The sequence below is a fragment of the Halorussus sp. AFM4 genome (assembly GCF_051194995.1).
Lineage (GTDB): Archaea > Halobacteriota > Halobacteria > Halobacteriales > Haladaptataceae > Halorussus.
The window spans coordinates 272,957-382,862 of sequence record NZ_JBNTJT010000003.1 but is presented as its reverse complement, the minus strand read 5'-3'; the positions used below and the strand labels follow the sequence as shown (position 1 = coordinate 382,862).

The 109,906-nt window shown below is 67.6% G+C and carries 107 protein-coding genes, 2 pseudogenes and 3 CRISPR repeat arrays (1 of these 112 only partly in view); of the genes and pseudogenes, 46 read left to right on the top strand and 63 right to left on the bottom strand.

The genetic code is table 11. From position 1 onward, the window contains the following. Nucleotides 1-209 precede the first annotated feature (209 nt). From ACQUQF_RS14985 to ACQUQF_RS14970, 4 genes are all read left to right on the top strand, one after another. Entirely contained in the window at nt 210-365 is a 156-nt protein-coding gene (locus ACQUQF_RS14985; RefSeq protein WP_435179904.1) for a hypothetical protein, read from the top strand. 553 nt (nt 366-918) lie between these two features. Then, complete coding sequence (locus tag ACQUQF_RS14980; RefSeq protein WP_435179903.1) at nt 919-1,374, top strand: hypothetical protein; 456 nt, start codon at nt 919-921, stop codon at nt 1,372-1,374. 117 nt (nt 1,375-1,491) lie between these two features. Beyond that, nucleotides 1,492-1,698, top strand: coding sequence for a hypothetical protein (locus tag ACQUQF_RS14975; protein WP_435179902.1), 207 nt, complete (start codon nt 1,492-1,494; stop codon nt 1,696-1,698). A 227-nt stretch (nt 1,699-1,925) separates the two neighbouring features. Further along, nucleotides 1,926-2,747 carry an alpha/beta fold hydrolase gene (locus ACQUQF_RS14970; RefSeq protein WP_435179901.1) on the top strand — a complete coding sequence of 274 codons (822 nt, stop codon included), beginning with the start codon at nt 1,926-1,928 and terminating at the stop codon, nt 2,745-2,747. A gap of 61 nt (nt 2,748-2,808) precedes the next feature. Here the strand turns inward: ACQUQF_RS14970 and ACQUQF_RS14965 are convergent, their stop codons facing one another. Both ACQUQF_RS14965 and mce read right to left on the bottom strand, forming a co-directional pair. Then, nucleotides 2,809-3,264 carry a VOC family protein gene (locus tag ACQUQF_RS14965; protein WP_435179900.1) on the bottom strand — a complete coding sequence of 152 codons (456 nt, stop codon included), beginning with the start codon at nt 3,262-3,264 and terminating at the stop codon, nt 2,809-2,811. A gap of 72 nt (nt 3,265-3,336) precedes the next feature. Then, nucleotides 3,337-3,720: a methylmalonyl-CoA epimerase gene (mce, locus tag ACQUQF_RS14960; RefSeq protein WP_435179899.1), complete on the bottom strand. Its 384-nt coding sequence runs from the start codon at nt 3,718-3,720 to the stop codon at nt 3,337-3,339. A gap of 368 nt (nt 3,721-4,088) precedes the next feature. On the opposite strand from mce, the gene ACQUQF_RS14955 reads away from it, so the two are divergent. The 3 genes from ACQUQF_RS14955 (at nt 4,089) to ACQUQF_RS14945 (ending at nt 7,245) form a co-directional block, all read left to right on the top strand. Then, nucleotides 4,089-5,210 (top strand): aminotransferase class V-fold PLP-dependent enzyme, encoded by a 1,122-nt coding sequence (locus ACQUQF_RS14955; protein ID WP_435179898.1) that lies wholly within the window; start codon nt 4,089-4,091, stop codon nt 5,208-5,210. Between the two features lie 134 nt (nt 5,211-5,344). Then, on the top strand, nt 5,345-6,256 hold the full coding sequence (locus tag ACQUQF_RS14950) for an NmrA/HSCARG family protein (RefSeq protein ID WP_435179897.1): 912 nt from the start codon (nt 5,345-5,347) through the stop codon (nt 6,254-6,256). Nucleotides 6,257-6,327: 71 nt separating this feature from the next. Then, entirely contained in the window at nt 6,328-7,245 is a 918-nt protein-coding gene (locus tag ACQUQF_RS14945; RefSeq protein ID WP_435179896.1) for a halocarboxylic acid dehydrogenase DehI family protein, read from the top strand. Between the two features lie 38 nt (nt 7,246-7,283). Here ACQUQF_RS14945 and ACQUQF_RS14940 read toward each other — a convergent pair whose 3' ends face one another. Together ACQUQF_RS14940 and ACQUQF_RS14935 are read right to left on the bottom strand one after the other, a co-directional pair. Further along, entirely contained in the window at nt 7,284-8,966 is a 1,683-nt protein-coding gene (locus ACQUQF_RS14940; RefSeq protein ID WP_435179895.1) for an acyl-CoA mutase large subunit family protein, read from the bottom strand. Nucleotides 8,967-9,057: 91 nt separating this feature from the next. Then, complete coding sequence (locus tag ACQUQF_RS14935; RefSeq protein ID WP_435179894.1) at nt 9,058-9,231, bottom strand: hypothetical protein; 174 nt, start codon at nt 9,229-9,231, stop codon at nt 9,058-9,060. Between the two features lie 148 nt (nt 9,232-9,379). Between ACQUQF_RS14935 and ACQUQF_RS14930 the strand changes: the two genes are divergently transcribed. Then, on the top strand, nt 9,380-9,874 hold the full coding sequence (locus tag ACQUQF_RS14930) for a DUF892 family protein (protein WP_435179893.1): 495 nt from the start codon (nt 9,380-9,382) through the stop codon (nt 9,872-9,874). Nucleotides 9,875-9,948: 74 nt separating this feature from the next. Here the strand turns inward: ACQUQF_RS14930 and ACQUQF_RS14925 are convergent, their stop codons facing one another. The 3 genes from ACQUQF_RS14925 to ACQUQF_RS14915 form a co-directional block, all read right to left on the bottom strand. Beyond that, the gene (locus ACQUQF_RS14925; protein WP_435179892.1) at nt 9,949-10,530 is read right to left on the bottom strand and encodes a GNAT family N-acetyltransferase; all 582 of its coding nucleotides are present in this window, start codon (nt 10,528-10,530) and stop codon (nt 9,949-9,951) included. Nucleotides 10,531-10,573: 43 nt separating this feature from the next. After that, the gene (locus ACQUQF_RS14920) at nt 10,574-10,879 is read right to left on the bottom strand and encodes a DUF7565 family protein (RefSeq protein WP_115795101.1); all 306 of its coding nucleotides are present in this window, start codon (nt 10,877-10,879) and stop codon (nt 10,574-10,576) included. A 133-nt stretch (nt 10,880-11,012) separates the two neighbouring features. Then, nucleotides 11,013-11,168, bottom strand: a complete 156-nt coding sequence (locus ACQUQF_RS14915; RefSeq protein ID WP_435179891.1) for a hypothetical protein — start codon at nt 11,166-11,168, stop codon at nt 11,013-11,015. A 704-nt stretch (nt 11,169-11,872) separates the two neighbouring features. Between ACQUQF_RS14915 and ACQUQF_RS14910 the strand changes: the two genes are divergently transcribed. After that, complete coding sequence (locus tag ACQUQF_RS14910; RefSeq protein WP_435179890.1) at nt 11,873-12,379, top strand: DUF4330 domain-containing protein; 507 nt, start codon at nt 11,873-11,875, stop codon at nt 12,377-12,379. A gap of 298 nt (nt 12,380-12,677) precedes the next feature. Here ACQUQF_RS14910 and ACQUQF_RS14905 read toward each other — a convergent pair whose 3' ends face one another. Together ACQUQF_RS14905 and ACQUQF_RS14900 are read right to left on the bottom strand one after the other, a co-directional pair. After that, nucleotides 12,678-13,832 carry an acyl-CoA dehydrogenase family protein gene (locus ACQUQF_RS14905; protein WP_435179889.1) on the bottom strand — a complete coding sequence of 385 codons (1,155 nt, stop codon included), beginning with the start codon at nt 13,830-13,832 and terminating at the stop codon, nt 12,678-12,680. A 91-nt stretch (nt 13,833-13,923) separates the two neighbouring features. Beyond that, the gene (locus tag ACQUQF_RS14900; RefSeq protein WP_435179888.1) at nt 13,924-14,442 is read right to left on the bottom strand and encodes a phosphate-starvation-inducible PsiE family protein; all 519 of its coding nucleotides are present in this window, start codon (nt 14,440-14,442) and stop codon (nt 13,924-13,926) included. Nucleotides 14,443-14,650: 208 nt separating this feature from the next. Here ACQUQF_RS14900 and ACQUQF_RS14895 point away from each other — a divergent pair, with 208 nt between their 5' ends. Next, nucleotides 14,651-15,409 carry a PHP-associated domain-containing protein gene (locus tag ACQUQF_RS14895; protein WP_435179887.1) on the top strand — a complete coding sequence of 253 codons (759 nt, stop codon included), beginning with the start codon at nt 14,651-14,653 and terminating at the stop codon, nt 15,407-15,409. Here ACQUQF_RS14895 and ACQUQF_RS14890 read toward each other — a convergent pair. The 5 genes from ACQUQF_RS14890 to ACQUQF_RS14870 form a co-directional block, all read right to left on the bottom strand. Beyond that, nucleotides 15,406-15,888: a metal-dependent hydrolase gene (locus tag ACQUQF_RS14890; RefSeq protein WP_435179886.1), complete on the bottom strand. Its 483-nt coding sequence runs from the start codon at nt 15,886-15,888 to the stop codon at nt 15,406-15,408. The genes ACQUQF_RS14895 and ACQUQF_RS14890 overlap by 4 nt on opposite strands. Before the next feature lie 620 nt (nt 15,889-16,508). Further along, nucleotides 16,509-17,030 carry a CinA family protein gene (locus ACQUQF_RS14885; protein WP_435179885.1) on the bottom strand — a complete coding sequence of 174 codons (522 nt, stop codon included), beginning with the start codon at nt 17,028-17,030 and terminating at the stop codon, nt 16,509-16,511. A gap of 92 nt (nt 17,031-17,122) precedes the next feature. Beyond that, complete coding sequence (locus ACQUQF_RS14880) at nt 17,123-17,728, bottom strand: NUDIX hydrolase (RefSeq protein ID WP_435179884.1); 606 nt, start codon at nt 17,726-17,728, stop codon at nt 17,123-17,125. 111 nt (nt 17,729-17,839) lie between these two features. Further along, a complete protein-coding gene (locus tag ACQUQF_RS14875; RefSeq protein ID WP_435179883.1) occupies nt 17,840-18,340 on the bottom strand; it encodes a DUF7109 family protein in 501 nt (166 codons plus the stop codon). A 496-nt stretch (nt 18,341-18,836) separates the two neighbouring features. Next, nucleotides 18,837-19,937, bottom strand: coding sequence for a pyridoxal phosphate-dependent aminotransferase (locus ACQUQF_RS14870; protein WP_435179882.1), 1,101 nt, complete (start codon nt 19,935-19,937; stop codon nt 18,837-18,839). Between the two features lie 95 nt (nt 19,938-20,032). Between ACQUQF_RS14870 and ACQUQF_RS14865 the strand changes: the two genes are divergently transcribed. The 5 genes from ACQUQF_RS14865 to ACQUQF_RS14845 all read left to right on the top strand — a co-directional run bounded on the left by ACQUQF_RS14865 (nt 20,033) and on the right by ACQUQF_RS14845 (nt 24,389). Further along, nucleotides 20,033-20,389 carry an ester cyclase gene (locus ACQUQF_RS14865; RefSeq protein ID WP_435179881.1) on the top strand — a complete coding sequence of 119 codons (357 nt, stop codon included), beginning with the start codon at nt 20,033-20,035 and terminating at the stop codon, nt 20,387-20,389. 404 nt (nt 20,390-20,793) lie between these two features. Next, nucleotides 20,794-21,576: a DUF7388 family protein gene (locus ACQUQF_RS14860; protein WP_435179880.1), complete on the top strand. Its 783-nt coding sequence runs from the start codon at nt 20,794-20,796 to the stop codon at nt 21,574-21,576. Between the two features lie 95 nt (nt 21,577-21,671). Then, complete coding sequence (locus ACQUQF_RS14855) at nt 21,672-22,391, top strand: fumarylacetoacetate hydrolase family protein (RefSeq protein ID WP_435179879.1); 720 nt, start codon at nt 21,672-21,674, stop codon at nt 22,389-22,391. Nucleotides 22,392-22,473: 82 nt separating this feature from the next. Then, on the top strand, nt 22,474-23,244 hold the full coding sequence (locus ACQUQF_RS14850; protein ID WP_435179878.1) for a creatininase family protein: 771 nt from the start codon (nt 22,474-22,476) through the stop codon (nt 23,242-23,244). Then, nucleotides 23,241-24,389, top strand: a complete 1,149-nt coding sequence (locus ACQUQF_RS14845) for an NAD(P)/FAD-dependent oxidoreductase (RefSeq protein ID WP_435179877.1) — start codon at nt 23,241-23,243, stop codon at nt 24,387-24,389. The genes ACQUQF_RS14850 and ACQUQF_RS14845 overlap by 4 nt, the downstream gene beginning before the upstream one ends. 82 nt (nt 24,390-24,471) lie before the next feature. Here ACQUQF_RS14845 and ACQUQF_RS14840 read toward each other — a convergent pair. The 3 genes and pseudogenes from ACQUQF_RS14840 to ACQUQF_RS14830 form a co-directional block, all read right to left on the bottom strand. Beyond that, nucleotides 24,472-24,873: pseudogene (locus tag ACQUQF_RS14840) on the bottom strand (Hsp20 family protein); the annotation flags it as partial. Continuing rightward, complete coding sequence (locus ACQUQF_RS14835; protein WP_435179876.1) at nt 24,870-25,028, bottom strand: DUF7559 family protein; 159 nt, start codon at nt 25,026-25,028, stop codon at nt 24,870-24,872. The gene ACQUQF_RS14835 and the pseudogene ACQUQF_RS14840, both read right to left, overlap by 4 nt. Nucleotides 25,029-25,167: 139 nt before the next feature. Continuing rightward, nucleotides 25,168-26,751 (bottom strand): hypothetical protein, encoded by a 1,584-nt coding sequence (locus ACQUQF_RS14830; protein ID WP_435179875.1) that lies wholly within the window; start codon nt 26,749-26,751, stop codon nt 25,168-25,170. Between the two features lie 307 nt (nt 26,752-27,058). Between ACQUQF_RS14830 and ACQUQF_RS14825 the strand changes: the two genes are divergently transcribed. After that, entirely contained in the window at nt 27,059-28,786 is a 1,728-nt protein-coding gene (locus ACQUQF_RS14825; protein WP_435179874.1) for a radical SAM protein, read from the top strand. A gap of 119 nt (nt 28,787-28,905) precedes the next feature. Further along, a complete protein-coding gene (locus ACQUQF_RS14820) occupies nt 28,906-29,637 on the top strand; it encodes a hypothetical protein (RefSeq protein ID WP_435179873.1) in 732 nt (243 codons plus the stop codon). Between the two features lie 40 nt (nt 29,638-29,677). On the opposite strand, the gene ACQUQF_RS14815 is transcribed toward ACQUQF_RS14820, so the two are convergent. After that, nucleotides 29,678-29,854, bottom strand: a complete 177-nt coding sequence (locus tag ACQUQF_RS14815) for a hypothetical protein (RefSeq protein ID WP_435179872.1) — start codon at nt 29,852-29,854, stop codon at nt 29,678-29,680. Between the two features lie 101 nt (nt 29,855-29,955). Next, nucleotides 29,956-30,171, bottom strand: a pseudogene (locus ACQUQF_RS14810) (EMC3/TMCO1 family protein); the annotation flags it as partial. A gap of 507 nt (nt 30,172-30,678) precedes the next feature. Here ACQUQF_RS14810 and ACQUQF_RS14805 point away from each other — a divergent pair. Next, on the top strand, nt 30,679-31,092 hold the full coding sequence (locus ACQUQF_RS14805; protein ID WP_435179871.1) for a TRAM domain-containing protein: 414 nt from the start codon (nt 30,679-30,681) through the stop codon (nt 31,090-31,092). Nucleotides 31,093-31,386: 294 nt separating this feature from the next. On the opposite strand, the gene ACQUQF_RS14800 is transcribed toward ACQUQF_RS14805, so the two are convergent. The 3 genes from ACQUQF_RS14800 to ACQUQF_RS14790 all read right to left on the bottom strand — a co-directional run bounded on the left by ACQUQF_RS14800 (nt 31,387) and on the right by ACQUQF_RS14790 (nt 33,485). Next, nucleotides 31,387-32,097, bottom strand: coding sequence for a YkgJ family cysteine cluster protein (locus ACQUQF_RS14800; protein ID WP_435179870.1), 711 nt, complete (start codon nt 32,095-32,097; stop codon nt 31,387-31,389). Nucleotides 32,098-32,386: 289 nt separating this feature from the next. Continuing rightward, nucleotides 32,387-33,160 (bottom strand): MBL fold metallo-hydrolase, encoded by a 774-nt coding sequence (locus tag ACQUQF_RS14795; RefSeq protein ID WP_435179869.1) that lies wholly within the window; start codon nt 33,158-33,160, stop codon nt 32,387-32,389. A 55-nt stretch (nt 33,161-33,215) separates the two neighbouring features. After that, nucleotides 33,216-33,485: a MarR family transcriptional regulator gene (locus ACQUQF_RS14790; protein ID WP_435179868.1), complete on the bottom strand. Its 270-nt coding sequence runs from the start codon at nt 33,483-33,485 to the stop codon at nt 33,216-33,218. Nucleotides 33,486-33,635: 150 nt separating this feature from the next. Here ACQUQF_RS14790 and ACQUQF_RS14785 point away from each other — a divergent pair, with 150 nt between their 5' ends. Continuing rightward, nucleotides 33,636-34,040: a PPOX class F420-dependent oxidoreductase gene (locus ACQUQF_RS14785; protein WP_435179867.1), complete on the top strand. Its 405-nt coding sequence runs from the start codon at nt 33,636-33,638 to the stop codon at nt 34,038-34,040. 54 nt (nt 34,041-34,094) lie between these two features. Here ACQUQF_RS14785 and ACQUQF_RS14780 read toward each other — a convergent pair whose 3' ends face one another. After that, entirely contained in the window at nt 34,095-34,256 is a 162-nt protein-coding gene (locus ACQUQF_RS14780; RefSeq protein WP_435179866.1) for a hypothetical protein, read from the bottom strand. Nucleotides 34,257-34,395: 139 nt separating this feature from the next. Between ACQUQF_RS14780 and ACQUQF_RS14775 the strand changes: the two genes are divergently transcribed. After that, nucleotides 34,396-35,103: a class I SAM-dependent methyltransferase gene (locus tag ACQUQF_RS14775; RefSeq protein WP_435179865.1), complete on the top strand. Its 708-nt coding sequence runs from the start codon at nt 34,396-34,398 to the stop codon at nt 35,101-35,103. Nucleotides 35,104-35,363: 260 nt separating this feature from the next. Further along, a complete protein-coding gene (locus ACQUQF_RS14770) occupies nt 35,364-36,299 on the top strand; it encodes a glycosyltransferase family 2 protein (RefSeq protein ID WP_435179864.1) in 936 nt (311 codons plus the stop codon). A gap of 1 nt (nt 36,300) precedes the next feature. Here the strand turns inward: ACQUQF_RS14770 and ACQUQF_RS14765 are convergent, their stop codons facing one another. Then, nucleotides 36,301-36,996: a helix-turn-helix domain-containing protein gene (locus ACQUQF_RS14765; RefSeq protein WP_435179863.1), complete on the bottom strand. Its 696-nt coding sequence runs from the start codon at nt 36,994-36,996 to the stop codon at nt 36,301-36,303. 170 nt (nt 36,997-37,166) lie between these two features. Between ACQUQF_RS14765 and ACQUQF_RS14760 the strand changes: the two genes are divergently transcribed. Then, nucleotides 37,167-37,559, top strand: a complete 393-nt coding sequence (locus ACQUQF_RS14760; RefSeq protein ID WP_435179862.1) for a DUF7344 domain-containing protein — start codon at nt 37,167-37,169, stop codon at nt 37,557-37,559. 73 nt (nt 37,560-37,632) lie between these two features. Here ACQUQF_RS14760 and ACQUQF_RS14755 read toward each other — a convergent pair whose 3' ends face one another. Continuing rightward, a complete protein-coding gene (locus ACQUQF_RS14755) occupies nt 37,633-38,457 on the bottom strand; it encodes an amidohydrolase family protein (RefSeq protein ID WP_435179861.1) in 825 nt (274 codons plus the stop codon). Between the two features lie 203 nt (nt 38,458-38,660). Further along, complete coding sequence (katG, locus tag ACQUQF_RS14750) at nt 38,661-40,820, bottom strand: catalase/peroxidase HPI (protein ID WP_435179860.1); 2,160 nt, start codon at nt 40,818-40,820, stop codon at nt 38,661-38,663. A gap of 259 nt (nt 40,821-41,079) precedes the next feature. Between katG and thsA the strand changes: the two genes are divergently transcribed. Continuing rightward, complete coding sequence (gene thsA / locus ACQUQF_RS14745) at nt 41,080-42,642, top strand: thermosome subunit alpha (RefSeq protein ID WP_435180401.1); 1,563 nt, start codon at nt 41,080-41,082, stop codon at nt 42,640-42,642. A 104-nt stretch (nt 42,643-42,746) separates the two neighbouring features. Here thsA and ACQUQF_RS14740 read toward each other — a convergent pair whose 3' ends face one another. From ACQUQF_RS14740 to ACQUQF_RS14725, 4 genes are all read right to left on the bottom strand, one after another. Next, the gene (locus ACQUQF_RS14740; protein WP_435179859.1) at nt 42,747-43,847 is read right to left on the bottom strand and encodes an SDR family oxidoreductase; all 1,101 of its coding nucleotides are present in this window, start codon (nt 43,845-43,847) and stop codon (nt 42,747-42,749) included. Nucleotides 43,848-44,057: 210 nt separating this feature from the next. Further along, a complete protein-coding gene (locus ACQUQF_RS14735; RefSeq protein ID WP_435179858.1) occupies nt 44,058-44,849 on the bottom strand; it encodes a GHMP family kinase ATP-binding protein in 792 nt (263 codons plus the stop codon). Nucleotides 44,850-45,053: 204 nt separating this feature from the next. After that, the gene (locus ACQUQF_RS14730; protein ID WP_435179857.1) at nt 45,054-45,713 is read right to left on the bottom strand and encodes a PepSY domain-containing protein; all 660 of its coding nucleotides are present in this window, start codon (nt 45,711-45,713) and stop codon (nt 45,054-45,056) included. 81 nt (nt 45,714-45,794) lie between these two features. Next, nucleotides 45,795-46,898: a S1C family serine protease gene (locus ACQUQF_RS14725; protein ID WP_435179856.1), complete on the bottom strand. Its 1,104-nt coding sequence runs from the start codon at nt 46,896-46,898 to the stop codon at nt 45,795-45,797. 143 nt (nt 46,899-47,041) lie between these two features. Here ACQUQF_RS14725 and pyrF point away from each other — a divergent pair, with 143 nt between their 5' ends. The 4 genes from pyrF to ACQUQF_RS14705 all read left to right on the top strand — a co-directional run bounded on the left by pyrF (nt 47,042) and on the right by ACQUQF_RS14705 (nt 50,091). Continuing rightward, entirely contained in the window at nt 47,042-47,851 is an 810-nt protein-coding gene (gene pyrF, locus ACQUQF_RS14720; RefSeq protein WP_435179855.1) for an orotidine-5'-phosphate decarboxylase, read from the top strand. A 31-nt stretch (nt 47,852-47,882) separates the two neighbouring features. Continuing rightward, entirely contained in the window at nt 47,883-48,155 is a 273-nt protein-coding gene (locus ACQUQF_RS14715; RefSeq protein WP_435179854.1) for a DUF7520 family protein, read from the top strand. A gap of 77 nt (nt 48,156-48,232) precedes the next feature. Next, nucleotides 48,233-48,703: a GNAT family N-acetyltransferase gene (locus ACQUQF_RS14710; protein ID WP_435179853.1), complete on the top strand. Its 471-nt coding sequence runs from the start codon at nt 48,233-48,235 to the stop codon at nt 48,701-48,703. A gap of 65 nt (nt 48,704-48,768) precedes the next feature. Further along, a complete protein-coding gene (locus tag ACQUQF_RS14705; RefSeq protein ID WP_435179852.1) occupies nt 48,769-50,091 on the top strand; it encodes an APC family permease in 1,323 nt (440 codons plus the stop codon). 52 nt (nt 50,092-50,143) lie between these two features. Here ACQUQF_RS14705 and ACQUQF_RS14700 read toward each other — a convergent pair whose 3' ends face one another. After that, on the bottom strand, nt 50,144-50,917 hold the full coding sequence (locus ACQUQF_RS14700; RefSeq protein ID WP_435179851.1) for an SAM hydrolase/SAM-dependent halogenase family protein: 774 nt from the start codon (nt 50,915-50,917) through the stop codon (nt 50,144-50,146). 184 nt (nt 50,918-51,101) lie between these two features. On the opposite strand from ACQUQF_RS14700, the gene ACQUQF_RS14695 reads away from it, so the two are divergent. Next, nucleotides 51,102-51,773, top strand: coding sequence for a high-affinity nickel-transporter protein (locus ACQUQF_RS14695; RefSeq protein WP_435179850.1), 672 nt, complete (start codon nt 51,102-51,104; stop codon nt 51,771-51,773). A gap of 50 nt (nt 51,774-51,823) precedes the next feature. Here the strand turns inward: ACQUQF_RS14695 and ACQUQF_RS14690 are convergent, their stop codons facing one another. Continuing rightward, nucleotides 51,824-52,342, bottom strand: coding sequence for a nicotinamide-nucleotide adenylyltransferase (locus ACQUQF_RS14690; protein ID WP_435179849.1), 519 nt, complete (start codon nt 52,340-52,342; stop codon nt 51,824-51,826). 170 nt (nt 52,343-52,512) lie between these two features. On the opposite strand from ACQUQF_RS14690, the gene lonB reads away from it, so the two are divergent. From lonB to ACQUQF_RS14675, 3 genes are all read left to right on the top strand, one after another. Beyond that, entirely contained in the window at nt 52,513-54,525 is a 2,013-nt protein-coding gene (gene lonB, locus ACQUQF_RS14685) for an ATP-dependent protease LonB (protein ID WP_435179848.1), read from the top strand. A 164-nt stretch (nt 54,526-54,689) separates the two neighbouring features. Beyond that, complete coding sequence (locus ACQUQF_RS14680) at nt 54,690-54,887, top strand: hypothetical protein (protein WP_435179847.1); 198 nt, start codon at nt 54,690-54,692, stop codon at nt 54,885-54,887. Nucleotides 54,888-55,084: 197 nt separating this feature from the next. Continuing rightward, on the top strand, nt 55,085-55,837 hold the full coding sequence (locus ACQUQF_RS14675) for a hypothetical protein (protein ID WP_435179846.1): 753 nt from the start codon (nt 55,085-55,087) through the stop codon (nt 55,835-55,837). A gap of 16 nt (nt 55,838-55,853) precedes the next feature. On the opposite strand, the gene ACQUQF_RS14670 is transcribed toward ACQUQF_RS14675, so the two are convergent. The 7 genes from ACQUQF_RS14670 to ACQUQF_RS14640 form a co-directional block, all read right to left on the bottom strand. Continuing rightward, nucleotides 55,854-57,875 (bottom strand): AMP-binding protein, encoded by a 2,022-nt coding sequence (locus ACQUQF_RS14670; RefSeq protein ID WP_435179845.1) that lies wholly within the window; start codon nt 57,873-57,875, stop codon nt 55,854-55,856. A 197-nt stretch (nt 57,876-58,072) separates the two neighbouring features. Next, nucleotides 58,073-58,954, bottom strand: a complete 882-nt coding sequence (locus tag ACQUQF_RS14665; protein ID WP_435179844.1) for a hypothetical protein — start codon at nt 58,952-58,954, stop codon at nt 58,073-58,075. 36 nt (nt 58,955-58,990) lie between these two features. Beyond that, on the bottom strand, nt 58,991-60,010 hold the full coding sequence (locus ACQUQF_RS14660; RefSeq protein ID WP_435179843.1) for a CPBP family intramembrane glutamic endopeptidase: 1,020 nt from the start codon (nt 60,008-60,010) through the stop codon (nt 58,991-58,993). 332 nt (nt 60,011-60,342) lie between these two features. After that, nucleotides 60,343-61,506 (bottom strand): molecular chaperone DnaJ, encoded by a 1,164-nt coding sequence (gene dnaJ, locus ACQUQF_RS14655; RefSeq protein ID WP_435179842.1) that lies wholly within the window; start codon nt 61,504-61,506, stop codon nt 60,343-60,345. 109 nt (nt 61,507-61,615) lie between these two features. Continuing rightward, nucleotides 61,616-63,532 carry a molecular chaperone DnaK gene (dnaK, locus tag ACQUQF_RS14650; protein ID WP_435179841.1) on the bottom strand — a complete coding sequence of 639 codons (1,917 nt, stop codon included), beginning with the start codon at nt 63,530-63,532 and terminating at the stop codon, nt 61,616-61,618. Nucleotides 63,533-63,745: 213 nt separating this feature from the next. Beyond that, complete coding sequence (locus tag ACQUQF_RS14645) at nt 63,746-64,429, bottom strand: nucleotide exchange factor GrpE (protein ID WP_435179840.1); 684 nt, start codon at nt 64,427-64,429, stop codon at nt 63,746-63,748. 114 nt (nt 64,430-64,543) lie between these two features. After that, nucleotides 64,544-65,002, bottom strand: coding sequence for a luciferase family protein (locus tag ACQUQF_RS14640; RefSeq protein ID WP_435179839.1), 459 nt, complete (start codon nt 65,000-65,002; stop codon nt 64,544-64,546). 161 nt (nt 65,003-65,163) lie between these two features. On the opposite strand from ACQUQF_RS14640, the gene ACQUQF_RS14635 reads away from it, so the two are divergent. Further along, nucleotides 65,164-66,513, top strand: a complete 1,350-nt coding sequence (locus ACQUQF_RS14635; RefSeq protein WP_435179838.1) for a DEAD/DEAH box helicase — start codon at nt 65,164-65,166, stop codon at nt 66,511-66,513. Between the two features lie 37 nt (nt 66,514-66,550). Here ACQUQF_RS14635 and ACQUQF_RS14630 read toward each other — a convergent pair whose 3' ends face one another. Beyond that, nucleotides 66,551-66,952, bottom strand: coding sequence for a hypothetical protein (locus ACQUQF_RS14630; protein WP_435179837.1), 402 nt, complete (start codon nt 66,950-66,952; stop codon nt 66,551-66,553). 77 nt (nt 66,953-67,029) lie between these two features. On the opposite strand from ACQUQF_RS14630, the gene ACQUQF_RS14625 reads away from it, so the two are divergent. Further along, a complete protein-coding gene (locus ACQUQF_RS14625; protein ID WP_435179836.1) occupies nt 67,030-68,568 on the top strand; it encodes a DUF790 family protein in 1,539 nt (512 codons plus the stop codon). A gap of 18 nt (nt 68,569-68,586) precedes the next feature. Here ACQUQF_RS14625 and ACQUQF_RS14620 read toward each other — a convergent pair whose 3' ends face one another. Both ACQUQF_RS14620 and ACQUQF_RS14615 read right to left on the bottom strand, forming a co-directional pair. Next, on the bottom strand, nt 68,587-69,138 hold the full coding sequence (locus tag ACQUQF_RS14620; RefSeq protein ID WP_435179835.1) for a DUF7122 family protein: 552 nt from the start codon (nt 69,136-69,138) through the stop codon (nt 68,587-68,589). Then, nucleotides 69,135-70,043 (bottom strand): RsmB/NOP family class I SAM-dependent RNA methyltransferase, encoded by a 909-nt coding sequence (locus ACQUQF_RS14615; protein WP_435179834.1) that lies wholly within the window; start codon nt 70,041-70,043, stop codon nt 69,135-69,137. The genes ACQUQF_RS14620 and ACQUQF_RS14615 overlap by 4 nt, the downstream gene beginning before the upstream one ends. A gap of 102 nt (nt 70,044-70,145) precedes the next feature. Between ACQUQF_RS14615 and ACQUQF_RS14610 the strand changes: the two genes are divergently transcribed. From ACQUQF_RS14610 to ACQUQF_RS14600, 3 genes are all read left to right on the top strand, one after another. Beyond that, a complete protein-coding gene (locus tag ACQUQF_RS14610; protein ID WP_435179833.1) occupies nt 70,146-70,421 on the top strand; it encodes a hypothetical protein in 276 nt (91 codons plus the stop codon). A gap of 111 nt (nt 70,422-70,532) precedes the next feature. Beyond that, entirely contained in the window at nt 70,533-71,279 is a 747-nt protein-coding gene (locus ACQUQF_RS14605) for a proteasome assembly chaperone family protein (RefSeq protein ID WP_435179832.1), read from the top strand. A gap of 224 nt (nt 71,280-71,503) precedes the next feature. Beyond that, nucleotides 71,504-71,656: a hypothetical protein gene (locus tag ACQUQF_RS14600; RefSeq protein WP_435179831.1), complete on the top strand. Its 153-nt coding sequence runs from the start codon at nt 71,504-71,506 to the stop codon at nt 71,654-71,656. Between the two features lie 183 nt (nt 71,657-71,839). Here ACQUQF_RS14600 and ACQUQF_RS14595 read toward each other — a convergent pair whose 3' ends face one another. Further along, nucleotides 71,840-73,210, bottom strand: a complete 1,371-nt coding sequence (locus ACQUQF_RS14595) for a geranylgeranyl reductase family protein (protein ID WP_435179830.1) — start codon at nt 73,208-73,210, stop codon at nt 71,840-71,842. Between the two features lie 120 nt (nt 73,211-73,330). Here ACQUQF_RS14595 and ACQUQF_RS14590 point away from each other — a divergent pair, with 120 nt between their 5' ends. After that, a complete protein-coding gene (locus ACQUQF_RS14590; RefSeq protein WP_435179829.1) occupies nt 73,331-73,669 on the top strand; it encodes a 2Fe-2S iron-sulfur cluster-binding protein in 339 nt (112 codons plus the stop codon). A gap of 57 nt (nt 73,670-73,726) precedes the next feature. On the opposite strand, the gene ACQUQF_RS14585 is transcribed toward ACQUQF_RS14590, so the two are convergent. Further along, nucleotides 73,727-74,506: an aminoglycoside N(3)-acetyltransferase gene (locus ACQUQF_RS14585; protein ID WP_435180400.1), complete on the bottom strand. Its 780-nt coding sequence runs from the start codon at nt 74,504-74,506 to the stop codon at nt 73,727-73,729. 107 nt (nt 74,507-74,613) lie between these two features. Next, nucleotides 74,614-75,207 (bottom strand): flavin reductase family protein, encoded by a 594-nt coding sequence (locus ACQUQF_RS14580; RefSeq protein WP_435179828.1) that lies wholly within the window; start codon nt 75,205-75,207, stop codon nt 74,614-74,616. A 128-nt stretch (nt 75,208-75,335) separates the two neighbouring features. Between ACQUQF_RS14580 and ACQUQF_RS14575 the strand changes: the two genes are divergently transcribed. Continuing rightward, nucleotides 75,336-75,560, top strand: coding sequence for a hypothetical protein (locus ACQUQF_RS14575; RefSeq protein ID WP_435179827.1), 225 nt, complete (start codon nt 75,336-75,338; stop codon nt 75,558-75,560). 112 nt (nt 75,561-75,672) lie between these two features. Here ACQUQF_RS14575 and ACQUQF_RS14570 read toward each other — a convergent pair whose 3' ends face one another. Continuing rightward, nucleotides 75,673-76,875, bottom strand: coding sequence for an MBL fold metallo-hydrolase (locus ACQUQF_RS14570; RefSeq protein ID WP_435179826.1), 1,203 nt, complete (start codon nt 76,873-76,875; stop codon nt 75,673-75,675). A 118-nt stretch (nt 76,876-76,993) separates the two neighbouring features. Between ACQUQF_RS14570 and ACQUQF_RS14565 the strand changes: the two genes are divergently transcribed. Both ACQUQF_RS14565 and msrA read left to right on the top strand, forming a co-directional pair. Then, the gene (locus ACQUQF_RS14565; protein WP_435179825.1) at nt 76,994-77,626 is read left to right on the top strand and encodes a rubrerythrin family protein; all 633 of its coding nucleotides are present in this window, start codon (nt 76,994-76,996) and stop codon (nt 77,624-77,626) included. Nucleotides 77,627-77,991: 365 nt separating this feature from the next. Further along, nucleotides 77,992-78,555, top strand: coding sequence for a peptide-methionine (S)-S-oxide reductase MsrA (msrA, locus tag ACQUQF_RS14560; RefSeq protein WP_435179824.1), 564 nt, complete (start codon nt 77,992-77,994; stop codon nt 78,553-78,555). 124 nt (nt 78,556-78,679) lie between these two features. Here the strand turns inward: msrA and ACQUQF_RS14555 are convergent, their stop codons facing one another. The 4 genes from ACQUQF_RS14555 to ACQUQF_RS14540 all read right to left on the bottom strand — a co-directional run bounded on the left by ACQUQF_RS14555 (nt 78,680) and on the right by ACQUQF_RS14540 (nt 82,545). Continuing rightward, on the bottom strand, nt 78,680-80,728 hold the full coding sequence (locus tag ACQUQF_RS14555; protein ID WP_435179823.1) for a minichromosome maintenance protein MCM: 2,049 nt from the start codon (nt 80,726-80,728) through the stop codon (nt 78,680-78,682). A 228-nt stretch (nt 80,729-80,956) separates the two neighbouring features. Next, nucleotides 80,957-81,520 carry a hypothetical protein gene (locus ACQUQF_RS14550; RefSeq protein WP_435179822.1) on the bottom strand — a complete coding sequence of 188 codons (564 nt, stop codon included), beginning with the start codon at nt 81,518-81,520 and terminating at the stop codon, nt 80,957-80,959. A gap of 350 nt (nt 81,521-81,870) precedes the next feature. Further along, on the bottom strand, nt 81,871-82,251 hold the full coding sequence (locus ACQUQF_RS14545) for a hypothetical protein (protein ID WP_435179821.1): 381 nt from the start codon (nt 82,249-82,251) through the stop codon (nt 81,871-81,873). 99 nt (nt 82,252-82,350) lie between these two features. Beyond that, nucleotides 82,351-82,545: a ribbon-helix-helix protein, CopG family gene (locus tag ACQUQF_RS14540; protein WP_435179820.1), complete on the bottom strand. Its 195-nt coding sequence runs from the start codon at nt 82,543-82,545 to the stop codon at nt 82,351-82,353. 1,107 nt (nt 82,546-83,652) lie between these two features. On the opposite strand from ACQUQF_RS14540, the gene ACQUQF_RS14535 reads away from it, so the two are divergent. Both ACQUQF_RS14535 and ACQUQF_RS14530 read left to right on the top strand, forming a co-directional pair. After that, on the top strand, nt 83,653-84,942 hold the full coding sequence (locus tag ACQUQF_RS14535; RefSeq protein WP_435179819.1) for a DUF7405 family protein: 1,290 nt from the start codon (nt 83,653-83,655) through the stop codon (nt 84,940-84,942). Between the two features lie 164 nt (nt 84,943-85,106). Next, entirely contained in the window at nt 85,107-87,167 is a 2,061-nt protein-coding gene (locus ACQUQF_RS14530; RefSeq protein WP_435179818.1) for a hypothetical protein, read from the top strand. 312 nt (nt 87,168-87,479) lie between these two features. On the opposite strand, the gene ACQUQF_RS14525 is transcribed toward ACQUQF_RS14530, so the two are convergent. The 6 genes from ACQUQF_RS14525 to cas6 form a co-directional block, all read right to left on the bottom strand. Beyond that, nucleotides 87,480-88,277 (bottom strand): recombinase family protein, encoded by a 798-nt coding sequence (locus ACQUQF_RS14525; protein ID WP_435179817.1) that lies wholly within the window; start codon nt 88,275-88,277, stop codon nt 87,480-87,482. A 170-nt stretch (nt 88,278-88,447) separates the two neighbouring features. Continuing rightward, nucleotides 88,448-91,080: a CRISPR direct-repeat array (repeat unit 30 nt; unit sequence GCTTCAACCCCACAAGGGTACGTCTGGAAC). Nucleotides 91,081-91,184: 104 nt separating this feature from the next. Continuing rightward, on the bottom strand, nt 91,185-94,121 hold the full coding sequence (locus ACQUQF_RS14520; RefSeq protein ID WP_435179816.1) for a CRISPR-associated endonuclease Cas3'': 2,937 nt from the start codon (nt 94,119-94,121) through the stop codon (nt 91,185-91,187). Nucleotides 94,122-94,124: 3 nt separating this feature from the next. Continuing rightward, entirely contained in the window at nt 94,125-94,976 is an 852-nt protein-coding gene (cas5b, locus tag ACQUQF_RS14515; RefSeq protein ID WP_435179815.1) for a type I-B CRISPR-associated protein Cas5b, read from the bottom strand. A gap of 9 nt (nt 94,977-94,985) precedes the next feature. Continuing rightward, the gene (gene cas7b / locus ACQUQF_RS14510; protein WP_435180399.1) at nt 94,986-96,035 is read right to left on the bottom strand and encodes a type I-B CRISPR-associated protein Cas7/Csh2; all 1,050 of its coding nucleotides are present in this window, start codon (nt 96,033-96,035) and stop codon (nt 94,986-94,988) included. A 68-nt stretch (nt 96,036-96,103) separates the two neighbouring features. Continuing rightward, nucleotides 96,104-98,284 carry a type I-B CRISPR-associated protein Cas8b/Csh1 gene (gene cas8b / locus ACQUQF_RS14505; protein WP_435179814.1) on the bottom strand — a complete coding sequence of 727 codons (2,181 nt, stop codon included), beginning with the start codon at nt 98,282-98,284 and terminating at the stop codon, nt 96,104-96,106. Further along, entirely contained in the window at nt 98,284-99,102 is an 819-nt protein-coding gene (cas6, locus tag ACQUQF_RS14500; RefSeq protein WP_435179813.1) for a CRISPR-associated endoribonuclease Cas6, read from the bottom strand. The genes cas8b and cas6 overlap by 1 nt, the downstream gene beginning before the upstream one ends. Before the next feature lie 356 nt (nt 99,103-99,458). On the opposite strand from cas6, the gene cas4 reads away from it, so the two are divergent. Genes cas4 through cas2 form a run of 3 tightly spaced genes read left to right on the top strand, consistent with a single transcriptional unit; the run spans nt 99,459 to nt 101,273 of the window. Further along, the gene (gene cas4 / locus ACQUQF_RS14495; RefSeq protein WP_435179812.1) at nt 99,459-100,013 is read left to right on the top strand and encodes a CRISPR-associated protein Cas4; all 555 of its coding nucleotides are present in this window, start codon (nt 99,459-99,461) and stop codon (nt 100,011-100,013) included. A 2-nt stretch (nt 100,014-100,015) separates the two neighbouring features. After that, nucleotides 100,016-101,011 carry a type I-B CRISPR-associated endonuclease Cas1b gene (gene cas1b, locus ACQUQF_RS14490; RefSeq protein ID WP_435179811.1) on the top strand — a complete coding sequence of 332 codons (996 nt, stop codon included), beginning with the start codon at nt 100,016-100,018 and terminating at the stop codon, nt 101,009-101,011. Nucleotide 101,012: 1 nt separating this feature from the next. Beyond that, nucleotides 101,013-101,273 (top strand): CRISPR-associated endonuclease Cas2, encoded by a 261-nt coding sequence (gene cas2, locus ACQUQF_RS14485; protein ID WP_435179810.1) that lies wholly within the window; start codon nt 101,013-101,015, stop codon nt 101,271-101,273. Nucleotides 101,274-101,374: 101 nt separating this feature from the next. Further along, a CRISPR array of direct repeats spans nt 101,375-102,248; the repeat unit is 30 nt; unit sequence GTTCCAGACGTACCCTCGTGGGGTTGAAGG. A 94-nt stretch (nt 102,249-102,342) separates the two neighbouring features. Continuing rightward, nucleotides 102,343-102,832: a CRISPR direct-repeat array (repeat unit 30 nt; unit sequence GTTCCAGACGTACCCTCGTGGGGTTGAAGG). Between the two features lie 115 nt (nt 102,833-102,947). Here the strand turns inward: cas2 and ACQUQF_RS14480 are convergent. Then, entirely contained in the window at nt 102,948-104,297 is a 1,350-nt protein-coding gene (locus ACQUQF_RS14480; RefSeq protein ID WP_435179809.1) for a tyrosine-type recombinase/integrase, read from the bottom strand. Nucleotides 104,298-104,573: 276 nt separating this feature from the next. Here ACQUQF_RS14480 and ACQUQF_RS14475 point away from each other — a divergent pair, with 276 nt between their 5' ends. Further along, nucleotides 104,574-104,747 carry a hypothetical protein gene (locus tag ACQUQF_RS14475; RefSeq protein WP_435179808.1) on the top strand — a complete coding sequence of 58 codons (174 nt, stop codon included), beginning with the start codon at nt 104,574-104,576 and terminating at the stop codon, nt 104,745-104,747. A 134-nt stretch (nt 104,748-104,881) separates the two neighbouring features. Here ACQUQF_RS14475 and ACQUQF_RS14470 read toward each other — a convergent pair whose 3' ends face one another. The 6 genes from ACQUQF_RS14470 to ACQUQF_RS14445 form a co-directional block, all read right to left on the bottom strand. Continuing rightward, a complete protein-coding gene (locus ACQUQF_RS14470; protein ID WP_435179807.1) occupies nt 104,882-105,439 on the bottom strand; it encodes a chemotaxis protein CheD in 558 nt (185 codons plus the stop codon). 37 nt (nt 105,440-105,476) lie between these two features. Further along, the gene (locus ACQUQF_RS14465) at nt 105,477-106,289 is read right to left on the bottom strand and encodes a chemotaxis protein CheC (RefSeq protein ID WP_435179806.1); all 813 of its coding nucleotides are present in this window, start codon (nt 106,287-106,289) and stop codon (nt 105,477-105,479) included. Continuing rightward, a complete protein-coding gene (locus ACQUQF_RS14460) occupies nt 106,286-106,792 on the bottom strand; it encodes a chemotaxis protein CheW (RefSeq protein ID WP_435179805.1) in 507 nt (168 codons plus the stop codon). The genes ACQUQF_RS14465 and ACQUQF_RS14460 overlap by 4 nt, the downstream gene beginning before the upstream one ends. Before the next feature lie 3 nt (nt 106,793-106,795). Continuing rightward, a complete protein-coding gene (locus tag ACQUQF_RS14455) occupies nt 106,796-108,763 on the bottom strand; it encodes a methyl-accepting chemotaxis protein (protein WP_435179804.1) in 1,968 nt (655 codons plus the stop codon). 195 nt (nt 108,764-108,958) lie between these two features. Beyond that, a complete protein-coding gene (locus tag ACQUQF_RS14450; protein ID WP_435179803.1) occupies nt 108,959-109,498 on the bottom strand; it encodes a heme NO-binding domain-containing protein in 540 nt (179 codons plus the stop codon). A 243-nt stretch (nt 109,499-109,741) separates the two neighbouring features. Continuing rightward, nucleotides 109,742-109,906: the 3' end of a chemotaxis protein CheC gene (locus ACQUQF_RS14445; protein ID WP_435179802.1), read on the bottom strand. 1,218 nt of this gene lie beyond the right edge of the window; only the last 165 of its 1,383 coding nucleotides appear in the window; its start codon lies off the right edge, out of view; it ends in the stop codon at nt 109,742-109,744.

Here is a 109,906-nt window from a genome sequence, read left to right as displayed (position 1 = left end):
CCCCGTCGGTGTCTCGCCGCGGACGTCCGTAGGTCTGTTGCCCGACCCGGGCGAGTCGGGACACGAGTCTCGACGCCCGGGAGTGTCCTCCCGGCGCGGCGACCCGTCCGGCGGGTCGGCGCGAATCACCAGACGAGTCGGGGGTCAGACGGTGCCACTACCGAAAGACATTTAAATCAGTGGTAGAAGCCACCACTAGAATCAGTACCATGGACGACGACGATCTCAACTGGCTCCTCCAGGAGTTCACGCTGACTGCGGAACGCGCCCGCGACCGCGGCATCACACCGGCCGAGTTCCTCATCGGCCTGCAGGCCTACGGCAAGCGGTTCATGGAGGACTACAGCACGGCCGTCAGCGAGTAGCCGGACAGCCGCCCGCCGCTCCCCCGCGTCCCCGCCGGAACCGGCTCACACCGGGTCCCCGCTCGTCGGCAGCCCGCCAGCCGGTGGGGCCGGCGTACCGGTACGGCAGGCCGTAACGCTCTTGGCCGAAAAGAACAAAACCCCGACGGGGCGGTCTGACCGCTCCTGCGTATTGGAATCACGCGGAGCAGGGACGGCCCTGCGCCGTCCTCTTGCTTCTGGCTGTGTCCCGTCGTACCGACCCGTCCGTCTACTCCGTCGACTACCAGGCCGGAATCCGTCGGACAGCGACTGCTCCGCGCCGTCCGGCCGACAGTTCGCGCGTGGGGGACCGTCGAGCGCCGGGGGTGACCCCGACTGTCGGTCCTGTCCGGCGCGACTCACGTCCGAGATCGAATCGTTCGAATCGCCACGCAGTCCTGCGATTCTACCTCGACTTCTCCGTTATACTCACTGTGGGAACGACTAAACATAAGTTGTCTGGCCATGAGGTGTTTATGCCCAGACGTCTTCTACTACCAACCGGGAGCGACGCAGTGCTCCCGTGATTCCAATGTCAGCAGGAGAGTCCGAGATCCAGCAAGAGCTGGAAGCGATGGCCGTCTGGGAATCGCACCTCGAACGAGCAGCCGACCAGTGGAAGCAGGGCGTCACCGAGAGCCAGGACGACTACCGGCGCGGCCTGGCCAACTTCCTGGGCGTCAGCGAGAACGAGATCTCGCAGAACGTCTCCCAGGAGTGGGACGAGAGCGTGACGCAGATGAGCCCCGAGGAGTTCCAGCAGTCCATCGAGGGCGAGGGCGCCGACTGGCTGGTCAACCTCTACGAGGGCGTGACCGGCAACCAGGCGCCCGACCGCGTGCGCCAGGCCGCCGAGCAGGTCGAGCAGGAGGCGATGAACCGCAGCAGCCAGAACCCGTCCGGCGAGGAGCTGATGAACCATCTCCGCGAGGAGATCCGGCAGCGCGCCCACCAGACGCAGGGCGAAGGCCAGACCTCGCAGGTCTGACGTCGGCGTAGCGACGAGCCGGCCGTAGCCATCGAAGCGACCCGACATCCTCCGCTGGCTCGACGTCGGGGACCGCGGCCCCGACCTTCTCCGGCGGACGCGTAGGAGCACGTATCCTTGGCAAACGTTCAATGTCATCGGTGCGGATACGTCTGGGAGTACACCGGGTCGCTGCGGCGGGCGACGTGCCCGAACTGCGCGACGAAGGTACCGGTCGAGGAGAACCGGCTCGGCGCGTCGCTCGACCAGCTCGCGGACGACTACGACATGACAGTCGAGGAGGTCAAGGAACTGCTCGAGCGCGCCCGGTCCGACGACCTCTGACGGCCGCGAGCGTGCGACCCGGGAACCGGACGCAACCGCACGCGGTCCTCCGACGCCCGCGCGGGCCGTGACGCGCCCGTCGGTCGGCGTCCGTTTCGGGCCGACGTTCCGCTGCGGAGGTCAGTCCTCGGACGGTTCCTTCTTCGCGCCCGTCGGTCGCCCGACGTCCGGCGTTCACCGTTCGTCCCGGGGCCACCTTCATCTACCCGGCGAGCCGTACCGTACCTATGCCGACCGTCCGGACCAACGGCGTCGAGACGTACTACGAGCGACGCGGCAGCGGCCCGCCGGTCGTGTTCGTCCACGGCGCGATCCTCGACCACGGCCAGTGGGACCCGCAGGTCGAGGCGCTCGCCGGGGAGTACACGACCGTCGCCTACGACGTCCGCGGCCACGGCCGGACCGGCGGGTCGGCGCGGGAGGCCTACTCCGTCGACCTGTTCGCCGCCGACCTCGACGCGCTCGTGGCGGCGCTGGACCTCGAGGACCCGGTCGTCTGCGGACTCTCGACCGGCGGCTGCATCGCCCAGGCGTACGCGGTCCGGCGGGCCGAGGACCTGTCGGGGCTCGTGCTCGCCGACACCTTCACTCCCGAGGTGTTCGACCGGCGCGAGTGGCTCCAGCGGGTCGCGATGCTCCGGGCCACGGTCCCGCCGGTCCGGCTCCTCGGCTACGAGCGGGTCGAGCGCGCTTTGGTGTGGCTCCAGGAGCGCGTCCACGGCCGGGACGTCAGCGGCGACTACGACGCCATCGAGCGGCTCCGCGCCGGGGGCCCGAGGATGACCGCAGACGAGTTCGCCAAGGTGATCCGAGCGGTGGCCTCGTTCCACGAGACGGACCTCGACCTAGAGGCGATCACGGTCCCGACGCTGGTGCTGTACGGCGAGCACGAAGCGCCGTTCGTCCGGCGCCACGCCCGGAAGCTCGGCACCGAGCTCCCGGACGTCGCGGTCCGCGAGGTGCCGGACGCCGGGCACGCCTCGAACCTCGACAACCCCGAGTTCTTCACCGGCGCCCTGCGGGAGTTCCTGGCGCAAGTGTTCCCGTGACCCCCGGAGCGGGCGGACTCGCGACGAGCGCCCGACTCCGGCGCCGGGCCGACCGGGAACCTCAGTCCTCGGGGTCGTAGCAGACCAGCTCGACCCGGTTCCCGTCGGGGTCGCGGAGGTACAGCGAGCGCCACTGCACCCAGTCGTGGTACGCGGTGTCGAGGTCGTACCCCAGTGATTCGAGGCGCTCGCGCTCGGCGTCGAAGTCCGCGCGGTCGATCTCGAAGGCGAGGTGGTCGAGCGTCGTGCGCGGCGTCGCCGGGGGCTCGTAGCCGTCGGTCCCGGTCCGGTCGAACAGCGCCAGCACCTCGGTGTGGCCGCCGTACCCCGTCCCCAGCTCGAAGAAGGCGCTGGTGTCGTCGCGGTCGAGCACCGGGAGCCGGAGCACGTCGGCGTAGAAGTCGCAGGCCGCGTCGAGGTCCTCGGTCCGGAGCGCGACCTCGCCCAGGCCGCGGACCGCGCCGTCGGCGTCGTCGGTCGGGTCCGCTTCGTCGGTCGTCGCCTCGTCGTCCGTCATGCCCGTCGGGAGGTCGTGGGGCGGCTTAACCGTTTCAGTAGCGGGTGGGCGGATCAGCTACTCTGTGTCCGGTCAGTGCTCGACGAACTCGACCAGGACGCCGCCGGTCGACTTCGGGTGGAGGAACGCGACGTCGTGGCCCCACGCGCCGGGCCGGGGCTCCTCGTCGATGAGCTCGACGCCGTGGTCGCGGGCAGTCGCCAGCGCGGCCTCGATGTCGTCGGTTTCGAGGGCGACGTGGTGGATGCCCGGGCCGTTCGCGTCGAGGTACCGCGAGACGGTGCCGTCCTCCAGGGGCTCGAGCAGCTCGAAGTAGCTGTCGCCGAACCGGAGGAAGACGACCTGCAGGCCGTCGAACTCCTCCTCGTGGGCGACCGGCGCGTCGAACAGGTCGGCGTACAGGTCCGCGAGGTCGGCCGCGTCCTCGGTGGCGATTCCGACGTGGTCGATGTGCATGCGCGGGTGTTCGGCGGTGTGGGGTATAGGTTCCGTGGTACCGGCGTGACGGTGGCGCGCCGGAATCGGATTTCGGAGTCTTCGGTCGTAGATGGTTCGGAGTCTTCGGTCGTAGATGGCCGGACAGCGGACGAGCTAGCTACCTCCGATTCATATGAATTACCCCAACCGCACAGCCCCGCCACAGCCTCACACCTCCCCAGCCTCCTGCGCTACTCGCTTCGCTGCGTTGCTCGTCCCTCGCGCGACATGGCGGACCCACGAGGGGTCCCCAGCACGCGCCGACCGCGCTAGGGTCGACTCGAGGCACCCTCGCCACGGCCCCGCCCGGAACAGCACTTATCCCGCGGTCCGCCGTGACGGGAGACGTGAACCCGACCGACCTCAGGGACGCGATTCCAGCACTGGAGCGGGCGACCTACCTCAACACCGGCGCCGCGGGGCCGAGCCCGACCCGGGTGGTCGAGGCCGTCGAGGGCTGCGTCGAGCGCCACGAGTACGAGGCGCCCGCCGAGGAGGGGATGTACCCCTGCGCGTTCGACGTCTTCGACGAGACCCGCGCGGTCGTCGCCGACCACCTCGGCGCCGAGCCCGCGGAGATCGCGCTCACCCAGAGCACCACCGACGGTATGAACCGCGTCGCGGCCGGCCTCGACTGGGAGGCCGGCGACACCGTCGTCCGGACCGACCTCGAACACTCGGCGGGCATCCTGCCGTGGAAGCGCCTGTCGCGGGAGGGCGTCGAGGTCGAGGTGGTCGAGACCGAGGACGGCCGCCTCGACGTCGACGCGATGGCCGACGCCGCGCGCGGCGCGAAGCTCGTCGTCCTGAGCTCGCTGACCTGGAGCCACGGCACCCGCCTGCCGGTCCGCGAAGCGGTCGAGGTCGCCCACGACGCGGGCGCGCTGGTGCTCGTCGACGCCGTCCAGTCGCCCGGCCAGGTCCCGGTCGACGTCGGCGAGTGGGGCGCGGACTTCGCGGCCGGCGCGGGCCACAAGTGGCTGCTCGGCCCCTTCGGCGCGGGGTTCGTCCACGTCGCGCCGGGCGCCGAGGCGCACCTGGAGCCGGCCCACGTCGGCTACCGGAGCGTCGAGGACCCGAACGCCGAGGAGTACGCCTACGAGCCGGGCGCCCACCGCCTGGAGGTCGGCACCGTCTCGCCGGCCCCCTACACCGGCCTCTGCGAGGCCATCCGGACCATCGAGGAACTGGGTTACGACACGATCCGGAGCCGGGTCGCGGAGCTGACCGACCGGCTGAAGGAGGGAATCGAGGACGCCGAGACCGCCCGCCTGCTGAGCCCGCGCGAGTACGAGTCCGGCCTCGTCACCTTCGCGGTGGACGACCCCGATCCCGAGGCGTTCGTCGAGGACCTGGCCGACGACGGGGTACAGATCCGGTCGCTCCCGTTCCCCGAGAACGCCGTCAGGGCGTCGATTCACGCGTTCAATTCAGAAGCGGACGTCGACGAACTGGTGGCGTATCTATAGACCTGTCTCTCCTCCCCGCGAGTCGGCTTGCCGGCGTCAATCCTCGGTACCGTGACCACTCGGTAACAGCGACGTCACGTGGTGGTGGCCGTGTCGCCAAACGGACAAAGGTGTCGGGGGACTACTCGAAGACGATGTCAACAGAACCGACTCGAGTGCTGGTCACGGGAGCGACAGGCAACCAGGGCGGCGCGGTCGTGGACCACCTGCTGGCCGCCGACGAGACGTTCGACGTCCGGGGACTGACCCGCGACGCCGACGGCGAGACCGCGCGGGCGCTCGACGAACGCGGCGTGACGATGGTCGAGGGCGACCTGAACGACCCCGAGTCGTTCCGGCCGCACGTCGCCGACGCCGACGCCGTGTTCGCGGTGACGAACTTCTGGACCCAGGGGTACGAGACGCAGGTCCAGCAGGGGAAGAACCTCGCCGACGTCGCCGCCGAGGAGGGCGTCGACCAGTTCGTCTTCAGCGGGGTCGGGAGCCACGAGCGCGACACCGGGATTCCGCACTTCGACTCGGCGTGGGAGATCGAACAGCACGCCCAGGACCTCGACCTCCCGACGACGGTCCTCCAGCCGGTGTTCTTCTTCCAGAACTTCGAGGCGTTCGCGGAGGACGTCGTCGAGGACGGCACCATCGCCCTCCCGCTCGAGGAGGGCGTCTCGCTCCAGATGGTCGACGTCGACGACGTCGGCCGGGCTGCGGCGGTCGCGTTCGAGCGCCCCGACGAGTTCGTCGGCGAGCGCTTCGAGCTCGCGGGCGACGAGAAGACGCTGGCCGAGACGGCCGAGGCGCTGTCCGACGTGACCGGCGTCGACGTCGAGCCGTACCACGTTCCCATCGAGGACGCCTACGAGGACTTCGGCGAGGAGTTCACCGTCATGTGCGAGTGGTTCAACGACGTGGGCTACGACGCCGACATCGACGCGCTTGAGGAGACGTTCGGCTTCGAGTTCACGGACCTGTCGGAGTACCTCCGCGAGAACGGGTGGGAGGACAAGGACGGGATGGCCGCGACGCCCGGCTGGGTCAAGGCGCTGTAAGCGGCGATTCCCGAGACGACCGTTTTTCGGACGGCGGGAAGACTGAAAGGTCGCCTCGCCGTCGCTCCGCTATGGACACCGACAGACAGCTGTACGAGCACGAGGCCGCCGGCTGGAGGCGGGGCGTGTACGACGACATCCAGGCGACGTTCCGGGCGCCGGTGGTGAACTGGATATTCCGGACGCTGATGGCCAACGAGCCCGCGTTCACCCGCTACCTCTGGGGGCAGGTCAAGCCGGTCTTCGAGACGCGGGCGTTCGGCCGGTACTCGGTCGCGTACCGCGACGCGGTCCTCGCCGCGGCGGACGGCGACGGAAGGTACGACGACGGGAACGCCGGCGACAACGCCGGGCTTCCCGCGTACCGCCGCGCGGACCTCGGCCTCGGTCCCGCCGAGTTCCGCGAGCTCCGCGGGCAGGTCGCGACCTTCGACGTCGTCGGGCCGCGCCTCGCGGCGATGTTCGAGGTCGTCGACCGGTCGCTGCAGGGGGAGTCGGTCGGCGGGGACCTCGACGAGGACGCGGCGGCGACCGAACCGCTGCCGCCGTGGCTCGACCGCGACCGGGGCCTGTCGCCGACGATGATCGAAGCCGGCGGCGTCCCCGAGGAACTCGACGACACCGTCGAGCGCGTCCGGGCGTTCCACGGCCTCGACGAGGGGCTGCCGAGCATCTACCGGTGTCTCGCCCAGTGGCCCGCGTACCTCCGGACCGCCTGGGACGACCTCGAACCGACGCTGGAGTCGGACGCGTTCGACCGAGCCTGCGAGCGGGCCGCCGAGGAGACCGACGCGTTCGTCGACTCGATCCCGTACGTGCCGCGGCTCTCGCCCGACGACCTGCGGGCGAGGGGGATGGGCGACGAGCAGGTGAGCGAACTGCAGGACCTGTTCGCGACCTTCAACCGCGGGCCGATCGAGACGGTGCTGCCCGCGCTGCACGTGTACGCCGCGACGGTCGGGGTCGAAGGACGTCGAGAACTGGGTTGAGGAGCCGGTGAGGGGCCGGGTGAGGAGAGTCCGCCCGCTCACACCGCCGCGCCGGGCTGGTACTCGCCGAACGTCTCGCGCATGACGCCGCAGATCTCGCCGACCGTGGCGTAGGCCTTCACCGCGTCGACGATGTACGGCATCAGGTTGTCGTCGCCCTCGGCGGCCTCCCGGAGCGCGGCGAGCGCCGCCTCGACCGCCTCGTCGTCGCGGTCGTCCTTGACCGATTCGAGCCGGTCGATCTGGCGCTGCTCATCCTCCTCGGTGACCTCCTGGATGTCGACCTCGGGCTCCTCGTCGACCTCGAACTCGTTGACGCCGACGATGATGCGTTCCTCCTCCTCGATCTCGCGCTGGCGCTCGTAGGCGACGTCCTGGATCTGGCGCTGGACCCACTGGTCCTCGATGGCCCGGAGCATCCCGCCGCGCTCGTCGACCTCCTCGAGGATGTCGAACGCCTCCGCCTCGACGCCGTCGGTCAGGCTCTCGACGTAGTAGCTGCCCGCGAGCGGGTCGATGGTGTCGGCCGCGCCCGACTCGTGGGCCAGGATCTGCTGGGTCCGCAGCGCCGTCCGGACGCTCTCCTCGGTCGGCAGCGCGAGCGCCTCGTCCTTCCCGTTGGTGTGGAGGCTCTGGGTCCCGCCGAGGACGGCCGCGAGCGCCTGGTACGCCACGCGGACGATGTTGTTGTCGACCTGCTGGGCGGTGAGCGTCGACCCGGCGGTCTGGGTGTGGAACTTGAGCTGCTTGGACTTGGGGTTCTCGGCGCCGAACCGCTCCTCCATGATCTGGGCCCACATCCGGCGGGCCGCGCGGAACTTCGCGACCTCCTCTAAGATGTTGTTGTGGGCGTTGAAGAAGAAGGAGAGCTGCGGGGCGAACTCGTCGACGTCGAGCCCGGCGTCGGTCGCGGCCTCGACGTACTCGATGCCGTTACCGAGGGTGAACGCCAGCTCCTGGGCCGCGGTCGCGCCGGCCTCGCGGACGTGGTAGCCCGAGATGGAGATGGTGTTGAACTTCGGGGTCTCGGCCGCGCAGAACTCGAAGATGTCGGTGATGATCCGCATCGAGGGCTCGGGCGGGTAGATGTAGGTGTTGCGCGCGATGTACTCCTTCAGGAGGTCGTTCTGGATGGTACCCCGCAGCTCCTCGCGGTCGACGCCCTGCTTGTCGCCGACCGCGATGTACATCGCCAGCAGGACCGAGGCGGGCGCGTTGATGGTCATCGAGGTCGAGACCTCGTCGAGCGGGATGCCGTCGAACACCGTCTCCATGTCGTGGAGCGAGTCGATGGCGACCCCGGACTTGCCGACCTCGCCCGCGGCCATGTCGTCGTCGGAGTCGTAGCCCATCTGCGTGGGGAGGTCGAACGCCATCGACAGGCCGGTCTGGCCCTCCTCCAGCAGGTAGTGGAACCGCTCGTTGGTCTCCTCAGGGGTGCCGAACCCGGCGTACTGGCGCATCGTCCAGAACCGGCCGCGGTGCATCGTCGAGTACACCCCGCGGGTGTACGGCTCCTCGCCGGGGAAGCCCAGGTCCTCGTTGTAGTCGAGGTCCGACACGTCCTCGGGCGTGTAGAGGCGCTCGACCTCCTGGCCGCCGGTGTCGGTGGTGAACTCCTCCTTGCGTTCGCCGAAGCGCTCGACGGTGGGGCCGACAGTCTCGTCCTCCCAGTCCTCGCGGGCCTCGCGTATCTCCTCGAGGTCGTCGGCGTCGAACATTACCTAGGACGTCGGGCGCGCCGCTCTTAACGATTGGCGGATTCGGGCCGCCCGCCGACGCGGCGGTTCGCGCGGTCCGCACACCCGGCGTTCAGTCGCGCGGACGGACCCGGGTGCCGAGACAGACCGGGCACCGCGGGTCGACGATCTCGTCGCCGACCGCGAACTCCTCGCCGCAGTCGGTGCAGACGTGCTCGGCGCGTTCCTCGTCGTCGTTCGCGCGCTGTTCGTCGTTCCCGGCGCGGTGAGCGAGAGCGTGAGTCATGATGGAGCCTCGTGTACTAGTCAGGCGGGCCTCGCGGTAAAGGAGGGTTCCGATTCCCGGGATGTGAGAACGGGTCACTTCGCGCTGCGGAAACACCTCACGCGGGGGCCACCGAGTTTACCCGTGCCCGCGGCCTCTGTCTCTCTGCATGAGTTCGAGTTCCAGTTCCCTCACCCACCTGTTCGAGAACGAGCTGAAGGACATCTACGACGCGGAGCAGCGGATCGACGAGGCGCTCGGCGAGATGGCCGAGGAGGTCGAGCACGAGGAGATCGCCCAGGCCTTCCGCGACCACCGGGAGGAGACCGAGGGCCAGATCGACCGGCTCGACCGGGTGTTCGAGCTGATCGACGCCTCGCCCGGCGACGAGGAGTGCGAGGCCACCCAGGGCATCATCAAGGAGCACGACGAGTTCGCCCGGTCGAACCCCGAGCAGGGCGAGCTCGACGTCTTCGACATCACGGCGGGCCAGAAGACCGAGCACTACGAGATCGCGACGTACGGCAACCTCGCGAAGCTCGCGGACAAGCTCGGCATGGACGAGGCCGGCGACCTGCTCCACCAGAACCTCGAAGAGGAGGAGGAGTTCCTCGACCGCCTCGTCGAGCTGACCGAGAGCTACGACTACGACCAGCTGACGTAGACCTGGCCGCGCCGGGTCGTCGTCGCACTTCCGTTCGGTCGCTTCTTTCGTACTCTCCCGACTGTGCGCGTCGCTCAGCTACCGGTGTCGTACTTGTAGGTCGCGTCGCTCGGGTCGATGCCGAAGTCCTCGGCCGACTCCTCGGGCTCGGGCTCGTCCTCGTGGGGCTGGGCGCGCTTGAACCGCTCGCGGAGCCGGTCGGGCATCGAGAACTCATCGACGTCGAGCGCCATCGCGACCGCGTCGGGGTCGACGCCCTCGCGCTTGGACGCCAGGCGCTCGCGGAGCTTCTCGGGTAGGTCGCTCGACTCGACGGGCCGGAAGCCGAACTGCGAGAGGTAGTCGGTCGCGCTCGTCAGCGCGAACACCGCCTCGAACCCCTGGTCGCGGGCGTGCTCGACCAGCCGCTCGACGACGTGGGCGCCGACGCCCTGCCGGCGCCAGGATTCGAGCACGCCGATGCTGGTGAGCTCGCAGAGTTCGCGGTCGTCAGTCTTGTGGATGCGGATGCGGCCGAACCCCGCCTTCGCGCCCGACGTCTCGTCGACGGCGACCACGTAGTCCCGGGAGCGGAACGCGGTTTCGTCGAGGCCCATCGCCTCGATGTGGTCCAGCAGCCAGACCTCCTCCCTGTTCTTCGCGTCCCGGACGTACATGGGCGTGAGTTGGCCCGCAGGGGGTAAAAAGGTGTGGCGCGCCCTACAGGCCGCCCGTGATCTCGTCGAGCCGGTTGACGACCTGCTGGAGGTCGGCCTCGTCCTCGATGGCGTCCCGGACCCGCTCGCGCTGGCGGACCTCCGCGGCGCTCGCGCCGTAGGCCCGGACGTACTCCGCGCGGGAGTGCTCGTCGAACGCGTGGCGGATGGCGAAGTAGCCGTCGGGCACGACCGACCCGCAGACCTTGCACTCCCGGCGCTTGTGGTCGGTGGTCTGGTGGACGATGGCCTCCTCGACGTCGTCGAACGAGTCGCTGCAACCGTCGATGCCGCACTCCCAGTCGGTCATGTAGGGGGATGGTCGAAGCCCCCTGATAAAACCTTTCTCCCGGGCCCGACCGAGGGCCTCTCCAGGAGGCGTGGCGAGTGCGCTGGGAGGACGCCGAACGAGCAGGTCCGGGCCGCCGGTCCCGGGCCGCGACTCAGGAGCGGTACTGGTGGAGTGCGAACAGCAGGACCACAAACAGCGGGACCAGCGGAATCGCGGCTTCGAGCGGGACCAGCAGGAACACGATCGCGGCCATGACGACGAACTCCGCCGCGATCAGGACGCTGATCGCTTCGCTTCGGTCGGCCATTGCCGGGAGGTGCCCGGCGAGAGACCTTAAATATGCAACATCTGTAGGGTGGGACTCGCGTTCTCACCGCGGTCGACCAGCGTCCCGTCGAGGTCGACGAAGACCGCTCTTCCGAGCCCCGTCAATAGCCCAACGAAGTGCGATAACGTATTTACCCTCCCTCGAACAACGGAAACGCTAGCAGTCCTCGTGTCCCCCCCAACGCAGCGAAGAACCCGACCACCAGCAACCCGACCGTCACCAACTGCCCCCCGAAGCCAGCCCTCTCCTGGATTTCCTCCCGGATACCGTACTGTCGTTCGACATTCCCGATGCACCAGACCGTGAGCCCCGTCGGTAAGAGGACGAACAGGACCGTGAGGGCGAAACCAGATACTCGAACACGTCCCGGAAGGCCGAAGCCAAGCCATAGAAGAACACCACCCCAATCACGGACCACAGGGAAGCCTCCGGCCCGGGGATATCTCGGAAGCGGTCTGTGACCCTGACTGTGAACATCGCGACGGACGCGCCGGCGAGTCCGGAGAAGTCCCTTGTCATACGCTCGCGTCGGTGATGTTTGTCAGGACTTATGTTGAAGATAACAATTCTTGGGTCCTATGCCCGGAAAGGTGTTGTAATATCGAACTCTATCCGGTCGAACCACAATGCTTTAGCGGCGTGATTGACGACCGGCCGAAACACGCAGACGGGAACCCGAATATATGGATTTTATCGACGACAAGGGCCGACTCTTCGGCAAGGTTAACATCATCGACGCACTCGCCGTCCTGCTCGTTCTGGGGGTTGTCGCCGCAGGTGCGGCATTCGCTCTCGGCACAGATGAACAACCGGTGAATCAGTCAGCATCAACCGACCAGCTTAGAAATTCAACCACCACTGTCACTGTCCAGGTTCCTGGCGTACAACCCTACGTCGCCGATGCTATCCCCGAAGGGGAAGTCGGAAAGAACCGAATCAACGCTGTCGAGAACAAGTCGATAGAACCGACGGTGGTCATCGTCCGAAATCAGAACAGTTCGTTCCGGGAGCGGGCTCATCCACGTAAGAAGACCGTTATGGTCCAAACGACGCTCAACACCACGGTCAGGGTTGAGAGTGGCGAAATACTGTTCGGCGGCAAACCGCTCGAAATCGGACGACAACTCGTCCTCGACTTCGGTCACGTCACCGTAAAAGGTAGCGTGACAGAGATACGAGCTGCGAATTAACACCGTATTCTTTTGGTGTGATTCTCGCCGGCCCGCGAAAAAGCGCTGGGGTCTGCGACCGTGACGCACAGACCGCACTCGGTAACGCAGTCCACCGGGCCGCGCCGGTGAAACGACCGGCGGTCAAGTGGGACTGCAAGGGGCCGGCCGGTCGCGCTTGCTTGGTCGTCTCAGCGACTCGTATTCGGAGTGGGCGTAGTAAGCGAGGATACGTCGGTGAGCGGCCGCGACTGGCCGGCGGCTTTCGGAACTGTTGTAGCTATACTTCCGTTAAAGGAGCACCAGTCCGCTTCGTGCGCTACGACTGCCGGTAGATGAGGTTGCGCTGGATCTCGTTGGCGCCCTCGTAGATCACCGGAATCCGAACGTCGCGGTACACCCGGGCGATGCGGCGGTCCGCGAGGATCGACCGGCCGCCGTGGAACTGCATCCCCCGCTCGGCGCAGTCGGTCGCGGTCTCGGTCGCCTTGGTCTTGGCCATCGCGGCCCACAGCCCGGCGTTGTCGCCGTCCCGGACCTTCTCGGCGGCGCGGTAGGTCAGCGCCCGGGCCGACTCGAACTCCATCCGCATGTCGGCCAGGCCGTGTTGGACCGCCTGGAAGTCCGCGATGGTGCGGCCGAACTCCTCGCGGTCGTGGACGAACGCCCACGCCTCCTCGATGGCGGCCGCGGCCAGCCCCAGGCCGTGGCCCGCCACCACGGTCCGGCCGTGGTTGAAGAACTCCGCGAGCAGCATGAAGCCCGCGCCCTCCGACCCGACGAGGTGATCCTCCGGGATCCGGCAGTCGTCGAAGACGATGTGGGCCTGCTTGCTCGCTCGCATCCCCATCTTCTCGGGGATGTGCTCGGCGTCGTACCCCTCGGCGTCGGTCGGGACGATGAACAGCGAGTGGTTGCCGTAGCGGTTGTCCTCGCTCTCGCCGGTCCGGGCGTACACCGTGAGCCAGTCGCCCTCGACGCCGTTCCCGATCCAGTACTTCTCGCCGTTCAGCACCCACTCGCCGGCCGCCTCGTCCAGCTCCGCGGTGGTCTGCATCCCCGAGAGGTCGCTGCCGGTGTCGGGCTCCGAGACGGCGAGGCCGGTGATCTGCTCGCCCTCGGCGACGGGGCGGAGGTACTCCTCGCGCTGCTCGTCGGTGCCGTACTCCTCGACGATCTCGGCGCCGAAGCTGGCCAACTGGAGCGACAGCGCGATGCCGGCGTCGGCCCGGAACCACTCCTCGGCCACCGCGAGCATCTGGACCACGTCCAGCCCGCGGCCGCCCCACTCCTCGCCGATGTCCTGGGCGACGAGGCCGGCGTCCTGGCCGGCCTCGATGATCTCGGCGGGGTACTTCCCCTCTCGAAAGTGCTCCTCGGCGTTCGGCGCGATGTGCTCGTCGGCGAACTCGCGGGCCTCGTGCTTCACGTCGCGGGCGTACTCCGGGACGATGTCGTCTGCGAGGAGTTCCATGTCGGACCAAGGGCACGCGGCGGGTTATACTCCGGGGCTTTCGGGCGACCGGACAGTTCGACCCCGCGTCACTCCGATTCGAGGAGCTACGTCACTCCGACTCGATGAGACGGGTCTCGCCGTACACCCGTTCGGTGAGAAGCAGCGCGACCAGCCCGAAGATGATGATCGTGTAGGCGACGGCGGCGAAGAGCGCGTCTTGGGTCGTCTGGTACTCCCCGGTCCGGAAGATGATCGCCTTCCGGACCATCGCGATGACGCCGGTGTAGATGATGAGCCGGACGATGCTGCGGGTCTCGCTCTCCTGGACGTACGCCAGCACCGTCTGGTACACCTCGACGATGATCAGCAGGAGCAGGCCGGTGTCGATGAAGCCGATGACGACCAGCGGGTCGGTGATCCTGCCGGTCCGCGCCGACTGCACGATCTGGAGCAGCAGGTCGGCGACGCCGATGGCGAAGAGCGCGGCGAACACGGTCGCGGTCGCCACCTCCACGCCGCGGATGAACCGCTCCAGCACGACGACGTACGTCTCGGTGAACCGCGACCACGACACCTCCACGTCCGGGACCCGCCCGTCCGCGTTCGCGTCGTCCGCGTCCTCGCTCATTCTCTGCCGACGGTTGGAGGTGACGGCCAAAGACCGTACTGGCACCGGGGACGCTCTCGTCGCGTCGGGACCGGACGTCTGGTCTCCCGACAACTGGTTTCGACGACACACGCTGGACGGGCCGATCGTCGTGGACGTCCGTGACAGTTCCCTCCCGATGGTTGATAGAATCAGAACGGTTAACAGCGGGGTGTGGCAAGGTTCGGACGTGATCGAGGGCGAGTCGTTCCGCGTCGATCTCCACGTGAAGGTGCTGGACGAGCGGGTAGTCGAGCGAGCGAAGGCCCGGGGCCTGGACGCGCTCGTCTACGCGCCCCACTTCACGCGACTGCCGGACGTGCACCGGGAGGCCGACCGCTTCTCCGACGACGATTTGCTGGTCGTCCCGGCGCGGGAGGTGTTCACGGGCGACTGGCGGACTCGCAAGCACGTCCTGGCGCTGGGGCTCGACGAGCCGGTGCCGGACTTCATCCCGCTCGACGACGCGATGGCCGAGCTCGACCGCCAGGGCGCCGCGGTGCTCGTCCCGCACCCGGAGTTCCTCAACGTCTCGCTGTCGGCCTCGGACCTCGCGGCCCACCGCGACCGCATCGACGCGGTCGAGACGTACAACCCCAAGCACTGGCCCCACCACAACGAGCGGGCCCGCAAGCTCTCCTCGGAGTACGGCCTGCCGGCGTTCACCTCCTCGTACGCCCACCGTCGGATGTCGATCGGCGAGGCCTGGACCGAGTTCGACCGGTCGCTCGCCACCGAGGACGACCTCGTCGCGGCGCTCAGGGACGGCGCGACGCGCAGGGTCGTCCGGCGCTCGGGCTGGCGCCACGAACTCCGCTGCGCCGCGGAGTTCGCCCACCTCGGGTGGGAGAACTCCTACGAGAAGATCGACCGGCTGTTCCTCTCGGGGATGGAGCCGACCCACCCCGACCACATCGCCTACGAGGACCGGTTCGACGGCGTCTACTAGACGAGGCCGGCCACGGTCCGGGTGAGGTCCTGGACCGGCAGGTCGAGGTAGACGACGCCGGCGATCAGCGCGACCTCCAGCGCCGAGACCGCGACCGTGACCGGGGTGGCCCACTTGCTGGAGACCGGCACGCCAAAGGGCAGGCTGTACTCCTTCTCGTAGGGGTAGAACAGCGCGATGCCGCGCTTGCTCCCCAGCAGGTCCAGCGCGTAGTGGGTCGCCACGCCGACCCAGACGAAGTGGAGGTTGTCGAAGTAGACGGGGTAGAGGTAGAACAGCGCCAGCACGGGCAGGTTGTGCAGCGTCTTGCGGTGCTTGCCGAAGGCGGTGTCGACGTCGGGGAACAGCGCCCCCAGGACGACCGGCACGGAGATCTCGGCGATGGCCCGGAACGTCGGCACGTCGCCCGCGGGGTGGAGGACGTACCCCAGGCCGATGCTCAACAGGACCGCGTTCAGGACGTGTCCCTCCTTGTTCATGGTGCTCGGGTCACGGTCCGACCCTCTCCCGGCGAGGACTCAAGGCTTTCTGTCTGTCGTCTGACGCCCGTCTTGCGGTTTTGCGAGTCGAGGATGGTCAGGGGTCGTTCGGCCGCACTCGATACGTCCGAGCAAGGACTAGTATCGGGGTACAACCATCACACATCACCCGGTGCCCCGGTCCACGCAGATACGCTCGGTGCCACTTACTTCGTTCGGGTGGACTGAAAGGGGCCGGTCGCTCGCGTTCACCGTGGTCGCCTGACCGACCACTATCCGGAGCGAACGGAGGGAGCGGCGGATATGTCGGTCAGCGACCGCGAGCGGCCGGGGGCTTTCGGCGACAAATTACCGATGTCTTGGAGTTCCGAGTCTATCCTCACTACTTCGTCTCAACGGAAATCATTCCAGTTGCCTCTAAAACAGACGTTCTCCACGCTAGTTATCGGAACGCCTCGCTGTTGAGCCAGGGGTCCTCGATCCAGTACGAGCGCAGGTAGAGGTAGCCTGCACCGACGAACATGCCGACGGTCACGGCTGTTGCGATCGCTCCCATACGCCATCTGTCATCCGAACCTACAAACAGTTTCGGGTCTGCGTATCAGTCACAGCAAGTCCCCCTACTCGCCGGTCGACTCCACCTCGTCCAGCAGGTCCCGCAACGCCTGCCGGGCGATCTGCTCTTTGATCTCCGTCCTGTCGCCGTCGAACTCGTAGCGCGAGACCACCGAGTACGACTCCTGGGTCCCCCAGTCGCCGGCGTAGGCGACCCCGACGAACACCGTCCCCACCGGCTTCTCGTCGCTCCCGCCGGTCGGGCCCGCGATGCCGGTCGTGGCCGCGCCCCAGGTCGTCCCGGCGGCGTCACGGACCCCGCGGGCCATCTGGCGCGCGACGGGTTCGCTGACCGCGCCCTGCTCGTCCAGTGCCTCGCGGGCGACTCCGAGTTCGCGGAGCTTGGCGTCGTAGGAGTAGGTCACCAGCCCGCGGTCGAAGTAGTCGCTCGACCCCGGCACGTCGGTCAGCAGCGACCCGAGCAGGCCGCCCGTGCAGGACTCGGCGACCGCGACGGTCTGGTCGGCGCTGCGGAGGGCGTCTCCGATGCGTTCCTCGACCGGCGGGTCCTCGGCGTAGTCGTCCATGTCCGGGGTGACGGGGCGGAGTCGAATGAAGGTAGGGGACGCCGCGCGAGGACCGGCCGCAGCGCCGCCCCGGCCGCGTTCTCCGTCGGGGCTCAGTTCCCCTGCCGGACGTCGGCGTCGGGGTCGAGCACCCTGTCGATGGTCTCGGGCGCGCGCCAGTCGGTCGTCAGCTCCAGCAGTTGGACCACGATGCGGGCCGTCGCGCCCCACACCGTGTAGCCGTCGACGCGGAAGAAGTGGACGATCGCCTCGCCGTACTGGGGGTGCTCGCGCCGCTCGTTCTCGTAGTTGTCGGGGTCGATCATGTCGTCGACCGACAGCACCGCGATCTCGGCGACCTCGCGCTCGTCGGGGACGTACTCCCGGTCGGGGACGGTGGCGACGTAGGGGGTGACCGCGTACCGGCTCGTGGTCCGGATGTCGTCGAGCCGCCCGATCACGTCGGCTTCCTCGGGCCGCAGGCCGATCTCCTCCTCGGCCTCCCGGAGCGCGGTCGCCTCCAGGTCGGCGTCGCTCGGCTCGCGGCCGCCGCCGGGGAAGCTCATCTGGCCGGCGTGCTCGCCGAGGTGGTCGGCCCGCTTGGTGAACAGGAGGTGGTCCTCGCCGTCGCGCCGGACCACCGGGGCCAGCACCGCGGCGTCGTGGTCCTCGTCGGGGATGTCCCGCGGGTCGTAGTCGGCCACGCGACCCAGTTCCATACGCCTACGTCGTACCCCGGCGCCTTAATTCGCTCGTCCTCGCCTCGGCGCCCGCGGGTGGTCCTGCGGTCGTGGCCCCCGATCCGCGGCTCGCTCGCGGGCCGTGTCGACTCACTCGAAGGCGCGGTCGAGGGTCTCGCGCACGTCGTCGGTCTCGACCGGCGCCCACGCTTCGAGGTCGTAGCTCACGTCGAGCAGCTCCTGGGCGCGGTCGGGGTCGCCGGCGGCCGCGACGGTCCGGGCCTCCTCGCGGAGGCGGTCGGCGACCGACTCGCCGAGCCCCTCGCGGTCGATGTCCCTGTCGGGCACGTCCATGATGTGCGGGAGGTCCTCGCCGTTCTCCGGGACGGTCGGGAAGGCGGCGGGGCCGGCGACGAGGACGGATTCGCCCGCTTCGCCGTCGTCCGCGTCCGGGTCGCCTTCGGCCTCCGTCGCGGTCTCGACCAGGTAGTAGCTCTCGACCGCGCGTTCGATCTCGGCCGCGAACGCCTCGCGCTCGACGCTCTTGCCCTTCTTGAACGCCAGCTCGACCAGGGCCTGTTCGAGTTCGTCGTGGGTGAGTCCGCCGAAGAGGTCGACGACCCCGGCGAGCTCGTCCTTCGTGTCGGCCATTCGTTACCGGGAGGGGTTCTCGCGGGGGCTTAGTTGTTCGGGAAGCGAAGTGGGGTGATTCCGGTTCGGTGAGGCCCAATCCGTGACAAGCGAACGTGATTGGGACTCTGTGACCAGGCGTAAAAAAGCAGAAAGCCCCCGGCCGCTCGCGGTCGTCGTCCGAGAGAGCGACGCTCTCTCGGAATCGCGAAAATCTCCGATTTTCGAACGACTCACCGACATATCCTCGGCTCGCTACGCTCGCCTCGGATAGTGGTCGCTGAGACAACCAAGTGAACGCGAGCGGCCGGCCCCTTTCATCCACCCAGACGGTGGACCTGCAGGCCGGCCAGCGCGGCATTGTACACCTAACTCTCGCAAACGCTCAAATAGGATGCCGGGACGAACCCCGACCGGACGCCTCGCGCGGTCGCCCGGAACCCCGGCGTGTCCGGGGACCGCCAGTCCGACTAACCGGAGACGGCTGCGCCCAGTGACGGACTCTCGACAGCCGCGCCTACCCGAAGTACGCCGCCAGTCGCTCGGCGGCCTCTTCGACTCTCGGGCTCACCAGCGCGAACCGGAGCCAGTCGTCGAGCGACTCGCCGAACGCCTCGCCGGGCATCCCCGCGACGCCCGCCTCGTCGACCAGTCGCTCGACGTTCTCCAGCGTGCCCGGGAAGTCCGGGAACCGGGCCATCACGTAGAACGCGCCGTCGGGCGACGAGTACTCGGCGCCCGCCGCGTCGAGCGCGTCGGTGAACGTCGCGACCCGCTCTCTGAGGAGTTCGCGGTTGGCCTCGTAGTAGGCCGGGTCGGTGTCGCGGAGCGCGTGGAGCACCGCGTACTGGCCGGGCCGGGTGGTGGCGACGTTGGTCAGCATGTGGCGGGTCTTGGCCACGTCGACCAGCGACTCGGGGAACACCGCGTACCCCACCCGGAACCCCGTGATGGCGAACGTCTTCGAGTAGGAGTTCGTGACCACGCGGTGGTCGGAATCGAACGACAGCGCCGAGGTGAAGTCGCCCGAGAAGTCGAAGTGGTCGTACACCTCGTCGCTGACCAGCAGCGCGTCGTGCTCCTCGGCGATGGACACGAGCTCGCGCATCGTCGCCTCGTCGTACACCGCACCGGTGGGGTTGTTCGGCGTGTTCACTACGATGCCGGCGGTGTCCTCGCTCGCGACCTCCCGCACGTCCACGGGGTCGAGCGACCCGTCGTCGGCGGTGGTGACGTACCGCGCTTCCGCGTCGAGCATCGTCGTCTTGCCCGGGTAGTAGGGGTAGACCGGGTCCGTGAGCACGAACTCCGACCCGCGTTCCAGCTCCAGCGCCCGGGCCATCGCGAGGTAGTTGGCCTCGCCGCCGCCGTTGGTCACGATGATCTGGCCGGGGTCGACGTTCCGGCGCTCGGCGATCTCCTCGCGGAGCTCGAGGAGCCCCTCGCTCGGCGGGTACTGGAAGTCCGCCCCGCCCAGGTCGGCGTACTCGTGGAGCCCCTCGGCCAGCGCCTCGGGCGACCCCCAGTCGGGGTTCCCGCTCACCATGTCCACCACGTCGCGGTCGGCCCGCTCGGCGTACTGCATCACGTGGAAGAACAGCGGCGTCTCGTAGTCCATAGCGGAGCCTCGGCCCCGGCGAAGGTCTTTCTTTCGTTCGGTCCCGGCCGTCCGGTGTCAAAAGAAACAACGCACCCGACCGCGATGGGTCCCACATGGCAGACGCGAATCCCGACGCGGTCCGAGACTACTACGAGTACGTCGACGCCGAGGACTACGAGGCCGTGTTCTCGCTGTTCGCCGACGACGTGACCTACGAGCGCCCCGGCCAGGCCGACCTCTCGGGGATGGCGGAGTTCCGGGAGTTCTACCTGGAGGACCGGCCGCTAGAGGACGGCAGCCACGAGGTCCACGACGTCGTGGTCGACGGCGACACGGTCGCGGTCCGCGGGACGTTCTCGGGCACCCAGGGCGACGAGGAGGTGTCGTTCGGCTTCGCGGACTTCCACCGGTTCGACGACGACGGGCGGATCACCGAGCGGTGGACCTACACCGACCGCGACGAGGTCTGAGCGGGGTAAGCTGTTCTTGTCGGTGGCCTCCCTCTGCCGTCACTGGAAGAGGAAGGGCCGATGAGAGCTAGCTACTGCCGTCACCTCAGTTACCGCAACCGCCCCGCACCGCGACGGCCTCGCGCCTCCCCAACCGACTGCGTTGCTCGGCCTCCGCTTCGCTCCGGCCTGCGCTACTCGTCCCTCGCGCACATCGACAGACCCACGAGGGGTCTGCCGGCGCGCGCCGGTCTGGAGAGCCTGTCGAGCGCGAATCCCTCGACCCGGTAAGAATTCGTGCGCGCCGATACCCTTTTGACCCTCCCGCGGGTACGACTGGTCACATGGTCGCAGAGACGATGGATCGCGTTCCGCACGAGCAGTAGACGAGTATCACGAGTGACTATTACTGGAGGTGTTCGCGAGTGCTGACGACTGGCAAGACTATCACAGAGACTGGACTGGACGCCGCCGCGCTCAAGCCCGCCGAGTGCGACGTGTCGCGCGCGGTCGAACTCCCCTTCGAGACGGTCGCCATCGACTACGAGGGCCGCGAACACTTCCCGGAAGAGGCGACGTTGGCGGACCTCGCCCGGCAGAAGGAGGTCCGCCTGACCACGCCCGTCAGGGCCGACGGGTTCGACCCCCTCGGCGACGACGCCCGCTACGAGACGATCCCCGAGGACGTCCGGCGGGTCGCGGTCGCCGGCCACCCCGCCTACCTCACCGACGAGGAGCGCCGCCGGGCGGTCGCGCCCCGGCTCCGGTCGGCGGTCGAGCGCGACCCCACCGCGTGGGTCGGCACCGAGGGCGTCGAACGCCTGGCGCTCGCGACGGGCGCCACGCAGTTCGAGCTCCTCTCGCGGACCACCGAGCGCGACGTGCGAGCGCTCCGGGCCGCCGGCTTCGACGGCGAACTCGCGGTGTACGCGCCGACCGTCCTCACCGACGACGAGGACGAGGTGCTCGACGCCGTCGGGGGCTACGCCGCCCGCCGCGGTCCCGTCGCGAAGGCATTGCCCGAGGGCGCTGCCACCGACCGGACCGCGACCGGCCGGGCGCGCGAGGTGCTGTCGGCCGCGGTCCGCGACTACGCGCTGGTCGGCACGCCCACCGTCGTCGGCGAGCGCGTCGCGGCGCTGAAGGACGCGGGCGTCGACCTCGTGGTCGGCTACCCCGCCCGCGGCGTCGAGGAGTTCCTCGCGTAGCGCGCCCGGAGCAGTAACTCCGGACCCGTCCGACACTCGGGTCCCGTCCGACCGAGGTCGGTACGCCTTTCCCGTCCGCCTACGAACGCCGAGCCATGCGACTCGCACGTCTGCTGACGCCGGGCGGCCCCGTGGAGGGCGAGTACGACGACGGCGTCGTCCGCGCCGCCGACGGCACTTACGAGGTCGGCCGCGACGGGCGACTCCTCCCGCCGTGCGACCCCTCGGCGCTGTACTGCGTCGGCCGCAACTACGCCGAGACGCTCGACCAGATGGAGTACGAGCGCCCCGAGGAACCGGACTTCTTCATCAAGCCGCCGACGTCGCTGCTGGCCCACGAGCGGCCGATCCGGTACCCGCCGTTCACCGACGAACTCACCTACGCGGGCGAACTCGCCGCGGTCATCGACGAGCGCTGCCGCGACGTGACGCCCGAGGAAGTGCCGGAGGTCGTCCGCGGGTACACCGTCATGAACGACGTCGACGCGCTCGACCAGCAGGGCCGGACCGCCCGCAAGGCGTTCGACGGGTCGGGCCCGCTCGGCCCCTGGATCGAGACCGACGTCGACCCGACCGGTATCGACATGCACACCGACGTCGGCGGCGAGCGCCGCCAGGAGGCCAACACCGAGCTGATGCTGTTCGACCCGTACGAGATCGTCTCGTACCTCTCCGAGCGGTTCACCCTCCGGCCGGGCGACGTGGTGGCGTTCGGCAGCCCGGCCAACCCGGGCCTGGTCGAACCCGGCGACGAGGTCGAGATCACCTACGAGGGCGTCGGCACGCTGCGCAACCAAGTCGTCGCGCCGGAGTAAGCCCCCGGCCGGTTTCTCCCGATTCCCCGCCTCGGTTTCCGCCGGGCACACCTCTAAGTGCCCGGTCGTCAATCCCTCGGCCATGAGTCGCACGTACCTCCACGAACACACCACGACCACGGCGGCCGACGCGCTCGCCGGGGCCGAGGTCGCGGTGCTGCCGACCGGCAGCGTCGAGCAGCACGGCCCCGCGCTCCCGCTCGGGACCGACCTCCTGGCGGCCCGCGCAGTGGCCGAGACGGCGGCCGACCGGGACGACGCGGTCCTCCTGCCGCCGATTCCGGTCGGCGTGAGCGCCCACCACCGCCAGTTCGACGGGACGCTCTGGACCGACCCCGGGACCTTCGAGGCGTACGTCGCCGACGTCGTCGCGAGCCTCGCCGAGCACGGCGTCCGGAAGGCGGTCGTCGTCAACGGTCACGGCGGTAACTCGGACGCGCTCCGGCGGGCCGCCCGCGGGTTGCGGGACGACGAAGTCGCCTTCGCGACGCCGTGGAACTGGTGGGCGAACCTCGACGCGCTCATCGACGAGGAGCTCGACACCTCGCTGGGTCACGCCGACGCGGTCGAGACGAGCGTGATGCTCGCGGTCGCTGGCGACCTCGTCCGCGAGGCGGCCCTCGAAGCGGCCGAGGAGCACGGCGCCGACTCCTGGGGCACGTCGGTCCGGGGCGCGCCGGTCGGCTTCGACACGATCGACTTCAGCGAGAGCGGCGCGGTCGGCGAGCCCACCGAGGGGTCGCGGGCGGTCGGCGAGACACTGCTGGACCACGCGAGCGACGACCTCGCGGCGCTGGTCGACTGGCTGGCCGAGCGGGACGTCGAGGACCTCTGGCCGAAGGGGCACAAATGAGAGTCGCCGTGATCGGCGGCGGCGCGGTCGGCGTCACCGCGGCGTACGACCTCGCGCGCCGGGACGCCGAGGTCGTCCTCTACGAGAAGGGCGAGATCGGCGGCGCGAGCACCGGCCGGGCGGCCGGCATCCTCTACGACGCCTTCGCCGCGCCCGAGGACGCCCGGGTCGGCGCCCGGGCGATGGAGCGGTTCCGCCAGTTCTCGGGCGAGGGGGACTTCGAGTTCCGCGAGACCCCGTACGTCTGGTTCGCCCGCGAGGGCGACGAGAAGCGCGCCGACCTCGTCCGCGAGCAGGTGCCCCGGATGGCCGAGCGGGGCCGGGACGTCTCGTTCGCCGACCCGGCCGACCTCCGCGAGCGGTTCCCCGCGATCGACTGGGACGACGTGGGCGTGGCGGCGGTCGCGGAGAACGCCGGCCGCACCGACCCCGGCAGCTACGCCGACCTGCTCGCCGAGAAGGCCCGCGAGGCGGGCGCCGAGCTCCGGACCGGCGTCGAGGTCCGCATCGACGCCGACGACGTCGCGGTCGAGCGCGCCGACGGCGAGGACGGGGGAGCCCCCGCCGACGGCCGGGAGGGCGAGCCCTTCGACGCGATCCTCGTGGCCGCCGGCGCCCACACCAAGCGCCTGCTGGCGATGGCCGGCGTCCCCGTCCCGCTGAAGCCCTACCGGGTCCAGGCGCTCACCGCCGGCCTGGCCGACCGGAAGCGGGCCGACCTGCCGATGTGCTACGACGCCACCGGCGGCTACTACCTCCGGCCCCACCCGGCGGGGCTGCTGGCGGGCGACGGCACCGAGGAGGTCGAGAGCGACCCCGACGACTGGAAGCGCGACGCCGACCGGGAGTTCCGCGCGGTGACCCGCGACCGCCTCGCCCGCCGGCTCGGCGAGTTCGGCGCGGTCCGCGAGTCGTGGGCCGGCCTCTGCGTGGCGACGCCCGACCGCGACCCCCTGCTCGGCGAGCTCCGCGACGGGCTCCACGTCGCGGCCGGGTGGCAGGGCCACGGGTTCATGCGTTCGCCGGCGCTCGGCGAGGCGGCCGCCGAGGCGGTGCTGGGCGACAACCCGCTGCCCGAGTTCGACCCGACCCGCTTCGAGGGCGACGAGGAGTTCGACGTCGTCGAGGGGATGGCGATCGAGTAGCGGCGTTCGAGTAGCGGCGACCGAACCGGCATCGGGCGCGGGGATCGCGGCGAGAAGGAGTGTCGGCCTACGCCTCGACCGACTCGGACGGGGCGTCCTCGGTCGACTGCTCCTGCTTGGGCACGCGGACCCGGAGCGTGCCGTGCTCGGTCAGGGTCGCCGACGCCGCGTTGGCGTCGACCACGGCGTCGGCGGGGAGGTCGGCCCGGCCGTCGAGCGAGAGGCCCCGGCCCGGGAACAGCATCTCGAAGCCCTCGTAGTAGTCCCGGAAGCGGTCGATGCGGACGTGGACGGCCCCGTCGGCGTACCGGACCTGGACGTCGCTGCCCGTGGCGCCGGGCGCGTCGAACACCACGAGGTAGGCGTCGTCGCTCTCCAGCAGGTCCACGGGCAGGGGCTTGGACTCTTGGACCTTGCCGGCGGCTCGCCCGACGCGCTGGAGGACCGCGCTCCCGACCGACCGACCGATGTCCCGGAGGGTCATAGCTCGATTTCCCGGAGCGTGTCGGTCCGGGCGCAGTACGGGCACTGGAAGTCCGAGATGCCGACGTCGTCGGGCATGTCGTAGGTGTAGTGCATCTCGAACATGTCCATCTCGCAGTCGTCGTTCGTACACTTCGCTTCGAGCGTCGCGGGCATATCCGGAACTAACGCCCGAGCGACCATAAACGGGAGGGCTTCGGCGAGTTCGGGTCACGACGGTGCGGGGCGGGCGTCGCGGGACTGTCGCTCCTGGCTGACATACGACTGGTCAGAATGCCGGGAGTCCGGTCGCTCGTCAGTGGTCGCCGCGGCCGCCGCCCCGGTCGTCTCCGCGTCCCTTTCCGCGCCCGTCGCCGGGCGGCTGTCCGCGTCCCTTCCCGCGACCCCGTTCTCTACCCTTCCCGCGACCCCCGTCCCCGCCTCGTCCGCGACCTCGGCCTCGCTTCTTCCCGTTTCCGCGTCCGGGGTGCCCGTCTCCGCGTTCGCCCGGATCGTCACCTCCGGGCCACTCGTGGTCATCGTCGTCGGCTTCCTCGTCGTCGCCGGGCTCTCCGTTACCTCCGTCCTCGCTTTCCTCCCTCTCGTCCTCGTCGTCTTCGCGCTCCTCTCGCTCGTCCTGGGCCTCCTGATCGTCGGCTTCCTCGTCGCGTCCTTCGCGTTCGTCGTCCTCCTCGTCCTCGGTCTCCTCGTCCTCGTCTCCGTCGTCGGCGTTGTCGTCTTCGTCGTCGCCGTTCGGAACGAGTCGGAGGTCCGCGGTCGCGATGACCTCCCGGCCGTCCGCCGTCCGGCCGGTCAGTTCGAGCCGGTCGGTCTCCCAGTCGATACCGGTCGCGTCCATCCAGAAGTGGAGCTTGAGGTCCCGGCGGCCGTCGCCGTCGCTGTCGGTCGAGATGCGCTTGACCGGACTGGCCTTCCCCGGCTGGAGTTCGACGCTGCCCCGTTCGAGCGCGGTGGCGTCGAACTCGTCGGTCGACCGGACCACGACCGGCAGGCGGCCGTGGCTGCGGGGGTTGACCCCGCCGGGGACGACGATCAGGTCGGCCGTAACCGGCCCGGAGGAGCTCTCCTCGGTCGTGGTTTCCTCCTCTGTCGTCGTCTCGTCGGTGGTCTCCTCGGTCGTCTCGCGCCGGGTCGTCGTTGTCGTGGTCGTCCCGCCGCAGGTCCCGGCGCGGATCGTGACGGGCTCGTCCAGCGCCAGCGAGACGCGCTGGGGCGAGTCGCGGCTCCCGGAGAGCACCTGCCAGTCGGTGATCTGGCCCTCGTAGTGGTCGCCGTACAGCGCCGCGGCCTCGTTGAACGCCGGGTCGACGGTCACCGCGAACGACTCGCCCAGCGGGCGGTAGGCCCCGCCGTCGGACCGGCCATCGGCCCACGTCCAGTCGACCGACCACCCGTCGGCGGTCCGGTCGAAGCTGTCGTAGTTGGTCGACGCGTCGTAGTCGTCGTCGCCGACCACCCACGACCCGCGGTCGGGGTGCGCGAACGTCAGGTCGAAGCTGACCGCCCCGCCCGAGGTCCCGTCGTTCAGCTCGTCGTGGACGACGACCAGGCTCAGCCCCTCCGGTCCGTCGTAGAGGAAGCAGATACTCGTCTCCGGGCGCTGGAGGTCGGTCGTGCCGTAGGAGCTGTAGGCGGCCCCCGACGGCGACGTGAAGGGCGTCCGGTAGTCGTAGAACGCTTCGACGGTCTCGTCGCCGGAGAGCGGCGTTATCGGGACGCAGCGGTCGCCCTGCTCGACGACGACCCCGGTGTCGGCGGGCGCGCCGGCGCGGCTGGCCAGCGACGCCCGCGCCAGGCCGACGCCGCCGATGCCGGTCGCCAGCGCCGCCAGCACGCCGCGCCGCTCGATGCCGTCGGTGAGGGAGTCTCGGTCGGTCATGCGGATCGCTTGGCGGTGGTTCGACCGGACCGGCCCTTGTTCCACGGCGCTTACTGTTGGGCGATATAGGTGTCCGACTTCGGACTCCCGACGCCGCGATTTCAGCGCCGGTCTGAACTCGATTGAACAGTGTGAACGGTGAGTTTAGGCGGCGTACAACGGAGCGTCGGCGGCGGTATCTCCAGCAGATCCGGGGAAATCTCGGAAGTCCGATCCGTAGTACAGGCCGACTACCCCGGTTCTCCGCCCCGGGACTCGCGACTGCGACATCCGCATCGTTTTACCCGTCGAACGGCTACCCTGGCCCATGACCGACCTCGCGGACCTCGACGTGACCCTCGTGGACGGGTACGTCGACGAACCGGCCCACTTCGGCGTGCCGCCGTACGTCTCGACCTATCCGCGGTACACCGCGGGAGCGATCGTCGACGCCGGCGTCCCCGAGGCCAACGTCACCTACCACACCATCGACGAGCTCCGGGACGACACGCGCAAGTGGCGCGACGTCGAGGAGGCCGACCTGTTCGTCTACCTCGGCGGGATGACCGTCCCCGGCAAGTACGTCGGCGGGACGCCCGCCGAACCCGACGAGGTGCGCAAGATGGCCTGGACCGCCGACGGGACGAGCCTGATGGGCGGCCCGGTCAAGTTCGGCGTCGGCGACGAGAACGCCGGCGCGACCGAGACCGAGCGCGACGACCTCGACTTCGACTTCGTGGCCAAGGGCGACGTCGAGGCGGCGGCCTACGACCTCGTCGAGAGCGGGCTCGAAGGGTTCAACAACCGGATGCGCGACAACGAGGAGATCGACCGGTGGGCCGCCGACGGGGCGTTCGTGATCGAGCAGCACCCCAACCACCCCGACTACCTCATCTGCGAGATGGAGACCTCGCGGGGCTGTCCCTACCGGTGCTCGTTCTGCACGGAGCCGCTGTACGGCAACCCCTCGTTCCGCGACCCCGAGTCGGTCGTCGGCGAGGTCGCGGACCTCTACGACCGGGGCGCCCGCCACTTCCGGCTCGGCCGGCAGGCCGACATCCTGGCCTACGGCGGCGACGGCGAGAAGCCGAACCCCGACGCGCTCCGCGACCTCTACGGCGGCATCCGGGAGGTCGCGCCCGACCTCGAAACGCTCCACCTCGACAACATGAACCCCATCACGGTGGTCGAGTGGCCCGACCTGGCCCGCGAGGGCATCCGGGTCATCGCCGAGCACAACACGCCCGGCGACACCGCCGCCTTCGGCCTGGAGTCGGCCGACCCCGTGGTCCAGGAGGAGAACAACCTCAACGTGACCGCCGACGAGTGCTTCGAGGCCGTGAAGATCGTCAACGAGGAGGCGGGCTGGCGACCGGGCGAGGACCCGGCCGACGCGCCCACGCACGGCGACGACGCCGCGAACCGGCTGCCCAAGCTCCTGCCGGGCATCAACCTGCTCCACGGGCTGAAGGGCGAGCGCCGCGAGACGTTCGAGCACAACGAGGCGTTCCTCGAACGGGTGTACGACGCCGGCCTGATGCTCCGGCGGGTCAACATCCGGCAGGTCATGGCGTTCGACGGCACCGAGATGAGCGACGTCGGCGCCGACATCGCGAAGGACCACAAGAAGCTGTTCAAGCAGTACAAGACACGCGTCCGGGAGAACGTCGACAACCCGATGCTCCGGCGGCTCGCGCCGGCGGGCACGGTGCTGCCGGACGTCCACCTGGAGTACCACCAGGACGGCAAGACGTTCGGCCGCCAGCTCGGCACCTATCCCCTGCTCGTGGGGATCCCGGGCGAGCGCGAGCTCGGCCGGACCGTCGACGTCGCGGTCGTCGACCACGGCTACCGGTCGGTGACCGGCGTGGTCCACCCGCTGGACGTCAACAGCGCGTCGATGGACGAGCTCACCGCGATCCCGGGCCTCGGGAAGCAGCGGGCCGGCAACATCGTGGTCAACCGGCCCTACGAGTCGACCGCCGACCTCGACGCCGACCTGGGCGTGGACCTCGGCGCGTTCGCCACCGCCGAGCGCCCGGAGGGCGCCGACTGACGCGGTCGGGGGCGCCGACCGAGCGGTCACGCCGCCACCTGTCGCGCCGGGGCCGCTACCTGTCGCCCGGAGGCCACTACGCTTTTTGAGCGCTCGCCCCAACTACGCGACGTTCCCACATGCCCGACTCGCCAGTCCGCGAGCGCGGCGTCGGCCCCGAGTCCGTCCCCGACGGACTCACGCTCGCGGCGTTCAACACCGACTGCGCCGAGGCGGCCCTCGACGCGCTGGGGGCCACCCTCGGTCGCTACCTCGACATCGACGACGTGACGGTCGGGACCACGCTCACCGACGAACAGCCCGAGGAGTTCGCGGTGCTCCACGACGACGTTCTCGTGGGTGGCGCGCTCGTCCACCCCGGCCGCGGCGACGACCCGATCGGCGAGGTCGCCTCGCCGTTCCGCCCGTCCGACACGCTCTTCCTCGCGGGCTACGGCGACCGGGCCGGGCTCCGCTCGCTGTCGAACCGGATCGAGACGCTGGCCTGGCGCGCGGGCGCCGGCCGGCTCTACGCCGCGGGCCAGCAGCGGTTCGCCTCGATGGACGACCAGTGGGGCATCTACGCCGACGCGGCCGAGGCGGGCTGCGAGGTCCACGTCTTCGAGGAGCCCGGATACGTCCCCGGCGGCGACGGTGACCGGTTCGTCGTCCACGGCGAGCGCCACTCGCTGGCCGGGACGTGGCTGGTCGTCTTCGACGGCGCCGGCAACGACGCCGCCAAGGCCGCGATGCTCGCCGAGGAGCGCGAGCCCGACAGCTACTACGGCGTCTGGACGGTCGTCCCGGAGCTCGTGGACGTGATACTGAAGCGGGCGGTCGAACCAGTGGCGGGCGACCGGCGGGAGAAGTAGCGGCGTCGCGGACCGGTTCTCGGCGGGTGACGCGACCGTCTCAGGCGAGTCGCGCGACGACCTTCCGCGCGACCAGCCCGGTCGAGAGCGAGCAGCCGACGTACCACGCCAGCCAGACCTTGAGCGGGCCGACCAGCGTCGCGGTCCACGCGACCTGCCCCACGACCGGCAGGGCGAGCGCCGCGGGCGCGACGGCCGCGCTCGGCGCGACGAACACCCAGCGCAGCCAGAGGAACGCCGGGACCGAGACGAGATGCTCCAGGCCGCGGGCCGGAGCTGGCCCTTCATCGCGGCGAGGTACTCGCCGGTGAGGTCCAACTGCTCGTCGCGGAGGTCCTCGACGGCGTCCTCGTCGCCGCGCTCGCGGGCCGACTCCATGCGCTCGCGCAGGTCGGCCATGCGCTCCTGGAGCCGCTCCATCCGCCGCTGGCTCCGGAGCTTGGTCCGGAGGACCGCCGACGAGAGCCCGGCGGTCCCGGCGAGCAGCAGGACGAGCACCGAGAACGGCAGGATGGTCGCGGCCGGCCCGAGCATGGCGTGCATCGTCTCCGCGACGCCGCGCTGTATCGGCGTCACGTAGTAGCCGGCCATCAGCGCCAGCGCGACAAGTCCGGCGAGCTTGTCGTACCCCGTCCACCCGCCGGTCGAATCGGTAGCCATACCGACACCTCGGCGGCGGGGCACCATCGATGTTCGGCCAGTTGACGCGTCGGGCGCGGTTTGCGGAATTCGGACCATACCCGAAAACGGAGGTAGAGACAGTACAACCTCCGAAAACGAGGGTAGAGACTGTACAATCAGATGTGGAGTACTACGTTGCTCTCCCGCGAGCGAACCCAGGGAGCGAGCGGTCCGAGGAACCCTCGAACGAGGCCCGACCGAAGTGAGGGCCGAGTGAGGGGGTGACGCAGGATTTTCATCGAGGTTTTGCAAGGACGGCGCGTCTGTGCGCCGTCCGAAGCAGAAGGTCGCAGTAAAAGGTCGGGTGTAGAAAAACTCTTTACGCGCTGACCACTTGGGTCCGCATGGAGGCATATAGCCTTGGAGATCTCTGACAAACTGCTGTGTCTGTTCAGTGCTGATGTGACTATCGAGGACGACAAGTACGTCGTCGAGGTACCGCGCCGAGAGATCGAGACCGGGTCGGTCGAGCCCGGCGAGACCTACCGCGTCGCGCTCATCTCGGACGACTCGGACTCCTCGACCAAGTCCGAGTCGTCGTCGAACTCGTCGAGCGGCAGCGCGCCCTCGGAACCGCAACCCCCCGTCGAGGAGGGCGAGATCCGCTACGTCGAGGTCGAGGACATCGGCAAACAGGGCGACGGCATCGCCCGCGTCGAGCGGGGCTACGTCATCATCGTCCCCGACGCCGAGATCGGCGAGCGCGTGAAGGTCGAGATCACGGAGGTCAAGTCCAACTTCGCGGTCGGCGAGATCATCGAAGAGGACTTCTGAATCCGCAGCTCGCTCCGGGCGCGGCGTCCGCGCCGCGCCCCTCCGATTCGGTCTGACTACGTCTCACTCGTCTCGTCGCTTCCCGTGCGACCGACGCGGGTTCCGCTCCGGTCGCGCACCGCGTCGAGCGAGCAGTGGCGACGCGACCGGGGTCTGGTCTCGAACCGGGCGCGCTCTCCGCGATCCCTCCCGTACTCGCCCTCTGCGCGACGCTGCCCGTGTTTCGCCGCCCTCTCCCCGCTTCTCGTTGCAGTAAACGTGCCTCTCAGCTCCCGCTGACCGCTGTTCGCGGGCCTAGCCCTCGTACGGCGTGCCGTCGGGGCGCTTGGCACCCTCGGAGTCGTGGACCACGACGCCCTCGTCGGGCTCGGCGGGGGCGTACTCGTCGCGGACCGCGATGGCCTCGGTCAGCTCCCGGATCGCCCGCTCCTTGAGCGCCGCCGCCAGGTCCTCGGCCTCCTCGCGGGAGATGTCCCGGCCCAGTCCCTCGCACTCGTGGGCCCGGACCATCCCTTCCTCGTCGACGGCCTCGCCCATCGGCTGGCTCGTGCCCCCGAGCGCGACGCTGAACGGGTAGGTCCGGCAGATGAGCGGGCGGTCCCCGTGGACCGAGCAGGCCCCGGTCCCCTCGTCGTCCTCCTCGTAGAAGACGCAGTCGCCGCAGGCGTCGGTCTGGAGCGCCCACTCGAACGTCTCGCCGGTGGGCTGGGACTCGTCCGAGGCGTCGTCCAACCCGTACGGCATCGGGCGGGCGACGTCTCGCCAATCGTAGTCCGTGGCGGCCTGGAGGTCCCGGACCTCGTCGGGGAAGACGGTGGCGGTGTGGGGGTCGTCGGCCTCGCTATCTCGCGGCTCGGCCGCTCGACTGTCCGCGGAGCAAGGCTCCGCGCTCTTGCAACACGCGCCGCAGCGCGTGCACTCGAAACCGATTGTCTCGATGGCGTCCGCCAAGTCGGCGACGTCGAGATCGCGGGCGCGCTCCAGTTCCGCTTCGAGGCTCTCCACACCTTTGGGTTCGGCTTCGCGGGGAAAAGGGTGTTTATCGGAGTGGGAGGTGTATGGATGCGGCGGGATTTCCAAAGGAACCGGAACGAAGAACGGTCAGAAAGCCCCCGGCCGGTCGCGGTCGCTCAGCGGGATATCCGCGGCTCTCTCCGCACAGCCCGAGCCGCGAATAGTAGCCGCGCTGAGGCGACCACGGCCTCCGGCCGCGACCGGCCGGCCCCTTTCAGTCCCGCCCGCGGCGGTCAGTCGGTCGAGCGATCGCTGTGGTGGTTGCTCGGCCGAGCGCTCGCTACGCCGGGTCCGCCGGCCGCGCTCGCTGACCGTCCCACTCGACTTTCCCCTCCACGTCCAACTTCTCGAGATGCGCGGCGGTCGTGCTCCGGGCAAGGTCCCGGACGTCCGAGACGTCCTTGTCGTAGGCCGCGTCGACCACCTCGTCCAGCGTCGCGGCGCCGTCGCGGACCGCCGCCAGAACCCTCGCCTCGCGGTCGAGCCGGTGGCGGATCAGGCGCTCGACCGTGCCGCGTGGGTCGTCGATGACCGGCCCGTGGCCCGGGAGGAGTCGGTCGGGGTTGCGGGCGTGGACTCGCCGCAGCGACGTCAGGTAGGCCCGCAGGTCGCCCTCGTCCGCGCCGACGACCACGCTCCCCTCCGCGACGGCGAGGTCGCCCGTCACCATCGTCTCGCCGACCACGAGTCCGACGTGGTCGGGGGCGTGGCCCGGCGTCTCGACGACCGTCGCGCCCGCTATCTCGGTCCCCTCGCGGAAGGTCCGGTCGGGCGCGACGCCGGTCGCGTCCTCGAAGCGGGCCTCGCGGCCCGCGCGCGCCCAGACGGTCGCGTCGCAGGCGTCCTCGTAGCGGGCGACCGCGCCCACGTGGTCGGGGTGGGTGTGGGTGACGAGCACGTGGCCGACGTCGCGGGCCTCGACCGCGGCGTCGAGGTCGTCGGTCCGCGCCGCGGGGTCGACGAGCAGCGCGTCGTCTCGGCCGAGGACGTAGGCGTTGGTGGCGCCGGTCGGCGCGAGCGTGCCGGTCGGCACCGAGACCTGTCGGTACTCCATGGTCGAGGCGTGGCGCGCCGGCCAAAAAACGCGGTCGGTTCGTCGGGGCCCGGCGTCAGCGGGCGAGGAAGTACACCTGCTTGCGGGCGTCCTGGAAGCTGTACCGCGAGTCGACGAGGTCCTCGTCCTCGAGGCGGTTGAGGGCGTACCGGACCGTGCGGTCGGGCAGCAGCGACTCCTCGGCCAGCTGGCCCTGCGAGAGCGGGGCGTCGGTCTCCAGCACCTTGGCCACCAGCTTCGCGCTCGGGGGGAGCTCGCGGAGGCGCTCGCGGAAGTCGTCTGAGAGCTGCTCGGTTACGGGCGACTCGTCCGTGGTCGTGCTCATATGAAACGTGACTTCACGAAGCACGGGTAAAGCTTGGCTATATGTGCATCAGTACAATCTAAACTCCTTAGTGATGTATTATCACACCTTAAACCGTGAGGGTTCCGCCGCGGGGACCAGGGTTACGTCGCCCGGGGACGTGGTCGGCGTATGGAGTCGATCCCCGAACCGTTCGGCGACCTGTTCGAGCGCGAGACGTTCGCCAGCTTCGCGACCCTGATGGGCGACGGCACCCCGCAGGTGACCCCGGTCTGGATCGACCGCGGCGAGGAGGGCCGCCTGCTGGTCAACACCGCGCGCGGCCGTCAGAAGGAGCGTAACGTCGAGCGCGACCCGAAGGTCGGCCTCTGCGTGATGGACCCCGACGACCCCTACCGCTACGTCTCGGTCCGCGGCGAGGTCGTCGAGGTGACCGAGGACGGCGCGGTCGAGCACATCGACGAGCTCGCGCGCCGCTACATGGACGTCGAGGAGTACCCGAACAAGGGCGAGGAGTCCGGTCCGCGGGTCGTCATCCGGATTCGCCCCGACCGGGTCGCCACCAGCGGGGAGTAGCGCCGGACCGGCGGCGACCGGACCAGCGGCGGCCAGGCGTCCGCTCCGGCCCCGTCACCCGCGGCGGTCGTCGGTCCGCGGGTCGTCGCCGTGGCGGTTGTACCGACCCAGCGGGCGCTTGCAGTCCGGGCAGTGGACGACGACGAACCGGTCGCGCTCGTGGCGGACGAGCTCCTCGGCGTCGAGGTCGCGGCCGCATCCCGGGCAGGTGGTCATGGGTGCTCGGACGGCTTCGGTCTCCGACGCCCGGCGAGGAGAGGCTGTCGGCCGCGGCGAGCGCCGGCGGTGAGGCCGTCTGACGAGTCGGTTCCAATACGGTTTTAGTCCCCCCGCGGACTACAAGGAGACGAGAAGCGTGAAAGGAGCGGAGTGGTACCAGACCGACGAGGTCGCCGAGGAGTACGAAGAGAAGCGATTCTCCCGCGGCGGGCGGCTGATCGACCGCCGAGAGAAGCAGGCCGTCCTCGACGCCATCGGCCCGCTGGAGGGGAAGAACGTGCTCGAGATAGCCTGCGGTACCGGGCGGTTCACGGTGATGCTGGCCGAGCGCGGCGCCGACATCGTGGGGCTGGACATCTCGGCGGCGATGCTCCAGCAGGGCCGCCAGAAGGCCCGGTCGGCGGGGGTCGCCGACCACCTGGAGTTCATGCGCGGGGACGCTGGCCGGCTCCCGTTCCCCGACGACCACTTCGACACCGTGTTCGCGATGCGCTTTTTCCACCTCGCGGACACCCCCGCGACCTTCCTCTCGGAGATGCGCCGGGTGGCGAAGGACCAGGTCGTCTTCGACACGTTCAACGCGATGAGCACCCGGAGCGTCTACAACTGGCTGCTCCCGATGGGGTCGCACCTCTACTCGCGGGACGACGTCCGCAAGCTGCTCGACGAGGCCGACCTCCGGCTCGTCGACGCCGAGCACGACTGGATCCTCCCCTACGGTTTCTACCGCAAGATCCCCGGCGCCATCGCCGACCCCATCCGGGACGTCGACACCGCCATCGGCGACACGCCGATCGGCGACTACTTCGCGTCGGTCTCCTACTGGAACGCCAGCGTCGAGTGACCGGTCGGCGCTTTCGGCGCGCGACGGGCCCGCTTCGCTCGCCTCCGCTCCGCCGTCTCCGAACTACCCTACCTCCTGCCGTCTCTATCGTCTCCGAACTACCTCCTGCCGTCTCTACCCGCTCTGAACTACCCCTCCTGCTTCGACATTCTCCGTACCGGAACCGCCGTCGGGACGGTCCCGGACGCGGGGCGACCGACCTCCCGGCGGACTGTCCGAGGCCGAACGGCTTTTAAGCCTCCGGCGGGAGATTCGGGGGTATGGAGCTATCCGTCGTGGTCCCGACGCTCAACGGGCGCGAGAGCCTCGCGTCGTGTCTCGACGCGCTGGCCGCCGACGCGCCCGAGGCCGAGGTGGTCGTCGTCAACGGCCCCTCCGCCGACGGGACCACTGGGATGGTCCGGGACCGCGACGACGTCGACGTGCTGATCGAGGTCTCGGACCGGAAGCTCAACGTGGCGCGGAACGCCGGCATCGCGGCCGCCGGCGGCGACGCGGTCGCGCTGGTCGGCCAGGACCACGCGGTCGAGTCGTCGTGGGCCGACGGGGTCCGGTCGGGCCTCGCCGACGCCGACGTCGTGACGGGCCCGGTCCACCGGGCGGTCCGGGCGGGCGTGACCACCGAGTCGCCCGAGCGCCGGACCATCGACGGCCGGGAGGTGACCTACTTCGACGGCGGCAACGTCGCGTTCACCCGCGAGGCCGTCGAGGCGGTCGACGGGTTCGACGAGTACCTCGCGACCGGCGGCGCGCGCGACTGCGCCCACCGACTCGCCGCCAACGACTTCGAGGTGGCGTGGTCCCCGGCGGTGAGCGTCACCGCCGCCGACGACGAGGGCGACGGGGACGACGACCGCGACTGGGGCTGGAAGTACCGCGCGCTGGCCTACCGACTGGTGAAGAACTACGGCCCGCGGCCGGGCGTCTTCCGGCGGACGCTCCGGGACGCGGTCTCCGACGGGGCCGAGAACGCCGCCGACGTCCTCCGGGGCGACGAGACGCCGTCGGAGTGGATGGGCCACGGCAAGCGCGTGACCGCGAGCGCCCTGATCGGGTGCAAGGACGGGCTCCGGGCCCGGTTCGCCGACCGGAGCGACGCCCGGAACCCGAACGGCCTCTCGGCGCGGGCCGACCGCGCGGTCGAGCGCTACGACTGGCGGACCGACACCGAGGAGCCGGAGGAGCAGACCCGGTAGCTCAGTTCTCGCGTCCGGCGTCCCCGCCGTCCCGCCCCTCGTCCTCGGTCTCGCCGTCGCGGTAGATGGTCGCCCGGACCAGCGCCTCGGTCGCCCGGCGGAGCCGCTCCGAGACCGCCTGGCGGGAGACGCCCAGCACCTCGGCGACGTCCTCCAGTTCCACTCGCCGGGGCACGTCGTAGTAGCCCATCTCGGTGGCGGTCCGGAGCGCCTCGCGCTGGCGGTCGGTGAGCCCCATCGGGTCGACGTCCGGGTCGTCGGCGGCGTACAGGCTCCGGAGGTCGAACGTCAGGTCCCGGCGCTCGCAGAAGTCGACGTACCGCCGGAGGCTCTCGCGGTCGGGGAACCGGATGCGGACCCGCCACCCCTCGCCGACCCGCTCGGAGGAGATGAACACCCCGCCCAGGTCGGCCCAGGCGTGGTAGGTCATCAGCTCGTCGCCCTCCTCGGTCAGTTCGACCTGGTAGAGCCGCTTGTCGCCGACCTCCGTGAGCACGGTGACGTCCTCGACGGTCCGGTCCCCGGCCAGCGCCGCCTCGAACGCCTCGAAGTCGTCGCCCGACGCCCAGAAGGCCAGCGCGAAGGGCTTGGCGTCCCGGAGCGTCTGCTGTTCGATCGACACCTCCATCGCCGGCACCGCGTCGAGCGCGTCCCGCAGGACCGGGGTCTCGAGGTAGAAGTCCGCGATGAGCGCCATACCGTTCCGTATCACGCACTCCGATTTAACCGTGGGGTCCGGCGGCGCGTTCCGAGCGGGGCCGCTCCTGATTCGCCCCGGCGCGACGCCCGCCGCGGTCCCGAAACGCACCGTGAAACGGTCGGGAACGTGTCCACCCCTTAATAACGGGGCGGCCGAACCCGGAACCGATGGTACGCGGATCTGCCCAGCGGACGAACCGCGAGCGCATCGACCGGGCCTGCGACGTGCTCGGGAGCGCCCGGCGGCGGTGTGTCATCTACGCGCTGCAGGAGAACGGTGCGACCGGCCTCGACGGGCTCGCGGACGCGGTCGTCGCCTCGGGGCTGGCGGACGACCGCCAGCGGGCGGCGGCGTCGCTCGTCCACACCCACCTCCCGAAGCTGGCCGACTGCGCCGTCGTGTCGTACGCCGACCCCGAGGACGAGGTGTCGCTCGACGACGGCGTCGAGCTGCTCGACCCGTTCCTCGCGGTCGCCGCCAGCGAGGAGCTCGACGGCGACCGACCGCAGTTCCCCGGCGGGGAGGCGCCGGACGCCGTGGCGAGCAACGCGTCGGAGTGACCGGCGCCGCAGATCCGTGCGGCCGACCCGGGCGCATCGCCGGGGCCCCGGCGCCCGGGTCGGCCGACCCTCCTCAGAAGTCCTCCGGCAGCGAGTCGCCGAGGACCCGCCTCGCGTTCTTGTCGAACACCTTCCGCATCGCGTCCTCGGGCACGTCGAGCGTCAGGATCTCCATGACCGCCACGTTCGGGTGGGAGCTGGGTGCGCCGCTGCCGAACAGCACCCGGTCGGGGTGCTCCATCATCGCCCGCTCCAGCAGGTCCCGGTAGCGGACGTAGCTGGTGTCGAGGTAGCAGTCGTCGTTGCGCTCGAGCAGGTCGATGGACTCGGTCATCAGGTCGCGGTTCAGCGGGTGGCCCCCGAAGTGCGCGAGCACGACCGGGAACTCCCGGGCGAGCAGCGCCTCCTCGGCCGCCGCGGGCGGGAACCGGTCGCCGGCGTGGACCAGCACGGGCAGGTCGACCGCCTCCAGCTGGTCGAGCGTGTCGTCGTCGGGCAGCCCGTCGCGGGCGGGGTCGAGCTTGAACCCGTGGAACCGGTCGTCGTAGGCGTACTGCTCGACGTCCTCGGGCGAGGTGTGGTGGTCCTTCCGGCGCGCCGCGAGGTTGCGCAGCCGCGACGACGCGCGGTCGCCGGGGTCGCGCGGCCCGTTGATCCGGGCGAACGCCAGGAACGGCCGGTCGACGCTCCGGCGCGCCACCGCGTTGTTCGCGCTCACGTAGCTCCCCCCGTCGCGGGTGCCCGGGAACACGACCGAGCGCACGACCCCCGCCTGATGCATCTCCCGCTCCAGCCGCTCGGGGCTGATGGCCCGCCCGCGGGTCTGGACGCCCCCGGCGTCGGCGTCGAGCCTGGCGTGTACGTCCACCACCCGGAAGCGATGCTCCAACTCCAGCATTGCGAGGACGGTTCGGAACTCCGGTATTTTTCAGTGTCGGTTGCGCTCTCGGCGGCGGTCCGTCGAACGGGGTCGCGACGCCGGCGATTCGGCCGCGCCGGGGGCGGCGGAACGGGTGCCGGAATCGGCGGCGAAACGGGGGCGTGGAGATCGAGGCGAGAGAATGAGGGAGAAGCGAGATGCGCGTCCGCGCTACGGTCCGGTCACTCGAGGTCGAACCGGTCGTTGGTCATCACCTTGTGCCACGCGTCGACGAAGTCCCGCACGAACTCCTCCTCCTCGGCGGCGTAGACGTCCGCGATGGCCCGCAGCCGGGAGTTCGAGCCGAAGATGAGGTCGACGCGGCTGGCCTCCCACTCGACCTCGCCGGTCTCGCGGTCGCGTAGCTCGTAGACCTCCCTGGACTCCGAGGCCTTCTCCCACTCGTAGCCCATGTCGAGCAGGTTCTCGAAGAAGTCGTTGGTCAGCGTCCCGGGCTCGTCGGTGAAGACGCCGAGCTCCGACCCCTGGTAGTTCGCGTCCAGCGCGCGCATGCCGCCGACCAGCGCCGTCATCTCCGAGGCCGTCAGGTCGAGCAGGTCGGCGTGGTCGACCAGCATCTCCTCGGGCGGCACGTCGTACTCGCCGCCGAAGTAGTTGCGGAACCCGTCGACCTCCGGCTTGAGCACCTCGAACGACTCGACGTCGGTCTGCTCCTGGGTGGCGTCGGTGCGGCCGGGCTCGAACGGGATCTCGACGTCGTAGCCGGCGTCGGCCGCGGCCCGCTCGACGGCCGCGTTGCCGCCCAGCACGATGAGGTCGGCCAGCGAGACGCGGACGTCGTCGGTCCGCGCGCCGTTGAAGTCCGCCTGGATGGCCTCGTAGGTCTCCAGCACGGTCTCGAGCTCCGCCGGCTCGTTGACCTCCCAGCTCCGCTGGGGCTCGAGCCGGATGCGGGCGCCGTTCGCGCCGCCGCGCTTGTCGCTGTCGCGGTACGTCGACGCCGCCGCCCAGGCGGTCTTGACCAGTTGGGGGACGGTCAGCTCGGAGTCGAGGATCTCGGCCTTGAGCTCCGCGGCCTCCTCCTCGCCGATGAGATCGTAGTCGGCGTCCGGCAGCGGGTCCTGCCAGAGGAACGTCTCGTCGGGCACGTCCGGCCCGAGGAACCGCTCGGGCGGGCCCATGTCGCGGTGGATGAGCTTGAACCACGCCCGCGCGAAGGCGTCGAGGAACTCGGGCGGGTTCTCCCGGAAGTTCTCGATGATCTCCCGGAACTCGGAGTCGCGCTTGAGCGCGACGTCCGTCGTCATCATCATCGGGGCGTGCTTCTCCGACGGGTCGTGGGCGTCGGGCACGGTGTCGTAGGCCTCCTCCTCGACCGGCTGCCACTGCTTCGCGCCGGCGGGGCTCTCGGTCAGCTCCCACTCGTAGTCGAGCAGGTTGTCGAGGTAGGAGGTGTCCCACATCGTCGGCCAGGCGTTCCAGGCGCCCTCGATGCCGCTGGTGGTCGTCTCCGCGCCCTTGCCGGAGTCGGTCCAGCCGAGGCCCTGGTCCTCGATGGGGGCCGCCTCGGGCTCGGGGCCCATGTCGTCGTCGGTGGCGCCGTGGGCCTTGCCGAACGTGTGCCCGCCGGCGATGAGCGCGGCGGTCTCCTCGTCGTCCATCGCCATGCGACCGAACGCCTGGCGGATGCGGTCGGCCGACTTGAGCGGGTCGGGGTCGCCGTTCGGCCCCTCGGGGTCGACGTAGATGAGCCCCATGACGGTGGCGCCGAGCGGCTCCCTGAGCTCGCCGTCCTCGTCGATGCGCTGGTCCTGGGGCGCCTCCCACTCCTCTTCGGGCCCCCAGAAGACGGCCTCGTCGGGCTCGAACTCGTCCTCGCGGCCGCCGGCCCAGCCGAGCGTCTCCATGCCCATCGACTCGAGGGCGACGTTCCCGGCCAGGACGATGAGGTCGGCCCACGAGAGCCTGCGACCGTACTTCCGCTTGATCGGCTCGAGCAGCCGGCGCGCCTTGTCGAGGTTCGCGTTGTCGGGCCAGCTGTTGAGCGGGGCGAAGCGCTGGGTGCCGCCCGAGGCGCCGCCACGACCGTCGACGGTGCGGTACGTGCCGGCGGCGTGCCACGCCATCCGGATGAACAGCGGGCCGTAGTGACCGTAGTCGGCCGGCCACCAGTCCTGGGACGTCGTCATCAGGTCCTTGAGGTCCGCCTTGACCTCTTCGAGGTCCAGCTTCTGGAACTCCTCGGCGTAGTCGAAGTCCTCGCCGTACGGACCGACCTCGTGGGTGTTCTGGTCGAGCACGTCCAGGTTCAGCTTGTCCGGCCACCACTCGTGATTCCGTCGGGGAGTACCTACGTCGTTCTCGGGGTTTTCTTCTGACATGTTCGGGTTTCGCTCACTCGATTGCTAGAACCGCTATTACAAAAAAGCAGGTGGTTCAAGGCAGACTTGCGTTCCATTAGCAGGAAATATTTTTATCGAATGCCAAAATCGGGGGCGAAGTGGTTAGCGACCTATCCAGTCCGGACGGGGACACCTACGCTGGCCCGACCGCTTCCGGCGCCGGCGGAAAATTTATATAGAAGTTCAATCATCTTGTAGATGGGGATCAACCATGGCAGACTCATCCGGACAGCCGCGCATGGGCGGACGACCGATGTTCGTCCTCGCGGAGGACACCGAACGGACGCAGGGCCGCGACGCCCAGTCGTCGAACATCTCCGCGGGCAAAGCGGTCAGCGAGGCCGTACGCACCACCCTCGGACCCCGCGGGATGGACAAGATGCTGGTGACAGACACCGGCGACGTCACCATCACCAACGACGGGGCGACCATCCTGAGCACGATGGACATCGAGCACCCCGCGGCACAGATGCTCGTCGAGGTCGCCGAGGCCCAGGAGGACGAGGTCGGCGACGGGACCACGACGGCGTCGGTGCTCGCGGGCGAACTGCTCTCGAAGGCCGAGGACCTGCTCGACGACGACGTCCACCCGACGACCATCGTCGAGGGGTACGCCCAGGCCCGCGACATCGCCGTCGAGGCGGTCGACGACCTCGTCCTCGACGACGAGCTCGACGACGAACTGCTCCGGCACGTCGCGGAGTCCAGCATGACCGGCAAGGGGACCGGCGACATCACCACCGAGAAGCTCGCCGACGCCGTGGTCCGGGCGGTCCGCCACGTCGACGGCGACGAGGGCGTGCGCCGCGACGACGTCCGCGTCCACACCCAGACCGGCGGCTCGTCGTCGGCGACCGAACTCGTCGAGGGCGTCATCAGCGACGCCGAGCCGGTCCACCAGAACATGCCCCGGCGGGTCGAGGACGCCACCATCGCGGTCGTCGACGAGGAGTTCGGCGTGCGCGAGGCCGAGATCGACGCCGAGTACAGCGTCGAGAGCGTCGACCAGCTGACCGCCGCGATGGACGCCGAGGACCGCGAGCTCCGGGAGTACGCCGACGCGCTCTCGGCGGCCGGCGTCGACGTCGTCTTCGCGACCGACTCCATCGACGACCGACCCGGCGCCTACCTCGCCGACGCGGGCATCCTCGCGTTCGAGAACGTCGACGACGACGAGGCCCGCGCGATCGCCTCCGCGACCGGCGCCTCGCGCACCGGCAAGGTCGCCGACATCGAGGACGCCGACCTCGGCCGGGCCGAGACCGTCCGGGTCCGGACGTTCGGCGACGACGACCTCGCGTTCGTCGAGGGCGGCGAAGCCGCCGAGGCGGTCACGATGCTCGTCCGGGGCGGCACCGAGCACGTCGTCGACGAGCTGGAGCGCGCGCTCGAGGACGCCCTCGACGTGGTGACCGCGGCGCTCGACACCGGCGGCGTCGTGCCCGGCGCCGGCGCGGTCGAGATCGCTGTCGCCGACCGGGTCCGCGAGGAGTCGGCCGGCATCGAGGGCCGCAAGCAGCTCGCTGTCGAGGCGTTCGCCGACGCGGTCGACGTGCTGCCGCGCACCCTGGCTGAGAACACCGGCATGGACCCCATCGACGGTCTGGTCGACCTCCGGGCCGAAAACGAGCGGAACGAGGGCCGTGCCGGCATCATCGCCGAGGGCGAGCACGGCGAGGTCGAAGACCCCGTCGAGGCGGGCGTGCTCGACCCCGCCGCGGTCAAGCGCGAGGCGTTCGAGTCGGCCACCGAGGCCGCCACGATGATCGCCCGCATCGACGACGTCATCGCCTCGGAGTGACCGAGTCGGTCGCTCCCCCGAACGCGAGCCGTCGCGCGAACTCGCTCTTTTTCGGCAGGCGGACCTGACGCCCTACTGTCGCTGTCGACGTATCGACCGGTCTCCTACCGGGACTGCTGTGGAATCTCCCCGACAGAGTGGCGGCGCTCCGTCTCGCTATGGCCAGTCCCGCTGCCCTTGCTCCGGCCCCGACGCGACCGGTAGCGGGCGTACACCGCCAGCGCGGCGGCGCCGACCCCCGCGCCGGCGAGGAGCGCTTTCGTCAGCGACCCGCGCTGGGACGCGGCGGTGTAGGCGCTGGTCTCGGAGACGTGGCGGTCGTAGTCGCCGCGCTCCTCGAGGTCGCCGGTCGGCGCGTCGAGGTTGTTCGGCCCGTGTGCGTGGGGCGGCTCGTCGCGCCTCTGCAGCGGGACGAACGCCGACGCCATCATCTTGTCCATGAGTCGGGACGCGTAGTGGCCGAGCGCGGCCATCCCCTTGGCGCCCCCGCCGACGTAGACGTCGCGCTGGGGGCGCTCGGCGGCGTCGAGGATGGCCCGGGCCACCGTCTCGGGCGCGTAGAGCGGCGGCGGCAGCGTCGCGTCCTGCTCCATGTAGTTCTTGGCGTGGTCGGCGTACGGGGTGTCGATGGACGCCGGCTTGACCAGCGTCACCGAGACGGGCGCGTCCTCGTTCTCCAGCTCCATCCGGAGCGCGTCTGTGAACCCCTTGACCGCGTGCTTCGACGCCGAGTAGCTCCCCTGGAGCGGGATGGCCTCGTCGGAGGCGACGCTCCCGATGTTGATGATGGCGCCGCCCCGCTCCTTCAGGTGGTCGGCGGCCTCGAGCGAGCCGTAGAGCAGCCCCCAGACGTTGGTGTCGAACTGCTCGCGCATGTCCTCGACCGGGGTGTCCTCCAGCTTCCCGTAGAGGAACGTGCCCGCGACGTTGACCCAGGTGTCGAACCCGCCGTAGGTGTCGACGGCCTCCGCGGCGATCCTGCGGACGTCCTCGCGGTCGCTCACGTCGGCGACGACGTAGGTCGCGTCGCCGCCTGACCGGCGTATCTCCTCGGTCAGCTCCCGGAGCGCGTCCTCGCTCCGGGCCGCCAGCACCACCTTCGCCCCGCGGTCGGCCGCCATCCGGGCGGTCGTCAGCCCGATGCCCGACGACGCGCCGGTGACGACCATCACCTGGTCCTCGACGGGCTTCAGCTCCGCACTCATGGCTCGGGGTCCCCCGCTGCGGTCCGCGGGTCCGCACCGCGGCGTCGGTTCGAGCGTCGCTGTGCCCCTTCGCGGCGAACGTCGGCGATTCGTGTCCGGGTCATCGTGGCCTCTCCCCCGTGCCGTGACGGGGTTGCTACGTGGACCAGCGCGCTCTTAGTCTCGGTGGCTGTCCGGCGGCGGTCCAGCGGTCCCGCCGCCCTCGCCGCCTCACCGGAGCTCCGCGCCGTCCGGGCAGACCGCGGTCCGGTTGGGCAGGACGCCCTCGACGCCGACCGCGAACACCGTCTCGCCGACCATCGCCATGCTCGCGACCCCGCCCGCGGCCTCGACCTCGGCGACCGCCTCCCGGACCTCGTCGGTCGGCAGGTCGACCGCCTCGGCGAACGCCCAGGCGTCGCGAACTACGCGCTCCAGCGACGGGTCTACGGGGAGCGCGTCGAGCGCGGCGGTCCCCTCCCGGGCCACCCGGGCCATCAGCGCCTCGTCGGCCAGCGCCTCCTCGGTGGCGATGGGGCCGAAGCTCGCGTACTCGATCGGCGTCTCGCGCCCGTACCTCCGGGGCTCGCCGCCGTCGCCGACCACCAGGCCGCCGCGGTCCTGGACGAACACGTCGCCCAGCCCCGTGCCGGCCTCGACCTCCGCGCGGTGGGCGACCTCGACGAGTTCCTCGCGCGAGTAGCCCAGGTCGAACTCGGCGTTCGCGGCGATCGCGGTCGCGAGGGTCGCGGCCCCGCTCGCGCCGAACCCCCGGCCGATGGGCACCTCGGCGGTCAGGTCCGCGCGGGCCGGCACGTCCAGCTCTGCGAGCGCCAGCTCGACCGGCTCGAAGTCGGTCGGCTCGCCGGCCACCGTCACGACCGGTTCGTCTCCCCGTCCGTCCGCCGGGGTCACGTCCGCGACCACGCCGTCGGCGACGGCCACGCTCGCTCCCTTCGACTCGTCGCCGTCGCCGGCCGGCGCGAAGACGGCGGTGACGCTCCCCGGTGCGAAGGCCTCCATACCCGACGGTTGGGCGGAATCCCCTTTGAACCCTCGGGAGCCGGCGACCGGCCGACGCCGCTCGCGGCTCGGGTCGGTAGGTGCCCCGCGACCGACGCCGCGTGCGGTCAGTCGAGAAAAGTCGACGACGGTTCGACGCCTCTGCGGGCGAGATTTTCCGGGTAGCGAGCGACAGCGACCCGGGTCTCTCGCGGGACGACCCGATTACGCGGTGGTCGTCGCGGGCCCGGTGGCGTTCGTGACCTGGATGCCCAGGACCGGACTCTCGGTCGCGGCCACCAGCGCCCGGGTCCGGTTGCCCTCCGGCGTCCGGAGCGCGACGCCGTAGACGAGCTCGCCCCGCCTGAGCCCCACGTTCACCACCTGTCCGGTCGTCCGGTTGCGGACGAGCCGGATGGCCTCGTCTGCGGTCCGGAGCTCGTCGTAGGCGAACGCCTCGCCGCCGAGGAACTGCCGGTCGGCGACCGTGATGTCGCTGCGGACCGCGGTGACGGTCCCGTCGGTCGCGTCGACCGTGACCTGCGAGACGCTCCGGTTCTCGGCGAGCAGGCTCACGTTGAACACCGGCGTCCCGTTCAGCGACGTCAGGGTGGCGACGACCGGCTTGCCGGCGGTCCGGTTGGCGGCCAGCCGGATGGCCTCGACCGCGGTGACGTTGACCGCGCTCAGGTTCACCTGACCGCCCTGCTGGGCCGCGACCGGGGCGGCGTCGGCCGGGAGCCCGCCGGCCGCGGCGGCCGACGGTCGGTCGGCCGGGCCGGTCAGTTGCGACTGCGATGCGAGCGGTTGCGACGTGCCGACCCCGGCGAGGCTCCCCACGACGAGGAGCGCGAGGCCGACCGACGCGAGTTTCGCGCGTTCCATCGTTCCCCGTTCCGGGTTCGGCGAAGGGTCGCAAGAGGCTGCTGGCCGACGTCCCGAAGGAAAGCCGGCGGACCGCGCCCGCTACTGGGCCTCGTCGGTCCGCTCCGTGAGCGTGACCTCGACGGTCTGTCGCTCGCCGTCGCGCACGACGGTCACCTCGACCGTCTCGCCCGGCTGGGTCTCGGTGAACAGGTACGACAGCAGGTCCTCGCGCGACTCGACGCTCTGATTACCGATGGCCACGATGACGTCGCCGCCGACCGGGACGCGCGTGCCGTTCCGGACGACGCTGTCGTTAGCGCCCTGGATCGCCTCGGCCGCGGGCGTGCCCTCGACAGTATCGAGCACGTAGACGCCGGAGCTCACGTCGAGGTCGTTCACCTCGGCCAGCGGCTGGGTGAGCGTGACCCCCTGGACCCCGAGCAGCGGGTAGGCGTACTCGCCGTCCTGGATGAGCGCGGGCACGATCTGCTCGACGATGGACGCGCCGATGGCGAACCCGATGTTCTCGGCCCCGCCGGCCTGGTTGACCCCGATGACGGCCCCGGTGTCGCACGCGACCAGCGGACCGCCGGAGTTACCGGGGTTGATGGGCGCGTCGGTCTGGATGGTGTTCGGCAGCGGGAAGCCGACCGGCGACGTCCGGTTGACCCCGCTGACGATGCCCGAGGTGATGGTCGTCTCCAGGCCGAACGGGCTCCCGATGGCCGCGACGCGCTCGCCGGGCCGGGGCGGCCCGTCGGCCACGTCCAGCGCCTCGACGTAGTCGGGCGTGTCGTTCACCCGGACGACCGCGAGGTCGGCGAGCCGCGTCCCGCCGACTACGCTGCCGGCGCGGGTCTCCCCGCGGGCGAACTGGACGCCCACCTGCGTCGACTCGTTGACGACGTGCTGGTTGGTGACGACGTAGCTCGTCGCGTCATCGGTCACCCGGTAGACGAAGCCGGAGCCGCTGCCCCGGGCGGTCTGGACCTGGACCACCGAGTCGATCGTCTGGTTGTACAACGCGGCGTAGTTACAGGCCGCCGTCCCCGACTGCTGGGCCGGTGCGCCGGCGACGTCGGCCGACGCGCCCGTCGTCCGGGCGGTGTCGGCGGCCGACGCTCCGGCCCCCAGCGCAGTCGCCGGCGCGACCGCGACGAGCGCGGCGACGAGGAACAGCGTGAGCGTGTGTCTCCCCTCCATGCGGTCGTCTAGTCGGCGGAACGATGGGTAAGGGTGGTGGCCGAGTTTCGGCGACTCCGGTCGACTATCGCCGGTTCGCCCGCCACACCGCGGCCCGCCGCCGAGTAGCAACCTTTGTATCGGCGCCTCCGGAACTCCCACCGATGACCGCGTTCTTCGACCGGCTCGCCGACCGCATCGCCGCCGTCGACAGCGTCGTGTCGGTGGGGCTGGACCCCGACCAGGACCGCCTGCCCGACGAGGTCCGGGACGCCGACCTGCCCCGGTGGGAGTTCAACCGGCGCGTCGTCGACGCGACCGCCGAGCACGCCGCCGCCTTCAAGCCGAACGCCGCGTTCTACGAGGACCCCGACGGCTGGCGCGCCCTGGAGAAGACGGTCGAGCACGCCCGTGACCGGGGCGTGCCGGTCCTGCTCGACGCCAAGCGGGCCGACATCGGCAACACCTCACGGCAGTACGCGAAGGCGCTCGACTCGGTCGACGCCATCACGCTCAACCCGTTCCTCGGCCGGGACGCGCTGGCGCCGTTCCTCGACCGCGAGGACGCGGGCTGCTTCCTGCTGTGCCGGACCTCGAACCCCGGCGGCGCCGACGTCCAGGAGCTCGAACTCGCCGACGGCGACCTGGTGTACGAGCGGGTGGCCGACCTCGCGGCCGAGTGGAGCGCGGCCGGGCACGGCAACGTCGGGCTCGTGGTCGGCGCGACCACGCCCGACGAGCTCCGGGCGGTCCGCGAGCGCGTCCCCGACCTGCCGTTCCTCGTCCCGGGCGTCGGCGCCCAGGGCGGCGACGTCGAGGCCGCCGCGACCTGCGCCACCGCGTCGAACGGCGCGGGGCTGGTCAACTCCACACGGGGCATCATCTTCGCCGGCGAGGAGTCGGACGCGCCGTTCGACGAGGCCGCGGCGGCCGCGGCTCGCGACCTCAAGGAGCGGCTGAACGAGTACCGATAGCCATAATCGCCCCGAGTCCGAACCCTCGGCCGTGACCACCGAGTCGCGCATCTCCGCCCGACCCGTCTTCGGCGCCGTCGCGGTCGTCGTCGTGCTCGTGGCCGGCGGTATCGGCGCCATCGTCGGCGCGTCCGGCCAGCAGCGCGCGGTGCCGATGGACCTGTTCGGGCTGGTCTCGTTCCCGATGACGCCGGCCTCGATGGCCGCGTTCGGAATGCTCGTGACCGCCGGCGTGCTGGCGCTGCTGTTCTCGCTCGTCAGCGTCGCCGCCCGGTACGACGACGAGGCCGGCGAGCGCGCCTGACGGACGGCGACGCGAACCGTGCCACGAGTTCGCACGCCGTCGCAATTTCCTTCCGACCGGCGCGCGACGCCTCGCGCATGCCCGAGACCCGCATCGAGGAACTGACGACCGAGGCCGAGTGGACCGCCGCGCTTCCGATTCTGCGACAGCTCTGGACCGACGCCGACGAGGAGTTCGTCCGGTCGTGGGCCGACGAGGACGGCTACCGGCTGTTCGGGTTGTACGTCGGGGCCTGCGAGGCGTCTGCCTCGTCGGTCGAGGGAGAGGCGGGGGAACCCGACGGGGACCTCGTCGCCGTCGCCGGCGTCTCCGTCCAGCGGGTCCTCCACCACGCCCGCCACGCCTGGATCCACGACTTCGTCGTGGCCGAGGCCCACCGCGGGCAGGGGTACGGCGCGGCCCTGCTCGAGTTCGTGGAGTCGTGGGCCGACGATCGGGACTGCGAGTACGTCGCGCTCGCGGTCCGGGACGGCAACGACGACGCGCTGGCGTTCTACGAGGCCGAGGGGATGGAGGAGTGGGGATCGGTCGTCGAGACCGAACTGTAGGGGGCAGGCGCCTCGGACGGTCGGCCGCCACAGGATTGAACCCTACGAGAGCTGAATGGACAGTTATGGGAGACGAACAGCTCGGATTAGCGGGCGCTACGTCCATCGGGCTGGGCGGGATGATCGGCGGCGGGGTCTTCTCGGTGCTGGGCGTCGTGGCCACCGTCGCGGGGTCGGCGGCCTGGGCGGCGTTCACCGCCGCGAGCCTGATCTCGATGTGCGCGGCCTACTCCTACGTCAAGCTCAACCGGCTCGCCGACGCCCGGGGCGGGTCGGTCTCGATGATCGAGGAGTTCGTCGGTAGCGCGACGCTCGCGGGCATGGTCGGGTGGACGCTGCTGTTCGGCTACGTCGGCGCGGTCGCGATGTACGCGTTCGCGTTTGGCGGGTTCGCCGAGCGACTCGCCGGGATGCAGTCGGTGCTCGGCCTCCCGTTCCGGCCGGTCGCGTCGGTGGTCGCGGTCGCGGGGTTCGTCGCGCTGAACGCGGTCGGCGCCCGCGCCACGGGCACCTCCGAGGAGGTGCTCGTCGGGCTGAAGATCGCAATACTGCTTGTCATCGGCGGGTGGGGTCTCTACTACGGGCACACGGTGAACCGGCTCGCGTTCGGCCTCTCGAAGCTGACGGACCTCGGGTTCGTCACCGCCGTCGCCATCTCGTTCGTCTCGTTCCAGGGCTGGCAGCTCGTGATGTACGACCAGGACAGCATCCGCGACCCCGAGTCCATCGTCCCGAAGGCGGTGTACGTCTCCATCGTAGGTGCGATCGTCGTCGACAGCATGATCGCCGTCTTGGTGACGAGCCTGGTCTCGACCCAGGCCATCGCCGCCCACCCCGAGATCGCGGTCGCGAGGGCCGTCCGGCCGTTCCTGGGGCACCTCGGGTTCGTCGCGGTGGCGGTCGCGGCGCTGTTCTCGACGGGGAGCGCCATCAACGGAACGCTGTTCAGCGCGGCCAACTTCGCGAAGGGAATGCTCTCAGACGGCCTGCTCCCCGACCGGCTGGGCGACGCGTCGGCCGGCGGCGCACCGGTTCGGACCGTCCTCGCGCTGGGGGCCGTCGCGGCCGCGTTCACCGTCTACGGAAGCCTCGACGGCATCACGTCGTTCGGGTCGCTGGCGTTCATGGTCGTGTTCGGGGCGATGAGCTACCTGGCGTTCACCCGGCGCGACGCCGACGAGGTCGACATCAACGCCGCGGTCCCGGCGCTGGGCGTGCTCGGGACGGCGACGTTCTTCCCGATCCTCCTCTGGCACCTCTACACCGCCCAGCGGAGCGTCTTCTACTCGGTCGCCGGCATCTCGGTCGCCGTGGTCGCGGTCGAACTGCTCTACTTCGAGCGCGACGAGCTCGAGGACGGGCTGCCCGGCATCGGCGAGCACGTCTGATCCCCGCCGGCCGCGACGTCGGTCCGCCTCGCGCTCGTTCTCTACCCTGCGCTCACTCGACGCGAACCGCGTCGCCGACCTCGACGCCGAACGCCTCGTCGCCCCGGCCGCGGTTGACCGCGAGCTCGACGTTGCCGTGGCTCCCGACGGTGACGAGCCGCTCGCCGGGGTCGACCGCGGCGTAGGCCCGCGCCACGGGCGCCGACTCGCCGTTCACCGCGACCGACGCCCGGCCGTCGAGCCGCTCGCCGGGGACGTTGGTGACCGCGTTCCCGAACCCGTCCACGACGAGGATCTCGCCGACCGCGGCGTCGTCTCCGAGCTCCGGTTCCGGGAACCGGAGGTCCTCGTACCCGTCGACCGGTGCGACGTCGTCGCGCTCGTGGAACGACGCGACGCCGGCCTCGTGGACCGCCGCGGCGGCGGGCGCGAACACGTCCCGGCCGTGGAAGGTGGTGCTCTCGGTCGCCTCGTCCTCGTACTCGACCTCGAACACCTCGACGTCGCTCTCATCGCCGGTCGCCTGCGCCGCCAGTTCCCGGGCCGCGGGCGGGAGGACGCCGTTGTCCGGGCCGACGAGCGCGTGGTCGCCCGCCCGGACCGCAAGCGCCGCCCGGTCGGTGCCGACGCCGGGGTCGACCACGACCAGGTGGACCGCCGGCGGGAAGTACGGCAGCACCTCCCGGAGCCAGAACGCCGCGGTCCGGACGTCCTGGCGCGGGAAGTCGTGGCCCACGTCGACCAGCCGCGCGTCGGTTCGCTGGAGCATCACGCCCTTCATCGCCGCGGGGTACGGCGTGCCGAAGTCCGAGGTGAGGGTTATCATGGGCGGGGCTTCGGGTTCGTCGGTCTAAAGCGCACCACTTCTCGACCCGCGCGGGAACCGGGACGTCCGGTGTAGGAGCCCGGCGTCCGGCGCGGGAACCGGGCGTGCGTCCCGGGCGGCCTCCGGCGCCCGGGCCGGATTCGGATTCGAACACCTATTTGGGGCTCGGACCCGGAGACCGGGTATGTTCGGAACCGCACTGCTGGTCGGCGGCGTCTTCGGGGCGAGACACGCCTTCGAGGCGGACCACGTCGCCGCCGTCGCCACCCTCGTCGAGGACGGCGACCGGCCGGCGTCGACGGGCGCGGCGTGGGGCGTCGGCCACTCCGTCCCGATCCTCGTCCTGGGCGGGCTCTTCCTCGCGCTGGACGTCCGGATCCCGTCTGGCGTCGCGACCGGGTTCGAGGCGCTCGTCGCTGTCGTCCTGATCGCGCTCGGGCTCCGTGCGCTCGCTGGCCGCGACGCGCTCGGGACGGTGATCCTCCGGCACACCCACCGCGGGACCGCCGGTGGGGAGGGCGCCGACCACTCCCATCTGGCGGTCGGCGTCCGGAAGGTCGGCCTGGTCCACTCGCACGCCGACGAGGAGTCGTTCGCCGTCGGCGTCGTCCACGGGCTCGCCGGCAGCGGCGGGGTCGTGGTGGCGCTCGCGGCGGCCGCCCCGACGGTCGCCGCCGGCGCCGGCTTCCTGGTCGGGTTCGCGGTCGCGAGCGTCGCCTCGATGGCGGCGGCGTCGTGGGGCTGGGGCCGGGTCGTCGGCCGGACCGCCGCGCTCCGTCTGGTCGCCGGGGTCGCCAGCGTGGCAGTGGGGGTGCTACTGCTCGCCGAAATCGGCGGCGTCAGCGTCCCCCTCTGACTCGGCTCCCGTGGCCCCTCCGGGGGAACGACCCGCCGGTCGTCGCCGTCTCACTCGCCGTTGCTGTCCGAGTCGCTCACGCGCTGGATGCGCTCGATGCCGCCGATCTCCTCGACGACCTCGACCACGGCGTCGGGGACGAGCCGCTCCCAGTCGCCGCCCTCGATCATGCGGTCGCGGACCTCGGTCCCCTCCAGGACCTCCCGGTTGTACATCGGCGACTGGCGCACCTCGACTCCCGCCTCCTTGAAGAGCTGGATGACCAGGGGGTTGTTCGAGTAGGCGACGTCGAAGTCCGGGCTCATGCTCTGGACGTGGCTGACCCACACCGAGTTGCGGTCGAGGTCCTCGATGGGGACGGCGTAGGTCACCAGGTCGTGGTCGACAAGCGACTTGGTTATCATCATGATGCGCTCGCCGGCGGTGAAGGGGTCGTGCTGGGTGTGGGAGTCGCCCGCGCTCCCGATGCCGAGGACCAGTTCGTCGACCTCCTCGGCGATGCTCTCGACCACGTTGTGGTGGCCGTTGTGGTAGGGCTGGAACCGCCCGATGTAGAACCCGCGGGTCATACGTATCGTTGCGCCGGGAGGTTTTATAAGGGTGGCGAGACGGACCGTCCGGCCGAAACGGCTCGTAGACCGCCGCTGCGTCCGAGTTCACCGTCGCCGCCTCCCGCGAATCGAGGGAGAAAGTATATCAATTCAGCAGCCCACAATTCAGGTACGCACAGGACAGCTCTATGAGTAAGGACACCGAAAACGAGGCTCCGTCCCCGGAGCAGACCGCCGAGCGGGAGGGCTCGGCGTTCGAGGACCTCGGTAGCGACGTCGAACCCGACGTCGACGACGAGGAGGCAGTGGAGGACGACCTGCTCGGCGGACTGGAGATCGAGACCACCGACGAGATAGAGATCCCCGACCGACTGGTCGATCAGGTCATCGGGCAGGACCACGCCCGGGACGTGGTCCAGAAGGCGGCCAAGCAGCGCCGCCACGTGATGATGATCGGGACGCCCGGCACGGGCAAGTCCATGCTGGCGAAGGCGATGAGCGAACTCCTGCCCAAGGAGGACCTGCAGGACGTGCTCGTCTACCACAACCCCGACGACGGCAACGAACCCAAGGTTCGGACCGTCCCCGCGGGGAAGGGCGAACAGATCATCGACGCCCACAAGGAGGAGGCCCGCAAGCGCAACCAGATGCGGTCGTTCCTGATGTGGGTCATCATCGCCATCGTGGTGGGGTACTCGCTGCTGATCGCGACCCGGCCGCTGCTGGGCATCCTGGCGGCCGGCGTCATCTACCTCGCGTTCCGCTACGGCTCGCGGGGCAACGACGCGATGATCCCGAACCTGCTGGTCAACCAGGCCGACCAGACCACCGCGCCGTTCGAGGACGCCACCGGCGCCCACGCCGGCGCGCTGCTCGGCGACGTCCGCCACGACCCGTTCCAGTCCGGCGGGATGGAGACCCCGAGCCACGACCGCGTCGAGGCCGGGGCCATCCACAAGGCCAACAAGGGCGTGCTGTTCGTCGACGAGATCAACACCCTCGACATCCGGTCCCAGCAGAAGCTGATGACCGCGATCCAGGAGGGCGAGTTCTCCATCACGGGCCAGTCCGAGCGCTCCTCGGGCGCGATGGTCCAGACCGAACCCGTCCCCTGCGACTTCATCATGATCGCCGCGGGGAACATGGACGCGATGGAGAACATGCACCCCGCGCTCCGGTCGCGCATCAAGGGGTACGGGTACGAGGTGTACATGGACGACACCATCGAGGACACCCCGGAGATGCGCCGGAAGTACGCCCGGTTCATCGCCCAGGAGGTCGAGAAGGACGGCCGGCTGCCCCACTTCAGCGAGGAGGCGGTCGAGGAGGTCATCCTCGAGGCCCAGCGCCGCTCGGGCCGGAAGGACCACCTCACGCTCCGGCTGCGCGACCTCGGCGGGCTGGTCCGGGTCGCCGGCGACATCGCCCGCGCCCAGAGCAAGGAGCAGACCACCCGCGAGGACGTGCTCCAGGCCAAGCGCCGGAGCCGCTCCATCGAGCAGCAGGTCGCCGACGACTACATCGAGCGCCGGAAGGACTACGAGCTCACCGTCAACCAGGGCGAGGTCACCGGCCGCGTCAACGGCCTCGCCGTGATGGGCGAGGACTCCGGCATCGTCCTGCCCGTGATGGCCGAGGTCACGCCCTCGCAGGGGCCCGGCCAGGTCATCGCCACCGGCCAGCTCAAGGAGATGGCCGAGGAGGCGGTCCAGAACGTCTCGGCAATCATCAAGAAGTTCAGCGACGAGGACATCTCCGAGAAGGACGTCCACATCCAGTTCGTCCAGGCCGGCCAGCAGGGCGTCGACGGCGACTCGGCGTCCATCACGGTCGCCACCGCGGTCATCTCGGCGCTGGAGGACATCCCGGTCGAGCAGGACCTCGCCATGACCGGCTCGCTGTCGGTCCGCGGCGACGTCCTGCCGGTCGGCGGCGTCACCCATAAGATCGAGGCCGCCGCGAAGGCCGGCCTCGACCGGGTCATCATCCCGGCCGCCAACGAGGACGACGTGATGATCGAGGAGGAGTACGAGGAGCAGATCGAGATCATCCCGGTCAACCACATTAGCGAGGTCCTCGAGGTCGCCCTCGCGGGCGAGGCCGAGAAGGACAGCCTGGTCGACCGGCTCAAGAACATCACCGGCTCCGCGCTCGAGCGCGACGTCGGCCGCTCGGGCACCGGCAGCCCGAGCCCGCAGTAACGCGGTTCTCTCGGTTCTTCCGTTCTTTCGCGTCGAGTAGCGACCGCGCCGACGATTCGCGCGGTCGGTCACTCGCCCCGCCCGGTCGAACCGCGCCGCGCCACGGCTTCCCACGCCCGGCCGCGATGGACATCTATTTCAGGCTACCTGTCGTCTGTCAGACTATGGGCCTCAAGAAGAGTCTCCTCGGCGGTATCGTCGCGTTCGTCGTCGCCAGCACCGTCGTCCGGAAGGTCGGCGGCGAGCGACTGGGCACCCGCGTCGGGCTGCTGACCGGAAGTTCGGTCGCGGTCAGCACGTGGCTGTCGGGCCGCGACGGGGCGACCGAGGTCGAGTTCGCGGACGAACTCGACGCCGAGTAGCGGGCGCCGGCCGGATCAGTAGTCCCCTTCTTTCGGGTACGGTCGACACCAGAGGGTCACCTGCAGGATTACCGGCTCGAACCACGCCTCGTGCAGCTTTTCGACGGTCTCCGCTATCCCCGCGTGGAGCCGGATTCGGTCCCCTCGCCGCGGCGCGAACCGACGCCGCTTTTCTCGCGCCGCACAAATCCCAGACCATGGACGCACTCGGCGACCTCGTGACCCGCGACAGGCGGAGCGGGGACCCGGCGCTGGTCGCGCCACGCGAGACCCGGCGCTACGACTACCGGCGGTTCTGCAACACGGCGTGGAAGACGGGCAACTTCTGGCGGCGGCGTGGCGTGCACGAGGACGCCACCGTCGCTGTCGCCGACGACCCCGAACCCGAGGCCGTCTTCGCGTTCCTCGGCGCCGCGCTGCTCGGCGCCCGGACCCGGTTCGGACTCCCGGACCCCGACGGCGCGGGCGATGAACCTGACTCTTCGTCGAACGTCGACGCCCGCGTCGTGGTCGCGCCGAGCGACGAGGTCGGCGGGTACCCGGTCCCGCCGGGCAGCCAGCGGGTCGGCTACGGCGGCCCGCCCGACGACCCCGCGATCGCCCACTTCGAGCGCGACGTCTGGAGCGAGAACCCCGCGTTCCCCGAGACGCCGGTCGACCCGGAGACGGTGGCACTGACGACCGAGCGCGGCGAGTTCTCGCACGCCGATCTGCTCTCGGCGGCCCGCGAGGTGGCCGACGACTGGGGGCTCGAACTCGGCGACGAGGTGGCGGTCCGCGCGCCCTTCGCGGACCCCGGCACCGTCGTCGCGGGCGTGGTCGCGCCGCTGTCGGCCGGCGCGACGATTCTGCTCCCCGACGACGACGCCGTCGGTGACTTCGCCGTCGATGGGACGGGAGGACGCGACGCACCCGAGAACGAGGTCGTCCGACCCGGCGACGTCTTCTGAGGTCGTCTGAAGTCGATTACTGCGCCGCTTCGAGCTCGTCCAGTGCGTCGGGGTTCTCGATGCTGCTCATGTCGCCGAGCTCCTCGCCCGTGTAGGTGGCCTCGATGGCCCGCCGGATGATCTTGCCCGACTGGGTCTTGGGGAACTCGTCGACGAACAGGATCTCGCGGGGCTTGAACGGCTTGCCCAGCTCCTGGCCGACCTGCTCGCGCAGCTCCTCCCGGAGCGCGTCGCTCACCTCGCGGCCCTCCTCTAGGATGACGTAGGCCACGACCGCTTGCCCGGTGGTGTCGTCGGGGACGCCGACCGCGGCGGCCTGGTTCACGGCCTCGTGGTCGATGAGCGCGCCCTCGACCTCGGCGGGGCCGACCTTCCGGCCGGCCACGTTGATGGCGTCGTCGGCCCGGCCGTGGAGGAACCAGAAGCCGTCCTCGTCCTTCTGGGCCCAGTCGCCGTGGTCCCACAGCGGCGGGTCCTCGAACGTCGACCAGTACTCCTCGAGGTAGCGCTCGTCGCCCTCCCAGAGGCTCTTGGTCATCGAGGGACAGGAGTCGCGAGCGACGAGGAACCCGCGCTCGTGGGTGTCGGCGATGGACTCGCCCTGCGAGTTCACGATGTCGATGTCCATGCCTAGCCCCGGGCCGCCGAGGGTGCAGGGCTTGAGCGACTGGATGGGCATCGGCATCAGGAAACAGCCCATGATCTCGGTGCCGCCCGAGATGTTGATGATGGGCGCCTCTCCGCCGCCGACCTTCTCGTAGAACCACTGCCAGCTCTCGGGGTCCCAGGGCTCGCCGGTCGACCCGAGCAGCCGGAGCGTCGAGAGGTCGTGCCGCTCGACGTGCTCGTCGCCGTACTTGCGCAGCGCCCGGATGGCGGTCGGCGAGATGCCGAACGTCGAGATGCCGTGGCGGTCGATCATCGCCCAGAACCGGTCGGGCTCGGGGTAGTCGGGCGCGCCCTCGTACATGAAGACGGTGCCGCCGAAGGCGTGGTTGCCGATGAGCGTCCAGGGGCCCATCATCCACCCGATGTCGCTGACCCAGAAGAACCGGTCGCCGGGCTTGTGGTCGAAGCCGAAGTAGATCTCCTTGGCGGCCTGCAGCAGCGCGCCGGCGTGGGTGTGGACGATGCCCTTGGGCTTGCCGGTGGTCCCCGAGGAGTACAGCAGCATCGACTCGTCGTTCGACGCCATCGACTTGGTCTCGTACTCGTCGGACTGGGCCTCGACGGCGTCGTCCCACCACTCGTCGCGGTCGTCGTGCCACGGGATGTCGGGTTCGTCGTCTTCGGCCGATTCCCGCGTTCCGAACCGGTCGTAGACGACGGTGTGCTCGACGTGCCCGGCCTCCTCGATGGCCTCGTCGGCGGTGTCCTTGAGCGACACCTCGTCGCCCCGGCGGTAGAAGCCGTCGGCGGTGAACAGCACCGAGCACTCGGGGTCCGCGATGCGGGTCGCGGTGGCCTCCACGCCGAACCCCGAGAAGATAGGCACGGCGACGGCCCCGACCTTGAACGCGCCGTAGAGGATCGAGATGACCTCGGGCACCATCGGCATGTAGAGGGCCACCGTGTCGCCCGCCCCGACGCCGCGCTCCTCCAGCGCGTTGGCGACCTTGTTGGACTGGCGGCGGAGCTCGTTGAACGTGATCTCCCGGACCTCGCCGTCCTCGCCCTCCCAGATGCACGCGACCGTGTTGCGGGTCCCGCTGTCGGGCCGGGCGTGGCGGTCGACCACGTTGTGCGCGATGTTGAGTTCGCCGCCGGGGTACCACTCGGAGAACTGCGGGCCCTCGCTGTCGTCCCGGACCGCGTCGTACTCCTCGTAGAAGTCGATGCCGAGGTAGTCGACCAGCTCGTCCCAGAACCACTCGACCCCCGACGCCTCGACCCCCTCGACGTCGGTGGTGGTCCGTTCGATGAGTTCGTCATAGTCGTCGATGCCGTGCTGCTGCATGAACTGGTAGACGTTGGTCGACTCCACGAACTCCCGGCTCGGTTCGTGGACGACCTCGTCGACGTCTTCGAGCGTATCCATGGTCTCCTCCTGTTGGCAAATGTTGCGGGGACGTGCCAAGTAACTTGCTCAACGACCTTTTACTGCGGTCGCGCCCCGAGAGGTGCTCCCTTGCAAAACGTCGATGAAAAGCCGTCGCTCCTCCCGTGCCCGCGGCTACGCCGCTCGCACTGGTCGTCGCTCGGCCTGCTCACTCGCGGTGCTCGTTCGCAGTACGACTACTCTTTCCGCGGCAGGTGCTCGTCGAGCACCGCGGTCACCGCCGCGAGGTCCTCGACGTCCGCGGGATCCCGGCGCACGTCGCGCAGCCCCCACATCGACCAGCCGTCGCGGTGGAGGACCAGCGCGTCGTCGGTCAGCGAGTAGCTCTCGAACGACGTCCACGGCCGGACGCGCTTGTGGACCGGCGTGCCGATTCGGACCCCGGCGTCGGCCACCGCGAACGTGCGCTCGGTGGTCACGCCGACGAGCCCGGCGCCCGCCGCGACGAGCAGGTGGAACAGCCACCTCGCCGATTCGAGTTCGAGCGCGACCGACGCCGCGAGACCGACCATCCCGCCGAGCACGAGCGCGCCGACCGCCCAGTGGACCCGCTTCCGGTCGCGGGCCGGTCCCCGGGCGCTGAACTCGACGCAGAGCGCCGACTCCGACAGGACGGCCTTCGCGTGGCGGTTGTGCGCCGCGAACACCAGGCCGGTGCCGACGAGGCCGGCGCCGAGCGCCCCGAGCAGCGAGAGGCCCACCACCGCGCCGGACGCGGGCCCGTCGCCCGCGACGAGCAGCCCCCCGAGGTACGCGAAGCCCGTCTGCGGCGCGAGCCACGCCCACCGGCTCTCGCCGAGCCGGACCGCGAGCGATCGCCGGCCTGCGATTCGCGCCCCGGCGCCCACGGCGACGACCCCGACGACGAGGAACGCGCCGAGCAGGACCGGGGCCGCTGTCGTTACGGCCAGCGCGACGCCGACGGTGACCGCGGGCGCGGCCAGCGCGGCGGCGTACAGCCCGATCACGAAGCCGAAGAACGGGTCGGCCGCGTCCGCCTCTGCCGACTTCTCGGCGGTCGCTGCGGTCGACTCCGGGGACGAGGTGTCGGTGCTCACTGTCACTTCGGAGTAGTTTCAGCAGTCCTATAAGTGTTAGTCCCGCGCCCACTCGATGCCGAGCCCCTCGTGGACGCCGAACTCCAGGGCGTTCACGAGGTAGTGGGCGACCACGACGACCAGCAGGCTGCCCGAGAGCACGAACGCCGCCGCGAGCGCGAACCCGAGCAGGCCGGTGACCGCCACGCCGCCGGGCCCCTGCGCGCCGTGGCCGATCGCGAACGCGACCGTCGAGAGGACCGCCAGCGCCCACGGCGAGACGCCGAACCCCGCGGCGAACGCCCCGACCAGCGCGGCCCGGAACAGCAGTTCCTCGAAGCAGGCGATGACCGGCAGCACGACGCCCAGCAGCACCAGCCAGCCCACGGCCGTGTCGGGCGCCAGCGCCTCCCGCATCCCCTCGGAGTACTCGACGCCCGCGGCGTCGACGACCGTCGCAGAGAGCTCGTTGGCGACGTACAGCGCGACGCCCACCGCGACGCCGAGCCCGACCGCCGGCAGGCCGACGCTCCACGGATCGGAGAGATCGACCCCGAGCGCGGGCAGGGGCACGTTCGCCAGCCAGGCCGCGCCGACCACCGCGGCGCCGAACAGCCCCTGGCTGAAGGCGACGTTCGCCAGCAGCGCACCGGTCGAGACGTGGAGTTCGTTGCGCTCCAGCCCCGGCTGCTGGTCGCGACCGTCCGGGTTCCGCTCGCCCGACGCGCCCTCGGGGTCCCGCCTGGGGTCGGTCTCCGCCTCGTTCTCGCCCCACGGCGCGTCCCCGCGGTCCGCGTCGTCCCAGGGGCTCGCGTTCCCGCCGTCGTCGTCGCCTTCGGCGTCGTCGAGAACCCGGCGCTCGATCCGCTCGGCGCGGCTCGCGCCGACGTCGCGGTGGCGCTCGATGCGACCCGCGCCGGTCTCGGGGAGGGCGGTTCCCCCGTCGTCGGCGTCGTCCCGGTCGTCCCCGTCGGCCCCCGCGAACATCGCCTCGGAGGCCCGCGCGAGGAGGATGAGCAGTCCCAGGACGAGCAGGGTGACGGCGGCGAACGACTCGTACATCGGGGCTGGCGGCATCGGTCGGGAGTAGGGACCCCGTCGTCAAAAAGCTCGGCTCCGCCGTCCCCGGGATTCGACTCGGCTTCGGTCTCCCCGAAATCGCAGCGGTGGTAGCGGATTACTCGACGTTAGCCCGACGAGCTCTGCCCATCCAGATCGAACTGGGCGGTCGATACGGACACGACGATGGGCTGAGCCGCGCAGCTACCCCTCACAGCGGTTCGAGCTGCTGTCCCGCGAGCGAGGGCGGAGCCCGAGCGAGCGGCCTTTTTTTTGATCCACATTTTTTCGAGGAGGGTGCCCGCAGTGAGCGAAGCGAACGAGGACACCCGACGAAGAAAAAAGGTGGTCTAGAAGGAGTTCTTGATCTTCTCGAAGAAGCCCTCCTCGACGCTGACCTCCTCGCCGCCGGCCTCGGCGAACTGCTGGAGGGCCTCCTTCTGCTCGTCGTTGAGCTCCGTGGGCGTGACGACCTGGACCTGGACGTAGAGGTCGCCGTGGCCCCGCCGGCGGAGCCGGGGCATCCCCTTGCCCTGGAGCCGGAACGTCTCGCCGCTCTGGGTGCCCGCGGGAACGTCCATCTCGACGGTCCCGTCGAGCGTGGGGATCTCGATGGTGTCGCCGAACGTCGCCTGCGGGAACGAGACGGGCTGCTGGCGCCGGAGGTCGTCGCCGTCGCGCTCGAAGTCGGGGTGGTCCTCGATCTCGACCTCGATGAGCAGGTCGCCGTTGGGGCCGCCGTTGGGGCCGGGCGCGCCCTCGCCCTCCATCTGGAGGGTCTGGCCCGACTGGATGCCCGCCGGCACCTCGACCGAGAGGGTGGCCTCCCGGCGGACGGTGCCGTCGCCGCCGCAGGTCGAGCACGTCTCGGCGTAGATCTCGCCCTCGCCGCCGCAGCGCCGGCAGGTCTGGGTCTGCTGGACCCGGCCGAGCGGGGTCTGCTGGACCTGGGTGACCTGGCCGCGGCCGTTGCACTCCCGGCAGGTGTGCGACTCGGTGCCCGGCGGGTGGCCCTCGCCGCCGCAGTCGTCGCAGCGCTCGGGCCGGCGGACGCTGACCTGCTTCTGGACGCCCTCGTAGGCGTCCTCTAAGTCGATGGTCAGCCGCGTCCGGAGGTCCTGGCCCTGCTGGGGCCGGTCGGACCGGCGACCGCCTCCGCCGAAGAACTGCTCGAAGATGTCGCCCATGCCGCCCATCCCGCCGGCGCCGCCCGCGCCGCCGAACGGGCCCTGGCCGCCCATGCCGCCGCGGCCGCCGCCGGCGCCGCCGTCGAAGCCGCCGCGCTTCTCGGCCTGCTCGAACCGGTCGTGGCCCATCTGGTCGTACGCCTGGCGCTTCTCCTCGTCGGTCAGCACCTCCTTGGCCTTCTTGATCTTCTTGAACTTCTCCTCGGCGTCCGGGTCGTCGCTGACGTCGGGGTGGTACTCGGTGGCCTTCTCGCGGTAGGCCGCCTTGATCTCCTCCTCGTCGGCGTCTCTGCTCACGCCGAGCACGTCGTAGAAGTCCTCGCTCATTCGTTGTGAGTCGGTAAAAGTCGGAGTTACTTCAAGGGTCCGTTGCCGCGCCGGCGCTCAGGCGTCCGAACGGCCGGGTTCCGCGTCCCGCGGTTGCTCGTCGTCGCTCCTACTGGTCGTCCTCGTCGTCGTCCACGTCCTCGAAGTCGGCGTCGACGTACTCGTCGTCGCCGGCGGCGCCGGCGCCCGCGCCGCCCGGACCGGCCTGGCCGCCCATGCCGCCCGGACCGGCGCCCGCCGCGCCGCCGGGGCCAGCGCCGGCGCCGCCCGCGCCGGCCTGGGCCTGCTGCTGGTACATCTGCTTGCCGATCTCCTGGAGCTGCTCGCTCAGGCTCTCGGTGGCCGACTCGAGCTCGTCCTTCGAGGCGTCCTCGTCCTGGAGGACCTCCCGGACGCTCTCGATCTCGGCCTCGATGTCCTCGCGGAGGTCGTCGTCGACGTTCTCCTCGTTCTCGTCGAGCAGCGTCTCGGCGCGCTGGATCGCGCTCTCGGCCTCGTTGCGGGCCTCGATGCGCTCGCGGCGCTGCTGGTCCTCCTCGGCGTGCTGCTCGGCCTCCTGCTGCATCTGCTCGATCTCCTCGTCGGAGAGGCCGGCGCCGCCCTCGATGGTGATCTCCTCCTGGTTGCCAGAGCCCTGGTCCTCGGCCGAGACGTTGACGATGCCGTTCTCGTCGATGTTGAACGACACCTCGATCTGCGGGGTGCCGGCCGGCGCGGGCGGGATGCCCGTCAGCTGGAACTCGCCGAGCAGCTCGTTCTCCTCGGCGATCTCGCGCTCGCCCTGGAACACGCGGACCTGGACCGAGGTCTGGTTGTCCGCCGCGGTGGTGAACACCTTGCTCTCCTCGGTCGGAATGGTGGTGTTCTTGTCGATGAGCCGCTCGAACAGGCCGCCCTTCACCTCGATGCCGAGACTGAGCGGCGTCACGTCGAGCAGCACGATGTCGTCGACGTCGCCCGACAGGACCCCGCCCTGGATGGCCGCGCCCAGCGCGACCGCCTCGTCGGGGTTGACGTTCTTCTTGGGCTCCTGGCCGGTCATCTCCTCGACCTTCTCCTGGACCTGGGGCATCCGGGTCGAGCCGCCGACCAGGATGACCTCGTCGATGTCGGACTTCGAGTAGCCCGCGTCCTCGAGGGCCTGCTCGGTCGGGCCGACCGTCCGGTCGATGAGGTCGCTGGTCAGGCTCTCGAACTTCGCGCGCGTCAGGCTCTCTTCGAGGTGGACCGGCCCCTCGTCGGTCGCGGTGATGAACGGGAGGTTGACCTCGGTCTCCTTCCGGGAGGAGAGTTCGATCTTGGCCTCCTCGGCCGCGTCCTTCAGGCGCTGGAGCGCCTGGCGGTCGTCGCGGAGGTCGATGCCGTGCTCGCTCTCGAACTCGTCGGCGAGGTAGTCGATGATGGCCTGGTCCCAGTCGTCGCCGCCCAGGTCGTTGTCACCGTTGGTGGCGACGACCTCGTAGACGCCGCCGCCCAGATCGAGGATGGAGACGTCGAAGGTGCCGCCGCCGAGGTCGTAGACGAGGACGGTCTGGTCGGACTCGTCGTCGAGGCCGTAGGCCATCGACGCCGCGGTGGGCTCGTTGACGATGCGCTCGACCTCGAAGCCGGCGATCTCGCCGGCGTCCTTGGTCGCCTGGCGCTGCTTGTCGTTGAAGTAGGCGGGGACCGTGATGACCGCCTTCTCGACCTCGTCGCCGAGGTACTCCTCGGCGTCCCGCTTGATCTTCTGGAGGATCATCGCCGAGATCTGCTCGGGGGTGTACTCCTCCCCGTCGATCTCGACGGTGTAGTCGTCCTCCCCCATGTGGCGCTTGATCGACTGGATCGTGCGCTCGGGGTTCTGGACGGCCTGGTTCTTCGCGGGCTTGCCGACGAGGCGCTCGCCGTCGTCGAAGGCGACGACCGAGGGCGTGGTCCGCTCGCCCTCGCTGTTGACGATGATCTCCGGGTCGCCGCCCTCCATCACCGCGAACGCGCTGTTCGTGGTACCGAGGTCGATGCCCAGAATCTTGTTACTCGCCATCTTGTTCGATACGTTGCGGGTTCTTCCGTTTAAGCCTTGCTAGTCTCGGCGTACGGGCGATCTGAGCGATCGGAGCGCCGTCTTTCGATTTCGGCGCCGACCTGTGCCCGAAAATGACATACTTATATATCCGACCGCAATTCCACTCCACTTCGCGTCACGTCGGCCCCGGTGACCCACCGGGATTCGCTCCCCGGCGGTTCTCCGGCGGGCTCACTCCCCGTCGCCCTCGCTAACCGTCACCTGGGCGGCCCGCAGGACCTTGTCGCCCATCTCGTAGCCGGGCTGGTAGACGTCGGCGACGGTGCCCTCGGGCTGCTCGCTCTCGACCCGCATCATCACCTCGTGGCGCTGCGGGTCGGTCTCGGCGCCGGGCTCGGGGGCGATCTCCTCGACGTTCTCGTCCTCGAACACCCGGTCGAGCTCCTTCAGGGTCATCTCGACGCCCTCCTTGAGGCTCTCGACGTCGTCGTGGTCGTCCTCGACCGCGCGCTTGAGGTTGTCGCGCACGTCGAGGAGGTTCTCCACGAGGTCCTCGGTCGCGCGCTCCTGGAGCTGCTCCTGGCGCTTCTTCGCGCGCTTCTTGTAGTTCTGGAAGTCGGCGCGCTCGCGCTTGAGCTTCGACTCGAGCTCGTCGGCGCGCTCGCTGGCCTCCTCGCGCTCGGCCTCGAGCTCGGCGAGGTGGTCCTCGAGGTCCTCGGCGAGCGACTCGTCCTCGATGGCGACCTCGGCGACGAGCGTGGTGCTGGTCGGGCCGAGCGCGTCCGCCGCTGCCTGCGCCTCGGCGTCGGAGTCGGCGTCGGCGTCGGCTGCCGCTGACCGCTCGGCGTTCTCCTCCTCGGCGACCTCGCTGTCGGCGTCCTCCCGCACCTGCTCGGTGACTTCCTCGTCGGTCATACGCGGTACAAACGGTTGGGCGCGTTTAAGGATTCAGAAAGCGGGCGGGGTTTCCCGGGAGGCCCGGAGGCCGGCCGCGCCGCGAGGCCCCGCTGCCGGTGGGGCGCTCGCCGGTCAGGACTCCATCACGCCGCGGCGCTCGAACGCCGCGCGGACCCCGTCGCTGATCCCCAGCTCGTCCAGCTCCTCGGCCACGTCGATCTCGTCGAACATCTCGGCGCCCTTCGGCGTCTTCTTGAGGTTGTTGACGTGGTAGAGGTACGACAACCGGAGCAGCCACGTCGCCCGGTCGACGTCCTCGTCGTCCTCGACGTACATGGTCGTCCACCCCGACTCGGGGACGACGTGGTGCTCCTCGGTCATGCCCTCCTCGATGAGGGTGTCACGCAACCGCTTGGTGAACGGCACGTCCACGATTCCCCACCGGTGGACGTGGCCCACCTCGCGGGGGCCGAGCGTGAACTCCCGGCCCTCGAAGCGGTGCTCGTTGGTGTTGACGTGGGGCCACGCGGCGACCTCCTCGATGACGCGGTCGACGAGCCGCGCCGCCTGACGTTTGTCCTGGTCCCCCATGGTTTCGTACGTGGCTTCGCCGCCCGGCAACTTAATCTGCCTGCCCGCCGGCCGTGAGTCTGGCGCGAGCCCGAGGTCCCCCTAGCGTCGAACTGGCCCCGACTCCGACGATCCCGCGACCGACCTCTTAAGGCGACGGAGCGCCGAGAATCGACCGAACCGTGCCCGACGCGACGCTCACCTTCGAGGAGGGGACCGTCCGGGTCGAGACCGACCCGGACGCCGCCCTCGACCTGCCCCACGCCGCGGCCGACGCCCGGTCGAAGACCCGCCGGGCGCCAGCCTTCCGGTACGCCGCCCTCCGCGACGCGCTGGCCCGCCAGGGCGCCGACTACGACGACGCGGTCCTCGACGCGCCCGACCTCCCCGACGTGGCCTCGACCTACGAGCTCCGGGAGTACCAGCGCGACGCGCTCTCGGCGTGGGAGGACGCCGGCAGACGGGGCGTGCTCGAACTCCCCACCGGCAGCGGCAAGACCGTCATCGGCCTGAAGGCCATCGAGTCGCTCCAGACCGCGACGATCGTCGTGGTCCCGACCATCGACCTGCTGGAGCAGTGGCGCCGCGAACTCGAATCGGAGTTCGGCGTCCCGGTCGGCCAACTGGGCGGCGGCGAGCAGACCGTCGAGGCGCTCACCGTCTCGACCTACGACTCGGCGTACCTCCGGGCCGACGAACTGGGCGACCGGTTCGGCCTCGCGATCTTCGACGAGGTCCACCACCTCGGCGGCGAGGGGTACCGCGACATCGCCCGGTTGCTGGCCGCCCCGGCGAGGATGGGGCTGACCGCCACCTTCGAGCGGCCCGACGGCGCCCACGAGGTGGTCGCGGACCTCGTCGGCGGGAAGGTGTACGCCATCGACCCGGAGGAGCTGGCGGGCGAGCACCTCGCGCCCTACGACGTCAAGCGCGTCGAGGTCGAGCTCACCGATGCCGAGCGCGAGCGCTACGAGGCGGCCAACGAGGTGTTCACGAACTACCTCGCCCGGTCGGACATCCGGATGCAGAGCGGCAGCGACTACCAGGAGCTGGTCAAGCGCTCGGGCTCGGACCCCGAGGCCCGCGAGGCGCTGCTCGCCAAGCAGCGCGCCCGCGAGGTGATGATGAACAGCGACGCGAAGGTCGACGCACTCCGGTCCATCCTCGCGGACCACCGCGGCGACCGCGTCATCGTCTTCACCGCGCACAACGACCTGGTCTACCGGCTCTCGGAGCGATTCCTCCTGCCCGCGGTCACCCACCAGACCGGCGCGGCCGAGCGCCGCGAGATCCTGGAGCGGTTCCGCGAGGGCGACTACTCGCGGGTCGTCACCTCGAACGTGCTCGACGAGGGCGTGGACGTCCCCGACGCCAACGTCGCGGTGGTGCTGTCGGGAAGCGGCAGCGAGCGCGAGTTCACCCAGCGACTCGGCCGCATCCTCCGGCCGAAGGACGACGGTCGGCCCGCGCTGCTGTACGAGGTCGTCAGCGCCGAGACCGCCGAGGAGCGCGTGGCCGAGCGCAGGCGGTAGGAGAAGTCGGATACGGAGACCGAGTTGAACGAGGCTCTCAGGGCCGGAAGTCGATGTTGATGGAGCCCTTCTGGCGGAACTGCTCGTAGGGGATGTCGAACTCGATCTCGACGGTCTTCGTCTCGCCCGCCGGGACGGTGACGTCCCGCGACTCCCGGCTAGCGACGGTCCCGTCCTCGGCGGTCCCGTTCCCGCCGGCCGGCTCGGCCGCGGTCACGGTTACGTAGAGGTCGCCGGTCCCCGCCTCGGTGCCGGTGTTCTCGATGGTCACCGTGACGACGAGGGTACCCGACTCGCTCTTCCGCCGGTCGAACCCCGTCTGGGCGAGCGACGCCGCCGAGTCCGACTCGTCGTCGCCGCCCGTACAGCCGGCGAGCGCACCGAGGCCCACCGCCGCGCCGAGGGCCGCACCGTTTCTGAGCACGTCACGCCTGCGCATAGCCGAGGGTCCGAGCCCACCGGGATGAGTCTTCTGTCTTCCGACGGTTTTTGTACGCGCCGCCCCTCTCTCCGGCCATGCTGACCAAGGACCTGCTGCGGGTCTCGCGGGCCGGCGGGGGCTACCGGCCCCGGTTCGCGGGCCGGGAGCACCGCCCGCTGGCCGCCAGGGTCCTCGGCACCTACCAGGGCCACGTCGGCGAGCCCCGCGAGGCCCTCGACGCCGCGCTGAAGGACCTCGAGGCCGACGCCGACCACTTCAAGCTGGTCCGGGGATTCGCCAAGCTGCTCGACCGCGAGGCGGGCTTCGAGACGGAGGCCGCGGTCGACCCCGAGCGCGCCCGCCGGGCGGCGTTCGAGGAAGCGGAGGCCGTCGGCGTCGTCACCGAGGCCGAGCGCGATACTGCCCTCGGAGCCGCGAGCGACCGCCTCAGCGTCGGCCCGGACGCGGTGGCCGACGCGCTGTACGCCGACCTCAAGGAGCGACAGGTCATGACCCGGTTCGACGCGCGGTGGGACCCCGACGAACTGCTCGCCCAGTACAACCTCTCGCTGGCCCAGACCGCCCTGTTCGACGCGACCGAGGTCCGGGTCCGGACAGCCGACCCGCGGGCGCTCGTCTCGGCGGTCAAGCGCCTCCGGCTGATGTACGAGATCCGCAAGACCGAGGGCGACAGCCGGCGCGAGCGCCGCGTCTCCGACCGCGAGGTGGTCGTCACCGGCCCCGACGCCCTCTTCCGGTCGACCCGGCGGTACGGCACCCGGTTCGCGCGCCTGCTCCGGACCGTCGCCAAGGCCGACGCCTGGACGCTCTCGGCGACCGTCGACGACTACGGCACCGAGCGCACCCTCGAGCTCTCGGACGACGACCCGGTCCGGGTGCCGGGCACCGAACCGGTCGCGGACGTGAGCTTCGACAGCGGCGTCGAGGCCGACTTCGCCGCCCGGTTCGAGTCGCTCGACCTCGACTGGGCGCTGACCCGCGAGCCCGAGCCCCTCGAGACCGGCGCCCGGGTGATGATCCCCGACTTCGCGTTCGATTACCACCACGCCGACTTCCGGGTCTTCTTCGAGGTCATGGGCTTCTGGACGCCCGAGTACGTCGAGAAGAAGCTCTCGCAGCTCGAAAGCGTCGAGGACGTCGAGCTGCTGGTCGCGGTCGACGAGAGCCTGGGCGTCGGCGAGGACGTCGAGGCCCGCGACCACCGCGCCATCCCCTACTCCGGGACCATCCGGCTCAAGGACGTCCGCGACGCCCTCCGGCGCTACGAGGACGACCTGGTCGCCGCGAGCGCGGCCGACCTCCCCGACGAACTCGTCCCCGAGGCGGACGTCGTGTCGCTCGAAGCGCTCGCGGCCGAGCACGGCGTCAGCGAGGACGCCGTCGCGGACAAGTCGTTCCCCGACCACGAGCGCGTAGGCCGGACGCTGGTCCGGCCCGGCGTGCTCGACGACCTGGCGACCGCGGTCGAGGCCGGCATGGCGTTCTCGGAGGCCGAGGCGCTGCTCGCGGACCGGGGGATCAAGGACGCCAGCGCGGTCCTGTCGGAGCTCGGCTTCGCGGTCGAGTGGGAGGGGCTGAGCGGCGGGACGATCAGAGAGAAGGCGTCGGAGTAACGCGACAGACGGGACGCGTCAGAGGTCGCGCTGACGACCCTTCGGCACCGGGCTCCGGAGTTCGCCGTGGACGTAGAGTCCGACGCCGAGCGGTTCGGGCTCGCCCGCCAGGTCGTGGGTCGCGACCAGGTAGCCCCAGTCGCCGTCCCAGTCGAGCTCCTGGTCCTCGCCCCTGACGAACGTCCGGGCCTGCTCGCGGGCGAGTTCGATCACGTTCCTCGTGGCCTCGCGGCCGAACCGCTGGACCGCGTTGGTCGTCGGCTTCCAGTGCTCCTGGCGGGTGCGCAGGAACTTCATGCCCAGCGCCTCGATGCGGATCGGCGAGGCGACGTCGCCGCGGAGGATCCAGATCTTGCCCTTGCCCTTCTCCCAGAACGTGTAGCCGTCGAACGTCTCTGGCGGGACGCCGAACCGCTCGTCCCACCAGTCGACGACCTCCCGCCGGGTCGCCCGGCCCGCGACCTCGCGGTCGTCTGCGGTCTCGGGCAGCCGGTCGAACCGCTGGCCGTCGTTGGTGGGTCGGTCGTCGCCGGTCCGCTCGCCGTCGCGCCCCCCGGGCTCGTCGCTCATCCCGCCACCTCCAGCTTCGCGCAGAAGAACCCGCCGGTGTCGTTGTGGTGGGGGTAGAACCGCCGGGCCTTCCGGACGCTCTCGTCGAACTCCTGGCCGTCCCACTCGGTGACGCCGGGCCGAGAGTCGAGGCCGACGTCGAACTCGACGAGCCGGCAGTCCTCCTCGGCCAGCACGTGGTCGAGCACGGCCTCGTTCTCCTCCGGCGCGAACGTGCAGGTCGAGTAGACCACGGTCCCGCCCTCCCTGGTGGCCTGGACGGCGCGCCGGAGGATGCCCTTCTGGACGCCGGCGACGCTCCGGACGTGGTCCATCGTCCAGTCGTCGAGCGCGGTCGGGTTCTTCCGGACAGTTCCCTCGCACGAACAGGGGACGTCGACCAGCGCTTTGTCGAAGGCGTCCAAGTCGAACGGTTTGAGCGAGAAGTTCCTGGCGTCGGCGTTCGTGACAGCGGCGTTCGTCACGCCGAGCCGCTCGGTGTTGAACCGCAGCGCGGACAGGCGGCCCAGGTTGTTGTCGTTGGCCACGACCAGCCCCTCGTCGTCCATCAGCGCCGCGAGCTGGGTCGTCTTGCTCCCCGGCGCGGCGCAGGCGTCCCAGACGCGCTCGCCCGGCTCGGGCGCCAGCACTTCCGCGGGAATCGCCGAGACCTCCTCCTGGCCGTGGATCCAGCCGTGGTACGACGCCCACGTGCTGCCGGGGGAGTCGGTGTCGAGTTCCAGCACGGTGTCGGACCACTCCCGGTCGGTCCAGCCCACGCCCTCCTCGTCGAGCGCCGCCGTCGCTCGCTCGGGGGTGGCCTTGATCGTGTTGACCCGGACGACCGAGGGCAGCGGCCGCCGGCAGGCCTCGAGGAACGCCTCGAAGTCGTCGACCAGCGGTTCGTACCGCTCCAGTGTCTCCATCGGGCGGGGGTTGGCGCGAGCCGCGCTTGTGGGTTTCGGAAGCCCGCGAGCGCGGCCCCGCCGGCCGTAGGCGTTACCCGTCCCTCCGTCGTCTGTCCGCCCATGGCAGGAGACGACCCCGTGGACCTCGACTGGGAGAACGCGGCGCGCATGGAACTCGACAAGGACGCGCTCCACGAGAGCGAGAGCGGCTACTACTTCGACTGTCCCGGGTGCGGCTCGCCGGCCACCGTCGAGAACATCATCGAGGAGGGCCGGTGCAACGGCTACCTCGACGAGCAGGTCGAGGGCATCGACTTCGAGGTCGAAAACATCTCGTGTTCGGCGGTGCTGCAACTCGAACTCGCGTACACCGCCGACCCCGAGTCCGAGACCTGACCCCGGTCCGCGACCCGCGGCGGACGCCCGGCGCGCGGACCGGGCGGTGACACTTTTTTCGACGCGTCACCGCCCGGGAGCTTTATGCGGCCGCTGCACAATCACTCGGGCATGGCAAGCGTCACGATCCACGACGACGACGTCTCGCTGGACCGACCCACGCTGGTCGAGGGGCTCCCCGGCGTCGGGCTGGTCGGCAAGCTGGCGACCGACCACCTCGTCGAGACGTTCGGGATGAGCTACTACGCCAGCATCGACTGCGAGGGCCTCCCCCGGCTCGCGGTCTACGAGGACGACAGCCGGGGTCTCCGGCCGCCGGTCCGGCTCTACGCCGACGAGTCCCGCGACCTGGTGGCGCTCCAGAGCGACGTCCCGGTGTCGGCGTCGGCTGCCTCGGAGTTCGCGGCCTGCGTCACCGACTGGATCGCCGACCGCGAGGCCACCCCGGTCTACATGAGCGGCCTGCCCGACGGGAAGGAGGCCGGCGAGGTTCCGACGCTCTACGGCGTCGCGACCGGCGACGCCGGTGACCGGCTGGACGAGCACGACGTCGAGACGCCCCGCGAGCGCGGCGCGGTCAGCGGGCCGACGGGGTCGCTGCTCTACGAGGCCGACGCCCGCGGGCTCGACGCGCTGGGCCTCATCGTGGAGAGCGACCCGCAGTTCCCGGACCCGGAGGCCGCCCGCATCCTCATCGAGCACGGCATCGCGCCGCTGACGGGCATCGAGGTCGACACCGACGACCTGGTCGAGCGCGCCGAGGAGATCAGCGAGCAGAAGGAGGAGCTGGCCCGGCGCATGCAGGAGGCCGAGACCGACGAGAGCTCGCAGGCCCAGCCGCTCCGGATGTTCCAATGAAACTTTTGCTGCGGTCGAGCGCGCCGTAGGCGCGCTCTCCCTGGCAAAACTTTCATGAAAAACGCTGCGGTCGTCCCTCCGGTCCTCCCTTGGTCCGCTCGCTCGGGCTCCGCCCTCGCTCGCGGCGAAACGGCGCTTCGCGCCGTATGCTGGTGGACTGCGGGGGAACGCGTTCTCGGCGCGACTTCATCAGACCTAACCCGGCCCGGCGCATTCGAGACGGTATGAGCGATCTCGAGGACGCAGTTTCGGAGTTCCTCCGCGACGCGGACACGGTGTACAGCGAGTACGACAACGGGTACATGGACGCCGACGCGGCGCTGAGCCGGCTGGAGAACCACGTGGAGGAGCTTCGGGAGCAGGCCGAGTCGGAGTAACGAAAGCCCGACTGCCGAGTTGACCGTGAGCATACGGCGCGGAGCGCCGTTTCGCCGCGAGCGAACGAACGTGAGCGAGCGACCCAAGCGACGACCGGAGGGAGGAGCGCAGTGGTTTTCATCAACGTTTTCCAAGGGAGCGCCTCTCGGGGCGCGACCGCAGGAAAAGGTTGAAGGTCGTAGTTAGTACTTCGGCTCGGCGCCGGTCGTCGCGTAGATGTCGTCCATGATCCTGTCGCGCTCGCGCTGCCAGGGTTCGAGCCCCTGCGGGCGGCTCGGGTAGCGCTCGTAGTGGTCGATGAGGTCGTCGGCCAGGTTCTTCGCCCGGTAGAGGTCGTAGATGAGCTCCCAGTGGCCGAACGACTTGATCGCGGTCTGTATCTTGAGCCACCAGCCGATGTTGGCCGACCCCGAGTACAGCGCCTCCGCCAGCTTGTTCGCCGGGAGGGCGCCGAGCAGCCCCATCAGGTCGTCGACGTCGACCGCGGTCGAGAAGATGTTGTACACGTCCAGGCCGGCGAAGCGCGCGCCGAAGTGGTCCATCACGCGCTGGTTGTACTCCCAGAGGTTGGCCTCGCCGACGTCGCCCTCGTCGATGGCGTCCATCGCCGCCTCGGCGGCGTACTTGCCGGCGTAGGCCGCGCCGGCGATGCCGCCGCCGGTGGTCGGGTTGACGTGGCCCGCGGCGTCGCCGACCGCCACGAAGCCCGGCGCGGTCGCCGAGTCGTAGGGCCGCCGTGTCGGGAGGGCGGCGCCGAGCTTGTCCTTGACCGTCGCGCCGTCGAACTCCGCCCGGTTTCGGAGGTCGCGCTTGAGGTCGTCGACAAGGTGCATCGGCTCCTCGTTCATCTGGAAGCCCAGCCCGGCGTTGATCTCGGTGTCGGTCCGCGGGAAGTACCAGAGGTAGCCCGCGGCCCGCGAGGTGGGCTTGAACACGAGCGCGTCGTCCCACGGCACCGGCTCCTCGACCTCGACGATCTCGCGGTAGGCCGAGCAGAACTGCGAGTAGGTGACGTTGGTGTCGAAGGTGGCGTCGGCGAGGTCGGCCTTGTCCTGGAGGATCGACAGCGCCCCCGCGGCGTCGACGACGACGTCGGCGTCGTAGCGCTGGATGTCGCCGTTGCGCTTGCCCCGCACGCCGGTGACCCGGCCGTCCTCGCGCTGGGTCACGTCCTTGACCACCGTGTCGTAGTGGAACTCGACGCCGGCGTTCTCGGCGCCCTCGATGATGCGCCGGCCGTACTCCCAGCGGTCGATGACCGCCAGTTCGCCGGGCACCGGGATCTCCAGCACCGTGTCCTCCTGGGGGATCTCGAACCGGCCGTGGTCGACGCCGGTGTTGGTGAACGACGGCTCGAGCTGGGACTTCGGGATGGCCTCGGGGAAGGCGTCCGCGCCCTTCAGGGCGTCGCCGCAGGCGATGTGGCCCGCTTCCTCCTCGCTCTTGCGCTCCACTACGACGACATCGTACCCTTCACGCGCGGCGGTCGCGGCGGCGTAGCAGCCCGCCGTCCCCGCCCCGACGACGACGATGTCGCGCTCGTGCGTAGCCATACCTTCGGCTACGAGACGGAGGGGGCAAAACTCTTTATACGCCGACCGGGATTCTGCCCCCGGTACACCGACGGAGCCGGCGATAAAGAGTAAAGTGCCGGAGTTTCGTAGCCCCGAGGTATGACCGAGTACACCGTCGAGTTCGTCGGCACGGGCGAGACCATCGCGGTCTCGGACACGGAGACCATCCTGAGCAGGTGCATCGAGGAGGGCGTCGCCCAGGAGTACTCCTGCCGCGTCGGGATGTGCCTGGCCTGCTCGGCCGAGATCGTCGAGGGCGAGGTGACCCAGCCGGCGGCCCGCGGCCTCACCGACGAGGAGGCCGAGGAGTACGCGCTGACCTGCATGGCCCGCCCGCAGAGCGACCTCGTGCTCGACCGCGGGGAGTACCCGCCGAGCATCGAGGACGACGCCGGCGCGATGGAGTCGGAGAACGAGGCCGCGGCCGCCGACGACTGAGACTCCGACCGGGGACGCGGCCGCGGCGCCCGAGCAGGGGACCGCCCTCGGCCCCCGCTACTCCCGATTCTCCTCGAACCAGGCCGCGCCGTAGTCGACCAGGTCGCGCTGCGAGACGAGTGTCGACGCCGCCGTCCCCACCGTTCCCTCCGTAACCGCGTCCGGACGGTCCGCCTCGAAGTCACGGCCGACGTCCGCGAAGTCACTGCTGTCGTAGTCTAACTGCTCGTAGGTGACGGTCTTCCGGTCGCCGTCGGGACCCACCACCGGCGCCTCGTGGGTCGAGACGGTCCCCTCGCGGTCGGCGCGGTGCTCGGCCAGGTGGAACGAGGTGTTGGTGTCGTGGCCGGTCCCGAGCATGAGGACGGTCCCGTCGCGGTCGTACACCCTGGCGAGCGGCGACCCCTCGCCGAGGCCGTGGTCGTACGCGTGGTCCCCGACGACGGACTCGGCGTCCGCACCCAGCGCCGCGAACGAGTAGGTCGGGTGGCGGCTCCGCACCGCGTCGGGGTACGACCGGAAGCACTCGGGGATCGCGCCCATCCCGCGGGTCGGCGTCACCGCCGGGCGGTACGGCGGGCGCTCGGCCCGGATGCGGCCGACCCAGTCGTCGGGCACCGGCGGGTTGCGCCAGCCCGTGGGGTCGGAGTACTGCGTGGAGTGGGTCGGCATCACGAGTGTCCCGCCGGGCGTGACGACCGCCAGCAGCGCGTCGACGACCGCCGACGGGCCGACCGCGACCCACCCGAGCGCCGACAGCGACGAGTGGACCAGCAGCGTGTCGCCGGCCTCGACGCCGAGGTCCCGGAGGTCGTCGGCGATGCGCTCGACCGTCAGCGGGTCGTCGACGCGCTCGACGGCGTCGGCCTCGGTGGCGGTCCCCGCCTCGCGCCCGTCCTCGTCGCGGCCGGACGCGTCGCTCTCCGGCCGCGCTTCGCCGTCGCTCACGGCGGCCGCTCCATCGAGAACCGGTCGTCGGTCGCGGCGTAGAGGCTCCCCGACAGCCGCCCGACGGCGTCGAGCTTCTCGACGTCGAGCTTCCCGTCGGTGGTCACCTCGTCGTCGAGGTCGGCCCACTCGACCTCGCCGAGCACCATCGTCGACCCGCCGAGGTCGACCAGCTCGCGGAGCGAGCACTCGAAGGCGACCGGCGACTCGGCCACCCGCGGCGGGGCCACCACCCGCGACTCGGCGCGCGTGACGCCGGCCCGGTCGAACTCGCTCTCGCCCGGCGGCAGGGTCGCGGCGGTCTCGTTCATCGCCTCGGCGACCGGTTCGGTGACGACGTTGACGACGTACTCCTCGGTCCGCCGGACGTTGCGGGGCGTGTCCTTCAGCCCCTCGGGCGACCCGTCGTCGTCCACCGGCGCGAACATCAGTATCGGCGGGTCGACCGCGGCCACGTTGAAGAAGCTGTAGGGCGCGAGGTTGTCGACGCCGTCGGGACTGGTCGTGCTGACCCACGCGATGGGCCGGGGGACGACCGCGCCCGCGAGGGTCCGGTACATCGACGACACCTCGTCGGGGTCGAGTTCCATACCAGTCGACACTCCCCGCCGGGAGGAAGACCTTGCGCTTCCGGTGAGCGGAACGCCGGCCCGCCCGAGTCGAGCGGAATCGACGGAGGGCCACCAGGTCAAAGGGCGTCCGGGGGCAACGTCAGACCATGGCAGACGAGGAGACCGAGGAGAACGACCGCGAACGCCGGCGCCAGATGGAACGCGAGCGAAACAGGGAGACCGAGGAGGAGCTGGAGCGGGTCGACGAGGAGATGGACCCCGAGCAGACCGACCAGTCGGACGCCGCCACCCTGCCCGACGACGAGGAGGGCGACCACGACCGGACCCAGGGCAGACACGTCGACCAGGGCGAGGAGTCAGACGCCTCGTAACGCCGCCGCAGCGTCGTTCCGCCGCCTCGCGGCCGCGGCGCCGTTCCGCCGTTCCGCCGCCTCGCCGTCCCGTCGCTGCTCGCTGCCGCCCCGATTCCGCCGCTCTTTTCGCTCAGTCGTCCGCGGCCACCGCGCAATTGTTCGGCCCGAGCTCCATCTCGAACGCCGTCTCGTCGTCGGGCGACTCCCGGCCGAGGTTCGCCGGCACGATGTCCTCGAAGTTGGCGGGCCGGGGCGGCAGCGAGCCGAGCACCCGATCGACGAACGCTTCCCGGTCGTCGGGAATCCGGAGTCGCTCCCTGATGGCGCCGATCCTGGCGGCGTAGGCGCCGCCCTCGTCGGGGTTCGGCTCGGCGTCGGGCGTCCGGTGGCCGGGCGCGACCAGCGTGTCGTCGGAGAGCGCGAGCAGCCGGTCCCGGAGGGTGTCGTAGAGCGTGGCGGCGAGGTCGCGGGCGCCCCCGTCGCCGCGCTCCAGGTCCGGCCGACCGAAGCTGTCGACGAACAGCGCGTCGCCCGAGAACAGCAGGTCGCCGAGCCGGAGCGCGGTCAGCTCGGTGGTGTGGCCCGGCGCGTGGAGCGCGGTCAGCGCGACGTCGCCGACCCGGAGCTCCTCGCCGTCGTCCAGGAGTCCGGCATCGAACGCCAGCCCGCGGTCGGTCGCGCCCGCGGGCATCACCGCCTCGGCGCCCGTCTGGTCGGCGAGTCGCCGGACCCCCGAGAGGTGGTCGGCGTGGACGTGCGTGTCGACGGCGTACCGGAGGGTCGCGCCTCGCTCCTCCGCGTCGGCGACGTACCGGTCGGTGAACGCCCGCAGGGGGTCGACGACCGCGGCCTCGTCGCCCGAGACGACCAGATACGAGAGGCAGCCGGTGGCGGGCCGGTCGTACTGGACGACCGTCGCGTCGCCCGGGACGGCCGCGGCCGGGAGTCCGGTCGCGGCGTACACCCGCGCCCAGCCCCGCATCCCGCCGGCGAGGTTCTGGGCCTCTATCCCCTCGTCGCGGAGGAAGTCGGCGACGGTGGCGCTGGCCTCCCCGCGCGGGCAGACCGCGACCACCGGTTCGTCTGGGTCGACGCCGAGGTCGGCGACGAACTCCGACAGGTCGCCGCGGGCCTTCGCGGCGGTGAACTGGGCGTACGGGACCTGGGTCGCCTCGACGCCCGCGCCCGTGATCCGCCACGCCTCGAACTCGTCGCGGTTGCGCACGTCGAGCAGGCGGACTCGCTCGCCGCGCCGGACGCGGTCGTGAAGCTCCTCGGGCGATATCGACGGCGTGTCGTCGCTCCCGTCCTCTCCGTCGGTCCCGTTGGTCATGCGTCGACCTACGCGCTCGGCAGAGAAAACGGTGTGGCGAGTCGCGCGGGGACGACCGACGGCGTCGGTCGTCGACCGCCCGCAAACCTTCAAACGCGCTCGCGGCGTACCGACGGGCATGGACGCCGACGCCTTTCCGGACGAGGTAGAGGCCGCGAAGGCGACCGAACTCGACCGCCTGGGCTCCCAGCAGGCGCTGGTCGCGCTGACCGACGCCGACCTCGACGCCGAGGCGGTCCTCCGGGCCGCGGCCCAGAGCGAACACATCGCTCGCGAGACGTTCCGGCAGTGGGCCGACAGCGAGGCCGATTCGGACGCCGCCGAGGCCTTCGCCGCGCTGGCCGACCGGGAGGCCGACCACTACGAGCGCGTGGTCGCCGAACTCGACGGCGAGTTCGCCCCCGACGACGCGGCGAACCCGCTCCACGAGCACCTCCGGGGGCTCGACGGTACTGTGGAGCGCGCGGCGGGGCTGGTCGGCCGATCGCTCGCCACCGACCGGACCCAGCTCCAGGTCGTGAACTTCTTCGTCAACGAGGCCGACGAGCGCCGGGCCGACCTCTTCCGGGAACTGCGCGAGGACACCCGGGAGGGCGTCTCGACCGGGACGGACCTGCTCGCGGCACACTGCGAGGGCGACGCGGACTGGGAGCGTGCCCGCGAGACCGCCGCGGAAGTCGTCCAAATCGCGTACGACGACTACGCCGAGACCCTGGAAGGAATGGGGCTCGATCCGAAGCCGATCTGCTGACGGACCGGTGTCGGAAGTTCATCGACGAACGTCGGCGCGTGCCGGCGTCTGCGCGAGCGAAGCGAGCGCAGGCTCGTGGGAGATTTGCTCCCACGGCGCGACCTCGTGTCGCGCCAAACCGCGCGAGGGACGAGCATCGCAGGAGGAGCGGAGCGACGACCGAGAAGCGCAGGAGGGTGGGGAGGTGCGAGGCACACGCTCGGTGACGCGACTATCTGTTCGGGTGGACGAAAGGGGCCGGGCTTTCTGGGACGTCTTCTCCGTCTCCCGGCTGATTACGATCGCGTCTATCACTCCATCAACACCAACCCCGATTCCTGGCCGCTTCCCGCAAGCCTAACCATCTGGGGCGCCTACGCCAGCACATGACTCGAGATACCGAGACCGCCACGCTCGCCGGCGGCTGCTTCTGGTGCACCGAGGCCGCGTTCAAGGAGCTCGACGGCGTGCGCGAGGTGACGTCGGGCTACGCCGGCGGCCACGTCGAGGACCCGACCTACGAGGAGGTCTGCTCGGGCGAGACCGGCCACGCCGAGGTCGTGCGGGTCGAGTACGACCCCGACGCGCTGAGCTACGAGGACGTCCTCCAGGTGTTCTTCACGGTCCACGACCCGACCCAGCTCAACCGCCAGGGACCCGACGTCGGCACCCAGTACCGGTCGGCCGTGTTCTACCACGACGACGAGCAGCGCGAGGCCGTCGAGCGGTTCATCGACGAACTCGAGGCCGAGGGCGCCTACGACGAGAACGAGATCGTCACCGAGGTCGAGCCCTTCGAGGAGTTCTACGAGGCCGATGAGTACCACCAGGACTACTACGAGAAGGTAAAAGCGGGCCAAGGAAATACTAATCAGAGATATTGTCAGATGCAGGTGGAACCGAAGGTGGAGAAGGTCCGAGAGAAATTCAAAGACAAAGTCAAAGCTTAGAAAGAAGCACAGTAGCGGTGTTTAGCGACTTGGATTCAAAGCATTCTACCCTGATAGAATTTAGAGTAACCGTTATACCGGGTCGATTACCGGTTTCATTCTACAACGTTTGATTTGTGTTTATCTAAATCCTACGGAGTTCGCCATTACTACCGTCGTAAATCCGTCCTTCGTTTTTTAACACCTCCACATCATGCTTCAATTTCTCCTGAGACGCATCAATGGCGTCCTCGAGATCTGAGAGTACAGCCCCCTCGAGCTCCTGAATAGTCTGCACGATTTCCTTGCGGCGGTCTCGCTGGCTCTTAGAGGCCTCTGCTTCGATGAGATCTACGTCGAATTGGCCATTCTCGGGATCGTAGCCAACTTGCCTCATCGACGCCTCCACGAGGTCGATAGCTCGTTTCACGTCCTCGCTGTCGATGGTCTCAGACAAGCGAACACGAGCCGACGCTTCTGCGATTCGTTGGATAGCTTCTACTTTCCGGTATGTTAGTGGAACTGGATTATCTCCATTTTTGTCCGATGTAGCCTGCCGGAAGTTAACGAAATAATTGTTGAGTTTCTCTTTCACCGTCTCGTCCTTCAAAATTGGATGACACGACTCCTTCGCATGAGCGATGTAGGCACGTAGCGTGTCGGGTGGAATGCGGGGTTCGACGGCCTTCTCTTCGCTTTCGGTCAGTTCTTCACCTTGAGTATGCTTCGCTGCGGCCTGCCGCGACTCGATCATGTGATTGACAACGTCCCGATCTCGCTCGGCGTCCGGGGCGTCTGAGACCATGAACATGAGGTCGAAACGGGTGAGAAGCGTCGGGCCCATGTCGATTTGCTCGGCCTTCGGCTGGTGGGGGTCGAACCGGCCGTGCTTTGGATTCCCCGCCGCGAGGAGCGCCGTGCGTGCGTTCAGGGTCGTGTTGATGCCCGCCTTGTTGATGTGGACCTGTTGGCTCTCCAGGGCGTCGTGCATAGACGAGACCGCGTCGTCCTGCATCTTATCGATTTCATCGACACACGCGACGCCACCGTCGGCCAACACGAGCGCGCCAGCTTCGAGCCCCCACTCAGCGTCTCCGAAATCGTCTGAGACCGCCGCCGCAGTCATGCCAGCCGCGGACGCCCCCTTTCCAGAGGCGTACGTGGAACGCGGGGCGATCTTGTCCACCCAACGGAGGAAGGTGGACTTGCCACAACCAGGATCGCCCAAGAGTAGAACATGCCAGTCACCGCGGTCGCGATTGCCGTCGGGATACTCGTGGGCCCATCCGCCGAAGAGTTGGAGGGCGATTGCGAGCTTGACCTTCTCGTCGCCCTCGTGCTTCGGATTCACCGAGTCGACGAGGAGGTCGTACGGGTCACCCCGCTTGCCAGTCGCGATGGCGTGGATATCGTCCAAGTGATCTTCGACGTTGATGTCCTCGTAGTCGCTCTCCTCACAAACGACAGCACGAGCTGATAGGCTGGTATTGTAGTCTCGAGACTGCTCCTGTCGGGGGTCTTCGATATCGAGAAGCCCAGTCAAGGTTATGCGGTCTCCGGCGTTAAACGCCTCTGTGAGATCGTCTTCGAGGTGGACGTCGACGGTCTGTCCCTCACCGCTTCGGGTTCGCTCCGGTGGTTGCTGGAGACGAGCGAACTGGTGATCCGTCCATTTGCTCTGTCGTGTACGAAGGCTGAATGGGCCCTGACGCTCACAGCCCTCACACTCGTACGGATCTTGACGTTTATCGCCAGACTGCGGGACGGTGGTGGGAGCTCCACAGCGTTGGCACTCAAAAACCCCTTCTTCAAGTCGTGGTCTAACTTTCGAAACTTTTTGGACCTGCCCTCTGACGTCGAGAAGAGCGCCGATGTTGTCGTGACGGCTGACCTCATTCACCTCGATTGTCTGGGGGAGGTTGTAAATCCGTACATGGGCATCCTCAAGCTCTATATCGATAGGTAGGTCGTAGAGGCGGAGGGCCTCCTCAAAGTACTCCCGTATCGCCTCAGGCGCTTGGAGGACGTCGTCGGCGATCTCGGGGTCGTACTGAAAGATGTCTTCATAGTCGATATATAGCGAACGTTGTTCGCTCGGGTATCGTTCAGCGAGTTGTGCGATAGCCTCGGCGTAGTATCTACGGAGGAACTGGTCCAGCCGGTGTACAAGTTCGGCGTCTTCGGCTCCTGTCATGATTCTGGTGTTGATGCGGTTTGAATCTGTGATGGCGTCACAACACCTGGGGCGGGTGTTAATTCCGTCCCGGTGCGAGCGGTGCGAGCGGATTGCAGACGTACTATTATCTATCCCTCTGTTATTTACAGAAACCCTGTACCGTTCAGAGTTTCATTCCTCAAATGTTTCTCTCAAGATTCACCCGGGTTGGCGGGGGCTTCCCACCTCCTAGGTGTTGTGAGAGCTTCACAGCGACTCCCTCGCCGTGAACTTCTTCGGCAAGTCCTCGCTTTCGAGGCTCAATTTCAATCGACTCTCCCCGCCCGACGCCCCATCGTACCAAAGAACGCGTTCATCACCGACGAGACGCACTGCACGTTCCATGTCTCGGTAGATGGTCGTCCGATCCACGTCCGGATACTGCAGCGCTGCCTCGGCCTCGTCTCGATTTACGGACGACTTCGCGGGCCCACCCCGGTCATGTTGCTTCTGAGCCGCCCGGTGGAGGTGCTGGATAATTGCTGTCGACCGTTGTTCACCGTCCATCTCGTCAGAATTTTGGACGAGCGTAAGGATGTCCGTCCGTGAGTCCAACTGGCCGATCTCATCTTCCAATTCTTGGAGGTGTTTTTTCGTAGCCTTGAGTTCAGTCGCGAGTTCGCGATGTCGATCACGTTCGTCTTTGAGTTTATCCTTTAAATAATCGAATCTCTTGGAATGTGCGTCTAATCGACGATCGAAGGCTTTGAGCCGGTCTTCGACAAGGGTTTCCGTCGAATTCTTCGACTTATCTGGATTACTACCTGTCACTCCGACTCCTTCCCCTTTAAGAGGAGCGCCGCGATTCGAGCCACCGGAAGTTCACTGGCTGCTAACTCTTCGAGGTGGTCGGCATTTTGGACGATTTTCTCGTGTGTTTGACACCCACACCGCATACACTCGAACATTTTGTCGCCATTGGCGTGTGAGAGGGTATCATTGGTACACGAAGGGCAACTGAACTCGGCGCACACGCTACCGGCCATCCGTTTCACCACCTTCGCGCCACGGGCGAATTTGAGGGTCGTTAGATCGGTGTATACTGACTGCTTCCATTCCTTGTGGGCCAGTCGCACGGTGTGTTTGACCGCCCGCTAATTTCGGGACCCCGATCATCTGCTCTACTCGAAAAGGGCACCGAGGCCCTCGTTCTCGTCATTAGATCTGTCTTCGTCCCTGTGGTCGGCATGCGTATGATGAGCCGCCCACGACTGCGGGTTTTCAGTACTGAAATTGTGTTCCTCACAGTAGTAGGTTGACGCAGTCGCTTGGTTGAGTGGGGTAGGGAGGGGCTCCGCCTCGGTTTTCATGGCGTCTAAGAGGGTCAGGCGGCCGTCTTCGTGGCCGAGCGCCTCATTGACGAGTTCACGGGGGATATCCCACTCGTCGGTCAGTAGACGATAGAGTGCCTGTACTGGGGTGATTTGATTGTTCAGCCAGTGTAAGACGGTCAGTTTCGTCGAATTTGTATCGTTTGTCATGGGTGTGGTTTCTGCGTCCATGGGTCACAGACCGCAAAGGCCCCCTGTAACCGGGGTGATCTTAAGACAGTACCGTAGGCGATTGATTTCGGGGATGAATCGCCACGTCCCCTCGCCCGGTCATCGTTTCGGTCGTCGCCTCCGTCCGTCTGAGGCTTGCTGTGCAAACACGGGATTGTCGTCCGGGTTGTTTATGATGTAGTACCGAATTGCGGTGCGTATGAGCTCAGATTGGAGTCGGCCTCGTTCTTCGGCGGCCTGTTCAAGCAGTGCCGCAGTTGACTCCGGGAGCCGACACGATTTTGTCTTAGACACGTGAATACATTTCGTGGACCGATGACTTAACTATTGGTCGAAGTGCCGAAAATCGGTCGCCGTCTGGCGATAATTGGACCAATTAATTGGCGGCTGTCAAGCTGGAGGTCCCTACGATCACCTTGGCCAGGAAGTCAGTTAACCACTAAATTCTGCACCATTACCAATAAGAATAGGATTTGACGTATTTTGATGGCACGACCGACACCTCGACATACTGGGTCAACACTGAACCATAGTCAGCCAGGCGGTCACCGCATCAATCATCGGCAGATTGCCAATACACGGTTGCCAACACGTGGTTCGTAGAGTCCACCGAAGTAGGAGCGGTCGCCAATCGATGGCCCGTGGAATGGCAGGAAACGACGGATGCCGTGACCGTGCTTCAATTTGGCTGACGTATTCCAGTCGCCGCTCGACAACTGTGATGAAATTCGGCTACTCGCTCAATCGAGGAACGGCAATAGTAACGTAGCGAGTGGCGGTATTTTGCGGACGGAGATGCCGGGCCGGGGAACTGCACTGTAGTAGACTGTGGACGGGGTCCCGTCCCGTGGCTGTCATCGTTCAGGCGGAGTACGAAGTGACCATGGCGGCCACTCCCATCATGACACTGCAAACTTTGTTAATGTTCAGCTTAATAGGGGGGCATATCACACTAGGAGGGCCGAAGCCAATTTGGTAGCAGTGGTACGGGATGTCAGCCCGGGACGGGACAGCGCCATGGTAAACTAGGACACTCGCAGAGGGCTATCTCAATCAACGGTCTGTCACGGCTTCTCCATAGGCTTTCTGCTAACCTGCATTTACAGGAGATGGTGTGAGCAATTTGTGGTCCAGATTGAGTACATGACTCCGGATATTCTCTATTATTTCTTATCGCTGAAGTTGGAATGCCGTCCGATAAAATATCGAACTTAACAAATAATGTAGTAAGGTTTTCCACAATCGAGCAGAGCAGACTTATACGGGGAATTTAGTTCTAAATATTCTGTCTTGTTCATTTCAGTATAGGGATGTGGACCAAGCAAAAAGGTACTTATTCGAACTGTTTTGCCGCGGTATGTGAGCACAAACCACATACTACATCATGGTGGCTAGTGAGACATGGTTCTCAGTCCTAACGGACTGCCCCGGCGGGAGTTCATGAAACAGTTAGTCGCCGTCGGTGGCTTTGAGGCACTCAAGACCAGTCGACTTTACGAACACGGAGGGGATATTCCGAGAGGGACGTCTGAACCTCAGGAGTTACCAGCTCGGCAGCACGCGTGGAACGGAGTTCTCTCTCAAGACGAACATGGAAACTACGTACTCCCACGCCACCATATTCTCTTGTACATGACCTATAAGAATAACATACCATCATCCTCCGATCGTAGAAAATTGGAAACGGCATTACAATCGCTGGAGCGTGCATACAAGTGGAGCAATAACGGACTACTATTCACCATCGGTTATTCACCTGCATACTTCGACCGGTTCGAGGCACTGTATCTTCCTTCGAGAGTAGATCTGCCCGACCCAACTCGACTCTCACCGGTTGATAACCCAAAATTCGACAAGCAAGATACCGTGATTCACCTGGCAAGCGACCATCCGCAGGTTGTTTTGACAGCAGAGCAGGCGTTATTTGGCGAACTTGACTCGCTCAACGGAGTGACGATGGATGAAACCCTTGACGGTATGTTCGAAAAGGTGGATCGTCGAACCGGATTTGTGGGCGCGGGACTTCCAGCAAAAAATCAGGACGTCGAGGGAATACCCGAGTCGAATCCAGTTCCAAAGGATGCTCCCTTGTTTACTGGGTTCAAATCCAATTTCCAGCAGAACCAGGCTAGCGAGGACTTAGTTACTATCCAGCAAGGCGCGTTTGCAGAGGGAACAACGCAGCATATCTCGAAACTCCGGTTGGAACTCGAAGATTGGTATGACGCCAAGCACGACAAGCGCGTTGCCCTTATGTTTAGCCCGATCCACGCCGAGAAGGAACTAGTCGGTAAAGTTGGTGAGAAACTGAGTGATTCTAGTAAAATGACAGAAGAGATAATTACCCAAACGGAGAAACATGCGAAGAAGTACGGGCAGGTTGGACACGCACAGAAAACGGCCCGAGCACGTACGGCGGATGATTCACCGCTAATTCTCCGACGGGATTTTGATACGACGGACGAAAATCAAGCGGGCGTTCATTTCGTTTCGCTCCAACGAGGAATCGGTGACTTCCGATACACCCGACGTCACATGAATGGAACTACCCTTGCCGCAGAAACGGAACTTGACCAGCAGGTAGGTAACGGAATTTTGGATTTCATTACTGTCGAGCGACGTGGTAACTTTCTCATTCCGCCACGTCGACTCCGAGCATTGCCGCCAGCGCGTCCCCATGATTCTTCTTGATTCATTCTCAGCATCATACTATAATAGGATTTAATAACTATACTAATACAAATTCACTAGTTCCCTCCGATTAAATACAGACATTAATGAAATATGAGTGGGCTGAACATGTCCATGACAGCTATTAACAAGGAGGTCGTTACAGATTTTGGGGGGGGAGGAAGATGACAAACGATAACGAATCGTCTATTGCGGAGAAACTCCCAATAGACAAAATTCGAACGACACGTCGAAAACTCCTGCAGACCAGTGGAGGGGCTGTCGGACTTGGTGCACTAATGGGCCAAGGAACGGCGTGGGACGGTGCATCGGTAGAGGTTGAGGATCAAGTTAAACAGAACGACCAACAAGACGCTCCAGTAACGGACTTCCCGCCGGAACCGACGCCGCGCGATGTCGACGATGCAGCGTACGAGATGATGCATGGACACCGCAAGCGACGCGCGATCTCGGTCGCGCTATCTCATCCGGAAGTCAACAAAATCATCCGGAATTTCTACGGATCCTTCGAAGGCTTCGACGACTGGGTTGGCTACGATACAGTCGGGTTTAACGGATCGGAGAACTTCGAAGTCACAAACGGGGGAATGCAGGGCCTGAGAAATGGACAGCATCCAGTCAGAACGATCAACAATCGGGAAATACGGGCAAGAATAAGCAAGGACGCCGACGAACTAACTGGACTCACCATCGGTGAACCTTTCTCCTACGAGTATACTCGAAAATACGGGGAGGCTGAACAGCGCATTCTTGAGGCGACGGCGCAGAAGGAGCCCGTTAGAAGACTAATCGAGGGAAAGAACTGGTACGTCGGAATTGGGAAGGTGACAAGCATATCGACGTACTCACCACGGTATAAGAAGGGAGAAATTACGTATCCAGTCTTCATCCTCCCGCGAGGTAACGATTACCTGCTCGTAGATACCGGAATTGAGGTTAAAAACTGGCCCGACAATCCCCAGCCAGGGGAACTGGTCTACGCGCAGGCTGTCTATCCGTGGGACGCCGAGAACGTACAAGAGAACAAGTATGGCGTGAAGCCGACTGGACGCGTCAAAGAGCCGCTCCCAAAAGTCGCCAATCAGGTCTCAGTCAACGAGGACCTCCCGCCGGCCAGCGAGATGGACGACGTCCAGCCGTCGGAAAGTCCATGGCTGTTCCGAGGTCACGGTCACTACAGCCCAAAGGTGAAGGTGGATACGCCGCGCCCGGTCAAGCAAAACGGATGGACCGTCGACTGGAAGGACTCCTCAACCGACGGGATGATTTTCAGTGCATCGTACGACGGGACGAAGGTGCTCGACCGTGCTGCGTGTTCAGTCTCGTTGACTTCGTACCCGCCGCACGGGGGCAAGTACAGCACCGAGTTCTTCACGAGTCCTCGCGCCCGCGTCGGCGATCCGCACGGAAACGTGATGTTCCACGACAACCTGGGTCTCACTGGACCGGGGGTGCTGGGGAAGATGGATCTACCGCCACTTGACGAACACTGGGCCCCCGATGACAGGCCGCCGGGCTTCAAACTTCGCTCACATTACCATACGGGGGCAACGTTCGTTCGGGAGTTCCACTCTGGACTCCGATACGGCCCGTACAATTACATCGTCGACTGGCAGTTCTTCGAGGACGGCGTTCTCATCCCGACCTATCAACGGAATGGACCGGGATACGAGACCGGGCACGGGTGGCCAGCCTACGCTTCGATGTTCGCGTTCGACGTGACTCCTGGCGGACAGTCCCAGTCCGAGGTTTTCTGGTTCGACGGAAGCCAGTGGCGTGAACAGCGTGAGGAGGCTCAGCGCATCGCGGGGGTGAATAACATCCTCCGGGTCAAAGAACCAGGTGGCAAGAACGCGATCGACTTCCCGCTAAAGGAACACGACGAAGTGTACATTCTGCGCCACCACGCAGACGAGATGGGTGTCGCCCCACGGATTAAAAATCAGACTCGGGAGAAGAACTTCTGGCATCCCGCCCAGTACATCAACGGCGAGAACGTGTTTGGGCAGAACGTCGTCGTTTGGGTCGTTCGTGCGGCCCATACGGAGACGGTGCCTTACATCTCTGGGACAGTTCCGTTTATCAATCAGGCGGAACTCAACGTCAAAACACTCGAAGATGCCGAAATGCAGGCGGCGCCGCCTGCTGAGACGACAACGGAGGCGCCTGCTGAGACGACAACGGAGGCGCCTGCTGAGACGACAACGACGGAGAGCGACCAGTAGTTACTACAGTCCCTTTTTATTTTTGCGTTACTGCTTTCTTTAGGAGATAGACCTTCCAAAGTAGTTATTTTATGTATGAGTTTCAATCTTTGTTTATCAACAAGAATTACGACTATATTAGGGGGTAGGGAGCTCTCGCACGGAATTCTGCGCGAGTAGGTTGGTTCTCGTGTAGGGGGATTAACGATAAACATTACGCTCTATATTGCTCACAGTCGTTCAAATCTGTCAGCAGATGGGGGTTTCGTTAAAGCCAGTCTACCCCGTGTCGCCTGCGTTTATTACCGGAGTGAAAAGTCAAAATGCCAGTAGTTAATTCGTCAATTCGTCTTGGACAATTGCTCGGATTCGCTTGTCAAGGTTGTCCTCGTCATCAGCGTCGAATTTGGGTAGTGGACGGAGTTCATTGAGGGCCGCGTCCTTTCGGTCATCGTCAGCCTCACCGTCCATATAGAGGCCGCGCTGATTGTCGTAGAGGTCTGTGAGGGTCGACCGTGGGATGCCAGAGTCGGCCGCTACCTGGCGCTTACTCTCGCCATTGGCGATGCGCTCAAGTGCATGACGGATGTCAAGAAATTCCTCGGGATCAACGTGGAGGCGTTTGTCATCGCCGACGTAGAAGCCTCGCGGCGCCCGCCCAGTCCACTTCCCGGCGCGTTGGGCCGACCGAATTCCAGAGTTAATCCGTTCCAGTTTCTGCTGGTGTTCGATTTTCGCCAAATCGCCCATAATATTCGCGATCATGGTATAGATAGTCTGCTGGAGGTCGGGGTCGTCAACTCGGATTGAGAGGCCAACGTCGAGACTCTCGATGCCAGTCTTGTGCTCAAGGCAGTGCTGGATGAACTCGTGGATCTCGGTCGGCCCAAGACGCGAGAGGCGGCTGATTTCGTGGACCACCACCACGTCGTACTTCTCGGCTCTGATGGCGTCCCAGAGCCGCTGGTATTCGTCGCCACCGTTCTCCTTGGCACCGGAGACAATATCGGCGTAGTCGTCGATAGTCTCCACTTCAGGGTAGTTGGCGTCAAGATGGTCGCGTGCCTCGTGGAGTTGGCGGTCAAGATCTTGGTCGGCGGTCGAGACCCGGGCGTAGATAGCGGCCTTCATCTACCTTCTCGTCCATGAGGCTTTGACTTAAACCCACCGGGGTTTTCAACAGGGTGGCGAATAGGTATAGCTTCCCGACAGGTCTTCAGATGACTTCTACGTCTGATTCCGCCCCCCGAGAGTACGTCTGTAACCGGGGCGAGCGCGATTAGGAACTGCTCGGTTTGTTCGCTTCAACCCCACAAGGGTACGTCTGTAACACCGAAAGGTGACGAGCTCCGGCCAGGGGAGCTTGCTTCAACCCTACAAGGGTACGTCTGGAACCGCCATCGAATAATCCTCCACCCCGCCAAGCAGCGTGCTTCAACCCCACAAGGGTACGTCTGGAACGGTGGGGACGCGGAGTGATACGCTGGCGGCGTTGATACTTCAACCCCACAAGGGTACGTCTGGAACTCGACGTTCTGTGTAATTTCCACCGACGCATCCGCGCTTCAACCCCACAAGGGTACGTCTGGAACGGCTGACGCCCGAACCGAGGAAGACCTCTACGAGGAGCTTCAACCCCACAAGGGTACGTCTGGAACCGAGGTTCGCCTCCGGGTTGTAGCGGTCGACCTCGCTTCAACCCCACAAGGGTACGTCTGGAACAGGGTCGTTGAACCGCGTTTTGTAGGGCAGGGACAGGCTTCAACCCCACAAGGGTACGTCTGGAACGCGTTCGAGCCCCATCGTCACTTCGCGGGTCGAGTCGCTTCAACCCCACAAGGGTACGTCTGGAACTGGCTGATGAGCCTCGGCGTCGGCTTCGGCCTGATGCTTCAACCCCACAAGGGTACGTCTGGAACACGACGGCCGGTATTGGTCGGCCTCGCTCGATCGCTTCAACCCCACAAGGGTACGTCTGGAACCGTCGATACGACCGGCATCACGAACCACATCTGCCGCTTCAACCCCACAAGGGTACGTCTGGAACTCGACGAGCTGGTCGCCGAGCGCGTCCATCTTGCTGCTTCAACCCCACAAGGGTACGTCTGGAACTCTCACTCGTGGTGTTCATCATGCGGCTGATGGGAGCGCTTCAACCCCACAAGGGTACGTCTGGAACGCCACGTTGAAGCGCCACCAGCCGGCGCCGACGGCCGCTTCAACCCCACAAGGGTACGTCTGGAACGGTGGAACGGGCTGGCCGAGGAGTTGGTGGGCGAGGTGCTTCAACCCCACAAGGGTACGTCTGGAACGTGTGCATGTCACGGCCGGCCTTCAGTCGGACGAGGCTTCAACCCCACAAGGGTACGTCTGGAACCGCCGTGATCGTCGACGAGACGGGGCCGGACGTCGTGCTTCAACCCCACAAGGGTACGTCTGGAACTGGTCGTTGCGCTCCCGTACGTTCGCGAGACGTTGCTTCAACCCCACAAGGGTACGTCTGGAACTTGGATACGTTCGGTCGACCGGGACGCGAACACGCCGCTTCAACCCCACAAGGGTACGTCTGGAACGCCACCGCTGTCCTTCTGGAGTTGGTGGTTGTCGCTTCAACCCCACAAGGGTACGTCTGGAACGGGAGGAAGCCGCCACTTGAGTCGGACCAGACTTCGCTTCAACCCCACAAGGGTACGTCTGGAACCGCGTACCGCGCCATGCAGGACGTCGTTGTACGTCGTGCTTCAACCCCACAAGGGTACGTCTGGAACGTCGAGCCGGTCCTGGGAGAGATCAGCGTCCGGCCCGCTTCAACCCCACAAGGGTACGTCTGGAACCGGGCGCATCGGTTCGCACGTCGGACCACCGCGTGCTTCAACCCCACAAGGGTACGTCTGGAACCGCGGCTCTCCTCGTCGAGCGGCCGTCCGAGACTGCTTCAACCCCACAAGGGTACGTCTGGAACCACGACCCGGTGAGCGAGCAGCCGGTGATCGAGTGCTTCAACCCCACAAGGGTACGTCTGGAACACCGTCGTGTCGTACTGGCCGTTGAACGTGACCTGCTTCAACCCCACAAGGGTACGTCTGGAACCATGAGCGCGTCCGGCGCCCCGCCGCCGTTTGGCGCGCTTCAACCCCACAAGGGTACGTCTGGAACGAGCGTGACGCGCTGGACGGTCTGGTTTGCAGCGCTTCAACCCCACAAGGGTACGTCTGGAACACGCAGGGGCTCGCCGACCGCGGCGACCAAGTGAAGCTTCAACCCCACAAGGGTACGTCTGGAACAACGCCATGACACGGCCGATGATCCACCCGAAGTCGCTTCAACCCCACAAGGGTACGTCTGGAACGTCCGGGATAGTCGCATACGCGACCTTATACCCCCGCTTCAACCCCACAAGGGTACGTCTGGAACGCGCCTGCGCCGTCGCACCGCCGGACAGCCGGATGCTTCAACCCCACAAGGGTACGTCTGGAACTCAGTCTCGAAATACTCGTTACAGTCCTTACAGCAGCTTCAACCCCACAAGGGTACGTCTGGAACCGCGACGTCCGCGTAACGGTGGACGGGAACTGGCAGCTTCAACCCCACAAGGGTACGTCTGGAACTAGCGGTAAATCCGAGCGCCGTTGCGGTTCTTGTGTGCTTCAACCCCACAAGGGTACGTCTGGAACCTGGGAATACACCCGCAAGAAGGGCGGCATCTACTGCTTCAACCCCACAAGGGTACGTCTGGAACGGGACGCGCATGAGTGGAGACAACGTCCGCGATAAGCTTCAACCCCACAAGGGTACGTCTGGAACCGATTATCCAGCCCGGCACGCCCATGTTCGCTAACAGCTTCAACCCCACAAGGGTACGTCTGGAACGAGGGCGGCGCCGATGACTAACTCGGACCGGAGCGCTTCAACCCCACAAGGGTACGTCTGGAACCATGCCGGATCCCCCGGCCATACGTCCGCTCGTGGCCGAACCCCCATCAAGATTTCCGTCGACCCCCGGTTCACCCCCAGCACCCCGGGGGTCGACGGAAGCGGTCACACCGTGAACCGACTCGACGGGCCACTACCGTCGTCCGAGACGAATCCACCGCCATCGAGCTTGTAGGCGCCGTAGCCCTCGTTACCACGGTGGACGAACACGTCAACGCCGGCGTTGTCCATCCGCCCAGAACGGTCAGCCCGGACGTGCGTCGGCAAGAAATCTTCGAGGTCGCTGACCGGAATCGACACGCGGAGGTCGGCGAGGTCCGATAAGTGGTCGAACCCCTCGCTCGCGTGGCGCTCGAAAGCATCCCCGAGCTCCTCGATGCGTCTGCGGTCCGTCTCGGTGACTGCCACGAGGAGGTCAACGGTCTCGTAACTCTCGTCGATGAGCGACTGCCGACCCAGTTCCTCTGCCCGACACTCGTCTATCATCTCGACCAGCTCCTCATTCGGCCTCGACCGGTTTTCGATGCCCTCGAAGTAGCGCGGTACTGCCTCCCGTTCCAACGTTACGCTGGAGAGTTCCCCGGCTTCACCGTTACAAAGGTCGAGAAGTATCTCTGCGGTAGTGCTGAGGAGGCTTCCGTCGTAGACGTACTTCGACGGTGGCTTCCCATCGTCCTCCTTGTCGTCTTCGACGGCTGCGAGCGTCCAGACGGTTACCTCGCCGCTCTCCGGGCCCCACTCGAACGACCGATTACACCGGCCAGCGGTCTGCACGACACTGTCCAGCGGTGCGACGTCCCGGTACGCTCTGGCAAAGCTGACGTCTACTCCGGCCTCGATGGCCTGCGTCGCGACGAGCGCGAACGGAACCCCCGCCGTCGAGAGTACGTCGGCGACGCGAATTAGGACACGTCTGTCGAGTGGCCGGTACCGGGAGTTAAACGTCGCGACGTACCGTCGATCCGAGCAGTCGTCGGTCGAATACCATTCGTCGCTCGCTCCGTCGTACTCGAAACCGAGTGCCCGGAGTGTCCGTGAGGTGAGGTTTTCGTGACTGGGGAGTTCGTCCAAGTCGGTGTCTAACTCTTCAAGGACGTCCTCGTAGACTGCTCCGACGTGCGTTACAGAATGGCCGTTCGCGCGGAACTCGGTTTCGAGACACTCGGTCAGCTCTCGCGAGCTACCGATAGTGTTGCAGACCGCGAGCACCGAGCGTCCGTCGGTGGTGGCACGCGTCGCGCTGGCGATTTCCGACGCGGCCGCCTCGTGGGAAATCGGCGTCCCCCCACTCGCCGGTGCGGCCGCCAAAACGGACGCGTGGACGTCGTAGCGCACTCGTGCCACGGCTTCGGAGGACCAGCGCTCGAAGGAAGAGTGGGATTCGGACTCGGTCTCCGCCGCTCGCAGTTCCGCTTCGACCTCGCCCTCCAGAGGCGTCAACAGTGACTGAGCGTCGAACTCCCCCTCGGTGAACAGCGTCGGCTGGGTCGCGGTCATCGAGATAATGCGGGTGTCGTACTCGTCTAGCAGTAGCCGCGTAAGTCGGCGTATCGCGTCCCACCAGCGTATTGGAAGCGCCTGAGGTTCGTCGAGGATGATGATCGCGTCTCGAAGTGCAGGTAGCTTCAGCCCCTGCGCGTTCGTCGGCCCTGCGAGGCTCTCGAACAACTGGACGAACGTCGTTAGGACGACGCCGGACCGCCAGCTTTCGCCGAGGAGTTCGGCGTTCGACGGTCGCGCGTCCGTCTCGGCCTCCCCGGTCGCCGGGTCCGCCTCGCCATCGGTGTATGTGACCGTCTCCGCGAGGTAGTGATGGACGGTGAACTCGTTCGTCTGTGGGTCGGCGTCGAAGATGTCCTCATCCTCAAAAACATCGCGCGTCTGTTCGATAATCGAAGTGTACGGGAGCGCGTACACAACTGTCGGTTCCGACTCGCGCCCCCGTCGTTCGGCGAGAGCGTCGCGGAGTTCGAACGCGGCGGTGATGCCGGTGAATGTCTTCCCGAGTCCGGTCGCAAGCGTGAGCGTCCCGACCTCGGCGTCGACCAACTGTGGCGCGTTCGCGCGGACACGCTGCCGGGCCGTCTCACGTAGAACGTTCAGTGACGCTTCGTCCGTCGGGTCGAAGTCGGCCGCGTCGATAGCAACTTCACCGGTACCGGACTCTGCTTGGAGGGTTTCGACGTACTCGTCCAGTCCGTCTAGTTCCAACGTCTCCGCTTTGAGGTCGCAGTCTCCCAGACCGCCCGCGGCGGTCTTGTCGGCGAACGTTAGACAGCTCCAAAGTCGCGTCATCCGGTCGTAGAGCCCGTCCGGAAGCGCTTCGTCGGCTGCTCTCGTCTGCGAACGACCCTCCGTGACGGCTTCGAGAAGATCATCGAACAGTGCACCACTCTCGAAGGCCTCAACGAATCCCTCCCATGTACCGACTCCACCGGTCGCTTCGTCCAACAACGTAGCCGCGACTTCGCGGCTAGGGTCGTGCGACTGGACGTGCTTGACCTGGACTTCGGCCCAGTTAGTCGGTCTGTCGTCCTCCTGTTCGTCTCGTACAGTGCGAATCGTCGCGTCCGCGAAGTCAGGGAGGCGGCCGTGATGGCGCAGAATCGCCCCCCACGCTGCGAGTCGGTCGCGTTCGGGCGCTCCTAGTTCGGCGAGGGCGTAGTACGCTACAAACGCACCGAGTCGCGCGTGGTAGGTGTACTGTCGGGGCTCCGGGTCGGAACGCTCCGGACGAACGTACAATTGGAACGTCGGGGCGACCTTGCCGAAGTCGTGGAGCCACCCGAGACAACGAGCGACCACACCCTCGGAGAGTTCTGTGCTTCTCTCGGGCGTATTTTCATTTCTTTCGGATTTCGCTGTATCTCTTGTTTTCGACCCTCGTCCGCCCAAGTCGCTCTCAAACCGGCCGAGCCACGCCGTTCGATCAGCAACTTGCTGGGCGTGGTCTACCAGCAGTTCACCGTCCTTGTTCGCTGAGATTCCGTCCTCGTCTCCCGGTCGGGAAATGATTTCGTCGGGGAGGTCGCGGGCAGTCATCGGTCAGTAGAACGCCACCGTCCGTCCCCCGACCTCGCCGAGTGCAAGTCCGTCGCCGGTGCTCTCCAGTGGGTCGTCGTCGGCAGTGAAGGCGTAGTCGACGAACTCGGTCGTCCGGCGATTGCGCCCGTCAGCTTCCATGGCGGCTGGGAGTCGCTCGACGTGGTGAGGTGTTCCCGCACGTGGAACGACCGTCTCTACGGCCTCCGGAATCGCCGAATCGACCGTAACTGGAGAATCGTCGGCCGAAACCGGAGTTACCTCGTGTTCGACCCCGGCGTCTGGCGTCTCGACGCGAGCGAGCAGTTCCGACAGCCCCAGCGAGGGTGGATAGTACGACGTGCCGCATTCGAGGTGATGTTTGAGCGCGGCGTGGAAGTCCGCGTCCTCGACGCCGACGTAAAGTCGATAAGCCGGGTCTACGACGTACTCGTAGCTGTGAATCTGGCGGTTATCGGTGGTGTCGGGAAAGCTTACGGAGATTCCCTTGCCTCGAGTCTTACCCACAGAGTCGAACGTCTCGTCGGGATTTGTCCCGACACCGAGACTCGGCTGTGTTGTCGTGCGAAGTTCGCCGACGACCTCGACACCTACTGCAGACACTGCCGGATCAAACACCTCGTAGTACTCGTCGCGGTCGACGCCCACGATGGCGGCGAGTAGTCCGGCGACTGTCGTCCGAGGTGGCAAGCGATACGTCTGCTTCGTGACCGTCCGGTCGATGCGACGGAAGTGCGCCCAGTCGCCGCTGACCGTGCAGACCAGACACGAATCGGGCAGGCCGTTCACGACCACCGGCGGCGTCTCGTTCCGATTCGGCGTCGGGTCGGTCGGGGCAGCGTTCGTGTTAGTCACGTCGGACCCTCACTGGTCGGTGGGAAGCGTCTCCTCGAACTCGGCATACACGTCGATTTCATTTATCGGAATGCCGTGGTCTTCGAGGAGGTCGGCGAGGTCGGCAGCCGTGCCGTACTGCTCGCCATCATAGCTCACGTCTAGGTACTCGTTGCCGACGATGTGAACGGTCTCGACGTGCTCGCCGGCGGCTGTGAGCCGGTCCACGAACTTCGTCACGTCGAGCGTCACGTCGGTGACGTTCCGGAGTTCGGCGTCGGATTTCGACCGCTCAGGGTCGAGTTCGAGGCCGTTGTGGAGATCGCCGACGTGGTAACCGTCGGTGGCGTATTCGACTCGGACGTAGAGCCGTGGCTCCTGTCCGACCTTACTCCGAGAGATGGTCTGGTTCTTCATTGCGCGCCAGCAGAGCGTGTCGAGGCGCTCGACATCGGTCGGGGTGAGCTTCGTGTCGGTCGCGCCGTTCTCGTCCACGAGGCCGTGGAAGGGGAAGATGGCGTACTTCAACCGGTTGTCGTCGAGGTCGAACCCGCCGGTCGACTTGTCGTCCTGCGTGGCGATGACGCTGGTCAGCGTGTTCGACTCCTCGTTCTCTTCGACGGCGTTGAGCGACCGGGCAGGTGAGAACTGGACCGGGCCTGTGTAGTTGCCGCCGTCGAAGGCATCAGCCACGGCGTCGAGGAGTTCGTTGTCGGTATCAGCGTTGAAGCTCAGAGTCGCGCCGAAGTACCGCACGTCAGTCGCGGCGTCGAGGAACTTGTCGCGGATGTCCTCGATTTCGCCCACTTCTTCGGCGTCGGAGATGTCGCCCAGTACGTCGAGCGCAAGTCGCGCCCGGACCTGACTCTCATCGCCGGTCTTCTTGATAAACACGCCATGACCATCGGCGTCAAGTTGATCGCGGAGGTACCGCTTGAGGCGAACGTCCGTGACTACGGCCTGATCGGTGATGTGATCCCTTCGCGGCCGGTTCTCGTCGAGGGGGTTGCCGTTCGGGTTGCAGTCCTGTGCGTCGGTGATGAAGACAATCTCGGAGCGGTTGTCTACGGTGTCAGTCATTGCTCGTGTGGATGTGTCGGGGTTGTCGGTCGATTCGTCGTAGCTGTCGAGCGTCGCGTTCGAGTCGGTCATTTGTCGGCCGGTTCCTCGGCGTCGTCTTCGTTGAGGACGCCGAGGTCCTTCTGTAGCTGTCTCGCCTGACTGTAGGCGTCGGCGCCGTAGGCGAGGCCGAGTGCGTAGAAGAACCGTACGTCCTCAACCGGGAGGTTCCAATCCTTCGGTTCCACGTCGGCGAAGGCGTCCTTCAGCAAGTTTTCGGTCTCCGGGAAAAGCTGGCCGGACCGGCCGACTTCGCTGGCGTAGACCCCCGATCGTTGTGTGACGTCGCTGTACGTACGCTGAATTCGGTCGGAAGTCATCCGGTCGGCGGGATGTTGGTCGCGGACCGTCCGGTTCATGTCGCGCTCGTACGACTGGTGGTTGGCCAACTGACCGACGAAGACGCCGAAGAGGAACGCGCCGCGACGTTCGTCGGCGCTCTTACGGTCGTCCGAGAAGGCGTCACGCTCTTCGAGGAACCGTTCAAGTCGGTACTTTCGAGCGTGGTAGTTCTTCACGTTCCCGTCCGGCGCGAGATCGGTCGGGTCCGGGAGCGATTCGTCCGGTTCGAGTGGGTCGTTCGTCTGGTCCATCGTGGTTCGTGGTGTCGCTTCGAGTTCAGGTCGGTCCGGTGCGTAGAGCAGGTCTGCGCGAGCGAGCGCTTCGAGTTGGGCAAACTGCGTCAGCACCAGATACGTCGAGAAGGTGCCCTCGCTGGTGTCGGTGTCGCTGCCGATCCGCTCAACGTACTGGGAGAGCAGTTTGTCCGCAGGGACACGCTCACCCGTCAGCAACGCCGAAATCAGCCACTCGCGGGGATCGGCGGTCGTCGGATCGTCGGCCTCGGGGTAGGCTAGCGTATCCCGGGCGTAACTCCCGCCAGTAATGGCCGGAATCACGGTTTCGGGCTTCCTCACGCCCCGGTCGATGTGCCGCCAGGCGTCGGCCTCGGGCCGTCGGAAGCCCGCGACCGAGTCGAACGTGCTGCTATTCAGCACTTCGAGGTGCTTCTTCGCCACCCTTCGCGGCCAGTAGATGTCCACGTTCGGCACCTCGTAGAGGACGTTGATGTCTCCGCTGTCGTTCCGGACGCCGATGACGTAGAACCGAAGCTCCTCGGCGAACTCGGGGTTGCGACGCTCTGACTCCCGCTGGACGCCGGCGATAGTCGTCGCGTCGGCGTCTTCGATGGCGTCGTAGAGCCACCCGGCCTTCTCGGGGTCGCAATCGACCACGTAGGGGAGCGTGTAGACCCGAAGGCCGTCGCGGGTCTGACTGCAGTCCTCGACCAGTGACGCGCCCGATTGGAGCAACAGCGCGGCTTGCGAGGACACCGGGTGGGAACGCCACGCCTCCACCTTTTCGAGTCTCGGGAACTTCTCGGCGTGCTGGACGGTGAAGAAGGCAAGTGGGTCCTCGGCCGTGCCGAACACCTCGTCCTGCTCGCCGGTCACCATACACGTCCCCTCGCCTTTCGAGGGCGACGGGACGTTCTTCGTGGCAAGCTTGTGAAGCTTCCGCGAGACCATTGCCTCGTTCAGAACCGGGAGTTGGCCGGGGTAGTAGTAGTCGTCATCTGGCGGTCCTTCGGGTGGCTCCTCGAGTGAACTGGGGTCGAGCCTGACGGCGACCGTCGTCACGACCCGGGGCGAGTCGTCGCTCGGGAAATTAGCGTCGAGGTGTCCTTCGAGTTCGTCCTCGATGTCGTCGTGCAACCCGAGCGTCTGGAGGTCACGGATGACCCATCCGTCCGAGTGATCGTCGACCACGCGGCCGACCGCCGGCTCTCGCTCGTCGGCGTTCGTCCAGCGTTGGAGCCGCTCACGGCAGTACCGGACCACAGTGTCGAGCGATGAACCGCCTTTTGCACCGCGCTCCGTGATGCTGTGGTCGATACCGCGTCCCCACGGGTAGCGTGCGTAGCCGAGTTTCTCGACCATGCTCGGCTGGAGCGGTTCGACGGTGACACCGTCGAGCATCGGGTCGTCACCGGTCAGGTCTACCTTGACGGTGACAAGGTACCGGTCCTCGTCGGCCTCGGCGACGAATCCGTCCAACTCGCCCGGCGTGTAGTAGAGGTCAAATTCGCTGTCAATTTCCCCTGCGGCCGCTTCTGTTATCGCACCGTACAGTAATTCGATACGGCGAAGCGACGAAATCGGTCCCTCCGGGAGGTACTCGTCTAACGCCTCGGCATGGAGACCGGACATTAGTGACCTCCGTCTGTCGCCACACCCGGTGATGCGCCCGGCGGCCGTTTGGACTCTTTCTGGACGTTCAGAAAGCCAAGTCCGAGCGCGTTCCGCTCGCCGATACCTGCGTCGAGCGCGAGGTTCAGGTGGCGGCGATGGTGGTCGTCGCGGACCCGATAGCCGAACCGCCACTTGCTCAGGACGTAGGTCATCTCGACGCCCTGCGTGACCTCCACTGGGACGGCGAAGGTCTTGATAAGGTCGTACTCGTCGAAGAGGTCACCGTCTCGCTCGCTCGGACCAGGAAGGTGATCGTCACAGAACAACTCGTGTTTCTTGTCGAGGTTGTTCTCGAGCTGTGTCTTGAACGGCCGCAACGAGTGCTCGGGTTGCCAGAATATCGCCTCGTCGCCGTCGTTCTCGATTCCGTATTCGTCGGCCTGCCACGGCGGGATACGGACGAGGACGCCGGTACCCGTTTCGAGGGTACCGCGCGTTCCGGGTTCACCGACATCCGGAGCAACGGTCGTTACCTCCTCGACGCGGAACGGCATCTCGCCGACGTTGAACTCCCGGTCGGTGATGATGCTTTCGGCGATAGCTCGCAGGACGTCTTGGTCGGTCGCGGCGACGAGGACAGTTCGCTCGTCACCCTCTTCGATGTCACCCCACGGGAAGATGTTCGAGAAAGAAAGGCCGATGGGTTGATCGGCGTCGTGAAGCTCGTCGTACTCCGTGCCGCGAAGCCCCTTCCAGAGGCGCCCGCGCAACTCGTGGAAGTGCGAGTTGTCGTAGACCGCGTCAGCATCGGCACGCAGGCGGATTAACAACCGCATTTTCGCCACCTCGGTGGATATTGTCTCAACTCAGCCATGTCATGCATAACATGCTCTGAAGAGGGAGTAGATTAATCTTCTGTTTACACGACAATTTGTTCTCCGAGTAAAGTCGGAACGTCACGTCACTTCCCAGGGTTCTGGTACCAGTTTTCATACAAACGTTCGCGGATTTCCAACGTTCTCCCAGGCGAGCATAGTATTACACCTATCGCCGGTTCTAGATACAACCTCGTTAGATTGAATCCTTGAATCGATGAGAACGTCCTTTTGGCCGGTCGTTTTATAGGGTGTCATTTTATTGTCTATGTTTCAAAGAACTTTTATTCCACTCCTATGTATTAAGATCAGCATGTATGAGTGAAAGTAATGATGATATAGACTGCTATTTAGCGGCCGAACGCAATCCTCACCGCGAACCGCGCGTCAGGATAACGGGTCTGATGGTTCAGTACTACCACGTCTGTAAGCGGGAGCTTTGGTTTATGTCTCGTGGCTTGGACATCGACCGCGAGACGACCAACATTCAGCGAGGGAATTACGTCGACGAAAACAGCTACGACAGCCGGAGGCGGTCGTACCGGATAAACGGCCGGATTCAACTCGACTTGCTCGACTCCGGCGACGTGATGGAGGTAAAAGTATCTTCGGCGCTGGAGAATCCGGCCCGGATGCAACTGCTCTACTATCTCTGGTATCTCGACGAGGTACTCGACATCGAGAAAGACGGCGTCCTCGCGTATCCGAAAGAGCGGAAGCGCGAGGACGTCGAACTAGACGAAGAGGCCCGGGCAGAAGTCGAAGACACCGTCCGGGGAATTATCAAAGTGGTCGAACGCGACGCACCGCCAGCGCTAGAAAAGAAGCCGTACTGCGATGCCTGTCTCTATCAAAACATCTGCTGGGTGTGACTATGCCGAAGAACAACCACCACATGTTCGCCGACGGTGAACTGTCTCGGAACGAAGGGACGCTCCGAATCGACACACTCGACGGAGAGACGAAGCATCTCCCCGTCGAGAGCATCGACACTCTGTACTTACACGGCCAGATCGACTTCAACACGCGAGCGCTCGGTCTCCTTAACGAACACGGAGTTCCGGTTCACGTCTTTGGTTGGAAAGACTACTATCGAGGCTCGTACTTTCCCAAGCGAAAACAGGTTTCCGGTAATACAGTCGTCGAGCAGGTCCGCGCCTACGACGACCGCGAGCGGCGGCTAGATATCGCTCACGACATCATTGCCGCCAGTATTCACAACATGCGAGCGAACGTTCAGTATTACGACGGACGGAAGAAGGATTTCAGTAGTTCGGTGGAGCGCCTCGAAGCACAAAAAGAACGGGTGGAGGAGACGACGGACGTGGACGAACTCCGTGGTCTCGAGGCGACAGCACGGAAAGTCTACTACCGCTGTTTCGACCGGATCCTCCGGGACCCGTTCGAGTTGACGAAGCGAGAGTACAACCCGCCGACGAACGAGGCGAACGCTCTGATTTCGTTTCTTAACTCGATGGTCTACACGACCTGCGTCTCGGCGATTCGGAAGACGGCACTCGACCCGACCATCGGGTACGTCCACGAACCCGGCGAGCGCCGCTTCACGCTCTCGCTCGACGTCGCGGACATCTTCAAACCCATTCTCGCCGACAGAGTGCTCTTCCGACTCGTCAATCGGCAGCAAATCGGCATCGACGACTTCGAGAGTGAACTCGATGGTTGTCTGCTGTCCGAAGATGGGCGTCTGACGGTATTAGAAGCCTACGAGGAGACGCTCGACCGTACAGTCGAGCATCCTCGTCTCAAACGAAATGTGAGCTACAAGACGCTCGTCCGTACCGACGTGTATAGCCTAAAGAAGCACATACTTACCGGTGAAACGTATCGTCCGACGGAACGGTGGTGGTAAGATGATTGTCATCGTGGTGTACGACGTTCCCGCAGAACGGACGCGTATTTACCGGAAACTCCTTCGCCGACGACTCGAACACCTCCAGCAGTCGGTGTTCTACGGCGAACTCACCGAGGGACAAGTAACCAGCATGAAGAACGAGATCAAGGCAGAACTCGGTTCCGACGACTCAGTCATCGTATTCGAAGCCGGTTCTTCGGCGATCGTCGATTACACGACGTTCGGGGACACCGACGACCCCGGCAGTCGATTTACTTAGTCTCCGTCGACCCACCGGGTTGCTGGGGTGAATTGAAGGTCGACGGAAATCTTGATGTGGGTTCGGCCACGATCGGACGTATGACCGGGGAATCCGGCATGGTTCCAGACGTACCCTCGTGGGGTTGAAGGGTGAAGAAGAGCGCGCACGAGCAGCTGCTCGACGCCGTTCCAGACGTACCCTCGTGGGGTTGAAGGGGCAACATCGTCATCAAGGCGGTGGTCGGGTTCGTGTTCCAGACGTACCCTCGTGGGGTTGAAGGACATCCCAGTGAATATCGACGCCGATACCCAGGTTCCAGACGTACCCTCGTGGGGTTGAAGGGGCCTGGACCCGCCTGACTAACCCCACGCTTCCTCGTTCCAGACGTACCCTCGTGGGGTTGAAGGCCCTGCTCCAGGCGCTCCTCAGTGGCTTCCTTCGCGTTCCAGACGTACCCTCGTGGGGTTGAAGGGTGACGAGTGTGTCGTCGGCTGGTGATTTCAACATCGTTCCAGACGTACCCTCGTGGGGTTGAAGGTCGAAAACCAAGGGAATCGTCCGCGACTCCGGCACCGTTCCAGACGTACCCTCGTGGGGTTGAAGGGACCCGGACGACGGGTCAACCACCGATACCGGCGACGTTCCAGACGTACCCTCGTGGGGTTGAAGGACCTGGTCGTCGTTGTCGCCGAAGACGCGGGCGAACGTTCCAGACGTACCCTCGTGGGGTTGAAGGAGTTCGCTCGACAAGCAGGTCGAGGCGCTGACGGTTCCAGACGTACCCTCGTGGGGTTGAAGGCGCGAGTAGTTCGCGGGATCGTCCACCGCGAGCGGTTCCAGACGTACCCTCGTGGGGTTGAAGGAGTCAATGGCGGCAACCATCCCCGACTTCGTCAGCGCTCCAGACGTACCCTCGTGGGGTTGAAGGGACCTCCGGCCGCCCGAGGGGTACGACGGCGTCGCGTTCCAGACGTACCCTCGTGGGGTTGAAGGGGGACGAGCTCACCGTCGGCGGTCTCGATCGAGAGTTCCAACCCTCGTGGGGTTGAAGGAGCAGCAGGACGAGAAAGACGGCTACCGGCGCCCAGGTTCCAGACGTACCCTCGTGGGGTTGAAGGAGCTCGGAGGGGACGAACGTCACCCTCGACTCGACGTTCCAGACGTACCCTCGTGGGGTTGAAGGATCAGTTGTTCGTGCTCGACGACACGGATCAGGAGGTTCCAGACGTACCCTCGTGGGGTTGAAGGGCCGTCAAGGGGCTGCTTGGCCTTCCCCCCAAGTTCGTTCCAGACGTACCCTCGTGGGGTTGAAGGGTCGACCGCGACTTCATCGGCTGGGCGATGGACGTGTTCCAGACGTACCCTCGTGAGGTTGAAGGGCGGTCGGGGAATGGCTTTACGACAAGGTCAACGCGTTCCAGACGTACCCTCGTGGGGTTGAAGGGCCCGGCATATCGTTGTCGAGAGCCTGAGCGAGCAAGTTCCAGACGTACCCTCGTGGGGTTGAAGGGGCCAGAACATGTGGGAGCGCGACTGGGACGTCCTCGGTTCCAGACGTACCCGTGTGGGGTTGAAGCATCCGGAGTTCCTCCCGGAGCGTATGTAGTTCCGAAGATTCAGGCGTACGCTCGTGTGGTTGAAACGTCTTTGATCTCGACGACGCCCGCGCCGAGATCGACCGAACGTGCCCTGTTATTCGTCCTCCATTCGTCCCAGCATAATCTCTTTTACCTCCGGGTCGTCTAGAATATCGTCTAACAACTGAACCTTTTCAAGCTGGTCCATGTCTTCGGCATCTACCTCGCGGTAAGACTCTCGAATCATGTCGTTCGCGTCTTGGGCGTACTCCTTGGCGTCGGGGGTGAACTCCAGCCCGCAGATGTGACAGATACGAGCGTTTTCGGGCGGGTTCTCACCGCAACGGGGGCACACCTCCGGCGTAAGTTCACTTTCTATTTCTTCGGTTTCGAGGTCGAAGGCCTCCCGTGCCTCCCGAATGTGGTCGCTGTCTTTGAGGTGGCTATACGTAGACTCCATCACAGTGCTATCCGGCTTGTGGCCAATCTGGTGTTTGATAGCGGACTCGTCCATCCCCCGGCGAAGGGCGATAGTCACAAAGTTATGCCGAAGAGCATGCGGATGGGTTGGCTTTCCGCTGATTGACGCGACCTCTTCCGTAGCTCGCTCTGCCATCCGCCCAACAATTGCCCCGATGGTGGTCGGGTCAAGCATCGTGTAAGGGTCAGGACCGCCGTACTTCGGACGGCCTACGAACACGTAGGCGTCCGGATCGTCGGGCGCGGGGTGTTCGGTGTTAAGGTACTGTTTGACCGTCGCGGAGGAGAGGAGTAGGTCGCGCCACTTCCCGTTCCGTTCTGCGTCTTTCAGCCCCGTTGCCGATTCGTTCAGTCGGAAGCGGTCGTTCGCCAGGTCCAAGTCCTTGATACGGAGCGTCCGAGTCGCGGTGTTCCGCTGGCCGGTGTAGATGAGAAAATCGAAGAGCGCCAAATCGCGGGTGCAGTTGGCCGCGTCACGTATCGCCTGAATTTCGTCGCGGGTGAGCATATCGGCGGGATCGACGCTCTTGTTTTCCGGCTTGAACAGGGTGACCTCCTCCGGGTCGATGCCCGCGTCGTCGAACACGTAGTAGAACTGCCGCAGAGCGTTCTGGTAGATACGTACCGTCCCTTTCGAGAGCCCGTCGTCTTTGACGTTCCTGGCATCACCGTCGTAAAACGCCTGCATGAGCGTGTTGAGTTCGGTTGTGGTCGTATCGGTCAGCTCGACGTGCGGAACTATTTTCTTCAGCCCGGTGATGTAGTTCTTCAGCGTAGTGACCGACTTAGTCTCCTGTCCCTCCGGCGTGTCGACGACTAGATTGTCCGCCTCGTAAGCGTTGGCCATCTTGAGGATACGCTCGGCGTCGCTGGGGTCACAATAGCCTTCGATTTCGACCCCTGTCTGGGAGTCCGTGAACCCGTCTTTGTGGTCCCGAATTCGCTCTCTGGCGTCCGCATACTGTTTCGGATAACTTCGCGCCATACACTACTCATAGACGGAACCTTGTTGAGTATTTTGGTGAGTTATACCTTATTACTACGAGAAGAACCCCAACGACCAGTACTGCTCGATCCAGGCCGAGCCCAAGGTCCGGAAGGTCCGCGAGAAGTTCGCGGACAAGGCGACGTCTGCCGGCGCCGCCCGACAGGACTGACCCGGCGGTCGCCGCCGCGACGCTCCGGACGCGGCCGTCTTAAAGAGGGTGAGCAGCGAGGGCGTAGCTTTTTCGTGGGGTGGTGAGAAACGCCGGTAGAGACGATGAGCGGGGGACATCGAGCGACGACGGGTGCGGGGAGAGGACTACTGCAGGTGATGTGCGAGGGGTGCGGCGCCTTCGGCCCGGGGAAGCCGGTCGACGGGGCGCTCACCTCGGTCCGAGACGCGTGTCCGGACTGCGGCTGCACCTCCTTCAGAGATCCGTACGAGGACTGATGCGAGAAGCGGCAGCAGAGCGAATCCCGGGTCGGCGCGGGCACGCGCTCTGACCCTACGAACCCCGACCGCGTTCTAACCAGCGATTCTTCGTTCCTTGGCGTCGCTATTTCGGAATCGTCGGTTTCAGTCCGTCAGTCGCTGCCGGTCGCGCCGACGTCGCTCCCGGCCTCGCCGTCCCGGAGCACCAGGGGCTCGGGGTCGTAGGCGGTCCGGACTGCGATGCGCCCCGTTCCGGTGTCGAACTCGACGGTCCGGCCCCGGCCGCCGCCGACGTCCTCCGCCGCGATCGGCACGTCGAGGTCGGCGAACGCCTCGCGGGCCGTCGCGACGTTGTCGTCGCTGACCTCGCGGGGCAGCTCCCGGAGGTCGAGCAGGTCGCTCCCGCCGACGACGTACCCCTCCAGCCCGGCGTAGCTCGCGCCCGCCGCCACCGCGTCCCGGAGGAGTCGCTCGACCGCGGCGTCGACGTACTTGCCGTCGGCGGTGCCGTCGCCCTCGGCCCGCCGGGGGAGCATCGCGTGGGCCAGCCCGCCGACCGCGTGCTCGGGGTCGTACACCGCCAGCCCCACGCAGGCCCCGAGGCCGTAGGCCACGAGCGTCGCGCCGTCGGCGACCACCTCGTACTCCGAGACGCCGACGAGCCGGCGCTCGCGGTCGGGCTCCGAGAGGTCTGTCTCGTAGGTCTCCATCACCCGGTCACCTCCGGCGTCCGCCGGTCAGGTCCCGTCACGAGTCGATGACCTCCAGTCCGACCCCCGAGAGCTTGGTGACGAACTCCTGCCGGCCGGGGAACACGTAGATTGTCGCGTTCACGTCGTGCTCCGGGATGTGCAGCCGCGACCGGATGAACAGCCCGACGCCGTACTGCTTGAGGATGCGCGCGACCAGGGTCCGCTCGGGGTCCTGGACCGCCACGGGCGAGCCGGTGTCGATGGTCGTGTCGAACAGCGTCGCCCACTCGTCGACGAACCCGTTTGCCATCATGTTGCAGAGCTCGGTCAGCGCGTCCCGGCCCATCTCGGTCGACACCGACGAGAGGTCCTCGACCGCCCGGCGGAGCATCAGCGCGGCCGCCTTGTTCGCGCTCGCCATCGGGAACACGACCAGCACGTTCCCGACGAGCGGCTCGCTCAGCAGGACCCGGGCGCCGGCGCGGTCGGCCGCGACGAACTGGCCCGGGACCGTCCGCTGCTCGGCGTAGCCGACCTTGACCTGCTCGGTCGTCGCCGTCAGCTCGTCGTCGAGCACGTCGTTGAGCCGGGCCTCGACCCCGGTGACGCCCCGGTCGCCCAGCCAGTTGAGCACCGCCAGCGTCTTCAGCGGAATCGTCTGCTCGGCGTCGGCGTCTCCGGAATCCGGCGTCGAACCGGCGTCCGTCCCGCGGTCGGAGGACGCGCCGGCGGCCTCCTCTCGCGTATCCCGCGCGTCGGGTCCCGCCCGCTCGTCGCCGCCGGCCTTGCGGCCGCGGTCGCGGCCCTCCTCGTCCGATTCCGCGCTCGCCCCGCGCGCCCGGCCGTCCGGGTCGGGTCCCGGCGTCATGCCTGGGCCCTCGCTCCGTCGACGAGCGCGTCGAGGTCGAGCACCCCGAGCGGGTCGTCCGCGCGGTCCGGGTCGGTCGCGACCGCCCGGAACCACCGGCGGTTCGCCGGCGGCTCCCAGTCGGCGGCCGCCGGCGTCTCGATGCTGCCGACGTGGTGGGCCTCGATGCCCGCCACCTCGTCGACGAGCAGCCCGGTCGGCCGGGCGTCGCCCCGGTCGAGCAGCAGCAGGGTCGCGTCGTCGTCGGGCGCCCGCGCCGGGTGGTCGAGCAGCGCCCGTCCGTCGGCCACGACCGGGATCCGGCCGCCGAGGTTGACGACGCCCGCGATGGCGGGTCCGGTGTGGGGCACCGGCGTCACCGCCGGGGCGTCGAGGATGCGCTCGACGCGACCGAGTTCGAGGCCGTAGTCCTCGCCGGCCAGCCCGAAGCGGACGACCTCGACCCACTCGCGTCGGTCGCCCGTCGCCGCCGGCGCCGGCGCCCGCGATAGCTCGCCGCTCATCCGTCAGGCCTCCCCGTCGTCGCCGCGGTCGGTCGGCTCGCCGCCGTCGGGCTCGGTCCGTTCGGCCAGCGGGTCGTCGACGTCCCCGGCGGCACTGCTCTCCGCGTCGGCATCGCCGGCCGGGTCGTCCGGGTCGGCGTCGGCATCTGCGACTTCGGTGTCGGCGTCGGCGGCGCCGACCTCCGCGTCGGTCTCGGCATCCGCAATTTCCGCGTCGGTCTCCGCATCCGCGATGTCCGCGTCAGTCCCCGCATCCGCGACGTCCGCATCGCCGACGGCGTCGGCCTCGTCGTCGGTCGTCGAGACCGGCACCGGCTCGGTGTCGCGGTCCTCCGGGGGCAGCGGGTCGGCGGCGTCGGCAGTTTCGTCGGCGTCGTCGGGGACTGCCTCCTCACTGGTGTCGCCGGTCGAACCGTCGGCGTCGCTCTCGACGTCCGATCCGTCGGAATCGGCGGAGTCGCCGTCCGGATCGTCGCGGTCCACTCCGTTGTCGACGCGGTCGGCGATGGCGTCGGCGGTGTCGAACGAGTCCAGCGCGTTGCTGAGCTGGGTCGCCTGCATGGCCAGGTCGCTCGCGCTGTCCGAGACCTGCGAGAGCGCCGTCGTCTGGGACTCGGCGGCGGTCGCCACGCTGCCGGCCTCGGCCGTGATGGCCTCGCTGACCGCGGCGGCCTCCTCGACCATCTGGAGGGCCTCCTCGGTCGAGTCGGCCTGCTGCTGGGTCGCGTCCGAGATCTCCTTGACGCCCGCGCTGGTCCGCTGGGCGTAGCCCGCGATGTCGGCCAGCGCCTCCGCGGCGTTCTCGACCGAGTCGGTCTGCTGGGAGATGCGGTCGCTGGTGTCCCGGACCTCGTCGACCGTCCGGTCGGTGTGGGCCTGGATGCGGGTGAGCCGGCCCTCGATGTCGCCGGCCGCCTCCTTGGTGCGCTCGGCCAGTTCCTTGATCTCGTTGGCGACCGCCGCGAAGCCGGCGCCCTGCTCGCCGGCCCGGGACGCCTCGATGTGGGCGTTCAGCGCGAGCATGTTGGTCTGTTCTGCGATCTCGGAGATGAAGTCGATGAGCTCGTCGACCTGCTGGACCTCCGACTCGAGGCTCTCGATGGCCTCGACGGTCTCCTCGGACTCGGTCTCGATCTCGTTCATCCCCTCGACCGCGTCGGTGGCGGCCGCCCGGCCCTCGCGGCCGGTCTCGGCGGTCCGCTCGGCGATGGTCGCCACGTCGTCGGTCGAGTCCACGACCTCCTGGACCGCGGTCGAGAGCCGGTCCATCCGGTCGGCGGCCGCCCGGAGGTCGCCGGTCTGGGCCTCGGCGTCGACCGCGATCTCCCGCAGCGCGTCGACGACCCGGCCGCTGCCCTCGCTGACCTCCTCGGTGCTCAGCGTGACCTCGTGGCTGTAGGTGGCCACCTCGTTGGCGAACCGGGTGAGGTCCTCGACGGTGGCCTCGAACTCGTCGAGCATCGCGTTGAACTCGGTCGCGACCCGGTTCATCGCCTCGCTCTCGGAGCTGGGCTCGACGCGCTCGCCGAGGTCGCCGTCGGCGCACCGCCGCATGACCCGACCGTACGCCTCGGCGGTCTGTTCGACGTGGGCGTGGAGGTCCTCGGCCTCCAGCCGCGCCCGGTGCTCCTCCAGCAGCGTCTCGTGGGTGTCGGCCATCGTGTCCGCGACCCGGCCCACGCAGTCGACTCGGGCCGAGTCGAACGACGGCTCCTCGCCCTCGGCGCGGCGCTCGGCGCTCGCCACGAGCCGGTCGAGCGACCGGCTCGCCCGCCAGGAGACGGTCGTGGCGACGGCCCCCGCGAGGAGGGCGCCGCCGAGCGTCGCTCCGACGACAGTTCGGTCGAACTGACCGGTCGCGTACACACCGCCGGCCGCGAGAGCGCCGACCGCCGTCATCGCCAGTGCCACCTTCAGCGGGTAGCGGCGCCTGACGAAGCCGGGGACGACCGCTCGCACAACGTTAGCCATTGGGCGAACACAGTCAGTACGCCGTAATAAATCTTCACGTAACATGACCGGAGAGTTATGGAAACTCGACGGGATACAAAAATCAAATAGAGATACATGTCTGTAGAACCGCCGCGACCGTGGGGCCGTCGCGCCGGCCGGTCGGAGGAGTGCGACCGTCACCGGTGCGCGACCGTCATCGACCGACGGCGACCGTCACCGCCGGACGACCAGTTCGCACGCCTCGTCGCCGTCGCGCATGCACGTCCGCTCGTCGACCGCGAGCGGTTCGCCGTAGTAGTCGCCGACGCCCCGGAGCAGGCCGACCGCCAGCGGGCAGAGCTCGCGGTCGGAGGCGTAGGTCACGACCACCTCGTCGTCGCCGACCCGCTCGGCGGCGAGCTCGGGCGGCATGTAGGTCGAGAGCTGCTTGCCGCGCAGCGCCTCGTGGATGTACGCCTCGACGTTGGCGACCAGGTCGAGGCCGGTCCAGTCCTCGTCGACGTGGACGCCGTAGGTCTCGACCAGCGGCGGCACGAGGAACCGCCCGAAGGCGTCGAGCAGGTCGGGCACCGCCTCGCCGGTGACGGCCGACGCCGCCTCGACCAGCGCCATCGCGTCGGCGTCGTCGTACTCGGTCACCGGGACGTACACCGTCCCGGCCAGCCCCGCCCGGTCCCGGACGGTCCGCCAGGCATCGGCGTCGTACTCGGCGGTCACGAAGTCCTTCAGTCCCTTGAGGACGATGCCGTGCACGGCTACCACTCCCGCCCGACGGGTCGGGGCGCGGAACCCGCTCGTTCCCGCCCGACGACACCTCGCTCGGTCCGGCGGGCCGCGACCGGGGTCCGGACCCTCCGACGCTCGTACATGTTTCAATCGGAGTCGGACCGATAGTATAACTGTTCTGGCCGTTCGGATAGAACGCAGTTCGGACCGAAAGTTAGCGGAGGCGGGCGGTACAGGGCGTCACGGTCGGGGGAACGAGAGCGGCGCGGCTCAGAGCGAGTCCCAGTAGTCGAGGTCCATCTCCTCGCCCGAGAGGTCGGTGTCGGCCTCCGGCCGGGTGTCGGCCACGCGGGCCATGTCGAACTCGCCGAGCGCGGTCCGGAGGTCCTCCTCGTCGGGGATGACGTAGATGTCGAGGTCGACCTCGGTGTCGAC

Bases quoted from the DNA above. Each gene is read 5' to 3' on its own strand.
- ACQUQF_RS14605 (WP_435179832.1), top strand. From the start codon at position 70,533: ATGGCAAGCGTCACGATCCACGACGACGACGTCTCGCTGGACCGACCC.
- ACQUQF_RS14475 (WP_435179808.1), top strand. From the start codon at position 104,574: ATGAGCGGGGGACATCGAGCGACGACGGGTGCGGGGAGAGGACTACTG.
- ACQUQF_RS14765 (WP_435179863.1), bottom strand. From the start codon at position 36,996: ATGGCGCTCATCGCGGACTTCTACCTCGAGACCCCGGTCCTGCGGGAC.
- dnaJ (WP_435179842.1), bottom strand. From the start codon at position 61,506: ATGAGCGAGGACTTCTACGACGTGCTCGGCGTGAGCAGAGACGCCGAC.
- ACQUQF_RS14465 (WP_435179806.1), bottom strand. From the start codon at position 106,289: ATGACGCCGGGACCCGACCCGGACGGCCGGGCGCGCGGGGCGAGCGCG.
- ACQUQF_RS14945 (WP_435179896.1), top strand. From the start codon at position 6,328: ATGGACACCGACAGACAGCTGTACGAGCACGAGGCCGCCGGCTGGAGG.
- ACQUQF_RS14735 (WP_435179858.1), bottom strand. From the start codon at position 44,849: ATGGAGGCCTTCGCACCGGGGAGCGTCACCGCCGTCTTCGCGCCGGCC.
- ACQUQF_RS14795 (WP_435179869.1), bottom strand. From the start codon at position 33,160: ATGGAGTACCGACAGGTCTCGGTGCCGACCGGCACGCTCGCGCCGACC.
- ACQUQF_RS14880 (WP_435179884.1), bottom strand. From the start codon at position 17,728: ATGGAACTGGGTCGCGTGGCCGACTACGACCCGCGGGACATCCCCGAC.
- ACQUQF_RS14940 (WP_435179895.1), bottom strand. From the start codon at position 8,966: ATGTTCGACGCCGACGACCTCGAGGAGATACGCGAGGCCCGCGAGGAC.
- ACQUQF_RS14890 (WP_435179886.1), bottom strand. From the start codon at position 15,888: ATGAACAAGGAGGGACACGTCCTGAACGCGGTCCTGTTGAGCATCGGC.
- ACQUQF_RS14630 (WP_435179837.1), bottom strand. From the start codon at position 66,952: ATGCGCAGGCGTGACGTGCTCAGAAACGGTGCGGCCCTCGGCGCGGCG.
- ACQUQF_RS14875 (WP_435179883.1), bottom strand. From the start codon at position 18,340: ATGGCCGACACGAAGGACGAGCTCGCCGGGGTCGTCGACCTCTTCGGC.
- ACQUQF_RS14965 (WP_435179900.1), bottom strand. From the start codon at position 3,264: ATGACGGACGACGAGGCGACGACCGACGAAGCGGACCCGACCGACGAC.
- ACQUQF_RS14865 (WP_435179881.1), top strand. From the start codon at position 20,033: ATGGCAGACGCGAATCCCGACGCGGTCCGAGACTACTACGAGTACGTC.
- ACQUQF_RS14680 (WP_435179847.1), top strand. From the start codon at position 54,690: ATGGGCCTCAAGAAGAGTCTCCTCGGCGGTATCGTCGCGTTCGTCGTC.
- ACQUQF_RS14530 (WP_435179818.1), top strand. From the start codon at position 85,107: ATGACAAACGATAACGAATCGTCTATTGCGGAGAAACTCCCAATAGAC.
- ACQUQF_RS14780 (WP_435179866.1), bottom strand. From the start codon at position 34,256: ATGACCACCTGCCCGGGATGCGGCCGCGACCTCGACGCCGAGGAGCTC.
- ACQUQF_RS14910 (WP_435179890.1), top strand. From the start codon at position 11,873: ATGGATTTTATCGACGACAAGGGCCGACTCTTCGGCAAGGTTAACATC.
- ACQUQF_RS14590 (WP_435179829.1), top strand. From the start codon at position 73,331: ATGACCGAGTACACCGTCGAGTTCGTCGGCACGGGCGAGACCATCGCG.
- ACQUQF_RS14640 (WP_435179839.1), bottom strand. From the start codon at position 65,002: ATGGGGGACCAGGACAAACGTCAGGCGGCGCGGCTCGTCGACCGCGTC.
- ACQUQF_RS14790 (WP_435179868.1), bottom strand. From the start codon at position 33,485: ATGAGCACGACCACGGACGAGTCGCCCGTAACCGAGCAGCTCTCAGAC.
- ACQUQF_RS14525 (WP_435179817.1), bottom strand. From the start codon at position 88,277: ATGAAGGCCGCTATCTACGCCCGGGTCTCGACCGCCGACCAAGATCTT.
- ACQUQF_RS14905 (WP_435179889.1), bottom strand. From the start codon at position 13,832: ATGGAACTCCTCGCAGACGACATCGTCCCGGAGTACGCCCGCGACGTG.
- katG (WP_435179860.1), bottom strand. From the start codon at position 40,820: ATGTCAGAAGAAAACCCCGAGAACGACGTAGGTACTCCCCGACGGAAT.
- thsA (WP_435180401.1), top strand. From the start codon at position 41,080: ATGGGCGGACGACCGATGTTCGTCCTCGCGGAGGACACCGAACGGACG.
- cas8b (WP_435179814.1), bottom strand. From the start codon at position 98,284: ATGTCCGGTCTCCATGCCGAGGCGTTAGACGAGTACCTCCCGGAGGGA.
- ACQUQF_RS14950 (WP_435179897.1), top strand. From the start codon at position 5,345: ATGTCAACAGAACCGACTCGAGTGCTGGTCACGGGAGCGACAGGCAAC.
- ACQUQF_RS14705 (WP_435179852.1), top strand. From the start codon at position 48,769: ATGGGAGACGAACAGCTCGGATTAGCGGGCGCTACGTCCATCGGGCTG.
- ACQUQF_RS14580 (WP_435179828.1), bottom strand. From the start codon at position 75,207: ATGGAACTCGACCCCGACGAGGTGTCGTCGATGTACCGGACCCTCGCG.
- ACQUQF_RS14845 (WP_435179877.1), top strand. From the start codon at position 23,241: ATGAGAGTCGCCGTGATCGGCGGCGGCGCGGTCGGCGTCACCGCGGCG.
- ACQUQF_RS14695 (WP_435179850.1), top strand. From the start codon at position 51,102: ATGTTCGGAACCGCACTGCTGGTCGGCGGCGTCTTCGGGGCGAGACAC.
- ACQUQF_RS14830 (WP_435179875.1), bottom strand. From the start codon at position 26,751: ATGACCGACCGAGACTCCCTCACCGACGGCATCGAGCGGCGCGGCGTG.
- ACQUQF_RS14925 (WP_435179892.1), bottom strand. From the start codon at position 10,530: ATGTACGTCCGGGACGCGAAGAACAGGGAGGAGGTCTGGCTGCTGGAC.
- ACQUQF_RS14535 (WP_435179819.1), top strand. From the start codon at position 83,653: ATGGTTCTCAGTCCTAACGGACTGCCCCGGCGGGAGTTCATGAAACAG.
- ACQUQF_RS14785 (WP_435179867.1), top strand. From the start codon at position 33,636: ATGGAGTCGATCCCCGAACCGTTCGGCGACCTGTTCGAGCGCGAGACG.
- ACQUQF_RS14920 (WP_115795101.1), bottom strand. From the start codon at position 10,879: ATGACCGACTGGGAGTGCGGCATCGACGGTTGCAGCGACTCGTTCGAC.
- cas1b (WP_435179811.1), top strand. From the start codon at position 100,016: ATGCCGAAGAACAACCACCACATGTTCGCCGACGGTGAACTGTCTCGG.
- ACQUQF_RS14645 (WP_435179840.1), bottom strand. From the start codon at position 64,429: ATGACCGACGAGGAAGTCACCGAGCAGGTGCGGGAGGACGCCGACAGC.
- ACQUQF_RS14700 (WP_435179851.1), bottom strand. From the start codon at position 50,917: ATGATAACCCTCACCTCGGACTTCGGCACGCCGTACCCCGCGGCGATG.
- ACQUQF_RS14820 (WP_435179873.1), top strand. From the start codon at position 28,906: ATGCCCGACTCGCCAGTCCGCGAGCGCGGCGTCGGCCCCGAGTCCGTC.
- ACQUQF_RS14470 (WP_435179807.1), bottom strand. From the start codon at position 105,439: ATGGAGACCTACGAGACAGACCTCTCGGAGCCCGACCGCGAGCGCCGG.
- mce (WP_435179899.1), bottom strand. From the start codon at position 3,720: ATGCACATCGACCACGTCGGAATCGCCACCGAGGACGCGGCCGACCTC.
- ACQUQF_RS14935 (WP_435179894.1), bottom strand. From the start codon at position 9,231: ATGACTCACGCTCTCGCTCACCGCGCCGGGAACGACGAACAGCGCGCG.
- ACQUQF_RS14850 (WP_435179878.1), top strand. From the start codon at position 22,474: ATGAGTCGCACGTACCTCCACGAACACACCACGACCACGGCGGCCGAC.
- ACQUQF_RS14595 (WP_435179830.1), bottom strand. From the start codon at position 73,210: ATGGCTACGCACGAGCGCGACATCGTCGTCGTCGGGGCGGGGACGGCG.
- ACQUQF_RS14755 (WP_435179861.1), bottom strand. From the start codon at position 38,457: ATGCTGGAGTTGGAGCATCGCTTCCGGGTGGTGGACGTACACGCCAGG.
- ACQUQF_RS14985 (WP_435179904.1), top strand. From the start codon at position 210: ATGGACGACGACGATCTCAACTGGCTCCTCCAGGAGTTCACGCTGACT.
- ACQUQF_RS14825 (WP_435179874.1), top strand. From the start codon at position 27,059: ATGACCGACCTCGCGGACCTCGACGTGACCCTCGTGGACGGGTACGTC.
- ACQUQF_RS14870 (WP_435179882.1), bottom strand. From the start codon at position 19,937: ATGGACTACGAGACGCCGCTGTTCTTCCACGTGATGCAGTACGCCGAG.
- ACQUQF_RS14885 (WP_435179885.1), bottom strand. From the start codon at position 17,030: ATGGACGACTACGCCGAGGACCCGCCGGTCGAGGAACGCATCGGAGAC.
- ACQUQF_RS14460 (WP_435179805.1), bottom strand. From the start codon at position 106,792: ATGAGCGGCGAGCTATCGCGGGCGCCGGCGCCGGCGGCGACGGGCGAC.
- ACQUQF_RS14455 (WP_435179804.1), bottom strand. From the start codon at position 108,763: ATGGCTAACGTTGTGCGAGCGGTCGTCCCCGGCTTCGTCAGGCGCCGC.
- ACQUQF_RS14900 (WP_435179888.1), bottom strand. From the start codon at position 14,442: ATGAGCGAGGACGCGGACGACGCGAACGCGGACGGGCGGGTCCCGGAC.
- dnaK (WP_435179841.1), bottom strand. From the start codon at position 63,532: ATGGCGAGTAACAAGATTCTGGGCATCGACCTCGGTACCACGAACAGC.
- ACQUQF_RS14970 (WP_435179901.1), top strand. From the start codon at position 1,926: ATGCCGACCGTCCGGACCAACGGCGTCGAGACGTACTACGAGCGACGC.
- ACQUQF_RS14835 (WP_435179876.1), bottom strand. From the start codon at position 25,028: ATGCCCGCGACGCTCGAAGCGAAGTGTACGAACGACGACTGCGAGATG.
- ACQUQF_RS14615 (WP_435179834.1), bottom strand. From the start codon at position 70,043: ATGGAGACACTGGAGCGGTACGAACCGCTGGTCGACGACTTCGAGGCG.
- ACQUQF_RS14710 (WP_435179853.1), top strand. From the start codon at position 48,233: ATGCCCGAGACCCGCATCGAGGAACTGACGACCGAGGCCGAGTGGACC.
- ACQUQF_RS14660 (WP_435179843.1), bottom strand. From the start codon at position 60,010: ATGCCGCCAGCCCCGATGTACGAGTCGTTCGCCGCCGTCACCCTGCTC.
- ACQUQF_RS14980 (WP_435179903.1), top strand. From the start codon at position 919: ATGTCAGCAGGAGAGTCCGAGATCCAGCAAGAGCTGGAAGCGATGGCC.
- ACQUQF_RS14480 (WP_435179809.1), bottom strand. From the start codon at position 104,297: ATGGCGCGAAGTTATCCGAAACAGTATGCGGACGCCAGAGAGCGAATT.
- ACQUQF_RS14555 (WP_435179823.1), bottom strand. From the start codon at position 80,728: ATGACAGGAGCCGAAGACGCCGAACTTGTACACCGGCTGGACCAGTTC.
- ACQUQF_RS14730 (WP_435179857.1), bottom strand. From the start codon at position 45,713: ATGGAACGCGCGAAACTCGCGTCGGTCGGCCTCGCGCTCCTCGTCGTG.
- ACQUQF_RS14675 (WP_435179846.1), top strand. From the start codon at position 55,085: ATGGACGCACTCGGCGACCTCGTGACCCGCGACAGGCGGAGCGGGGAC.
- cas7b (WP_435180399.1), bottom strand. From the start codon at position 96,035: ATGACTGACACCGTAGACAACCGCTCCGAGATTGTCTTCATCACCGAC.
- ACQUQF_RS14565 (WP_435179825.1), top strand. From the start codon at position 76,994: ATGGACGCCGACGCCTTTCCGGACGAGGTAGAGGCCGCGAAGGCGACC.
- ACQUQF_RS14915 (WP_435179891.1), bottom strand. From the start codon at position 11,168: ATGGCCGACCGAAGCGAAGCGATCAGCGTCCTGATCGCGGCGGAGTTC.
- ACQUQF_RS14855 (WP_435179879.1), top strand. From the start codon at position 21,672: ATGCGACTCGCACGTCTGCTGACGCCGGGCGGCCCCGTGGAGGGCGAG.
- ACQUQF_RS14770 (WP_435179864.1), top strand. From the start codon at position 35,364: ATGGAGCTATCCGTCGTGGTCCCGACGCTCAACGGGCGCGAGAGCCTC.
- ACQUQF_RS14725 (WP_435179856.1), bottom strand. From the start codon at position 46,898: ATGGAGGGGAGACACACGCTCACGCTGTTCCTCGTCGCCGCGCTCGTC.
- cas4 (WP_435179812.1), top strand. From the start codon at position 99,459: ATGAGTGAAAGTAATGATGATATAGACTGCTATTTAGCGGCCGAACGC.
- ACQUQF_RS14520 (WP_435179816.1), bottom strand. From the start codon at position 94,121: ATGACTGCCCGCGACCTCCCCGACGAAATCATTTCCCGACCGGGAGAC.
- ACQUQF_RS14670 (WP_435179845.1), bottom strand. From the start codon at position 57,875: ATGGATACGCTCGAAGACGTCGACGAGGTCGTCCACGAACCGAGCCGG.
- ACQUQF_RS14690 (WP_435179849.1), bottom strand. From the start codon at position 52,342: ATGACCCGCGGGTTCTACATCGGGCGGTTCCAGCCCTACCACAACGGC.
- ACQUQF_RS14930 (WP_435179893.1), top strand. From the start codon at position 9,380: ATGAGTTCGAGTTCCAGTTCCCTCACCCACCTGTTCGAGAACGAGCTG.
- cas2 (WP_435179810.1), top strand. From the start codon at position 101,013: ATGATTGTCATCGTGGTGTACGACGTTCCCGCAGAACGGACGCGTATT.
- ACQUQF_RS14760 (WP_435179862.1), top strand. From the start codon at position 37,167: ATGGTACGCGGATCTGCCCAGCGGACGAACCGCGAGCGCATCGACCGG.
- ACQUQF_RS14570 (WP_435179826.1), bottom strand. From the start codon at position 76,875: ATGACCAACGGGACCGACGGAGAGGACGGGAGCGACGACACGCCGTCG.
- msrA (WP_435179824.1), top strand. From the start codon at position 77,992: ATGACTCGAGATACCGAGACCGCCACGCTCGCCGGCGGCTGCTTCTGG.
- pyrF (WP_435179855.1), top strand. From the start codon at position 47,042: ATGACCGCGTTCTTCGACCGGCTCGCCGACCGCATCGCCGCCGTCGAC.
- lonB (WP_435179848.1), top strand. From the start codon at position 52,513: ATGAGTAAGGACACCGAAAACGAGGCTCCGTCCCCGGAGCAGACCGCC.
- ACQUQF_RS14620 (WP_435179835.1), bottom strand. From the start codon at position 69,138: ATGAGCGACGAGCCCGGGGGGCGCGACGGCGAGCGGACCGGCGACGAC.
- ACQUQF_RS14545 (WP_435179821.1), bottom strand. From the start codon at position 82,251: ATGGACGCAGAAACCACACCCATGACAAACGATACAAATTCGACGAAA.
- ACQUQF_RS14740 (WP_435179859.1), bottom strand. From the start codon at position 43,847: ATGAGTGCGGAGCTGAAGCCCGTCGAGGACCAGGTGATGGTCGTCACC.
- cas6 (WP_435179813.1), bottom strand. From the start codon at position 99,102: ATGCGGTTGTTAATCCGCCTGCGTGCCGATGCTGACGCGGTCTACGAC.
- ACQUQF_RS14600 (WP_435179831.1), top strand. From the start codon at position 71,504: ATGAGCGATCTCGAGGACGCAGTTTCGGAGTTCCTCCGCGACGCGGAC.
- ACQUQF_RS14575 (WP_435179827.1), top strand. From the start codon at position 75,336: ATGGCAGACGAGGAGACCGAGGAGAACGACCGCGAACGCCGGCGCCAG.
- ACQUQF_RS14610 (WP_435179833.1), top strand. From the start codon at position 70,146: ATGGCAGGAGACGACCCCGTGGACCTCGACTGGGAGAACGCGGCGCGC.
- ACQUQF_RS14625 (WP_435179836.1), top strand. From the start codon at position 67,030: ATGCTGACCAAGGACCTGCTGCGGGTCTCGCGGGCCGGCGGGGGCTAC.